This is a genomic window from Nocardia albiluteola, assembly GCF_018860155.1.
Lineage (GTDB): Bacteria > Actinomycetota > Actinomycetes > Mycobacteriales > Mycobacteriaceae > Nocardia > Nocardia albiluteola.
This window is the reverse complement of sequence record NZ_JAHKNI010000001.1, coordinates 871,496-986,516: the sequence shown is the minus strand read 5'-3', so window position 1 is coordinate 986,516 and position 115,021 is coordinate 871,496. Positions and strand designations below refer to the sequence as shown.

Genomic DNA, 115,021 nt, shown 5'->3' with positions numbered 1-115,021 from the left:
GTGAATGAATTCGCCGTTGTTGGAGATGCGTACGGCCCAGCGCTCGCGAGCGTTGGTGTAGAAGGGCGGATTCGACATCGTGAAGTCCTCGTACTTCTCGGTGACCACGTGGATGCCCGAGCGCGTCACGTTGCGCGTCTCGTTGCCCTCGCCGTAGCTGCACGGGAAGTCGAACAGCACGGTGCCCTCGCGATACACCTGCACGCGATGGGTGGCCGCGGCGCCCTTGACGATCTGGCTGCGGCCGATCTTGAACGACGAGGTCATATCCGAATCGCCGTACTCGCCCGCGCCCAGGTCGAGCCCGTACAGCCCGGCCGCGAAATCGACCGTGGTGCCGGGGGCCCAGTACTCCTTCGGGCGCCAGTGCGCGCGCGAGCCGTTGTCGTCCGGCAGCCAGGCCCAGCCGCCCTCGGTGGGCGGATTCGTGGTGACGGTGAGCGCCTTCTCCGCGGCGGCCTTGTTCGCCACATGGCTCTTGAACTGCAGGATGATCGGCGCGGCGATGCCGACCTCCTGGCCGTCGCCGATGTTGATCGTGGCGGGCACGGTCTTCTTCGGGGAGATCGTGGTGAAGGTGCCCTCGATCGGGACGGGCTTGTTGTCGGTGCCGGTCGCGGTGCCTGCCCAGGTGTAGCTGGCGCCGTACCCGAGCGGCTCGGTGACCCGGAAACTCGTCCGGTCCGCCGAGAGCGTGCCGGTGATCTGCTTGCCCGCGGCATTGGTCAGCGTGACCTGGCCGATGGTGCCGTCCGCGACCCGCACCGAGACCGGGGTGATCGGGTTGACGTCCGCGCTACCCGCATCGGGCTCGAAGGTGACCTTCACGACCGGCCCCTCCGCCGCGGGCGCGCCGCCACCGCCGCTGCCGTTCGAACATCCGGCCACGAACGCCGCGGCCGCCAGCTGAGCCATACCGACGAGTGCGGCCCGGCGGCTGGTGACTCTTCGAATGCTCACCAGCTCGAATGTACCGCGCGACCGCGGCGCCCCGGCCGCCGAAGACCGTGGTTGCCGCCACTCGCAGAGTGCGGTGTCAGATCGTCACGCCCACCGTCACCGGTTCGGGTTCCAGGCGGATTCCGAATCGCTCCTCGACGCCGTCGCGCACGGTGCGGGCCAGCGCCACCAGGTCCGCGGCCCCGGCCGAGCCCCGATTCGTCAGCGCCAGCGTGTGCTTTGTCGAGAGCCGGGCGGGCGCGTCCGGGTCCGGGAAACCCTTGCCGAATCCCGCCCTCTCGATCAGCCAGCCCGCGGAGAACTTGACCCCCTCGGCGGCCGGGTAGGTAGGGATTGTGACATCACCCACTTGTGCGGCGATGGCCGACCGCACGTCGTCCACCCGTGCGGCGGGCACGACCGGGTTCGTGAAGAAGGACCCCGCGCTCCAGGTGTCGTGATCCTCGGGATCCAGCACCATGCCCTTGCCGGCGCGCAGCCGCAGCACCGCCTCGCGCACCCGCGCGGCCGGACGGGTCTGCCCCTCGGCCGCATCGAGGGTGGCGGCGAGTTCGCGATAGTTCAGGGGCGCGCTCGACCCGTCCGGGTGCAGGGTGAATTCCACGGCCAGCACGACGGCCCGGTCGGTGTGCTTGAGCGCGGAGGTGCGATAACCGAATCCGAGTTCGTCCGGTGTGGCCCAGTGGATTTCACCGGACGCCCGGTCCAGCAGCCGCACCCGCCGCAGCAGCTGCGCCACCTCCACGCCGTAGGCCCCGACGTTCTGCACCGGCGTCGCGCCCGCCGAACCCGGTATGCCCGACAGGCATTCCAGCCCGCCCAGCCCGGCGGCGACGGTCGCAGCCACCACCGCGTCCCAGTCCGCACCCGCCTCGGCCAGCACCCGATCCGCACCGAGCTCGACCGCGCCGGTAGTGATCCTCACCACGACCCCGTCGAATCCGGAGTCGGCGATCAGCAGGTTCGATCCGCCCGCCAGCAGCAGCACCGGCACCCCGGCGGCATCCAGCGCGCGCACGGTCGCCACCAGAGACTCGGTGCTCGCGCACTCGGCGACGGTCGCCGGGCCACCCACCCGCAACGTCGTCAGCCCGGCCAGCGGGACCGAATTCCGCACCCGCGCACCGGTTGCGGCCAGCAGTTCGGCCGCGGCGAGCGTGCGCTCGCCGCCCTCGCCCGGCACCACCTCAGAAGTACGCACAGCCACAAACGGTAGCCTGTTCGACCATGGCCACACCCCTCGCGTTCACCGCCAACTACGCATATTCGACCGACGCCCTCCGTGCGGCGCTGGCGGATGAGCAGTATTGGAAGGCTCGCATCGCCGAGGTCGGCGGTCCGGGTGCGCGCCTGGAGTCGTTCGAGAAGATCGGCGAGAACCAGCTGCGGATCTCGACCGTGCACACCATTCCGGCCGAGGAGCTGCCCGCCGCGATCACCTCGGTGCGTCCCGGCGGCCTGATCATCCCGCGCACCGAGACCTACAACGGCCTGTCCGGCGTCTTCGAGGCCCACGTGCAGGACGCTCCCGCCACCGCGCAGGGCACGGTCACCCTGACAGGTGACCAAACACACTCCCAGGTGGTGATGGACGGCAGCGTCGAGGTCACCATCCCGCTCTTCGGCAAGAAGATCGAGAAGGCGGTTGCCGAGAGATTGCAGGAACTCCTCACAAATGAGGCGGAATTCACCGGCACCTGGATCGCAAACCACTGAACGGCCAGTAACCTACGCCCATGGCCCGCCGACTCCACTACTCCGCCCGCTACCCGCTGCACACCACCAAGGAGGTGTACTCGGCGCTGTCGGACCGCGCCTACTGGGACGCGCGGATGGCGAAGATGCGCGAGTACTCCCCCAACGAGGTGGTCGCGCTGGAGGCCGGCGACAACGGCATCGCGGTGGAGCTCGAGCACGTGGTGCCGCGTCACCTGCTGCCGGACCTGGCCCAGACGGTGATGCGCAGGGACATGGTCATCACCCGCACCGAGAAGTACGGCCCATACGGCCCCGAGGTCGTCGGCGAGATGTCGGCCACCATCCCGACCGGGCCCACCGGCACGATGAGCGGCAAGCTGCACCTGTTCCCCACCGAGACCGGCTGTACGCTGCGCTCCTCCCCGACGGCCAAGGTGTCCATGCCGCTGCTGGGCCCGCGGCTGGAACAACTGATCCTCATCAACTTCATCGATCTGCTGCGCGCCGAGGCCGAATTCACCAAGCAATGGCTGGACGAGCAGAACCCGGCCGACCTTCGGGGACGGTGAGGAGGCGGAGCTTGCGGAGCCGACGGGGTGGGTAAGCTCAGTGGCACCGGTAGACCGGTCGGCGCGATCACCCGCGGGACCACCGGGATCAACCGGTTGCGGCGCAGCGACCGCTGGCTGATGCACGACGAGCTGGTCTGCACGCGGCTGCGGGAAAGCCCGGATCCGCTGGTCGTCGACCTGGGTTACGGCGCCAGTCCGGTAACGACGCTGGAACTGGCGACGCGGCTGCGGCGGGTGCGCCCCGACGTGCGGGTGGTCGGGCTGGAGATCGATCCCGACCGTGTCGTACCCGGCCGGGACGGGGTGCGGTTCGCACGCGGTGGCTTCGAACTCGCGGGACTGCGCCCGGTGCTGGTGCGCGCGTTCAACGTGCTGCGGCAGTACCCGCAAGACGCTGTGGCACAGTCGTGGTCGACGATCCTGGGCGGCCTCGCGCCCGACGGACTGCTGATCGAGGGCACCTGCGACGAGCTGGGCCGCCGCTGCGCCTGGGTGCTGCTGGATCGTTCAGGTCCGCGCTCGCTCACGCTGGCCTGGGATCCGTTCACCGTCGACCGCCCCTCCGACGTCGCCGAACGCCTGCCGAAGGTGTTGATACACCGCAACATTCCCGGCGAACCCATCCACGCACTGCTCACCGCCGCCGACCGCGCCTGGGCGCACGCCGCCCCGCTGGCACCGTACGGCCCGCGGGTGCGCTGGCGAGAGGCGGTGAAATTGTTGCGCGAGAACGGTTTCCCGGTCCATCGTTATCGACGCCGGATGCGCGACTGCGTCCTGTCGGTCCCCTGGAATGTCGTGTCCCCCAACGGATCCTGAGAGCCCATCGCTCCAGCATTTGACCCCTCGCGTCCAGCTGCGATAACCCGCCTCTGGAACAGCGCCGAGAGCGCGGCGGGATCAGGCGCGGGCAAGCGACCGGCGCACCCGGGCCGCGACATGGAACGGCATCGAATCCGCCGCGACGCGGATCGCCTCGCCCGCGCAGCGCCGGATGGCGACCGCGTCGGCGACCACCTCGTCCAGCGCGATCTGCCCGATACCCGATTCGGCCAGGTCCAGCACGGTCCGCACCGGCGTCGTGACCAGGAAGGCCCCAGCCGATTCGACCTCCTCGCGGCGCAGCGCCCGCCGCACCACCACCAGTCCCGGCGCGCTGGGCAACCGCCCGATACTCGCGGACATGTGCACGAATCGCGGCCGCAACCGGCCCAGCCCGTGCAGTTCTGCCGCGCTGTGATGCGAGACCGCGGCCGCGCCGTCGAACCACGCCGACCACATCGCGTACTCGTCCAGCGGGCCCACCGGCCAGTCGGCCAGGCGCATGAGCCCCACCCCGGCCCGGGTCACCGTGCCATCGGCGAGCGCCCCGCGAATCAGATCCTCGCATTCCGCGCGGACCACCGCGCGGGTGGTGAAATACCCGGCGTGCCGCGCCGCGATCCCGCGCAGCACCGACCACAATTGCTCTGGATCCCGTTCCCGGCCGCCGGGATCCGATCGGCGCCGCGCCCGCGGCCCGCCACGGTTACGCATGCCGCCGCCACCGTCGCCGGCGGCACGCGCTTCCCTGGACATGCGATTCAGGCTACGCCGGGAAAATGTGCGGTATGCCACAATCGAGCATTGGGGGCGATATATCCCAGGCACGTCATTCCGGCGCACTTTCGGCCGGGATCTTCATCCATCCCACAGAGCGAGCTCAGAAAGTTCGGGAAGAATCGGTGCCATGACCATGCCAGACACCAGGATCGGAGCGGCGCCGCGGCGCGGGCGGGCGCGCCGGATCGTGCTGATCGTCGGACTCGTCATCGTCCTGGCCATCGCGGGTACCGCGGCCGGGCTGGAATCCTGGGCGCGCAAACACTATTCGGACTGCATTGCCACCCAGCTCCACCAAAGCTTGGGCTCCAAGGTTTCCGTGCACTTCGGCTGGAAGCCGTTGCTGATCACCGGCCTCGATCACAACGTCGGATCGCTCACCGTCGACAGCGACGACGCGCAGTTCGGTCCCGCCGTCGGCATGAAGGTGCACGCCACACTCAACAACATCACCCAGCACGGCGCCAACGCCACCGTCGGCAGTTCCAGCGCCGATGTGGTCTGGAGCGACGACGGCATCGCGCAGACCCTCGGCGGGCCGGTCTCGGGCGTGCAGTCGAATCCGGCCGCGGGCACGCTGGATGTGAAGGTGCTCGGCGGCCTGGCCGATCTGCAGCTGCGGCCGCACATCGTGGGCAACCAGATCCAGGTCGACGCCGCCAACGCGGCCGTGCTCGGTTTCGGGGTTCCCACCGATCTGGTCTCCGGCATCGTCAAGACGATGTCCCAGGGCCTGCAGAGCTACCCCCTGAACATGCGCCCGACGCAGCTGAGCATCACCAACACCGGCATCGACGTGAAGCTCTCCGGCGGCGCGGTCACCCTGCAGGGCGACCCCAACGCCCCGGTCCCGACCACCTGCTGAGCCAGCGACTACTCCGGAAAGCCTTGCAGCACAGCGCGAGAGCCCGAGAGGCCGAGCCGGGTTGCGCCCGCACCGATCAGCTCCGCCGCGGCCTCCGCGGTCCGGATGCCGCCGCTGGCCTTGACGCCCAGGCGCCCGCCGACGGTCTGCGCCATGAGCCGCACGGCGTGCACGCTCGCGCCGCCGGCGGGGTGAAATCCCGTGGAGGTCTTGACGAAATCGGCCCCGGCGCGCTCGGCGGCGCGGCAGGCCTCGACGATCGCCTCGTCGGTCAGGGCCGCCGCCTCGATGATCACCTTCAGCAGCGCCCGATCCCCGATCGCCTCGCGCACGGTGACGATGTCGGACAGCACGGCGTTGTAGTCCCCGGCCAGCGCCGCGCCGACATCGATGACCATGTCGACCTCGGCCGCGCCCTGATCCACGGCCAGCCGTGCCTCGCTGCCCTTGACCAGCGAGTGATGCTTTCCCGACGGGAATCCGGCCACGGTGGCCACCACCAGTCCGGGCGCGCGGACCGGAAGCATCGAGGGCGACAGGCACACCGCGAAGACGCCCAGTTCGCGGGCCTCGGCGATGGTCGCGGCGACCTCGTCCGGGGTCGCGGTCGGTGCCAGGAGGGTGTGGTCGATCATCGCCGCCACGTCCGCACGGGTGAGCACGTCAGCCATGAGCACAGAGTGTGGCACACCGGCGGTGCCCGGACCGAATGTCGTTGCGTCGTCGTCGGCTCGTCCCGCACACTCGTTGTGGTCGGTATGACGGCCGTGTCCTTACCTCGAGCCGCAGCCTCCCCGGAAGGTGTGCCACCGTGCTGATCCGCCGTGAACGGCCCGGCGACATCCCCGCGATCGACGCGGTCCATCGGGCCGCCTTCGCCCTCGAATACGCGAACGGCACCGACCCGCGGCCGGAGGTCCCGGACGCCTCGGCCGATCCGCCCGAGGTCGCGCTGGTCCATCGGCTGCGCAGCGATTCCGGCTGGATGCCGACGCTGTCGCTGGTGGCGCAGGACCACGAGCGCGTGGTCGGGCACGTGTGCCTCACCCGCGCGGGTGTGGGCCCGTTTCCGGTGCTGGCCCTGGGCCCGATCGGCGTGCTGCCCGAGCGGCAGGGTGCCGGCGTCGGTGCGGCCCTGATGCACGCCGCGCTCGGCGCCGCCGACGCCCTCGACGAGCCGCTGGTCGGCCTGCTCGGCAGCCTCGAGTACTATCCCCGTTTCGGATTCGTCCCCGGCACGCGCCTCGGCATCGTCCCCGACGAGCCCTCCTGGGCTTCCCACTTCCAGGTCCGCACGCTGACCGCCTACGAGCCCGGCATGACCGGCGGGTTCCGCTACTGCGAGCCGTTCTACGGCGTCTGACGATTGTCCCCATCCCCTCGGACCGGCAGCGCCGCCACCTGGGAGGATGTCCGGCATGAATGTTGCTTCCGATGACCGGCGATTCGTGCTGACCCTGGGATGTCCGGACCGTCCGGGCATCATCGCCCGGATCACCTCGTTCATCGCGGGCTTCGGGGGTTCGATCATGGAGGCCGGGTACCACTCCGACATCGACTCCGGCTGGTTCTTCACCCGGCAGGCGATCACGGCCTCGACGGTTCCGTTCGGCCTGGACGAGTTGCGCGCCCGGTTCGCCGAGGTGGCCGCGGAGCTGGGACCCGAGACCGAATGGCAGCTGCTCGATTCCGGTGCCCGGCGCCGCGCGGTGCTGCTGGTCAGCCGGGACGGTCACTGCCTGCACGACCTGCTGGGCCGCGCCGCCTCCGGCGAGCTGCCCGCGACGATCGAGGCGGTGATCAGCAACCACCCGGACCTGGGCGAGATGACCCGGGCACACGGGGTGCCGTTCCACCACGTGCCGTTCCCGAAGGATCCCGCCGAGCGCGGCCCGGCCTTCGAGCAGGTGCGCGAACTGGTTGATGCCCACGACCCGGATGCAGTGGTGCTGGCCCGATTCATGCAGGTGATGCCCCCCGAGCTGTGCGGCCACTGGTCGGGCCGGGTGATCAACATCCACCACAGCTTCCTGCCCTCGTTCGTCGGCGCCCGCCCGTATCACCAGGCGTTCGCCCGGGGCGTGAAGCTGATCGGCGCCACCTGCCACTACGTGACCGCCGAGTTGGACGCGGGACCGATCATCGAGCAGGACGTCATCCGCATCGACCACGGCGACGAGGTCCGCGACATGGTCCGCCAGGGCCGCGACATCGAGCGCGTCGTGCTGGCCCGCGGGCTGCGCTGGCACCTCGAGGGCCGGGTCCTGGTGCACGGCCGCCGCACGGTGGTGTTCTCGTAAGCGCCAGAAGGACACAGCAGCGGCGGGGCCAAGACCGGGCGCCCTTGACCGGCCTTGGCGAGCGACACGGCACCGGCCGTGTCGCCGCCCTCCCCCGCGGCTAGCTCGGTGAGCTAGCTGGCAACCGCCCCGCGCCGACGCGCGAGGCGAATCATGCGATGCAGTTCGGCATTGAATTCCCGGGGCGCCTCGATGTTCACCAGGTGGCCCGTGGGCAGTACCGTGAAACGGTCCAGGTGGCCGGATTCGGCGAGCAGATCGGCGATTTCGCGCGAATGCACCGGAGGCAGCAGCTTGTCCTGCGCACCGACGATCACGCTGGTGGGCACCGTGATGCTGGCGGCCGCCGTGCCGAGGTCGAGCGTGGCGAGATCGCGGGCGACCGCGCCGCGCACCCCGGGGCGGCAGGAGCGGACGATGGACAGGCCGAAATCCGCACGGTCCGAGTCGGTCTCGGGGCTCATGATGCGCGATTTGAACAGCATGCGCGCCGGAGCCAGGCCCGGCAGCGGCACCGGGGCGCCGAATACGGTCTGCGCCAGCCATACCGGCGTCGGGAGGAAGTCACCGAGAACCGGAATGACCTTGGCGCGGGCCGGAATCTGCCGCGCGGCGGTGGTCGCCAGCAGCACCGCGGATGCCCGGCGGACCACCTGATCCGCGTAGCGCTGCGCCCAGGCCTGAATTGTCATGCCGCCCATGCTGTGACCGACCAGGACCGCCCGCTGCCCGGGCCGCAGCACCGCGTCGAGCACCTCGGACAGGTCGTCGGCCATCTGGTCCGGGCCGAATTTCCGGGTGCCGAGCCCACTTTCGCCGTGGCCGCGCTGATCGTAGGCGATCACGCGGTATTCGCCGGAGAAGGCGTTGATCTGCTGATTCCAGTATTCGATGCAGCACGACCAGCCGTGGATCAACACGATCACCTCCCCGTGCTCGGGCCCGTAGGCGTGCACCCGCAGGCGCGCACCGTCGGCGGTGACGACGGGCACGACCTCGGGTGTGGGGTCGGCATTGAGCGAAGCGGTCCGATAGGTCCGGATGCGCAGCTGCGCGCGTTGGGTCGCGGTCAGCGCGTCGGCGGCGGAGAGTAATCCGGTCACCGACCTGGGCAGCTTTGCCAACATGAGCACTCCTTTGTGTCCAATCGCACACTACCGCGCTAACCGCAGTGCTTGCTAGTGCAAGCAAGCAACCGACCGGTCGGAGACATCGTCGCCTTTGAGACATCCCACGGAGACCGGTCGGCACTGCAGCTCGCCGAGGTCGAATACCCACTCCGCCGCAACAACATTCATCCCCCTGACAACAGCCGGGCCCTGTGCAATACACATCGCCGCCGATCCCGCGGCAGATACCGATTCCCCCGTAACGAATTGCGAACGATCGGACGAACACGGCAACTCGACGCGAGAGCAGCAAGCACCTGCCCGTAACCCGCTGGTGCACAGCGGATTACCACGGATGGACCTACGCGGTGGCCCGCTGGGCGGTGAACGCGGTGGCCAGCACCCGGGACAGCTCGGCATTGAACGCCTCGACGGCCTCCACATTGCCCAGATGCCCGGTGGGCAGGACCACGAACCGGTCGAGCACGCCGGCCCCGGTCAGCATCGCGGCAATGCGCTCGGCGTGCACGACCGGGGTCAGATCGTCGTTCTCACCCGCAATGACGGTGGTCGGTACGGTCAGCCCGGCCGCCGCGCGGCCCAGCTCGAGCGCCGCGAGCAGCACGCCGAAGCGGGCCCGCACCGTCCCGGGACAGGCGCGCACGATGTTGAACGCGAAGTCCGCGACATCGCCGGTCGACGCGAGGGTCATGACCCCGCGACGGAACCCCCACCGCACCGGCGCGATCGGCGGGAATGGCCCCGGCGCACCCAGGATGGCCCGGCCGATGGGCAGCCGCAGCGGCAACGGCAGCCGCCGCAGCGGAGGAATGACGGTGGTCTCGGCGATCAGGTCCCCCGCCGCGGTGTTGGTGAGCACCACGGCTGCCGCGCGCTCGGAGACCGGGACGCGGGTCCGCGCGGCCCACGCCTGGATCGTCATGCCGCCCAGGCTGTGCCCGACCAGCACGGCCCGCTGCCCGGGCCGCAGGACGGCATCCAGCACAGCCGACAGGTCGTCGGCCAGCAGATCGGTGCTGAGCGGGACGTTGCCCAGCTCGCTCTCGCCGTGCCCGCGCTGGTCGTAGGCGATGACGCGATAGCGCCCCGCCAGGGCGTTGATCTGCGGATTCCAGTATTCGATGCAGCACGTCCAGCCGTGCGCGAACACGATGACGTCGCCGTTTTCCGGACCGTACGAGTGAACTCGCAGGGTGGCGCCGTCGGACGTGATCACCGGGACGACCACGGGCGCTACGCGCGGCGGATCGAACCTGGCATCGGCGTAGTTCCTGGCGCGAAGCCCGGCGCGGCGCGCGCGCCGCAGGGCACCGACGAGATCGAGCAGACCCGTCATCCGGGCAGGCAGCATCGCATGCATCCGAACACTCCTTTGTGTGTTACCTAGAAATACGGTAACTCGGAGTATCAGGAACTAGCCAGAGCCGGGGAATGTGACCGGCGCTACATCCGCGGGTCGATGTGAATCGGCTTACCTACCAGCGCGGACCGCGCTGAATCTCGTCCACCTTGGGTCGCACGTCGGCCAGGTACACGCCGGTGGCGACCATACCCACCATGAGCCCGATCATCCCCAGACTGAACACGCCCAGCATCGGTAAACCCAGCAGGAGCGCGGCGACGACCAGGATCGTGACCCAGATCGGCTTGGTGAGCTTGTCCACCGCGGTGAATGCGTCACGACGCTGCCGAACGGCATGCACGAGAGCGAAGAGGCAGGCCGCCAGCGCGGCGAGCTGAATCAGCAGCCAGAGAAGGCCGGACAGGGAGGACACACCTCAATGATATAGAGCGAAGCCCCCGCGCAGCCGGACAGCGCGCGGGGCCTTCGGTGATGCGGAGAAGCGGTTACTTCTTGACCGCGGCGGTGGCCTTCTTGGCCGGCGCCTTCTTCGCGGGGGCCTTCTTGGCGGGAGCCGCCGACTCGGCCTCGTCGACGGGGGCGGCCTCGGTGGTCACCTGCACGACCTCGGCGTCGACGACCGGGGCCGCCTCGGCCTCGGTGGCCTCCTCGCCGTTGCCCAGCAGACCGCGGGCCTGCTCGGACACCTTGCCGAACACGTCCTCGGCGCGGGTGACGACGTCGGAGTAGATGCCCTCGACGCGGTCGAAACCCTCACCGAAGGAGGGGTTCGAGCGCAGGCGCTCGACGGTCTCCTCGCCGCGCGCGGCCAGGTCCTGGTAGAGGTCCACCAGCTGGTGGTAGTACTGGTCGACGAGCTTGCGCAGCTCCTCGGAGGTCAGCTTCTCGCGCAGCTCGGCCAGGTCATCCGGCAGCTCGGCGGGCAGGCCCGTGAGGCGGTGACGCAGCGACTCGAACTGCTCCTGGGCGTCCGAGGGCAGGTTGGCCAGGCGCTCGCGCGCCTCGTCCACCCGGCCGTGGACATCGACGGTGGCGGTGCGCTCGCGCACCTTGCCGACCAGATCGTTGACGGCGGTGTAGAGGGCATCTCCGGCACCGACGGTGGCGTAGAGCGGTTTGGTTACGGTGGCGGTGGGCTCGGTCATAGTGTTTCGTTCTCCTGGCGTGGCGGAACTTCGGCAGTAGTGCGCGGAACCTCGTTGTCCCTGTCTCCCCCGGGAACGCCCCCTGTGGATTCGGATTCCGTTGCGTCCCCTCCGAAGTCGTTCCCCGCGTTTTCTCGGCGGAACGATTCGTAGATGTCCAGTAGCACCTGCTTCTGCCGTTCGGTGATCTCCAAATCGGTGAGCAGGGCGTCCCGGACCGGGCTGTGCGGCCTCTGTTCGAGGTACCCGGCCCGCATGTACAAGACCTCCGAGGAGACCCGCAGACCCTTGGCGATCTGCGCGAGAACCTCGGCGGACGGGTTTCGCAGTCCGCGCTCGATCTGGCTGAGATACGGATTGCTCACCCCCGCCAGCTGCGCGAGCTGTCGCAGCGAGACTTGCGCGGCTTCTCGCTGTGACCGGATGAAGCTTCCGATGTCGTGGGCCGCGCTGGCTACGCGGGCCACCTTGTCACCGAGATCCGCGGACGTCTCCACGGGTCCGTTGGTGGTCTGTTCGGAAACCTCGGGCTCCTGAGCCATGCAGTGCTCACCTTCCGGCGGTTGTGCGGTCAATTCTAGAACAGGGTGCTAACTATTGCAAGCACCCCAGTTAGCACTTATCCCAAGGCTCCCGGGAAGAGCAGGTGGGACGCGGCGTAGATCACCAGCCCGGCCAGCGATCCGACGACGGTTCCGTTGATGCGAATGAATTGCAGATCCCGTCCGGCCTGCAATTCGATCTTGATACTCGCCTCGTCGGCATCCCACCGCGCAACGGTATCGCTGATCAGGGTCGCAATCTCGGAACCGTAGTTCGACACCAGATATCGGACACCTCTTTCTACCCAAGCGTCCACTTTGTTTCGCATCTCCGGTTCGTTCACCAAACGCTGCCCGAGCTGCTGAACGTTCTCGGTGAGCTTGCGGCGTAGCGTGCTGTCCGGATCGTCGGCGGACTCCAGAATCAGCCGCTTCGCGGCGCGCCATGTCGCCCTGGCCATTCCGGTGATTTCCTCGCGGCCCATGATCTCGGCCTTGATCCGTTCCGCCTTCGCGATCATGGCCGGGTCGTGCTGCAGATCGTCGGCGAATTCGTCCAGAAATCGATTGGCCGCCAGCCGCACCTCGTGGTCGGGCTGCGAGCGGATCTTCCAGGTAAATTCGACCAACTCCCGGTAAATACGCTCCGACAGCAGGGTGCTGGCGAATTTCGGCGCCCACGACGGCGCATCGCGCAGCACGATCCGGTCGAGGGTCTCCTGACTGCCCAGCGCCCACTGATGGGCACGTTCGGCCAGCAGATCCAGCAGCGGCGCCTGCCGGTTCTCGGCCAGTAGCTCGGACAGCACCCGCCCGATCGGCGGACCCCACTGCGGTTCGGCGATCCGCCTGACGATGGTCTGGTCGATCACCTGCTCGACGTCCTCGTCGCGCAGCGCGTCGATGACCGCCCGCAGCATCGTCGAGGATTCCTCCGAGACCCGCGCCGCATGCTGCGCATCGGCCATCCAGCGACCCAGCCGGAACGAGATCTGCGCCGAATTCACCTTCTCCACAACGGTGTCGGGCGAAAGGAAATTAGTGCGCACGAAATTGCCGAGGCTCTCCCCCAGCTGATCCTTCTTCTTGCGGATGATCGCGGTGTGCGGAATGGGCAGTCCCAGCGGATGCCGGAACAGCGCGGTCACCGCGAACCAGTCCGCGAGCGCGCCGACCATGCCCGCCTCGGACGCCGCGCGCACGTACCCCACCCAGCCCGCGCCCCACCCGCGCGAGGCGATCCAGCAGCACACCAGATAGACCACCGTCGCGGCGGCCAGGAAGCCGGTCGCGACGAGCTTCATCCGGCGCAGATCGCGGCGCTTGCCCGACTCGTCCATCAGGTCCGCGAACGAGGTGGGCGGCTCGCGCCGGGGCGGTTCGCCTGTGTTGTTTCCCACTGCGAGCGCCGGCGCCGGGCCCGGATATCCATTGGTTCCGGGGGGACCCGCGGGCGGGGCAGACGGCCTGCCGGGGACGGCCCGCGTCATCGGATCCGGCCCCGTGGACACCGCATTGACCTCGCGGGAGGCCGCGCGGGAGGTGCTGCCGGGCGATTGCTCCATATTTCCATTCTGATACCCGCTCGTCGGGGAACCGCTCGCCACACCAGCCTAAGGGCAGGCCCGGCAGGCGGCTCCTGCGGCGCGTACGTGGCAGGGACGACACACGCGGCCTCGGCGAAGTCGGAACATCGCCGATCCGCAGGCCCTAAGCTGGAGTGGTCCCGGCCCCCACCTGAGGAGTCACCCTGTCCACCGAAGCCGCCCTCGAGTCCACCCCGCGCACGGGCCGGGTGGACGGTCGCAAGCGGCGCTGGCATCAGCACAAGATCGACCGGCGCGAGGAATTGGTCGACGGCACCCTGGCCGCGATCCGCAAGCGCGGCGGCGATGTCGGCATGGACGAGATCGCGGGCGAGATCGGCGTATCCAAGACCGTTCTCTACCGATACTTCTCCGACAAGAACGATCTGACCCGCGCCACCATGGAGCGGTTCATCGAGACCACCCTGATGCCCCGCATCTACGAGGCCATCAGCAACGACCTCGACGAATATCAGCTGGTCCGCAATACCCTGGCCGCCTATGTGCACACCGTGGACGCCGATACCGACGTGTACCGGTTCATCATGGGATACGGCTCGTCCACCGATAAATCCACACTCGCCGATTTCGAGAAGCTGTTCGCCGACATCGTCGCCGCGGTGCTGCGCGACAAGGCATTCAGCCGCGGCGTCGAGACCGAGGGCGTCGAGCTCTACGCGTATGTGCTCGTCGGCGGCGTCCAGCTGGCCACGGACTGGTGGATCAGCAACCGCGCCATGTCGGCGGACACGATGCTCGACCACCTGACGATGATGGCGTGGAGCGCGATCGACGGCATGGTCCGTGCGGGCGGATCGCCCGAGAAATTCAATTCCACCCCCCATCACCTGCCCGAGCCCGGCAAGAGCTGAGATACCCGCCCGTCGTCCTACCGACGGGTACGCGCCGAAGGTATACCCCGGCAGGAGAGGCACGGTATACCCCAGCAGGATGGGCCGGATCGGCCCGGTTCGTTACCCTGAACTCGACGGGGCCCGGGAGTTCCACCGTCGCGCGTGTCGGCACCAACGGAGGTATTTCATGGCCAAGGAGCTGCCGACATCACGGCTCGCCCGGGGGACCAAGCTCGGCGCCGTCGTCGCGGGAAATGTCCTGCGCGCCCAGAAGACTCGGCGCTCGATGCGCGGCCGCTCCGAGGAGGTGCGCGCCCGGATGGCCGAGGAATCGACGATCCGCGCCACCGAGCAGATGGTCATGGTGCTGGGCACCATGAAGGGCGTGGCGATGAAGCTGGGCCAGATCCTGTCGGTGCTGGATCTGGACATCGTGCCGCCCGCGCATCGCGAACGCTTCCAGCACCGGCTGGCGGTCCTGCGCGACAGCGCACCCCAGGTCTCCTTCGAGACCATGTGCGAGGTCGTCGAGCAGGATTTCGGCCGCCCGGCGGCCGAGCTGTTCGCCGAATTCGAGCCCGAGCCGATCGCCGCGGCCTCCATCGGCCAGGTGTACCGGGCGCGGCTGCACGACGGCCGCGCGGTCGCGGTGAAGGTGCAGTACCCCGGCATCGACGCGGCGGTGCGCGCGGATCTGAAGAATCTGGCGATGTTCCGCCGGATCCTGGCGACCGCGATGCCGTGGGTGACCCCGGCGGTACTGGACGAGCTGCGGCTGCACCTGGAGAGCGAGCTCGACTACGTCACCGAGGCCGCCACCCAGCGCCAGATCGCCGACCTCTATGCCGACCATCCGTTCATCGTCGTCCCTGCCAGCATGCCCGAGCTGTCGAGCACCCGGGTGCTGGTCTCGGAGTACTTCCCCGGCCGCAGCTTCACCCAGATCCGCGAACTGCCCGCCGCCGAGCGCAACCGGGTCGGGGAGATCATCTATCGCTTCTACGTGGGTTCGCTCTACAACTTCGGCGAGTTCTGCGGCGACCCGCATCCGGGCAACATCCTGCTCGGCGAGGACGGGCGGGTGGCGTTCCTGGACTTCGGGCTCTACAACCGGATGAGCTCGGACGATGTGCGGTTCGAGCTCACCTGCATCCGGGCCGCGGCCGAGGACCGCGCGGACGATCTGCGCCAGTTGATGATCGACCGCGGCATCATCGACTCGCCCGAGGAGGTGTCCGCCGAGGAATGCCTCGAGTACTGCCTGTCCGCGATCGAATGGGCGCTACTGGACGAGGAATTGACGATAACCCCCGAATTGGCAAGCGGCGCGGCGGTATTGGCGATCGACCCGCGCGCCACCGAATACGCAGGCATGAAGCAGCAGTCGCTGCCGCCGGAGCACCTGTTCTCCCGCCGTGCGGATTTCATGACCTTCGGGGTGCTCGGGCAGCTCGAGTCCACCAACAACTGGCATCGCATCGCACGCGAATGGATCTACGGGGATGCGCCGGTCACCGAATTGGGCAAGGCCCACCAGGCCTGGCTGGCTCAACGTCCCGCGCCGCGACCGACCACCGCGGGCGCACGCAAGAAATCCGGAAAACGGCGTAGCAAAGCGTGATTCGGTTCACGGGATAGGAAGCATCAGATGGCGAAGGACACGACGGACCGGGAGTTCGATCTTGTGCTGTTCGGCGCAACAGGTTTCGTAGGCGTGCTGACCGCGCAGTATCTGCGGGGCGCGGCCCCCGAGGGCGCGCGGATCGCGCTGGCGGGACGGTCGGAGGCGAAGCTGGCGGCGGTGCGCGCCGAACTTGGCGTGGATTGGCCTGTGCTGGTGGCGGATTCGTCCGATCAGGCGGCGCTGGATGCCATGGCCGCGCGCACCCGGGTCGTCGTCACGACTGTCGGGCCGTACCTGCGCTACGGCGTGCCGCTGGTGCGGGCCTGCGCCGCGGCGGGCACCCATTACGCGGATCTGACCGGCGAGCCGCTGTTCATCCGCGACTGCATCGACCGGTTCGAGGACGACGCGGTGCGTACCGGGGCGAAGATCGTGAATTCCTGTGGCTACGACTCGATTCCGTCGGATCTGAGCGTGTATCAGCTATACCGCCGCAGCGTCGAGGACAACGCCGGCGAGCTCACCGACACCACCCTCGTGGCGTATCTCAAGGGCGGCGCGAGCGGGGGCACCATCGATTCCGGCCGGGCGATGATGGAGGCGATCGCCGCCGACTCCTCCAAGGCCTCGATCCTGGCCCACCCGTATTCGCTGAGCCCGGACAAGTCGATGGACCCGGACGTGGGGCGCCAGACCGATCAGGCGCTGCAGCGGGCCTCGACCATCGACGCCAGCCTCGAGGGCTGGGTCACGACGTTCATCATGGCCAGCCACAACACCAAGATCGTGCGCCGCAGCAACGGGCTGCTGGGCTGGGTGTACGGCAAGAACTTCCGGTATCGCGAGGTGATGAACGCAGGGAAATCGCCCGCCGCGCCGCTGATCGCCGCCGGCATGGCGGGCGGCATCGCGGCCACCATGGTCACCGGCGCGCTGCTCTCGCGCGTCGCGGTGGGGCGGCGACTGCTGGATCGGGTGCTGCCCAAGCCGGGCACCGGTCCGAGCGAAAGCGCCCGGCGCAGTGGATGGTTCACGATGAAGACGTTCGCGGCCACCACCTCCGGCGCGAAATACGTCTGCACCTTCGCCGGGCACGGGGACCCGGGCTATCAGGCGACCTCGGTCATGCTGGGCCAGGCGGGACTGTGCCTGGCATTCGACGATCTGCCGGACATCGCGGGCATCCTCACCCCGGCCGCCGCGATGGGCGATGCCCTCACCGAGCGGCTGCGCGGCGCGGACATCACCATCGAGGTCGCTCGGGCATGAGCATCGAAGAGCAGCAGTACGTGAGGGCCACCCGCCCGGCCCCGCCTGCGGCACCCGCAACAGAGGAAGCCTCTCGGTCATCCGTCCAAAACACGCGTGTACCAACTCTTGGGTAGCATTTCGCACAGACAGCCGGAGCGAAGCGAGGCGGGCATTACTACTCACGCGATCCCGCCCCGGCACGGGGGCCGCGCCTAGTGCAATGGGTGTTCACCCCGGATGAATTCGTGCACGTCTGGGCCACAGAAACCGGATTGGACTATCGTCCTTACCCCATAAATGGGCTGCGACCAACCGATACCGACGCGCGACGGCCGCAGCGCATCAACACCGATCCCGATCTGACCGCCGCGCTGATGCTGTGCGCGCGCCCCGACGCCACCACGCTCACCGTCTCGGGCGAGCGGGGTGAGGACGAACTCATCCTCGCCTTCGCCGCGGTCGCGCAGCAGCACGGCGTGATCCTGGTCGCGCGCGCCGAGTCGATGGCGGTGCACCTCTGCCATGCGCAGGCGGTCGGCGAGCGACTGGTCGAGGTCATCGGCTCGGCGCCCGCCGGACGGCGCGGCGCGATGCGCGAGGCGACCGACGCGGTGCTCGACCAGGAACCGACCGCCGATCGGGACGAGCCCGGCCACCGCAGCCCACCGGACAGCGCGGCCCGGTTCCAGCGCGCGCTGCGCGCCCCGGTCGACTCCCGCGGCATTGTCACGGTGACGACCGCCCCGAACAACCCGGCCACGCCGCCGACCCGCCACCGCACCTGGCTCGACGTCGCGGGCGACGGACGCTACCTGCTCACCACCGCCGACCAGCTCGTCCTGACCCCGGTCGACGACGACGCGTTCGCGGATCACCTGATGCGCCTGGCCGGACTGATCTGAACCGCGAGTCATACTGCGGTATGCCCAATTCCCTCTGGTCGGTTCCGGTCACCACCGCGCTGCACGCCGAGGGCGTGAAGGTCGTGGGCCTCGACACGAGCGCCACCCCCGGATTCCGCGGCGACAAGAAGGCCGGGGAGCTGCTGCTCGAGCAGCGCCGCGCGGAGCTGTCACGGCTGCAGGAAAAGCTGTACGCGAACGGCCGCTCCGGCGATCCGCGCAACATTCTGCTCGTGCTGCAGGGGATGGACACCGCGGGCAAGGGCGGGATCGTGCGGCACGTGATCGGCTCGGTCGATCCACAGGGCGTCGACCATGCGGCGTTCGGGGTGCCCAGCGCCGAGGAACGCAAGCATCACTATCTGTGGCGGATCCGCCGGCAACTGCCGCGCGGCGGTCAGCTCGGCGTCTTCGATCGCTCGCACTACGAGGATGTGCTGGTGGTGCGGGTTCACGACCTGGTGCCGCCGGACGTGTGGGCCAAGCGCTACGACGAGATCAACCGGTTCGAGCGCGAACTCGCCGAGGCGGGCACCATCGTGATCAAGGTGGCAATGTTCGTCTCGCTGGACGAGCAGCGCAAGCGCCTGGCCGAGCGGCTCGACCGACCCGACAAACACTGGAAGTTCAATCCCGCCGACATCGACGAGCGCGCCTTCTGGCCCGCCTATCAGGACGCATATCAGGCGATGCTGGACCGCACCACCACCGAGCACGCGCCCTGGTATGTCATACCGGCCGACCGGAAGTGGTTCGCGCGGCTCGCGGTCACCGAACTGCTGATCGACGCCCTGAACAGCCTGCAGCTGGATTGGCCCACGGCCCAGTTCGATGTGGCCGAACAGCGCCGCCGCCTCGACGAGAGCTGATCTTCTCGAGCAGATCTCAGGTTCACCCGCGATCATGTGGTCCGGACACCCGGATTCCGGCGTCTGCCCGTACGATCGGGGCGGCACGGGTGTCGGACTACATGAAAGGCGTGGTTTCCAAGGTGAGCAACAACCCGCGTGGAAAGAACTCGCTGGCGGCAGTGAAGGGCACCGATCGCACCCGCACAATCCTCATCCAGGTGGGTGTCGCCGTGGTGCTTCTCGCGCTCATCGCCGCCATCGGGATCAGCATCGCGGTCAAGCACTCGAAGAAGACCAGCGACGCCAATGCGCGCCCCACGATCGCCGCGACCGCGCCCACCGGCCCGGGCGGCGTAGCCGGCTCGATCACGAGCAACGGGTCGATCCGCATCGGCAAGCCCGATGCCAAGGTGACCGTGCGCGTGGTCGCCGACCTGCAGTGCCCGGTCTGCCAGGGCTTCGAGGCCGCCAACGGCCAGACCCTCGAGGACGAGGTGAACAACGGCACCGCCGCGGTCGAGTACAACCTGATCGCCTTCCTGGACGAGTCCTCGATGGGCGCCCGCTACTCCTCGCGCGCTGCCAATGCCGCCTACTGCGTGGCCACCGCCGATCCCTCGAAGTTCCAGAACTGGGTCGCCTCGATGTACCAGCAGCAGCCGCAGGAGGGCACCACCGGCCTGCCGGACAGCAAGATCATCCAGATCACGACGGCCGCCGGATACACCGACCCCTCGGTCGCCCAGTGCATCACCTCCGACAAGTACGACGGTTTCGTGCAGAAGACCACGCAGGAGGTCATCAACAGCGGCATCCACGCCACGCCGACGGTCTTCGTGAACGGTAAGCAGGTCGACTCGAACGACCGCGCGACCCTGTTCAACCCCGGTGGGATCAAGGCCACGATCGAGGCCGCCGCAAAGTGATCGCCGCGCCCGCTCGTTCCGCGTGGACGCTGCTCGTCGGCAGCCTCGCGGGTTGGATCTCCGCGGTCATCCTGACCGTCGAGGACTTCAAGCTGCTGATGAATCCGGCCTACAAGCCGTCCTGCAACCTGAACCCGATCATCGCCTGCGGTTCGGTGATGGCCACCCACCAGGCCCGCATCTTCGGATTCCCCAATCCGATCATGGGCGTGGTCGGCTTCTCGGTGGCGGTGACCATCGCCGTGCTGGCCGTGGCCGGGATCGCGCTGCCGAAGTGGTTCTGGGGCGGGCTGTGGCTCGGGCTGGTGCTGGGCATCGTGTTCATCTGCTGGCTGATCTTCCAGACGCTGTACCGGATCGGCGCGCTGTGCCCGTACTGCATGGTGGTGTGGGTGTTCACGCCGATTCTGCTGGCCGTGGTCACCGATCAGATCTGGGGTAATGCGCGCGGGTTCGTGCGCATTCTGGTGGAGTGGCGCTGGACGCTGGTGGTCGTGTTCTACGCGATCGTGCTGGTGATGGTGTTCCTGCGCTTCCAGACGTACTGGATGAGCCTGGTCTGAGTGCACTCCCGCCGGACGATCTTCGGGCCGCGGATGCCGAACGAAATCTCGATCATCGCCTCGAAAGCGCTTGCGGGGAAGGTGTATTCGATCCGTCGCGCACAGTGTCAGTTGGGCGGCCCGGAGGCGAGGACAACGGCGACCTGACGCTTGGAACCGTCGGGATCACTGAGGCTCAGGGTGATCATGTCGTCGGGCTTGCGAATGTTCAAGGCGGCTTTCAGGGATTGGGTCGAGGAGATCGGGCGACCGTCGACGGCGGTGATCACTTCGCCCGCAAGAAGTCCGGCCGCGAAGGCGGGCATACCGTAGACGCTCACGTCGATGCGGGCGCCGCCGGTGCTCGCGTCCGAGGTGAGCACGCCCAGCGTCGCGGTGGGCCCGATGTGCACGGCGTCCGTCGATGTGCCGGAACGGATTTGGCGCACGATGTCCATTGCCGTACTGATCGGGACGGCATAGCCGCTGGCGTCCCCGAGCGCTCTGCTGAGCTCTCCCGAGGCGGCGGTGACCACGCCGACGACGTCGCCGGACCGGTCGGCCAGCGCCCCGCCGGACTGGCCCGCCTGCACCGGCGCGCGCACCTCCAGCATTCCGGTCAGCGTCGTGCTACTCAGATCCGCGGCATCGCGGGCCACGATCGCGGTGTTCAGCGAGGTCACGGTTCCCGGGGTGGCGGTGGGCTGTCCGGTGCCCCCGGCATTTCCGATGGCCATGATCTCATCGCCCGGCCGCAGCGCCGACGAGTCGCCGATCCGCGCGGTCGGTAGGCCGGCGGCGCCGGTCAGCGACAGCAACGCGATATCGGCGGCGGAGTCGTAGCCCAGCACGGTGGCCGGGAACTGTGCCCCGGTGCCGATGTCGCCGACGGTGATCATGTCCGCACCCTTGACCACGTGATGGCTGGTCAGCACCTGTCCGCCGCCGGTGAGCACGATGCCCGAGCCCGCCGCGCCCAGCCCGGAGGGCTCGATCGTGACGGTGATGTTCACCAGCTCGGGCTCCACTGTCTTGGCGACCAGGACCGGATTCAGCGGCGGGGGTGGGGGCGGGTCGGTCGCCTCGCCCGAACTGGACACCCAGCGCGGCAGCCCGCCCTGGAATCCCAGGATCACGACCACCGCAACCAGCACGGCCAGCACCCCGGCGCCGCTGCGGGCGATCGGGCCGACGTGGCTTGCGCTGGTGGTGTCGGGCCGATCGTCCGGATACTGCCCGGTGCCGGGCGCATCGAGTCCTGTGTAGGACGCACCGAGCCCCGTGTAGGACGCACCGAGCCCGGAGTCGGACGTGCCGAGCCCTGCGCTGGACGCACCGAGGCCTGGGTTGGGCGTGCCAGGCCCGGTGTTGGGCGTGCCGAACCCTGTGTCGGACGTACTGAGCCTCTTGTCGTCCATGAGCACTCCCGCCTCCTGCGCCGCCCGCGGGCGTCGGCGATTGCACTTCATGTGTACCAAAATTCGGGCGTATCAACGCGTGAATCGTGTCGACGAGCGGCGCGCGAGATCGTTGACGATGGTGCGAACACTTCCGTCAGCCCTCGTGGTTCAGGACCGCGATCCCGAACATGAACGCACTGCCCGCGACCGTGCAGAGCAGGGTCAGGCGAGAGGGATGCCCGGCGTGCGCCTCCGGCAGGATGTCGGAGGTCGCCAGGTACAGCAGGAACCCCGCGAAGTAGCCCAGATACAGGCCCGTCGCCTCGGGGGGCTCGCGAATCAGCGTGCCGATGATCGCGCCTGCGACCGGCGCGAGGGCGTCCAGGGCGAGCAGCAGCAGCGCGCGCCGCCGGGCATTGCCGTACAGGGTGCTGATGGTGAAGGTGTTGAAACCGTCGGCGAAATCGTGGCAGATCACCGCGATCGCCACCGCGATGCCGACGCCGGACCCGGCCTGGAAACTGACCCCGATACCGACGCCGTCCAGGGTGCTGTGGAAGATCAGCCCGCCCGCCGCGACGACGCCCACCGATTCGAAACCGTGTGTGTGCGGGCCGTATTCGTCCTCGTGCCCGGTATGGATGGCGACCGCGCGCTCGATGACGTGGATGGTCAGGAAACCGATCGCCCCGGCCACCAGCGCGACCGGGATTCCGGCCACCTCCCGCGACGACTGTTCCAGCGCCTCGGGCAGCAGATCGAACGGAACCACCCCGAGCATCACCCCCGCCGCGAGTCCGAGCATGGCGTGCCTGCGGCCGCCGATGCGCACCGCCATAAACCCGCCCACCAGCGTCGAACACATCGACACCAGTGCCAACAGAATCGCCATCGGTCCAGCATCTGACACCATTGAGAAGGCTCCGGACACATCGGATCGGCGAGTTGGAGTGCGCTCCGAGGACCTTTGCAAAGCAAACGATGCGAGAGTAGGCAGATATCCATGACCACTGCTGCGGCCTATTCCATCTCCGCCCCCGACGGCGGCTTCGAGAAGACGACGATCGAGCGCCGTGAACTCGGCCCGCACGATGTGCTCATCGACGTCAAATACGCGGGCATCTGCCACTCCGACATCCACACCGCACGAAACGAATGGCGCGGCACCCAGTATCCGTGCGTGCCGGGCCACGAGATCGCGGGCCTCGTCGCCGCGGTCGGTCCCGAGGTGACCAGGCACAAGGTCGGAGACCGGGTCGGCGTCGGCTGCATGGTCGACTCGTGCGGCAGTTGCGAGGCGTGCCTGGCCGGTGAGGAGTCGTACTGCACCGGCGGCGTCACCTGGACCTACAACTCCGCGGTGTCCGAGGAGATCCAGCCGGGGGGCGTCACCCTCGGCGGATACTCCACCCAGGTCGTCGTGACCGAGAACTTCGTGCTGTCGATCCCCGAGGGCATCGGACTGGACGTCGCCGCGCCGCTGCTGTGCGCGGGCATCACGCTGTTCTCCCCGCTGCGGCACTGGAACGCCGGACCCGGCAAGCGCGTCGCGATCATCGGCATGGGCGGGCTCGGGCACATAGGGGTGAAGATCGCCGCGGCCCTGGGTGCCGAGGTGACCGTGCTGAGCCATTCGCTGAGCAAGCGGGAGGACGGGCTGCGCCTGGGCGCGCAGCACTACTACGTCACCAGCGACAAGCAGACCTTCAAGGATCTGCGCGGCACCTTCGACCTGATCATCAACACCGTCTCGGCCAACCTGCCCATGGACGACTACATGCGGCTGCTCCGCCTGGACGGCTCCCTGGTGATCCTCGGTCTGCCCGACAAACCCCTTGCGGTGCAACCGTTCACGATCGCCGCGCAACGGCGCTCGCTGGCCGGATCGATGATCGGCGGTATCGCGCAGACCCAGGAGATGCTGAACTTCTGCTCCGAACACGGCATCGGCGCGGAGATCGAGGTCATCTCGGCCGACGGGATCGATGCCGCCTACGAGCGCGTGCTGGCCAGTGACGTGCGCTACCGCTTCGTCATCGACACGGCCACCATGTAGCGAATTGCCCTGCCGGGCACGGCATCCCAGCGGTGTCGCCGATGCCGTGCCCGAGGCGACCGGAACGGCCTGCACATCACGGGTTTCCCGAGGTGAGCAGGCCGTGCTCGTGCGCGAAGGCGGCGGCCTCGGTGCGGGATGCCACACCGAGCTTGGTGAGGATGCGGGAGACGTGCACACCCGCGGTATTGGCGCTGATGAACAGTTCGGCGCCGATACCCCGGTTGCTCAGGCCGCGGGCGATCAAGCCCAGCACATCGAGCTCACGACGGGTCAGGCCGAAGGTCCGGGCGGGAGGCTCGCTCCAATCACGTTCGGCGGCAACGCTCTCGGAGAGAACCAGCCGGGCCCGCGCGGCGACCTGATCGATCGCGGCGGTCAGCGGTTCGGCACCGAGCCGCCCGGAAATCGCCCGCGCCTCTCGCAGCGCCGAACTCGCCACACCCCGATCCCCCTGCACCAGAACAACACTCGCCGCCTCCACCAGCGACTGCGCCAACTCGTACGGCCGCCCCAGCGCACGCCAGGCACGCACCGCCCCGCCCCACACTCCCAACGCCTCGTCGACGGGATGCACCGACCCATCCCCGGCGCGCTCGGTATCCACGTGGTCGGGCACGACCCTCCCCGGGGTACCCGCGGCCTCGCCCGGGCCACGCCCACCCTCACCCCGGTCGCGCGCTGGCTCGCACTGATCGCGCGCCGCATCTTCGGCAGGGGCGTCGACCACGCCGAGGCGCGCACGGAGGGTTGCTCGGTAAGCGGCGTCGACCGGAGAGGCATGCGTGAGCGTGCTGGTCAATTCATCGAGGCCCGGCGGGTGATCGGGGAGGCGGGCGGCCAGGGCCAGTAACGGCCAGGCGTCGTGTGGGTGCGCGCGCAGGGCGGGGGCGTTCGTGGCGAACAGGTCGGCGAGAATGGCCGTTGCGGTGGATGATTCGGAGTGTTCGAGAGCCAGGAGGCATTCCAGTTCGCGCAGTTGCAGGCGGTAGGGGCGGGCCCACTCGCCCTCGCCGAGCAGGCCGGCGGATTCGGCGGTGAGTTTACCCGCCTCGGCGGAATCACCCTGGGCCAGAGCGATTTTCGCGTGACACAACTGCAGCGCGGCCCGGCTCAGCGGCGGCATCGCGGCGAAGCGCGCCTCCTGCGCCAGCACCAGCACGTCGGGCCAGCGCCCCAGCGCGTGCAGTGCTTGCGCATATTTGACCAGCAGGATCGGCGCGGATTCGGCGAATCGAAATGTCTCGTGAGCCGTGCGCAGACCCTGCTGGACGACCTCCACCGCGGTCTCGTACCCGCCGGCAGCCACCAGCGCCGAGGACTCCCACACCGCGACATCGAGCAGCATCCGCGGATCCCCGGCCTCCCGGGCGGCCGCCCGCGCCCGGGCGAAGGACTCCATCGCGGCGCTCGCGTCGTCGGCCTCGGCAAGTCCGAGGTAGGCGTGGGCGCGCGCAGCGAGCGCCAGGGAGCCGAATCGCTGCGCCACCGCCAGCGATTCCCGGGCCGCCGCCGCTGCCCCCACCGGATCACCGTCGAAGACCCGGTTCAGCGCGAGCTCGGCGAGCACCTCGCCGCGCTCGAGGCCCGGCGGATCGGACGGCAGCAGGCGCAGCGCGTGATTCAGGTCCGCCCCCGGCCCGGCCCCGGTCGAACCGCGCAGACAGGCCCGCCGATAGTGCATGCGCGCGGAATGCAGCGGATCGATCGAATCGGCCTGTGCCAGTGCGGTATCGGCGACCGCGATACCCCGTTCGATCGCGCCGGAGTCGGCACACGCGCGCACGAGCTGTTCCAGCACGGTCGATTTCGTCGTATCGGGCAGCGCCTCGGCCGGCACCCGGTCCCACAGCTCGAGCACCCGTTCGAGCTCGCGCATGCGCACATCCGCACTCGTGGCCGCCGTCGCGGCCCGCCACGAGGCAGCCAGCGCGCACGGCAGATCGCCCGCGCACAGGGCGTGCAGCGCCAGCTCGCTGTCGCGGCGGTCGGCGGGCAGCAGCTCCGGGCGCGCCCGCAGCGCCGCGGCCAGCACGGCATGCAGCCGGGCCCGTTCCGCCGGCAGCACATCCTCGTAGACGGCCTGCCGGATCAGCACATGCCGGAACTCGTATGCGCTGCCCGCGGTTTCGAGCAGACGGCGCGCAATCAGTTCCCGCACCGCATCGTCCAGCTCCGTCGAATCCAATTCGACTGCCGTGGACAGCAATTCATGATGAACAGGAGATCCGATCACGGCGGCCCCCCGCAGCGCGGCCAGCGAAGCGGGCCGCAGCCCGGAGGTGAACCCCAGCAGCAACTCGGTCAGCCCGTCCGGAATGCGGCCCCGCGACCCGCTCAGCGCCTCGACGAACAGCGGGTTGCCCTGGCTGCGTTCGAAGACCCGCGAGATCAGCTCTGTATCGGCTTCCGCGCCCAGCAGCGCGGCGAGCTGCCGGCCGACCTCGTATCGGGTCAGGGGCTGCGGAAGAAGCTGCCGCACAGCGGGATTGCGGCCGAGCTCGGCCAGGAGCTCGCGCAACCGCCCGGACTCCGCGGGGCGATGCGTTCCCACCAGCAGCACCCCGGCCTCGGCCAGATTGGTGATCAGGAACGACAGCAGGTCCAGGCTCGCGCGGTCGGCCCAGTGCAGATCCTCCAGCACCACGACGACGGGCCGGACCAGGGCGGTGAGTTCCAGTACGGTGAGGATCTCGCCGAACAGCCGGACCCGATCGGATTCAGCCGCGGGCGTGCCGGCGCGGGCGGCCAGCGCCGGATGCCAGTGCGCCAGCGCGGGCCCCGGGGGCAGCAGCGCAACGAGCTCGTCGATCCCGATGCCGCGCACCAGATCTCGCACCACGCCCAGGAACGGCGCGAACGGCACCGAGTCGCTGCCGAATTCGGGACACCGTCCGGCCAGCACCAGCACGGTGCCGCCCAACCGGCTGGTGAACTCCCCGACCAGCCTCGACTTGCCGATCCCGGCGTCACCGCCGATCAGCACGGTGCTGGTGCGCTCGTCGGTCACCGCCTCCAGCAGGGTCGTCAGCTCGCCGGCCCGGCCGACGAGCACGTCACTCACGGGAAACCTCACCCCGTAGATACTGCCGGATGCCGCGCCTTTACCGGAACCACCTGCGGGAACGCCGGAAATAACGAGATCTCGTGATTCGCCGGCCCCCTCTTTACCGGAAATGTCTTTCTCATGAGCGACAACGACATCACCCCCTTCCGCATCAGCATCCCGCAGGCCGACCTGGACGATCTGCACGAGCGGCTGGCCCGCACCCGCTGGATCGACGAGCTGCCCGGCGCCGGCTGGGAGCGCGGCGTGCCCACGAGCTACCTGCGCGAACTGGCCGGGTACTGGTCCGAGACATTCGATTGGCGCGCAATCGAATCCAGGATCAACGAGTACCCGCAGTTCACCACCGTCATCGACGGCCAGAACGTGCACTTCCTGCATATCCGCTCCGCCCGGCCCGGCGCCACGCCCCTGCTCCTGCTGCACGGCTGGCCCGGCACCGTGGCCGACTTCCTCGACATGATCGGCCCCCTGACCGCTCCCGATCCCGAATTGCCCGCGTTCCACCTGGTCATCCCCTCCCTCCCCGGACACGGATTCTCCGGTCCGATCACCGAGTCCGGCTGGAACGACGGCCGGATGGCCGCGGCGCTGGCCGAGCTCATGGACCGCCTGGGCTATGCGCGGTACGGCGTGCACGGCGGCGATCACGGCGCGTTCCTCGGCCCGAAGCTGGGCCGGATCGCCGGCGAGCACGTGCTGGGTGTGCACGCGAACGCGCTGGTGACCTTCCCCACCGGCGATCCGGCCGACATGGCGGCGCTGACCGAGACCGAGCGCCGGCGCCTGGGCGAGATGAAGCAGTTCCAGGACGACGGGTCGGCCTATATGCAGCTGGCCGGTTCGCGCCCGAATACGCTGGCGCAGTTGCTCGCCGATTCGCCCGCCGGTCAATTGGGATGGATCGTAGAGAAATTCAAGGAATGGACCGATCGCGGCCACGACCTGCCCGACAAGGCTATCGATCGGGATCGGATGCTGGCCACCGTCAGCATCTACTGGTTCACCGATACCGCGCGCAGCGTCGCCAACTTCTACTACGAACGCTTCCACGACGCCACAATGTTCGCGCCCCAGCCGCGCGGCACGGTGGCGACCGGCGTCGCGGTGTTCACCACCGCCGATTTCGCGATCCGCCGCTTCGCGGAGAAGACGCACAACATCGTGCACTGGTCCGAGTTCGCCGCCGGCGGGCACTTCCCCGCAATGGAGGTCCCTGATCTGCTCGTCGGCGATATCCGAGCGTTCTTCGGCGCGCTGTAACGACGCGCACGGCCCCTCGGATGGATTTCGAGGGGCCCGGCCGCCGCGCATCGGTAATGCGGCATCGGGCCGAGGCGGCAGTCCGCACTGCGGCGTCGTCCGGCAATCTCCTTGGGACACAGCTGGTCAGCATCCATTACCGGCGATAACTTCTGTCCGGACCGGCACGCAACCAGCGCCTGAAATCCGATAAAATCCCCGGGAAAGACCGCCGGACGACAGCGACAGCAGCCTTCCCACCAGCAGCAACCGCACATTTACCCCAAATATCTTTGAGATAAACGGATTTCACCAGGAGAATCCATCGCAACGCACCGCCCACACTGCGACGAACGCAGGAACCGGCCGGTGAAAATGTCGTCCGATAGCAGCGCGCAACAACTCAGCTACCGATCGCGCGGGATACTTCGCAATCAACTACTACGCAATGGAATTGAATTTCATGTGAGCCTGGTCACACCATTTGCGTCCGGTCGGGCCGTCCACTAGGAATGAATCCGTTCGATTCACATGAGCTGACGAACGATCGCACGGGGGGAGCCGAAATGCGGGGAGTCCCAGGCGTATCGGTGGTCAGGGAGGGAAATTCACCAGCATGAAGTTCGGAAAGATCACCGCCACCGTTTTCATGGCCATTGCCGCCGTGGGAATTACCGCCGGAACCGCCAACGCGGCCCCGGCCCCGCAGCCGGCCGCGGCGCACAACGATGCGACCAGCGGCGTCGAAAACGGAATCCAGTACCACACCGTGGTTTCCCCGGTTACCCGGGCGATCACCACCACGGTTTCCGATGGCCATTTCGCCCTCGCACCGAACGGTTCGTCCGTGGCGCTGGAATCCAACAGCGGCCAGCAGCTCGATCACGTGTCGCTGCGGCCGGAGCTGGCCGGGCACGTGTTCACGGTCGCTCAGCAGATCAGCGCGGACGGTCGTAGCCTGACCCTGACACCGACGGTCTCGCCGCAGGAGATCGCGCAGGCCAAGGACATCAACGCAATAAACACCCTGTTCGCCGAAATCAACAAGAATATTGTCGGTGTGGTCATCGGCGCCGGCCTCGGCGGATTCCTCGGTGGCCTCCTCGGCTTCGGCATCTTCAGTATCATCACCGGACCCGTTGGCGCTCTGCTCGGCGCCATCGCCGGTGGAACCGCCATGGGCGGTCAGGAGTTCCTCAACTCGGTCCAGGCCGCCGCAACCGGTCGACCGTAATCCAGCGCAGACAGGCCCGGGCGGGCGCGGCCAGCGTGATGGCCGCGCCCGCTCGTGTTTGTAGCGGTGTGCGGGCACCGGCGGAGCGGTTCCGCCGGGCGCGCGCCCGCTGCGGAGCCCTCACACACCCACGCGCGGGCGGTTGCCACCCCAGAAATTGGGGCACGGACACTGCACAATCCGAATCACCGTGCGAGACTGTCGAAGTGTAGACGCGGATCCCGGAATACCAACCGGCCGCTTGCGGTTCAGTCAGCGGTCGCCTCCAGGCAACCGGCCGCGGCAACGATCCAGGCATCGGCACGGATCGTCCTCCAGGTGGAACGTTTTCCGCCACGAGGGCGATTATCCGGAGTACGGTTTTTTGGTTGGCTTGCTCGGTCTCGTGGAAGTAAAGGGCTATGGGTGGTTCGAATCCTGTTCCAACACTTTCCAACGGGGCGGTCTCCATTCCGAGCGGCATCGGCAACTCGCTGGCTTCCGTGGTGGCCGAACTGCTGGCCACGATCCAGGCCGGGCAGCAGGCCATGCAGTCCGCGAATCTGACCAACGTCAAGCCGCTCAGCTCTCTGAACTCGGGAACCCTACTGGCGGACCGGTTCTCGAAGCAGGCCGACGCGGTGTCCCAGCTGCTGGACAATCACGTATCGATTCTCGAGGCCCTGGGCCCGGCATTCATCGAGGCGGAGAAGATCTATCAGGGCGCCACCGAGGCGGCCGCGCGCGAGTTCCAGGCGATCCAGAAGAACGCCCAGTCGGGTACCACCGGCCCACCGCCGAAATACAACCCGAACGCCACGAAGGCCCCCTCCCATCTGGGCCCGCCGGTCAAGTTCGTGCCCGGCCAGAACGGCGTGCCGAACAACCACGATCCGGTATCGGCCGAGCCGGGCTCCTCCCTGAGCCTGCCCGACATGAAGACCTTCTCGCAGCACGATCAGAACGTGCCCGCCTTCGAACAGGGGCAGACCTGGAACTGGCTGGGCAACGGGCTCGGCACGGCCGCAAACGATTTCATGACCGGGCTGCAGAATGCCAGCTCGGAATGGGCCGGAACCGGTAAGGACGCGGCCCTGGCGGCCTGTCAGGCCTACGCCCAGTCGCTGCAGCAATTGGCCACCGAGATCGGCCAGGTGGGCAATGCCCTGGAATTCGCCGTCCAGCAGATCGATCAGGCGATCTCCGCGATGGCGGCGGCCATGGCCGCCTGGGACGGCAAGAACGACAACACCGCGACCGCCGCGCGCAATGCCGGCATCAACATCATCACCAACACCTACGACCCGGGCGTGACCTGGTCATCCGAGGGGCTCCCCCCGGCCCTGACCCCGGCGAAGAACCCGATGGCGAAGACGCACAAGCCCAACGACCACACGGGCGGCGGGAACGGCGGCGACGGCGGGCCATCCGGTTCGGGCTCGGGTACGAACGCGTCGGGCTCGGCTCCGAACTGGAACACCAAGAATTTGATCAGTACGGGCAAGGGCGGCGGCGGCAACAGCGACGGCGGCCCGGGTTCCTCCTATGGTGCGGGCGGTAGTGGCGGCGGTTCGCAGTATCACCAGTCGGACACCACCACGAACAGTCCCTCGAACACGAACAACCCGTCCGGAACCGACTCGTCCTACTACGGCGCCGCCGGCGGCCGGGGCGGCTCACAGGGCTCACAGGGTTCGGAATACAAGTCCAAGTACGGCTCCGGTTCCGGCTCCGATGAATCCGAAAAGACCCACAAGGGCTCGGGCATCGCCGCCTCTTACGGCGCGGACGCCTCGGGCACCCTGCCCGTCCTCGGCTCGGGTGGCGCCTACATGTTCGGAAGTGCCAGCGGCACTTCCGCCATCAGCATCAGGGCGGGCAGCACCAGCGGCGCGCTGGGCTCGGGCTCGATCTATTACTCCGGCAGCGGTTTCGGCGCCGCGGGTTCGGGCAGTTTCGGCTTCGGCGGCGTCAGCGGATCCGGCACGGGGTTCGGCTCCTTCATCGGCGAGCTGGAGGCACTGGCGACCTCGTTTGTGCAGCAGGCCGCGAGCTTCGCGCCACAGCTGCTGCAGCAGTTGTTCGGTCAGGCTGACCCGAAGGCGGCCCTCGATGCGACCCAGCGGGCCGATGTCGCGGGCAATCCCGGCAGCATGTCCGACCTGTCGAAGCTGCTGGGCGCCGGGGGTGGCGGTTCCGGTGGTGGCGGTGGATTCGGGACCGGCGGGGCGGGCCCCGCCTTCGACGCCCCGGCGTATCAGGCGCCCTCGAACCTGTTCCCGCGGGCCACGGCCGCCGCGTTCACCGCGGACGACCCGGTCGGCACAGCCGGGCCCATCGAGTCGGGGCTGGATGCGGCCCCGGGCGGCATGCCCATGGGGGGCATGGGCGGAATGGGCAGTGGCGGTACGGCCGGGGGCGGCGGGCAGTCCAAGGAGCACAAGACGGCGGAGAATCTGAACTCCACCGCGAACCTCGACGAGGCGTTCGGCGACCAGTTCCGGGCGACCCGATCGGTGATGGATGTGCCGGTCAAGGGCAGGCGGCGGAAGGACGAGGACGGATGACCCGGAGCCTCACCGATCTGGAGTTCGTGGTGATGTGGGAGGAGACCGGGCACGACACCCTCCCGCTGCCCCTGAGCTTCGCCACCGATCTGCGCGACCGAATCCTGTTCGACCAGGCCAAGTTCGAGATTCGCGAGCGCCTGGCCGCCGCGCGCGACGAGTATGTCGACCACGTGCTCCAGGCGCTGGCGCATCCGGATATCCACATTGCCGTGCACGCGCACGACAGCGCCGATCCCTTTCTGCCCGAGGGCAGCATCCGCATCTACGCCGCCCGGCGCGGCGACCAGGGTTACGTCGTGCGCCAGCTCCCGGGCAAAACCATTTGGCACAGTTCGGGATTCGTCGTCACCCAGTGCGACGCGATCGCACTCGCCGCGGCCGTCGTGCGGGAGCTGCCGGACCAGCCCGCCGGTCGATACTCGAATATCCGTCTGGACCAGGATAATTCGGAGTCCGAGGCCGACCCCGACGCCTTCGCGATGTACGACTTCGTCGAGGACGACGGCGATTCCACCGATCACCTGGCCAACTACCTGCTCACCGCGCCCGCACAACGCATCGGGCAAATCGACATCAGCCAGGGCAGTTCGCGTTTCGGCCCGCGCGGGATCACCCGGCGACGGCTGGGCTGGCGCGATCTGCTCGACGACGGCCGCTACACCATCACCGGCGACCCACCGGACATGGCCCACGGCACCGACAGCGCCCGCATGATCAACCTGATCAACACCGAGATCGCCGAGGTCGTCCGGGCGATCAAGGATGAGCGCAACGATTGACCGCCGAGAAGCCCGGGTTCAACGCCCGCTCCACGATCCGGATCACCGTGGGCGACTGCGGCAGGTCGGAATGATCGACGGTGTCGGTCGCGCATACCGCCTGGACCCAGATGTTGTCGACCACGGCCTGCGGCCCCGGGCTCAGAAAGGTCGACTCGGGCGGGGTGGTCACGTCGTCGACGCGGCTGGCGATAACGGTGTAGTCGACTCCCGGATCGGTGTCGCCGTCCGCGTTCAGGTGCGCCAGAAACCGGCTGCCGATGACCTGCTGCGCCGCGGCGACGCCGAGCACCTGCGCGACGGCGCCCGCGATCGGCCCGGACGAGCTGCCGGTGCTCGCCAGGAATCCCAGATCCTTGAAGGTCGTTCCGTGATTGGTAGCCCCGATCGTCACCAGCTTGCGCACCACATTGCGTCGCGGATCGGCACGATCGACGCCGCCGCCGAATCGCATGTACTGGCGCGCGACGACCCCGCCCTGTGAATGGGCGACCACATCGACATGCTCGGAATTCGTTGCGGCACAGACCCTCTGGATGAACGTTGCGAGTTCCCGCGCAGAATCGCGGATGTCGCCGGTGCCGTAGACGCCGGGCTCGGCGCCCATGGTACTGCTGACGTCCCGGCCGTAATTGAGCGAAAAGACGCAGTAGCCTTGGCTTTTCAGCTTCGGCGAGAGGGCGTCCCAGTTGTTCTGATTCCCCCATGTGCCGTGCACGAGTACCACCGGATCGGGATGCGCGGACGTGGGCGCACAGTGCCAGTCGTCCGCCCCGGGCGGAGGTGAGCTACCGTCCGGCGTCGATGCGGCCGGCTGCGCGGCGGCCCCGCCGAATCCGAACATCGTGCACAACCCCACGGCGGCAAGAACCACAGCCAGCGAACGCATCAACCATCCCTCCTCACCCGAAGAGAAGTAACGAGACGTTTGCGAAATACTATGTGCGGAGCGACGGTTGACCATGCAACCGGCCCGCGAAACGCCAGTGGGGCGATACCGCGCATCGCCCCACCGCCGGAAATGTCCTATTCACCGGACTGATGCCCAGCCTGCTCCTGGCCACCGCCCTGTTCGCGCATCGCCTTCTTCGCCGCGTCCGATGCCGCGCCGACCTGACCGGAGAATTTGCCACCGGTCTTCTCGTCGATCGTCTGCCCGGCCTTATCGATCAGCGGATCCACCTTGTCGGCCTGCGACCCGGCCGTACCCATGGCCTTCTCCGCCAGATCCTTCAACCTGTCGAACATTCCCATGACGACCTCCTACTGGCGCCGGAATTGCGGTTCTCGACCAGCTAACCCGATCGGGCAATCATTTGGCTACCTTTGCCATGGAATCGTAATCCGACCGGCCGACTCACTCTCCGGCGAGCCGACGGCCCTCGGTGAAGAATTTCCGCATCCCCTCGGCATCCTTCAGCTCGGCGAGGGTGCGGGCCGCCCCGAACGACTTATTCCAGAACTCCCCCTCGCGCGGCGTCCACGGCCCGACATAGGCGTACGGCTCGGCGATGGCGGCGTCGCCCGGCGACACGCCGTAGTTGACCTCGTCGACGGATATCCCCATGTCGAGATGCTCGGGCCAGAGCACCGGGGTCTGGCCGGGCTCGAACTGGCGCAGCGCCCGATCCCCCAGCTCGAACGCGCGGGCGATCAGCCGCGCGGACTCCGGATCGACCCGCAGCGTCTCCTGCGCCGTGACCCCCGAACCGCCCTGGTACAGGCCCTCGGGCGCCCCCGCATCCACGCCCGCGGCCACCCCCAGCGCCGCACACGTGGCCCCGGACAACTCGCCGACCCGCCGCCCGTCCGCGAGCAGCCACTCCCCGTCGACCGCCAGCTGGGGCGGCTGCACGGTCGCGAACCCACCCGCGGCCGCCGCAAGCCGGATCGTGCCGCTGCGCCGGAATTGCGGTCCGGCCAGCAGGAGTTCGGCAACGCCGTGCAGGCTGCGCAGGGTGCTGGAGTAGTCCTTCGGGTCCATCGCGATCCTGTTCATCGGTCGGGCGACGTGGTGCGCCGTAGGGGAATCGAGAGGTTCAGTTCCGTCTCCGGGCACGGCCGTTACACGCCGCCGCGACAGAGAACCGCATATGAGAACAAAGTATGACCACTGCGTCCGGGCCGGGGTCAAGCGGCGCGAACGCTATTAGCGTCGAACTCATCACCCCGCCCCGCCGGAAAGTCCCACCCGGCCAAGGAGGATCCATGGACCGCACCGATGTTCCGAGCCCGCCGCAGGATCCGCTCGTCGAGCGCCTGCGACTCGGCGACGAGGCGGCGTTCGCGATGGTCCTGGACAGCTGGTCGCCCTCGATGCTGCGGTTGGCCCGCTCGTTCGTGTCCACCGGGGCATCGGCCGAGGAGGTCGTCCAGGAGTGCTGGCTGGCGGTGTTTCGCGGGATCTCCGCGTTCGAGGGCCGTTCGTCGTTGCGCACTTGGGTCTTTCGCATCCTGGTGAACACGGCGAAGAAGCGCGGGATCGCCGAGAGCCGCACCATCCCGCTCGGCAGCCTGCTCACCCGGGACCAGGGTGACGCTCTCGATCCGAACCTGCTGCGCCTGGTCGGCGGCCGCGCGCCCGAGCACCCCGGTGTGGCGCCGCACCGCTGGTCCGAGCCGGAGGATGCCGCCGAGCACGCGGAGATCCTGCGGGTGGTCGAGCAGGCGATGACGACGTTGCCCGAACGCACCCGCACGGTGCTGGCGCTGCGCGATATGCAGGGCTACACCTCCGACGAGGTCTGCGCGCTGCTCGACATCACGCCGGGCAATCAGCGGGTGCTGCTGCACCGCGCCCGCGCCGTGGTGCGCGGGCGCCTGTCCGACTACTTCGAGGACGACACTATCCATGCGGCGCCGGCGCGACCATCCTGCGACGTCGCGTGATCCGAATTATCGACAACGCCACCGCAATCCATACGATCGCCAGCGCAATCCCCAGTCCGAGAGGATAATTGCGGTCCACAACCGTGGAATTGCCGAAGGTGTTGTGCGGCACCAGTACCGGCACCGCCAGCGCGCCCAGCACGACCGTCAGGGCTGAGCCGTAGGCCAGCGGCGCCCACCAGGACCGGGGCAGCAGGCGCCGCGCGCCCAGCCCGACGGCCACACACAACGGCGCGAACACGAAGTCGTGCAACACGATTCCCCCGGCGAACCAGATCACCACCGACCACAGGTCCGCGGGCGGGAACGGCAGGAACAGCGAAATACCGTAGTAGGCCAGCCACACCCCGGCCAGGCCGAGCAGTACTCGAATTGTCGCAATCATGCTGACAGCACCTCGATTTCGGACAGCCACTTGGTTTGCAGCACCCCGGGCCGGGTCGGCGTGATCAACCGGCAGGGATAGCCGTGATCCAGGTCCAGCGTGCTGCCGTTGAGCGCGAGCGCGACCAGGGTCTGCGCGTCGACGGCGTGCCGCTGCGGCAACACCGTGACCCGGTACAGCCCACCGCCCTCGAGCGAGGTGAAACGGACGTCCCCGCCGGCTCCCGGATGCACGGCGGCGACCAGATCGCGCAGCCGCACCCCGGTCCAGGTCGCCGACACGCTCCAGCCCTCGACGCACGCGATCGGCAGGATCGCCGTGGTCTGCGGCAGGGCCAGCAGCTCGGCCCGACTGAAGGCGCGGGTGCGACCGCCCGCCGAGACCGTCAGCCGGTAGCCCGGATCCATGGCCCGATCGTGCACCCCGGCCGCCGCGGCGGTCCGATTCACCGGCAGTCCCTGCGGCCCGTTGCCGCTGCGCGGGGCCAGCACCGACAGGTTCTTCAGCCACGGCACGCTCTGCCCAGCGAAGACAAACCCCGCCGCCGCGGCCGAGACACCCGCAACGGACAGCATCGCGCGCCTCGAAATCCCCTGCTTCTCCTTGGATTTCGCATCATCAATCGGACGACTCAGCGCCTCCCGCACGATCGGCAGCTTGACCGCGAGATGTACCGCCAGCGCCCCGAGCGCGACATAGGCCATCGCATAGTGGGTGGTGGTGAAGAAGAACTTCCACGGGTAGAACTGCGCGGTATTGAACAACCCGGTGACCAGCTGGAAGATGATCGATCCGACCAGCACCGCGATCGAGCCGCGCTCCAGCAGCCGCAGCGGCGAGCCGATCACGGGCCGCTCGACCAACTTCGGAAACACCGACCACAGCTTGACCAGCAGCAGCGGAATCGCCATCACGCCCGACACGACGTGCAGCCCCTGGGTGAGCCGATACAGCCAGGGCGGATTCGCGGGCCAGTAGAACCAGCCCGGCGGATGCTGGATCCAGTGGCTGATCAGACCGGTCACGAAGCAGATCGTGATGGCGATGCCGAGCGCGATGCCGACCCGGCTCGCGACCTCGGGTCCTCGCGCCGGGCTGGTGCGTTCGGCGACGGCCCGCTCGACCTCCGCGACCCGCTGCTCGACCTCGGCGACCCGCTCCTTGACCGCCGTCGCCTGTGCACGGGTCGGCAAGGGGACCCGAAGTGTGCGCTTCACACAGCACAGTGCCCGCCAGGCCACCCAGCGTTACACGCGCCCAGCCGTCACCCTCGGCATCTCCCACTCCGTCATCCCGGCGCCCCGGCTACAGCAGCCCCATATTTCGTTATCCCGGCACGCTCTCGGTCGAGATCCACGCTCGGCAGCCGCGGCTTCCGGCGTACCGCACGCCGGAACGACGCCTGCCGCTAGTCGCTCTGCTGCGCGCGCCGCCGCACTCGCCTCGCCGCCGCGACCATGTTCCGCAGCGCGGGCTCGAGCTGCCAGTAGTGCCTCGTCTTGAGCCCGCCGTCCGGGTTGGCCCACAGCCGCTCCGGGGTGAGCGCCTGCGCGGCGGCGGTCAGCAGTTCGTCCAGCTCGTCGATGTCGGGGATGCGGGCCGAGCGACTCTCGTACACGCCAGGGCCGACGCCGTGGGACAGGCCGTGGCCCACCTCCGCATCCTCGGCCAGGGCCTTGAGCACCCACTCGATCGAGCGGGTCGCGACGATGGCGGTGACGTCCGCGTCGAGCTCCTCGATCGCGCGCACGATCTCCGCGCGGCCGGAATAGGCGATGTGCGTGTGGATCTGAGTCTCCGGCCGCACCCCGGAGGTGGCCAGCCGGAACGCATTCACCGCCCAGCGCAGGTATTCGCGGCTCTGGGTGCCCTCCCGCAGCGGCAGCAGCTCCCGGATGGACGGCTCGTCGACCTGGATGATCGACACCCCGGCCTTCTCCAGATCGGCCAGCTCGTCCCGAATCGCAAGCGCCACTTGGTCGGCGGTCTCGTAGAGCGGCTGGTCCTGTCGCACGAACGAGCGCGCCACCATCGTGACCGGGCCGGTGACGATGCCCTTGACCGGCCTGTCGGTCAGCGACTGCGCGTAGGTGGTCCAGTCCACCGTCATCGGCGCGGCGCGCGAGACGTCGCCGTACAGCACCGGCGGCCGCACGCAGCGCGAGCCGTACACCTGCACCCAGCCGAAATGCGTGGTGGCGAAGCCGTCGAGCAGCTCGGCGAAGTACTGGATCATGTCGTTGCGCTCGTGCTCGCCGTGCACCAGCACGTCCAGGCCGATGTCCTCCTGCAGCCGGATCGTCGATTCGATCTCGGCCTCGATCCGCTTGCGGTAATCGTCGTAGGACAGCTTGCCCTGACCGAGATCGTAACGGGCCTGGCGGATTCCGTCGGTCTGCGGGAACGAGCCCAGCGTGGTCGCGGGCACCGGCGGCAGATTCAGCTTCTCGCGCTGGGCCTCCCGGCGCACCTCGTACGGCTCGCGCTCGCGCATCTTCGGGGTGAGCGCGTAAACCCGCTGTCGCACAGCGTGTTTCTGCTTGAAGTGCACCTCGCGCGGGCGGCCCTGCCACTTCTCCGACGGGCCATCGGTGAGGGCCTTTGCCAGCGAAACGACCTCGAGCACTTTCTGTTTCGCGAACGCCAGCCGATCGGCCACCGGGCCCTCGAGGTCGTATTCGACCAGCAGGTCGTAGGGCACGTGCAGCAGGGTGGTACCGGTCGAGACGACCATGTCCGGGCAGACCTTGGACAGCTCGTTCAGGTAGTCCAGGGTGACGCGGCGATCCGCGCGCCACACATTGGTGCCGCCGATCACACCCGCGTACAACCGCTTGCGCTTGATCCCGGGAATCTTCGCCAGCTCCTCGGGCCGCACCCGATGGCTGGCCAGATCCAGGCCGATCGCCTCCACCTGGGTCTGCGCCAGGATCGCCGTCGCCTCGCCGAAATCGCCGTACTGGCCGGTGACCAGGATGCGCGGGCGCAGCGGCGCGGTGGACAGCCGCTGATAGGTGCTCAGGAGGGCAGCCAGCTCGGCGGGGGTGCGATCGCCGGTGAAACACGGCTCGTCCAGCTGCACACAGGTCGATCCGCGCTTGGCGAGGATCTCGAACAGTTCCTCGTAGACCGGCAGCAGCTTGTCCAGCAGGCTCAGCTGGTCGAACTCGGGCTCGCCCGGCACCTGACCGGCCTTGGACAGCAGCAGCAGCGACAGCGGGCCCAGCACGACCGGGCGCAGCTCGATGCCGCGCTCCTTGGCCCGATCCCACTCGTCCAGCAGCGCCTCGGGATGCAGGGAGAATTCGGTGCCGGCATCGAGCTCGGGCTGCCGGTAGTGGTAGTTGGTGCCGAAGAGGCGCACCAGCTCGAGCGGCGGCAGATCCGGGCGGCCGCGCGCCATCAGGAAGTAGAAGTCCAAGGGGTGCAGGCCCTCCCGGAAGGGCTCGAACCGCTTGGGCACCGCGCCGAACAGCAGCGCGTTGTCCAGCACGTGGTCGTAGAAGGAGAAGGTGTTGCCCGGAACCTGGGTGAGCCCGGCCGCGGCCAGCTCGTCGAACTGGGTCTCCTGGATGTCCCGGCCGACCGCCAGCAGCTCCTCACGCGCGAGGGTGCCGTGCCAGTAGGACTCGAGGGCCCGCTTGAGTTCCCGGTGCGGCCCGATCCTCGGATAGCCGAGAATGCTGGATCCGAAGCCGTCGGTGACATTGACCATGAGCTGGACTCCTCTCGCAGCTGCGGTCCCCGCGACCTGTTTGCAGCTTACGGCCGGTAGAGCTGGATGCCGCCGCACAGCGCGGCGACATGATCATCGATAGAGGTGGATCCGGTGCCGACGCCGCCGAACCGGGCGGCGCGGGTCATCCGGGCTGCGACGGCGTCGATCAGGAGCGGTTGTACTGGTAGAAGCCCGCGCCGGTCTTCTTGCCGAGCAGGCCCGCCTCGACCATGCGCATCAGCAGCGGCGGCGCGGAGTACAGCGGCTCCTTGAACTCCGCGTACATGGAGTCCGCGATGGACTTGACCGTGTCGAGGCCGACGAGGTCGGTCAGCGCCAGCGGGCCCATCGGGTGGGCGCAGCCCAGCACCATCGCCTTGTCGACGTCTTCCTTTGTGGCGAAACCGGATTCGACCATACGGATGGCCGAGAGCAGGTACGGCACCAGGAGTGCGTTCACGACGAATCCGGAGCGGTCGGCCGAGCGCACGACCTGCTTGCCCAGGACCTCCGCGGCGAAGTTCTCCGCGCGCTTCGCGACCGCCTCGCCGGTCTTGAGCGTGGTCACCAGCTCGACCAGCGGCAGCACCGGCACCGGGTTGAAGAAGTGCATGCCGACCACGCGCTCGGGCTGGGTGGTGGCCACGGCGATCTTCATGATCGGAATGGAGGAGGTGTTCGAGGCCAGCACCGCGTCGGGATCGGTGACGACCTTGTCGAGCTCGGCGAAGATGGAGGTCTTGACCTCCTCGCTCTCCAGCACGGCCTCCACGACCAGCTGCCGGTCCGCGAAGTCGCCGAGATCGGAGGTGAAGCGCAGCCGCCAGGCGGTCTGCTCGCGCTCGCGCTCGGTGATCTTGCCGCTGCTCACGCCGCGGTCGAGCGACCGCAGGATGCGGGCGCGGCCGGCGGCGGCCAGCTCCCGGGTCTGTTCGAACACGAGCACGTCGACGTGCGCGCGGGCGCACACCTCCGCGATTCCGGCGCCCATCTGTCCGGCGCCGATGATGCCGACGCGCTGAATCTTTTCGCTGCTCACGTCCCGCTCCTGCTGGTTGTGTGGCGATGGTTTGGGGTGAAGCCGCCGGGTTCCGGCGCTTCGATCAATCACGGTATACGGGAAGTACGACAGTGGCCCTCCCTGCCGGGGGCTGTTCCGCAGGGAGGGCCGGTCGCTGCCGTAACCCCTAGTGCCGCAGCCCTTTCGGGTGCAGCGGTCACGGTGTCGGCCGCCCCGCCGTCCGTTCCCCTAGCTGTGATGCGACGGGAGAACGAACGGCGGGGCACCGGACTCGCGGTGTCTGGCGACAGACACCGCAGGCCTATCTCAGTGGAACTGACCCTCTTCGGTCGAGCCCTTGAGCGCGGCGGTGGAGGTATTCGGGTCCACGGTGGTGGCGATGGTGTCGAAGTAGCCCGCGCCGACCTCACGCTGGTGCTTGACGGCGGTGAAGCCACGCTCGGCGGCCGCGGCGAACTCGCGCTCCTGCAGGTCGACGAAGGCGGTCATGCCCTCGCGAGCGTAGCCGTAGGCCAGGTCGAACATGCCGTAGTTCAGCGAGTGGAAGCCGGCCAGAGTGATGAACTGGAACTTGAAGCCCATGGCGCCCAGCTCGCGCTGGAACTTCGCGATGGTCGCGTCGTCCAGGTGCGCCTTCCAGTTGAAGGACGGCGAGCAGTTGTAGGCCAGCAGCTGGTCCGGGAACTCGCCGCGGACCGACTCGGCGAACTTGCGCGCGACCTCGAGGTCCGGCACGCCGGTCTCCATCCAGATCAGGTCGGCGTAGGGGGCGTAGGCCTTGGCACGCGCGATGCAGGGGTCGATGCCGTTGCGGGTACCGAAGAAGCCCTCGGCGGTGCGGGTGCCATCCAGGAACTCGCGGTCACGCTCGTCCACATCGGAGGTGATGAGGGTGGCGGCCTCGGCGTCGGTGCGGGCGATGATCACCGACGGAACGTCGGCGACGTCGGCGGCCAGACGCGCGGAGGTCAGGGTGCGGATGTGCTGCTGGGTGGGGATCAGCACCTTGCCACCGAGGTGGCCGCACTTCTTCTCCGAGGCCAGCTGGTCCTCCCAGTGCACACCGGCGGCACCGGCCGCGATCATGGCCTTCTGCAGCTCGTAGGCGTTCAGCGCGCCACCGAAACCGGCCTCGGCGTCGGCGACGATCGGGGCCAGCCAGTTCTGGACCGAGGTGTCGCCCTCGACCTTGGCGATCTCGTCGGCGCGCAGCAGCGCGTTGTTGATGCGGCGAACCACGGTCGGCACCGAGTTGGCGGGGTACAGCGACTGGTCCGGGTAGGTGTGACCCGACAGGTTCGCGTCACCGGCGACCTGCCAACCGGACAGGTAGATGGCCTTGAGGCCGGCGCGCACCTGCTGCACGGCCTGGTTGCCGGTCAGGGCGCCGAGCGAGTTGATGTAGTCCTCGTTGTTGACCAGATCCCACAGGATCTCCGAGCCGCGGCGGGCCAGGGTGGCCTCCTCCACGACGGTGCCCTGGAGCTTCGACACCTGCTCGGCGGTGTAGTTACGGGTGACGCCCTTCCAGCGGGGGTTGGTGTCCCAATCCTGCTGGATTTCCGCAGCGGTCTTCGGGGTGCCGGTGGTCGACATTTCTGACTCCACTTCCTGTTTCGGTGCCCCCCATGCTAGAGCGGCAATTTGCAGGCTTGCTAGGCCCATCGGGTGTACTTCACCACGATTGCACACCCGAAAAGTGCCGTCTACCTGTTGCTACTGCAAATCTCGGCTAGCTTTGCCTCCCCATTTGCTAAGTCTGCAAAATTTGCGAGCGGATTGCAGGCCAGTAGCCTACCGGCGAGTAGGTCTGACATGCGGTTTTGCGTAACGCTCGTACTGTTTGCGTGATCCATACCACCGGACGAACGGGGGCGTCCGCATTCCCGTCTGTGACGACCTTCACAGCGTCCGAGCGGGGGGTTTCGTGGCGCGGGTCACTGCCGGGAACGCATGCCCACCGGCGCTCGCCCGGCACCGACGCCGCGCTCCGGTCGAGACACGTGGTCCGGTGCGCCGCGACAACAGCCCATCACGGTCATAACCTGAGTCCGACCCGGCGTGAGTCGCTGGTCGGGCCGGTCGCGTCAGCGAACGGCCGCATCACACCCGCGAGCCGACGATCCCCACACCGAGGAGCACGATGCGAATCCTGCCGACAGTGACCGCGGTGGCCACCGCGCTGCTCACCGGCCTGCTACAGCTGCCGGCCGCGCATGCCGCGCCCACCGGATCGTTCGCCTCGGCCGAGCCGCTCCCGGCCGTCGCGACGCTGCCGGGCTCGGCGCACGCGCAGCGATTCCTCTACGACACCACCACCGTGCACGACCGCCCGACCGTCGCCAGCGCGGCGATCTACTTCCCGCCCGGCGCGGCGCCCGCGGGCGGCTGGCCCGTCATCGCCTGGGCGCACGGCACGGTCGGACTCGGCCACGACTGCGCGTACAGCATCGGCGGCCCGGCCGCGGTCGAGCGCGACTGGTCCTATCTGGGCACCTGGCTGCGGCAGGGATACGCGATCGTCGCGGCGGACTACGCCGGGCTCGGCACGCCGGGCGGGCATCCGTATCTGAACGGCCGCGTCGAGGCGCACAACGTCGTCGACGCGGTGCGCGCCGCGACCGGCCACTACTCGACGCTGTCCCGCAAATGGGTGGTCGTCGGCCAGTCGCAGGGCGCCGGCGCCGCGGTGAACACCGCCCGCTACGCGACCCGGTTCGGCCCGGACCTGGACTACCGCGGCGCGGTCGCCACCGGAACCCCCGCTTACATCGAGGACGTCATCACCCCGCTCGGCCCGGGCGTCCCGCCGGTGGCGGTGGGCGGCGAAACCACCGCGTACACGCTCTACATCCTCAACGGCCTCCGCACGACCTACCCCGAACTGAACATCGGCTCCTACCTGACCGATTCGGGCCGATACTGGCTCGACCGCGCGGCCACCGAATGCCTGGAACCGCTCGCCGATGCCCTGACCGCGGCAAAGGTGGTGGGCGGCAACCTCTTCGCCCGCCCGCTGGCCGACATCCCGGACTTCCACGGCGTCCTCACGCGCTACCTGGGTCTGCCCGAATCCGGTTACGACCGCCCACTTTTCATGGGCCAGGGCCTTACCGACACCGACGTCATCATGCCCGAAACCCTCCGCTTCGCCGCGGTCCTGCAGGCCAACCACCAGCCCGTGACCTTCAAGATCTATCCGACCGACCACAGCGGCACGGTACTGGCCTCCCAGCCCGACTCGATCCCGTTCGTACGCAGCCTATTTGGTTGACCTGCTGCGATCAGACCCTTCGGCGTCGTCCGCAGTGGGTTGATCGGCCCACGGCAATCCGTCACACAGAACGAACTCGGATCTCAGCCGATCCGCTCGCAACTGCGCCGCGGATCGGCTGACAGGCAGCCGATTCGCCCTTCGCCTATTCCCTCGCCGAACGGCTCGATCTCGTAGGGTGCGCCCGACTTGGCAGCTCGGCGCCGGTCGATATCGTCCAAAAAGTTAAGTACTGGCTTGACTGTCACCGGCAGCGGCCTACACTTAAGTCTGTGCTTAACCATTCTGAGCGGCTGGATCTGATCTTTCGGGCGCTGGCCGATCCGACTCGGCGGGTAATGCTCGAGCGGCTCAGCGCGGGGCCGGCGGCGGTCAGCGTGCTGGCCGAGCCGTTGGCCATGTCGCTGGCGGCGGTCGTGCAGCACCTGCAGGTGTTGCAGGATGCCGGACTGGTGCGGTCGGAGAAGGTCGGGCGGGTGCGGACCTGCCAGCTGGTGCCCGACGCGCTCGGGCCGGTCGAGGAGTGGATCGAAGCACGCCGGTCGAACTGGGAGCGCCGGCTCGACGCGCTCGGCACGGCGCTCGCCGAAAACCCGAAACCCGTTCAGGAGTAGGTCATGTCAGAACATTCCGTTACCCATGCCACGTTCACTCTCGAGCGTGACTACGACGCAACGCCCGCGGCCGTCTTCGCCGCCTGGGCCGATCCCGCCGTCAAGGTCCGCTGGTTCGCCGGCGGAAATTCCGATCACGAACTCGACTTCCGCGTCGGCGGTCGCGAAATTGCGCGAGGCAATGCCAACGGCGCCACGATCGAGTTCGAAACCGCCTATCAGGAAATCGTTCCCGACAACCGCATCGTCTATACGTCGGCGATGCGGATGGGCGAGACGGTCACGACGATATCCCTCACCTCGGTGGAGTTCGCGGCCACGCCCTCGGGTACCCGCCTGACCCTGACCGAACACGGCGCCTACCTGGACGGCCACGAGCAGCCGTCCTGGCGCGAGCACGGCACCAGCGACCAGCTCGCCGCACTGGCAAAGGAACTCGGCTGACCCCTCCGCGCCCGGACGACCACGGGGTTCGCTTCCCCGGCTCCGCGCCCGGCACACGCTCGTAACACCTGCGAAATCTGGTGTGCCGATTCGCAATATCCGCGCAACCGGTTGCTCTTAGTGTGTCGTCATGAGCGGAGCGCAGCGGAGCGAATCATCAATACGGCGCGCCAGCGAGGTGGAGGCATGAGCGGAGCGCAGCGCAGCGAATCATCGACACAGCGCGCCTCGCGCATGCCGGAGCCGAGCGCCAGCGAGGTGCAGGCATGAGCGTTACCGAGGGCGCGGGCACCGGGATACACATCAGCGGGCTGAGCAAGACGTTTCGAGTGGGGCGCCGCGCGGTGGCGGCGCTGGATTCGGTCGATCTGCATACCGAGCAGGGGGCGTTTCTGTCGCTGCTCGGGCCGTCCGGATGCGGCAAATCGACCGTACTGCGGATCCTGGCCGGGCTGGAAACGCCGACCTCGGGTATCGCGAGCATCAACGGTGCGCCGCCCGCGGAGCTGCGGCGCGGCCACCAGTTCGGTATCGCCTTCCAGGATTCGGCGCTGTTGCCGTGGCGCAGTGTGGAATCCAACATCAAGCTGCCGCTGCAGGTCGCTGGGTTGGCGGTGGATGCGGCGGCGATCGCGGATCTGATCGCGCTCGTGGGGCTCGAGGGGTTCGAGAAGGCCAAGCCCGCACAGCTCAGTGGCGGTATGCGGCAACGTGTTTCGATCGCGCGGGCACTGGTGGTGAAGCCGTCGGTATTGCTGCTGGACGAACCGTTCGGCGCGCTGGACGATATGACGCGCCAACGCCTGAACCTCGAGCTGCTACGCATCTGGACCGAGAAACCCGCAACCACACTGATGGTCACGCACGGAATCGCCGAGGCGGTGTTCCTGTCCGACGTGGTGGCGGTGATGAGCCCGCGACCGGGCCGGGTGGTGGAGATGGTGCCGATCGACCTGCCGCGACCGCGCACCCCGGACATGATGCGCAGCCCGGAATTCCATCGGCTGCACGACTATCTGTCCGAGCTGCTGTTCGGCCGCGGCGGCATCGAGGCCGAGGCCGAGGCGGCCCTGGATGCTCCCGGGGGTGTGCAATGAGACGCCTGGGCGGCGCGATCGGCATCGTCGCGCTGATCGCGATCTGGTGGCTGCTGGCGGACCTGCGGATGGGCGGCGGCACCATCCCGAGCCCATGGAATGTGTTGCACACCATGTATTCCGACGGCTGGGCGCTGTACGGGCCGAACTTCCGCGTCACCGCGTACGGTGCGCTGCGGGGATTTCTCTGGGGCGATGCGCTCGCGATCGCGCTCGCGGTGCTCGTCGTGCTGATTCCGCCGATCGAGCAGCTGGCCACGCAGCTGGCGATCCTGAGTTACTGCACACCGCTGCTGGCGCTCGGGCCGATCATCCTGGTCGTCTTCGGCGGCCGCACGCCGACCGTCTTCCTGGCCGCGATGTACTGCTTCTTCACCACCATGGTCGGTACCGTGTCGGGTTTGCGTTCGGCCGACCGCACGGCGCTGGATCTGGTGCGCGCCTACGGCGGCGGGCGCTGGCAGCAGCTGTGGCGGGTACAGCTGATCGCGGCGTTGCCGAATACCCTGGCCGCCTTGAAGATCGCCGCCCCCTCGGCGGTGCTGGGCGCGATCATCGGCGAATATCTGGGCGGGGTGGACAGCGGCATCGGGGTCGCGCTGACCGCGGCGCAGACCTCCTTCAACGTGCCCCGGACCTGGGGAATGGCGCTGGCCGCGGCCGCGCTCGCGGGCCTGGGCTACGCGGTGGTGGCGCTGGCGGCGCGGCTGGCCGCCCCGTGGACCGTCCGGGAGGCACGTTCGTGAACGTCGTCCGCAGAATTGCGAGATTCCTTTTTCCCCTGCTGATTTCGCTGGTCCTGATGGTGGTGATCTGGTACGCCTTCCTGTACGCCTTCCCTCAGGTGGGGCCGCGCGTGGGCAAGACACCGGCGGATGTCTGGCAATACCTGGTCACCGGGCCGACCGCGGACAGCGCGCGGGCGGCGATCCTGTCGGACCTGCGAATCACCCTGGGGGACGCGGCCACCGGATTCGGCGCCGGGATGGCCACGGCCCTGGTCGTCGCGGCGTTGTTCGTCACACTGCCCCCGGTCGAGCAGGCGTTCATGCCGGTGGCGATGCTGCTGCGCTCGGTGCCGCTGGTCGCGCTGACGCCGATCATCGTGCTGGTCTTCGGCCGCGGCACCCTCGGGGTGACGGCGATGGCGGCGATCGTGGTGTTCTTCCCAGCGCTGGTCATGATCATCACCGGGCTGCGCTCGGCCTCGGTGCAGGCGATGGAACTCGTTGCCGCATACGGTGGTTCGCGCTGGACCCGGCTGCGGATGGTAGCGGTACCCGCCGCGTTGCCCGCGGTCTTCGCCGCCGCGCGAATCTCGGTGCCGGGAGCGCTGATCGGCGCGCTACTGGGCGAATGGCTCGGCAGCGGCACCGGACTGGGCGCCAGCCTGATCCGGGCCATTCCCACCTTCCAGTACAGCCAGCTGTGGGCCTCCATCGTGCTGGTGACGATCGTGTCGGTGCTGCTCTACGCGATCGTGGGCGTGATCGAGAACCTGGTACTGGCCAGGTTCGGGCCGGAGGCGGGCGCGAGCTGAGTTCGGCCGTGGGAGTTTACACACCGCACACATTCGAATCGCCGAAAGACCGGTAATGGCAATACAAACGAACTACCGTTCCGGCATGACACGCGTGATCCCCCCGGCGGCCCGGCTCTCGTCCATGGACCGTCGTTCGTTCCTTCGTTTCTCGGCCCTCACCGGTGCCGCGCTCGGCGGCGCCGCGGCGCTTTCGGCCTGCGGCAAGAGCACGTCCGCGGCGAATGCCAACGGCAGCTCCGCCGACGGCTCGAAATTCGGCACCGTCGCGATGCAGCTGTCGTGGCTGAAGAACATCGAATTCTCCGGCGAGTACTACGCCGACAACAAGGGGTACTACCGCGACGCCGGATTCGGGCACGTCAACCTGATCGCCGGCGGCGCCGCCAGCACGTCGGTGGAGGCGGGCCTGGACACCGGCAAGATCTGGATCGGCACCTCGGCCCCGCAGACCACGGCGCCCGCGGTGCTCGGCGGGCTTCCGGCCAAGATCGTCGGCACGACGTACCAGAAGAATCCGTTCTGCATCGTCAGTTCGGCGGCCAAGCCGATTCACTCCCCGCAGGACATGAAGGGCCGCAAGATCGGTGTGCAGGACACCAATCAGCTCATCTTCCAGGCGCTGCTGGCGGCGAACAATATGACGCCCAACGATGTTCACATCGTGCAGGCCCAATTCGATCCGACCCCGCTGGCCAACGGCGAGGTGGACGGGTGGGTCAGCTATGTCACCAACGAGCCGATCACCCTGGCGGCCAAGGGTTTCCAGAACACGAACTTCATGTTCGCCGACTACGGTCTACCACTGACCGCGGAAACGCTGACCGTCCGCCAGGAGACGATCGATAAGGAACGCGACAAGCTGAAGGCGTTCCTGACCGCCGAGATCAAGGGCTGGAAGGACGCGGTCGCCGATCCGGCCGGCAGCGCCCACCTGGCTGTCGACGTCTACGGCAAGGATCAGCGCCTGGAGCTGTCGGAGCAGACCGCCGAGGCCACCGCGCAGAACGGCCTCGTGGTATCCGCCGACACCAAGGCCAACGGCCTGTTCACCATGACCGATCAGCTGATCGCCTCCAATATCGAGGCCCTGGCCAAGGCCAAGATCAGTATCAAGGCGAGCCAGCTGTTCGACCTGTCGGTCCTGCGCGAGCTCTTCGCCGAGCATCCGGAGCTGAAGTAGGAATCCGGTCAGGGGGTCGTGAACGCCGGAAAGGGCCCGGTGTGATGGGACGGCGTGCTGGCGCGGACCGCGAGTATCTCGGCGGCGACGGATATCGCGGTCTCCGCCGGGGTGCCCGCGCCCAGGTCCAGCCCGGCCGGGGTGTACAGCCTCGAGAGGGTCTCGGAGTCGAAACCGTTCTCGCGCATGGCATCCAGGCGCTGGGCGTGCGCCGGCCCGGCGCCGAGCGCGCCGAGATAGCCGAATTCGGGCAGCTGCAGGGCCGTGGCGAGCAGCGGGAGTTCGACCTTCGGATCCTGGGTCACCGTGACCAGCGCCGTGCGGTAGTCGATGGCCCCCTCCGCGTACTGCTGGTTCAGGTACCGATGCGGCCAGTCGACGACCACCTCGGCGCCCGGGAAGGATTGTTCCGCGGCGAAGGTCTGGCGCGCGTCGCAGACGGTGACCCGGTAGCCCAGCAGTTTGCCCTGGACGCACAGTGCGGAGGCAAATGCGTTGGCGCCGAAGATGATCAGGCGCGGCGGCACGGTATACGAGCAGCAGAAAACGTCGGATTCGGGCAACGCCACCAATTCGGTGTTGTGCCGGCGGTCGGTTACCAGATGTTGCCCGATCACCGTTGCGTCGGAGTGCCACACCACCGTGAACACCGTGACCGCACGTCCGCCCGCCAGATCCTGGGCGACTGCTGGAAATTCGGGAAAGTCGCTGTGCGAGAACGGTTCCACGAAAACATCAATGGTCCCGCAGTCGGCGCTGTCCATGCCGCTCGCGGGATCGAAACGCTGCAATTCCTTGCGGCCGGTGCGCGCGGAATACAGGGCCGCGTCGTAGATCGCGCTCTGATAGCACCCGTCGGACACCGAGCCGAATACGCGGCCGTCGGGGTCGACCAGCATGCACGAGCCGATCGGGAGCAGGGAGGGGCCGAATGTTCGGACCAGGGTGGCCATGGCTCCGGTTCGGCCGCTGTGCCAGACCCGCAATAGGTCGTCGACGATGTCGCGCATCACAACCTCCCCAGTCAACGTGCGCGAGTGGGCGGATAGTCGTGGTCGCGTCCCGTCGCCAGATCGTCACACGGTACCGCCACGATATCTGGTCTACCGTCCAGAAACCCCTTGGCTCCGGAATTTCCTCGAGCGGAAGCGATTACCGCATCCCAGTGCCTCGCAGCGAGGACAACCGGATGGCCGGGCCGATCCTCGAAGACCGCGCGGGACAGCCCGCTGGCGGCGGCGCGCCCGGCCGCGAGCACCCGCGCGACCACGTCGGATCGGACATCCGGGGTGTCGACCGGCATGATGGCCACGAATCGCGCCGGATCCGGGGCGGCCGCCACCCCGGTGAGCCCGGCGCGCAGCGAGGCCGCCAGCCCCACGGCCCAATCGGGCGCCCAAACCCACTGCACACCTTCGGGTATCGCAATCTCCGGAGTGTCACAGACGAGCCATTGTCCACTTCGGCCACGCCGCGCCGGACCCGTCGCCCCCAGGACCACCCACACCCGCTCGCATCCCCCGTCGTGCAGTGCGCAGATCGCCCCTCGCAGCCACGCACCATCGTCTACCAGCACCTTCGGCCGCCCGTACCGCGTCCCGGCGCCGGCGGCAAGCACGATCCCGTCGCAGCGTCCGTAGTCCATGAGGCCGAGGGTAGCCGCGCGCGCGGATCTCTGCTTTTTTGACATCCAGCCAACGCCGAGGGCCTTACTGATCTGCGGTTTCCTGTCCTGAGGGGGTGGCGGGTCAGGCGCAGAACCAATCCCTGGCCGAGCGGCGGAACAGCAACAGGACGATCAGGATCGCGCTGACCGGGCCCAGCCAGCCCGGCGGATGCCCGACCGGAATGGACGGCACAGTCCAGAGCATGTTCAGGGCCGCCAGCAGCACCGCGGTGATCCGGATACTGCTGCCGACCGCGCCGAAGCCGAGGGCGACCAGGCCGAGCAGCCAGCTGGGGACGAAGAACAGGGCCGTCAGCGCCGCGGAGCGCGCCCCGAACAGCCATCCGGCCGACGCCGCGCACACCAGCCCGATCACGGCCATCGTGAGTGCGATGACCTGAGCGGTCCGCACGGCGATCGGCATCCGGGGGGCCGACGCCGGTCCCGGATCGGTTCGAACCCCGTTGTCGGCCATCACCTCTCCCATCCAGCACGACCCGACAGCCCGCCGCGGAGATCGCTTCGAACCCTACCGTCCGGCCCGCTACCTGCGCGAACGACGCGCGCACGGGGGATTCGGACCCATCCGACCCAGTGCGCCGGCAGTATTGTTGACATTTGTGTCGGTCAGATCGGTCGCGAAGATCGGCACCGTGATGCCGACCACTGCCGAGGTCGACTCACAGCGAAATCTCAGGCCGCGATCGGCACCGTGGAGGCGTGATAGATCCTGCGCCCGTTGCCATCTCATCCGTCCGCTCGCTCGCGTCCAAGGTCCCGGAGATCACCGCCCTGTTCTGGGTGATCAAGGTGCTCTCCACCGGGATGGGCGAGACGTTCTCCGACTTTCTCGTCTCGCATCTGCCGCCGGGGATCGCCGTCGGCGGGGCCGTGCTGGCGCTGATCGTGAGCCTGATCGCCCAGTTCCGCAGCCGCCGCTACGTGGCGTGGATCTACTGGTCGGCCGTGGTGATGGTCAGCATCTGCGGCACGATGGTTGCCGATATCGTCGACTTTGTCGTCGGCATTCCGCTGCTGTTGTCCACGGTCATCTTCGCCGCGTTGCTCGCGATGGTCTTCGGGGCCTGGTACGCCAGCGAGAAGACGCTGTCGGTGCACAGCATCACCACGCGCCGCCGCGAAGCGTTCTACTGGACCACGGTGATGGTCACCTTCGCGCTGGGCACCGTCGCGGGCGACCTGACCGCGGGCACGCTGCACCTGGGATATCTCGCGTCAACAGTATTGTTCGCAATCGTGATCGCGATTCCAGCGCTCGCGCACCGCTGGGGCGGACTGGGCGCGATCCCGGCCTTCTGGGCGGCCTACGTGGTGACCCGCCCGCTCGGTGCCTCGGCCACCGACTGGCTTGCCTCCAACCGAGCCGACGGGCTGCGATTCGGCACCGGCTGGGTGAGCCTGGCCGTGACCGTCCCGATGATCGCGCTCATCGCCGTGCTGGCGCTGCGGCCGGAGCTGTTCGGGGGCACACCCGCCACGGCAGCGGTGCGCACCGGCCGCCGCTAGCGTCAGGCCAGCACGCGCAGCAGGTGTTCGATCTCGTACTGGATCGCGGTGCGGCCCGGGCCCAAGTACTTTCGCGGATCCGAGAGGGCCGGGTGCGCGGCCAGTTCCGCCCGAACTGCCTGCGCCAGTACGATATTCAGCCGGGTGGCGATATTGATCTTCGTCATGCCGTGCCGGACCGCCGAGGCCAGGCCCTCGTCCGGCACGCCCGAGGAGCCGTGCAGGACAAGCGGCACCGGAACCTTCGCCGCCAGGCGCGCGATCAGATCGTCGTCCAGGCGGGCGTCGCGGGTCTGCATGGCATGCGAGGAACCCACCGCCACGGCAAGGGCATTCACGCCGGTGGCCGCCACGAAGGCGACGGCCTCGTCCGGATCGGTGCGCACGCCCGGGGCGTGGGCACCGTCCTTCCCGCCGACCTCGCCCAGCTCGGCCTCGATGAACACGCCCCGCTCGCGGCACCAGCGGGCAATCTCGGCTGTGCTGGAGACGTTTTCGGCGTAGTCGAGCGTCGACCCGTCGTACATGACCGATTGGACGCCGAGTTCGACCGCGGCCCTGATCAATTCGTGCGAGGTCGCGTGGTCCAGGTGGACCGCGAGCGGCGCGGTGCTGTCCTGCGCGATCTGCAGGCAGGCCCGCACGAGCGGTTTCAGCCCGCCGTGATAGCCGGCGGTATTTTCCGAAATCTGCAGGATCGCAGGGCGTTTCGTGGACTCCGCGGCGGCGGCGATGGCCTCGGCATGCTCCAGGGCGATCACGTTGAAGGCGCCCAGTCCGCCGGGGGCGGCCACAGCGATCAGCTCGGAGACGGGGGTCGAAGGCACTGCGAAGGCTCCTACGGTGTGCTGAGTCTGGTGACGACGATGGTCGGCGCGAGCCGCACGCGCAGGGCGCGGTCGATCTCGCCGGCGACCGGTATGACGACCGCGGCCGCAGAGGTCGCGACCGCATCGGTCAGGATTTCGGGCCAGTCCGGTTCGGGATCGGCAGCCAGGCCCGCGATCACGGCGGCGGCCGCGGCGTCCCCGGCGCCGGTGGGGTTCCCGGACACCGGATCGGGCGCGGCGGCAGACCAGGCGCCCTCCGCGGTCACCGCGATCATGCCCTCGATGCCGCGGGTGGCGATCACCGCGCGCACCCCGGCGTCCAGCAGCGGGCGGACCGCGGCCACCACCTCCTCGGGCGTGCCCGCATCGGATCCGGTGAGCCCTTCGAGCTCGTCGCGGTTGGGCATGAGCACCACGCCCGGGACCTCGGCGGCCAGTTCCAGCGCCCGCCCGTCCACATCGCAGATCGTGGGCACCCCGGCCGCGAGGGCGGTGTGGGCCAGCTCGGCCGGCAGGCCGTCGGACACCCCGCCGGGCAGCGAACCGGAGATGACCATGCCGCCGGTGTCGGGGAGCATGCCCGCCACCCGCACCCTGAGCTGATCGATGGCGTACGGCTCGTTCAGCCGGGCGCCGGGCTCCCACAGCGAGGTCGCGGTGCCGTCGCCGGATTCGCTGATCACCACGGTGCGGCGCACCCACGGCAGCGCGTGCACGAAGTCCACCGGCAGCTCGAGTTCCGCGGCCGCGGAGAACAGATGGTCGGCGAACCCTGTGGCGCGCGAGTACTTGCCCAGCTGATTCAGCACCCGGGAGACGTTGATGCCCTTGCCGCCGATGCGCTGCTCCACCGACAGCACCCGGTGCTCCCGGCCCCGCTCGAAACGCTCGACCCGGTAGGTCATGTCGTATGCCGGGTTCATCGTCACGGTAAGGATCACGTCAACCACTGTCCCCGCCGCAGGATTCGGCGTAACCCCAGGTCCCGGTCGAGCACGACGATGTCGGCGTAATGACCGGCACGCAGATCGCCGACCCCGTCCAGCCCCGCCGCGGCGGCAGGGGTGGACGTCGCGGCGCGCACCGCATCGATCGGCGCCACCCCGCATTCGCGGATCGCCCAGCGCAGGCCCGACAGCAGGGTGGATGTACCCCCGGCGATCGAACCGTTGGCAATCCTGGCAACACCATCGCTCACAGTTACCTCCTGCGGACCGAGCCGGTACTGACCGTCGGGCAGCCCCGCCGCCTGCATGGCATCGGTGATCAGCGCGACCCGTTCACGGGCGGTCGCGAAGGCCAGCGCGCCGAATCCCGGATCGACGTGCACCCCGTCGCCGATGAGTTCCACCACCACCCGGCCCGCGGCGGCGGCCACCAGCGCGGCCGCGACCGGCCCGGGGGCGCGGTGATGCAGCGGGGGCATGCCGTTCGCCAGGTGTGTCACGAGCGTTCCGAAACCGCTGGGGGCCAGCGCATTTCCGAAATCGAGATAGTTTGCGTCGCTGTGGCCCAGCGCGATGACGACGCCGTTGTCGACCAGAAGTTTTGCGGCGGTAACGAACCCCGGTCGCTCCGGGGCGAGCGTCATCACTCGCAGGTGCCCGCCCGCGGTGTCGAGCAGCCGCTCGATCAGCGCCGGATCCGGGTCGGTGAGATATCTCGGATCCTGTGCGCCGCAACGCACTTTGGACAGGAACGGCCCCTCGGAGTGAATGCCCGAAATCACCCCCTCGGCAGCAAGCCCCGCGAGCGCCGCGGTCTGCGCCACCATGTCCTCGGGCGCGCCCGTCACGATGCTCGCCAGCACGGTGGTCGACCCCTGCCCGTGGTGATACTCCGCAGCGGCCCGCGCCTCGGCGGGATCGGTCGTATCGAACCGATGCCCGAACCCACCGTGATTGTGAATATCCACCAGCCCCGGAATCACGATCCCGGCGGGCTCCGGCGCCTCCCGTCCCGGATGCTCCCGGGCCCACTCCGCAAACGATTGCACCCCCGCAATCCGCTCCCCGACCACGGTGACGACCCCGTCGTCCAACTCCACCGAAGCAGCAACGACCCGCCCCCGCAGCACGATCTCCGACTCCCGCGTCACACCCTCACCTCGCCATTCCGCCACTCACGCCCGTTCGCACCGTACCCCGCCCCAGCCGCACCCATAAGCACAAGCGCGCCCGCTCCGGAGTCCGCAACTCCCGGGCTGCGGCTCACCTGCATACCGCGCGATGGAGTGTCGATACCTCCACAGCGCGCCCTCCCGAGCGCATTCCCCGCAATCCAGCCCGGCCGAACCGCGAATACCCGCATCTCGCCACAGACCGTTGGCCGCACCACGCGCCTCGCGCCCACCGAGAGATACGCACCCGCCGAACTACCGCACGCCCGGCCGGGCCACCGGACATGTCTGTATCGGATCAATGAGAATCGGCGCTCCCCATCTCCGAGCACGGGCCGGAAAAGCGACGCAGGCCGGCCGAGCACGCTGGCGGCGATCACGCGAGGGCACCACTGCGGGCGTATTGGGCCGCGCCGACCAGGCCCGCGCGAGCGCCGAATTCGCCCAGGACCACGCGGGGCGCGGGGGCCACCCGTAGGAGTTCGGCAAGGCGGCTCTGGAGGGCAGTCGTCAGGACGGCGCCGGCGCGGGCCAGGCCGCCGCCGAGCACGACCAGTTCCGGGCAGGCGGCGTGGATGACGCCGAACAGGCCCTCGGCGAGGGCGTCGATGGCGTCGTCGACGACCGCGCGGGCATCCAGATCAGCGTCCAGAACCGCGAAAACCGCCTCCGCGCCGGGTATTTCGCGTCCCGTGCGGGTAGTGTAGGCGCGGGCGATGCTGGCGCCGGAGGCGACGGTCTCCACGCAGCCGATGTTGCCGCACGGGCATTTCAGCCCGTCGCGGTGGCGCACCGGAATGTGGCCGTACTCGCCCGCCTGCCCGGCCGCGCCGCGCACCAGCCGCCCGCCGATCGACAGCGTCCCGCTGATGCCGGTGCCCAGGATCAGCACGCACACGTCGTCGCAGCCGCGGCCCGCGCCGTACCGCCACTCGGCCCAGCCGGCGACTGCGACATCGTGCTCGATCAGCACCGGCATACCCCATCGATCGGCAAACCGGTTGCCCACCTTGACATCTCGCCAGCCCACATTGCTACTGAACACCGCCAGCGAGCGCGCCGGATCGACGATGCCTGGTAGAACAACGGCCGCACGCGCCACCCGAAGTGGCTGCGAATCAGGCCGTTCGCGCCGCCCCGGGGACGGATCATCCGGCCCGGGCACGGCGCTGCCCTGTGCGGCAGGCAGATCGTGCGACGGACTCGGCTCCGGCCGCATCGTGGACAATTCGGCGAGCAGCCGGTCGCCGAGCTCGCCAATGGCATCGAAGGCGGCCTCGCCCTTCGGGGTGTCCACGATGCCGGAGCACAGCACATTCCCTGCGGCATTGGTGATTTCGGCCTTGGTGGTGGTGCCGCCGACATCGACGGCAAGCACCAGGTCCGTGTCGTCCAATGCTCCAGGAGGGGAGATCGGCGCGCTCACCCGTCAGCCCAGAATCACCGAGCGGTTCAGGCTGCGCGGATGGTCGGGGTCCAGGCCCAGATCCGCCGCGCGCGCCTGGCAGAGCCGATGCACGCGCACCAGATCCGCCATGGGGTCGATATCGCGGTGCTCGAAATGCGCTCCGGTGGCCTTGATGTCGTCGGCAAGACCGGGCAGCAGCGGCCCGAACGCCCACACCGCACGGCCGGGCGCGGCGATGCTGATCGGGCCGTGCCGCCACTCGGTGGCCAGGTAAGCCTCGGTCCAGGACTGGCAGGATTCGCGCAGCTTCAGCCCGGCCTCCTCGGCGATGGCGGCGGCGAAACCCATCCCGACGAAACTGATCTGCTCGGCCGAGCGCACCGCCGCTACGGCGGAGTCGAGATCCTCGGCCAGGACCGCGCGGGCCTGCGCGATCACCGGAGCGAGATCCTCGCCGAGATGCCAGCGCAGGATGGCCAGCGCGGTGGTGGCGAAACGGGTCTGCACCACCGACTGCTCGTCGACCTGATCGATGAGGATCGGATCGGCCAGCTCGAGCACGGGCGTGCCCGGACTGGAGCAGATGACGGTACGGGGCACGCCTTCCGGCAGCGCGCGCATCGCCGCGACCACCTCGGTGGTGGTGCCGGAGCGGCAGATCACCAGGTAGCGGTCATAGTCGTGGCGGCGCACCTCACCGGCGGGCCAGGCATCGGTGCTGCCGTGGCCCGCGGATTCGCGCATCGCCGCGATGGCGCGTGACATGAAAAGCGAGGTGCCACAACCGATGACGGCCACGCGCTCACCCGGCTGCGGCAGCAGCGCGGCGTGGTCGGCGGCGATCGCGGCGGCCCGCGCCCAGTCGTCGGGTTGGGTGGCCACCTCGGTGGCCAGATGGGTTTCGGCAGGGATTCGATCGGCAGAGGTCGGCACGAGACCAAGAATCGCTCCGATGATCGTTCATGTCAACTTTACAATCAAAACGTGCACAAACGATCAATGCGTGAGCTAAATTCGGACCAATCGAATCACTGGCTCCACACTCGTTGGTCGAACCGCCGGGTGTGCACCATTGAAAGGCTCTTGTAGTGAAACGTCCACTCCGCGGCGCCCTCTCCACGGTCGCGCTCCTGTCCGGCCTGGCGCTCGTCGCCTCTTCCTGCGGGTTCGGCGGTAGCAAGTCCGACTCCAACGACCCGAACACCCTGACCTTCCTGGCGCCGATCTACAGCGACGGCACCAAGTCGGAGTGGGACAAGATCATCTCCGACTTCGAGAAGGCGAACCCGAGCATCAAGGTGAACCTGCAGATGGAGTCGTGGACCGACATCCCGAATGTCGTGCGCACCGACCTGCAGAACGAGTCGAGCACCCCGGACATCCTGAACATCGACGCGTACTCGACCTACGCCTCGGACGGCAAGCTCTATCCTGCCAACCAGATCGTCGACAATTCCGTTCTCAGTGATCTGCAGCCGAGCTTCATCAAGAACGCGTCGATGAACGGCACCCAGTGGGCGCTGCCGCTGTTCGCCTCCACGCGCACCCTGTTCTACAACACCGACCTGTTCACCAAGGCCGGCATCGCCGCGCCGCCCAAGACGTGGGCCGAGCTGACCGACGACGCGAAGAAGATCCAGGCCCTCGGCGGCGGCGTCTCCGGCTACGGCCTGCCGCTGGGCAGCGAGGAGACCCAGGCCGAGACCTCGCTGTGGACCTTCGGCGCGGGCGGCAACTGGTCCGACGGCACCAACATCACCATCGACACCCCGCAGAACGTCGCGGGCGTGCAGGCGATCAAGGCACTCGCCAGTGCCGGTGTGACGCAACCGAATCCGGGCGCAACAAACCGTACCCCGCTGATCAACACCTTCATCCAGGGCCAGCTCGGCATGATCGAGGGCCTGCCGCCGGTGATCAGCATGATCCAGCAGAAGAACCCGGGCCTGAAGTACGCCACCGCGCCGACCCCGACCCAGGACGGCACACCCGTCACTCTCGGCGTCGCCGATCACCTGATGGCGTTCAAGAAGAAGGTCGACAAGACCGCCGCGATCAAGAAGTTCCTCGATTTCTTCTACCAGGGCGCCACCTACGCCTCGTTCGTGAAGGCCGAGCACTTCATCCCGGTCACCACCTCCGGCGCGCAGGCCATGTCCGATGACCCGGTGGTCAAGGCCTTCGGCGCCACCCTGCCGACCGCCAAGTTCTACCCGAGCAACAACCCGAAGTGGGCCGCGGCCGAGGGCGCGATGAAGCAGCAGCTGGGCACCGTCACCACCGGCGCCGATCCCGCGACGGTCCTGAAGTCGATTCAGCAGGCGGCGAGTTGAGGGGCGCCGCCGGCGTAAGGACCGGTCACCGATCCACGGCAACGCTGCGCGCGCTGCCGTGGGTCGGCCCGGCCCTGGTCCTGATCGCCGTGATCGTCGCGTTCCCCGCGGCATACATGATCTGGACCTCGACCCGCAGGCTCACCTCCTACGGCCAGGACCAGGGATCCGCGGGGCTGGGCAACTTCCGAACCCTGTTCGCGCGGCCCGAATTGGGCAGCGTGCTGGGCCACACGATCGTCTGGGTGATCGCGGTCGTGCTGATCACCCTGGTGCTGTCCACGGCGCTGGCCCAATTCCTGAACAAGAACTTCCCCGGGCGCACCGCGGTCCGGATGTCGATCCTGGTGCCGTGGGCGGCCTCGGTGGTGATGACCACGACGGTCTTCTCGTACATGCTCGACCCGGACGTGGGCATCGCCAACAAGTTCCTGGTCGACATCGGCGTCCTGCACCGCGGTTTCGGGTTCACCAAGGAGGCGGGCCCGGCGTTCGTCACCGCGATCGCGGTCGCGGTGTTCGTCTCCATCCCGTTCACCACGTACACGATTCTCGCCGGACTGCAGTCGATTCCGGCCGAGCTGAACGAGGCGGGCCGGGTCGACGGCGCCAGCGCGTGGCAGCGCTACCGCTACCTGACGCTGCCGCAGTTGCGTCCGGCGATCGCGGTGGCGACGATCATCAACATCATCAACGTGTTCAACTCCCTGCCGATCCTGCAGGTGCTGACCGGTAGCATCGCGGGCTTCTCGGCGGACACCACAACCACGTTGACGTTCAAGCTGATTCAGCAGAATCAACAGCTGGACACCGCGGCCGCCCTGAGCGTCCTGAACTTCGTCCTGATCGTGGTGATCATCGCGATCTATGTGAAACTGATCCGCCCGACCGGTGAGGAGGCACGATGACAGCGATACGCCCCAGGCGCCGTTGGGATCTCACGCTCGTCGGCATCGTGATCGCCGCGATCTTCCTGATCCCGTATCTGGTGATGGTGATCGGCTCGCTCAAGCCGCGTTCGGAGATCCTGCACATCCCGCCGAGTTACCTTCCGCACCACTGGAGTCCGGACAACTACGCCACCATGTGGCACACCCCCGAGACGCCGCTGCCGTACAACATGGTCAGCACCATCGTGATCTCGGTGGCCGCCACCGTGATCGTGCTGCTGGTGGCGATCCCGGCCGGGTATTACACCGCGCGGCGGCGCTTTCCGGGCAAGCTGGCCTTCCTCGGACTGGTGCTGGTCACCCAGATGCTGCAGCCGGTGGTGCTGGTGACCGGCCTCATCCGGGAGTTCTTCGCGCTGGGCATCAACGACACCTGGCTCGCGATGATCCTGGTCAACGCCGCATTCAATCTGTCCTTCGCGGTGTGGATCCTGCACAGCTTCTTCGCCTCGGTGCCGGTCGAGATCGAAGAGGCCGCCCAGCTGGACGGGCTCAACCGGATTCAGATTCTGACCCGGGTGAGCCTGCCGCTGGTCTGGCCGGGCATCGTCACCGCGACGATCTTCGCGTTCGTGTCGTGCTGGAACGAATTCGCCGCCAGTCTCGTCATTTTGACCACGCCGGAGAATCAGCCGCTGTCGGTGGCGCTGACGAAGTTCATCGGGCAGTACGACACGGCTTGGCAGTACGTGTTCGGCATCTCTACTGTCGGCGTCGTGCCTGTCGTCATCCTGTTCGCATTCATCGAAAAGCGCCTGGTCGCCGGACTGACCGCCGGTAGCGTGAAATGACCGTCCCCGCGGATCGATCACTGCGCTGGAACCGGCTGCTGGAACTGCTCGCCGAGTCCGGGCGGCTGTCGGTGGAGGAGGCCGCCGAACGACTGGCGGTCTCCCCCGCCACCATTCGCCGCGACTTCACCTCGCTGGCCGATCAGCAGCTGGCCACCCGCACGCACGGCGGCATCGTCGCGACGTCGGTCGCCTACGATCTGCCCGCGCGCTATCGCGGCACCGGCGACGAGGCCAAGCAGCGGGTCGCCGAACACGCCGCGGCCCTGGTCAATCCGACGGAGGTGGTGGGCCTGAACGGCGGCACCACCACCACGGCCGTGGCGCGCGCGCTGGCCGGGCGCCCGGATCTGCCGACGTCGGCGGACAATCCGATGACCATCGTCACCAATGCGCTGAACATCGCGGGCGAGCTGGTGCTGCGCCCGCACCTGCGCACCATCTGCATCGGCGGGCAGGCCCGGCGGGAGTCCTATGAGCTGCACGGCCCGATGGCCGAGCGCGCGATGTCCCAATTACATTTGGACACACTGATTCTCGGCGTCAACGCGATCACCGCGGCGGGCGGCGCCCAGGGCCGTCACCTCGACGAGTCCGGCGTCAACGCCGAGATGGTGCGTCGCGCCGACCGGGTCATCGTCGTGGCCACCGCCGAGAAGCTCGAGCGCACCGCGCTGGCCCAGATCTGCCCGACCGAGGACATCGACATCCTGGTCATCGATTCCGCCGCCGACCCGGACGCGATCGCGGCCATCCGCGAGGCGGGCGTCCGGGTGGATCTGGTCTGAGCGCGCCACCGACCTTCGTTGCCGTTCAGAAACATTGGGCGTGCAGGATGATCCGACGTGGAACCACTCCCACCAAAGAACCTGCTGCTGGACGCCTGCCGGGGCCTGCCGGATGAGGAGCACCTGGTGCTCAGATCCGCCTGCCGGCTCGCCGAGCTGCACGAGCAGCGGCTCGACGCGGCCACCCGCACGGTCACCGATATCGATCGGCACAGAGCGCACCTGGTGCACGACATCGACCGGTGGGTGGCCCGGGAGTTACCGCACGCCCACCGGGGTGTGCGACTGCACACCGAGACGGTGGGCACGGTGATCGACCGGCTGGCGCAGTTCTCGGCGCTGGCCTATCTCGCGCTGACCAGTTCCCCGGAGTGGGTCATCAACGATGCGTGGCGCCGGCTGACCGAACTCGCCGTCGCCTACGACGACCTGGCGGCCGAGGTGACCGCGGGCAGATGCCGGCTTCCCGATCTGAGCGACCACCACGAGTACGAGGCCTAGCGGCGCGCACCGGCGGCCCGGAAGCGCCGCCATATGACACAGAGAAATGCTGCCGGCGCCGCGCGCAAAGTGCTACGACGCCGGCAGCGGGAAAATGGCCTGTCCCCCAGACCCGATTCTGCCGCGGCAACAGCGGCCCGACCACTGAATTCGCCTGAGAGCACCCTAATAGTTACCTCCGCAAACAAAGGCGGGAGACGCCGAACGGCGGCGCTGGCGAGGGAAGTTTCAGCGCCGCCGATGGCTAGGGATGACGGATCAGGGCAGTTGATCCGTGCCGGTCGACCCGACATCACTGATCCTGCGCCCCTTACCTCGAGAAGCACCGCGATAAATCTGTGAACTCTCTGTCAGAGACCTGATCTTTCTTGCGACCCCTCTAAGCAATCACTCAGCTATATCAGTCGATCGGCTATATTGTGTCGCGGCCGCTGCATGGGGGAGCGGCGGAATCGACGTCGCGTCCTGTTCTGTTCGGGTAACAACTCACAGGTAGGTGCATCTTGCAACGACTGCGTGCCACCGTATTCGCCGTACTGACCAGCTGCGTGCTATCGGTCGAGGCGGTGACCGGCGCCGCAGTGGCCGATCCCGGTAAGACGCCTCCCCCGGCGAACTCCGGATCGGCCGACCCGCCAACGCATTCCGATCCGGGACCGACCGCCCTACAGGAGTGGATCAATACCCATATTCCGTCGCCGTCCGAAGTGCTCCCCCATGCTCCCGCCGATAAGAATGGTCTTCCGCCGGATCTGGCAACACTGTGGCATGCGATCCAATCCAGCCCGACCGGCGATCCGCTCTTCGATAATTCCCCCGCGGACCTGGCGCGGTACCGGCCCGGCGACATCATCGAATCGCGGGATGTGACCTGGCCGGCGGTACCGATGGTGCTGACATCGGTAATGTCGCTGTTTCAGCGGGCCGTACTGCTGAAGTTCCGCACCACCGACGCCAACGGCGCGCCCTCGTTCGGCACCGCGACGCTGCTGGTGCCCTTCAACCCGTGGACCGGGCCGGGCGCCCGGCCCGTGGTACTGAACGCGACACCGATCAATGCGCTCAATCGGCGCTGCACTCCGGGATATGTGCTGTCGCACGGATACAGCCTGGACGCGGTCAATGGCAACGACTTCGTGCCGTCACCCACCATGTGGGCCGTCAGCCAGAACTACGCGGTGGTGATACCGGACCACGAGGGCGCCCTGATGTCGTACGCCGAGCCGACGGTCGCCGGTCATACGATGCTCGACACCGTCCGCGCGGTCCGGAACGTGATGCCGGATCAGTTCGGCGCGAGCCGTTTCGCCATGACCGGCTATTCGGGCGGCGCGATCGCCACACACGCCGCGGCGATGCTGATCGACGAGTACGCCCCGGAATTGAAGCCGCAGTTGGCCGGAGCCGTGATGGGCGGCCTGGCCACCGACTACAAGTCCTTCGCTCGCACCTATGACGGCACGTATGTGTCGGGATTGCTGATGACCATCGCCCTCGCGATGGCCCGCGAACACCCCGAGATGCTCGGCCGCATGAATCACCTGGGGCAGTGGGCGGCAATCTCGCCGTACAAAGAGGTATGCAGCTCCCATATGGCGACGCTCGGAGTGTTCGGCATACCGTTCGAGGCGCTGGCCAACAACGCCAACCCGCTCTACACCGAATTCGCCGAGAAGATGTTCCAGCGCCTCAGCCTGAAAGACCGCAAGGCCGGGATGCCCCTCTACATCTACAACGGCACGCACGACATCTGGATGTCCGCCACGGGCGCCGAGGAGCTTTACGACAAACAATGCGCGCTCGGCGTACAGGCGGTGAAGAACATCGTGGGCGGCGAACACATACTCGCCTACTTCGGCGGGTACCTGGCGGCGATGGATTGGATGGGGCACCGCCTGCGGAACGAACCTGTACCCGGCGAATGCAATCCGGCACCATCGGGCTCGACGCCGCCCGCCCCCGGCGATGGGAGCGTGCACTAACCGGGAGGCAGGAGCGCCAGCACGGCGTCGATCGTGTCGGCGTCGGCGGCCTGCTTGTCCGGGCGGTAGCGCACCACACGGGCGAACCGTAGCGCCGCGCCGCCCGGATAACGCGGGCTGACCTGCACGCCGTCGAGCGCGATCTCGACGACCAGTTCAGGCCGCAGGTAGACCACGTGCCCGTCGCGCGCCCGCTCGTGCCGGGGAAATTCCTCGGTCTGCCAGGCCAGCAGCGCATCGGTGAGTCCCTTGAACGTCTTGCCGACCATGATCGGCTCGCCGCCCTCGGGATCGCGCGCGCCCAGGTGCAGATTGGACAGATAGCCCGTGCGGCGGCCGTAGCCCCATTCCGCGCCGAGCACGATCAGGTCCAGCGTGTGCGTGGGTTTGACCTTCTGCCAGGCGCGGCCCCGGCGGCCCGCGGCATAGGGCGCGGACAGCGACTTGATCACGATGCCCTCGTGCCCGAGCGCCAGAGCGGTATCGAAATACTCGGCCGCGGCCTCGGAATCGGGCGTGATGAGCGCCGGAATGCTGTGTTCCGCAGCGACTTTCGTCAGCGCGGTGCGGCGTTCCGAGAGCGGCGCGTCGAGTAGATCCACACCGTCCAGGTGCAGGCAGTCGAAGAAGTACGGGTGCAGCAGCAGATCCCGGCTCGAGGTGGGCGGCGCGGAGTCGGGGTCGACGGTTGCGAAGCGGCTCATCGTCTCCTGGAACGGCCGCGGACGACCGGAATCGGTCAGGGCGAGCGTTTCTCCATCGAGAACCACGCTCTCACAGGGCAGCTCGCCGACCAGCCGCACCAGCTCCGGCACCCCGGCGGTGATGTCGCGCAGCGTCCTGGTGAACACCCAGACCTGGGAACCCTTGCGGTGCACCTGAATTCGCGCACCGTCGAGCTTGTACTCCACGCTCGCCTCGCCCTCGAATTCGGCGAGCGCATCGTCCAGCGTGGCGCCCGGCGACGCGAGCATCGGCTGGATCGGCCGGCCGACCTCGAGCCGGAATCCGGCCAGGACCGCCGCTCCGCCGATCATGGCCGCGACCGCCGTCACCGGCAGCTGCCCCGAGAGCATGTAGGCCCGGCGCACCTGCTCGACCGGCACCTCGGCGGCGCGTGCCACGGCCTCGGCCACCAGCGCGGTCAGCGCGCCCTGGCGCAGCTCGCCGGTCAGCAGCCGCACCAGGAAATCCCGCTCCGGCGCGGTGGCCGCCCGCAGCAGGCCCGCCAACAGCTCGCGCCGCCGGGCCGCACTGCCCGCCCCGGCGGTACTCGCGAGCTTCCCGAGGGTGCCCTCGACTGTGACGACCGTCAGCTCCGGTTCGGCGGCGGGCTCGGCCTCGACGGCGGCCAGCGTGCGCCAGCCGGTGCCGATCCGCCCCTGGGTGAGCTCGCCCGAGATCCACGCGACGACCTGGGCCAGCTCATCGGGCGCGGCCTCGGCCAACAATTGCGCTACGGCGGCGACCTTGAGCTTTCGCGAGGAGGTTGCGCGGACAACCTGTGATGCCTCGACTACCTGTGACAGCAACACGCACTCGACGGTAACGCGAGGGTGTGACAAAAAGCTCACGACGGGTGCTAATCGGCTATTGGCACTGCTGTAAATCCTTTTTAAACTGGCGACATGGCCAAGACTTACGTTGGGGCGCGGCTTCGGCAGCTGCGTGCCGAACGGGGCATGAGCCAGGTCTCGCTCGCCAAGAAGCTGGAGATCTCGGCGAGCTACCTCAATCAGATCGAACACGATGTGCGCCCGCTCACCGTGCCGGTGCTGCTGCGCATCAGCGAGGTCTTCGGCGTCGACACCAGCTTCTTCTCCTCACAGGACGACACCCGCCTCATCGCCGAACTCCAGGAAGTGGCGATGGACACCGAGCTCGGCATCGAGGCCGACGCCCACGAGATTGCCGACATGGTCTCCGCGCACCCGAGCCTGGCGCGCGCGATGGTGAACATGCACCGCCGCTACCGCAATACGACCGCGCAGCTCGCGGCCGCGACCGAGGACCGCTTCGCCGACGGCAGCGGCTCGGGCGCGATCTCACGCCCGCACGAGGAGGTGCGCGACTTCTTCTATCAGCGGCAGAACTACATCCACGAATTGGACACCGCCGCAGAGGAACTCGCTACCCGGATGCGCTTCCACGGCGGGGATCTCAAGCGCGAGATCGCCAATCGCCTCAGCACCGCGCACGGCGTGCAGATCATCGAGCGCATCGACCTCGGCGAGGGTGTGCTGCACCGCTTCGACGCCGAATCCCGGCGGCTCGAGATCGCCCCGCACCTCTCGGGCGGGCAGCGGGTGTTCAAGCTCGCCGCCGAACTGGCCTATCTGGAATGCGGCGACCTGATCGACAAGCTGGTCGAGGAGGGCAATTTCGCCTCCGCGGACACCCGGATATTGGCAAAACTGGGTCTGGCCAATTACTTTGCCGCCGCCACGGTGCTGCCGTACACGAATTTCCATGAGGTGGCCGAGGATTTCCGCTACGACATCGAGCGGCTGTCGGCATTCTTCACCCAGAGCTACGAGACCATCTGCCACCGCCTCTCGACGCTGCAGCGGCCCAAGTTGCGCGGGGTGCCGTTCTCGTTCGTGCGGGTCGATCGCGCCGGGAACATGTCGAAACGCCAGTCCGCCACCGGATTTCACTTCTCGTCCTCGGGCGGCACCTGCCCGCTGTGGAACGTCTACGAGACGTTCGCCTACCCGGGCCGCATCCTGACCCAGATCGCGCAGATGCCCGACGGACGCAAATATCTGTGGATCGCGCGCACCGTCGAGCGCCGGGCCACCCGATACAACGAACCGAGCAAGACCTTCGCGATCGGCCTGGGCTGCGAGCTGCGCCACGCCGGGCGCGTGGTCTACGCCGACGGCCTGGATCTCAACGATCCCAAGGCCACCCCGATCGGCGCGGGCTGCCGCGTCTGCGAGCGGGCCAACTGCCCGCAGCGCGCGTTCCCGCCGCTGGGCAAGTCGCTGGACATCAGCGAGCACCGCAGCTCGATCTCGCCATACGTGTTGCGCTAGTTACTCTTTCGCGTCACTCCCGGCACACCGTTGGCCGGATTCCACCCCGATATCCCGGCCGGCATCGCGCGGGGACGACGGTTCGCACCGCGCGGCGGGATGACGGAAATTCGACCGCTCAGTGGTCGGTCTGAATGCGCAGCGTCGTGATCGTGCTGGCAAGACCCTCGTATTGGTTTGCCAGCAGCACGATTTCGATGAGGCGCTGCTCGTCGTAGTGGGCGGCCAGGGCCGACCAGGCCGCGTCGTCGATGCCACGGGTGAGCACGAGCTGATCGACCGCGGCGAGCAGCGCGCGCTCCTTGTCCGACCAGCCCGGAGCCTGCGGGCCCTCGCGCAGCCGGTCCAGGATTTCCAGGGTGACCCCGGCGCGCTTGCCCAGGCGGATGTGATGGTCGGTCTCGTACTCGCACTCGCGCAGGTGCGCCACGCGCAGGATCACCAGTTCGGTCTCGTAGCGGCGCAGCTTGCCGCCGGGCATCAGCCGCCCGGAGAAGTGCAGCCAGCCGCGGAACAGTCCGCCGGTCCGGCCCAATGTGCTGAACAGGTGGGCGTCGGGCGTACCGGCGGCACGCGAGAGCGCCTGCCACACCACCCAGTTCACGGGGCCGAGTTCGCGCAGGCGGCCCGGCTCGATACGTGGCTTCGTCGTCACCGTGCTCACGCTAACAGCACGCCGCGACCGATCGCCACAGGTTGTGTACAGGCGTGTTCACAGATGACTCCACAAATCACGCTTGCAGTTCGTGACACGAACTAATATGGTTCGTGGCACGAACTTATGGAAGAAGAGATATGAATCCGGATCCGCCGAATTCAACGGTCGCCGAACACCATCGGCACCCTGTTGTCCGTCACCACGCGCTCGAGCAGCGCCGCGAGCTGGGCGCGCTCGCGCGCGTTCAGGCCTCCGGGGAGTTCATCGATCCGACGGCAGGTCTCGTCGTAGAACCGCTCGGCCAGCTCCCGGCCCTCGGGCGTGAGCTCGATCCGGACCGCCCGGGCATCGTCGGGATCGGGCACCCGCCGCAGGAATCCGCGCTGCGCGGTGCGATCGACCAGGCCGGTCAGGCTCGACTTCGCCAGGCCCAGCACCGCACCCAGCTCGGTCATGCCGTAGGACTGCGACATCAGCACGCACAGCAGCTGCCCCTGCTGCGCGGTGATGCCGTATTCGCGGGCCGACTCGGTATAGACCGCACTGACCAGGAATGACGATCGCACCAACCCGGTGACGACGTCCATCCGCCCGCTCTTGCTCCCGCTCACCCGCCCAGAGTAACTGATTCGCATCACGAACTAAATGACAAAGGATCGACCATGACACAGCGCACCATCCGGTTCGGCACCAGCGTGAGCACCGCGGCCGCCGACGCGGCCCGATCGATCAGCCTGGCCGTGCAGGCCGACCGGCAGGGACTGGACCTGGTGACGGTCTCGGATCACCCCTACTTCGGCGCGCGCCTGGACGCCTATTCGATCATCGGCGTCGCGCTGGGCGCGACCAGCCGGATCTCCGGGCTGGTCAGCGTCACCAACCTGCCCAGCCGTCCCGCGCCGATGCTCTCGCGGACGGTCACCTCGCTGTCCACGCTCTCGGGCGGCCGCATCGTGCTGGGCATGGGCGCGGGCGGACTCTGGGACGACATCGCCAAGCTCGGCATCGCGAAGCTGACCCCCGGCGCCGCGGTGCGCGCGATGGCCGAGGGGATGCGGCTGGTGCGGTTGCTGTCCGGCGGCGGCACACCGGTCTCCTTCGAGGGCGAGTTCTATTCGGTGCACGATCTGGAACCGGCGGCCGCACCGGCGCCGCCGATCTGGACCGGTGCGGTCGGACCCAAATCCCTTGCGGTGACGGGTGAATTGGCCGACGGCTGGATTCCCGGGCACGCCGCGGACTGGCTCAGCGACCGTTTCCGCGAATCCCGCCCGATCATCGATGCGGCCGCCGAGGCCGCGGGCCGCTCACCCGCGGACGTCGCCACGGTGTACAACCTGCCCGGACGTATCACCGCCGAACCGCTGCCCCGCACCCGCGACGAGCAAGGCCGCTGGATCGGAGGGTCGGTGCGCCAGTGGATCGACGAGCTGACCGATGCCGTGGTCCACCACGACGCCGCGGGCTTCGTGCTCTTCGCGCCCGGCGGCGCCGAGCCGGATCCGGATACGTTGTCGCGCTGGGCCGAGGAGATCGTGCCCGCCGTGCGCGAGGCGATCGACGTTCCCTCGGCGAGTTGATCTCCAAGCGCCTGAATGATTTTCGATGAGCCGCGGCAGCCCGTCGTCTCCGAGGACGCCGGACGTATGCTCCGTGCGCGAGGAGACGTATCAGCCGCCGCGGTCATCCGAAATCGGCCGGCCTCGCGCGGGTGCGGCGCGAATGTCCAGGCTCGGGTGACTGGGAACCGGACACGGCTCGAGCGCTGCTCCCGACTCGGTGACCCCCGGACTTTCGGCGCTCGAGGCGAGCGCAGGAATGCCACGCCGGCCGATCCTTCCGAACCGGGCGCCGCTCGAGCATGGCGCCCTTCGCGGATCCTGGTGACTCCGTGCCTGGTCGCCGCTCGAGCCACACGGACGGCTCGGCCCGCATCCGGCGTCGCGGCGCCAGGGTTGAGCTGCGGTCTCCGGCACGATGTCGGACCACTCTGGTAACCATGGGCGTATGACGAACCTCGGTGCCGTACTCCTGCCACAGCAGCCCCCCGAGCGCCTGCGGGAGGTGGTGCGCGCGGCGGAGGGCGCCGGGCTCGAGGAGCTGTGGCTGTGGGAGGACTGCTTCCTGGCCGGTGGCATCTCCAGCGCGGCTGCCGCGCTGGCCTGGAGCGAGCGGCTGCGCGTGGGCGTCGGGGTGCTGCCGGTGCCGCTGCGCAATGTGGCGCTCACGGCCATGGAAATCGCCGCGGTGGAGCGCATGTTCGGCGGGCGCGCGATCTGGGGCGTGGGCCACGGCGTGCAGGACTGGATGGGCCAGGTCGGCGCGCGCGTCAGCTCCCCGCTCACGCTGCTGGGCGAATATCTCGCGGCTCTGCGCGGGCTGCTGACAGGCAAGCGAATCACCGTGCAGGGCCGCTACATTCAGCTCGACGACGTCGCGCTGGACTGGCCGCCCGCCGCCGCACCCGAGCTGCTGGCGGCGGCGACGGGCCCCCGCACGCTGGGGCTGGTCGGCGAGTGCGCCGACGGTGTCGTACTCACCTCCGCGACCTCGGTCGACGGGGTGCACGAGGCGGTCGAGACGGTCCGGAGATACCGCGCGGGCGTCGGACGCATGGGCGTTCCCCGCGTCGTCGTGTACGTGGCGACGGCGACCGGCCCCGGCGCGGCCGACCGCCTGCACGCGGATCTGGCCCGCCAGGGCCGCGAGGATCTGGCGGGCATCGGCGTCGCCGGGGATGCCCGGGCGATCGCCGATGCCGTCGTCCGCTACGCCGAGGCGGGTGCGGATACGGTCGTCCTGCAGCCCACCGAGGACGCCGACCCGCTGGATTTCGTCCGGTTCGTCGCCGAACAGGTCCGCCCGCTGGTCCCCGCCTGACCGCCGAACCGGCTGTCCCCGTGGCCAATTCGTGCTCGATGACACCTGCCCTGCGGGTCTCGTGCGAATCGTTCCCCGGGGCAGCCCGCCTGAAGGTGCCTCGTCACGGTGGGGCGTGGGTCCAGCGGCCGCGCGAAGTGCGGCTGCGCCGGATTATTGCGACAGGGCGGCGCGGTAGACCTCGGCGGGACCGGCGGCAGGGCGGCCGAGCAGCTTGGCGAGGTCGCCCGTGGCAACCTCGAGCAGGCCGTTGCTGATTCCGGTGTCGGCGTCGGCGAGGCCCTTCGCCAGGTGTTCCGGCAGTCCGGCGGTTTCCAGGGCCGCGACGTAGTCCGCCTCGGGCAGATCCTGATAGCGGACCGGCTTGCCGGACACCTGCGAAATCACCTGCGCCAGATCGGCATACGTGAATGCCTCGTCGCCGCCGAGTTCGTAGACCTGGCCCGCGTGCCCGTCGGTGGTGAGTACCACCGCGGCCGCCTCGGCGTAGTCGGCGCGCGCGGCGGCCGACACCCGGCCCTGCCCGGCGGCACCGTAGAGCACTCCGCCCTCGATCGCGGGCGCCAGCCCGCCCAGGTAGTTCTCCCAGTACCAGCCGTTGCGCAGCAGGGTGTGCGGCACGGTCGAGGCGGCCAGCGCGGCCTCGGTCCCGCGGTGCTCCTGCGCGAGGATCAGTGGGTTGTCGGTGGCGCGCGGAATGCTGGTGTACGCCACCAGTTGCACGCCGGCCCGCTCGGCGGCCCGGATCACGGTGGTGTGCTGCTCCACCCGCTTGCCAAATTCGTTGCCGGACACCAGCAGCAGCCGGTCTACCCCGGCCAGCGCACGATCGAATGCCTCGGCGTCGTCGTACGAGGCCTCGCGCACCTCCACGCCGCGCTCGGCCAGATCGGCCACCTTCGAACGATCCCGGACGATCGCGACGATCGGCCCGGCCTCGCGGCGCAGCAGCGCCTCGACGACGAGTCGGCCCAGCTGGCCACTGGCCCCGGTGACGGCGACGGTCATAACTACCTCCATGAGTATGTACGGAACATCTAGCACTAACTATTTGTTAGTGCATGATATTCCAGCACTACTGAGCGCTCCGTCACTACAGCGCAGATGGGTAGCATCACCTCATGGCAGTTGTCGATGGCGCCGCTCCCCACCCCGCGCGGCCGGGCCCCGCGGGCACGTCGGCGGACGACCACCCCGCGGACAGCGCCGATCCCACGCTGGAGGCCGACGTTTTCTCCCGCAACTGCACCTCGCGCCCGGTGCTGCAGAATGTCGCGAGCCGCTGGGGCGTGCTGGCGCTGGTCGCCCTGCTGGAGGGCCCCTATCGCTTCAACGCCCTGCGCCGCCGGGTCGACGGCGTCAGCGAGCGCATGCTCTCCCAGACCCTGCAAACCCTCGAGCGCGACGGCATGATCCACCGCGCGGTGCAGCAGTCCATCCCGCCGCACGTCGAGTACACCCTCACCCCGCTTGGCACCGAGGTCGCGGCGAAGCTGCACGAGCTGATCATGGTCCTGGAGTCCAACATCGATGACATCACCGAGGCCCAGGCCGCCTACCACCGCGAGTGAGCATCATCGAGGTCCGACCGGTACGCCCACATTGACGTCACACGTGGCGGCGTGATTCCACCGCGCGGTGCGGCAGTCCATCCCACCGCACGTCGAGTACACCGTCCCCTACTTGGGCACGGAGGTCGCGGAGAAAGTGCACGAGCTGCACCACATCCAGCCCACTGCGCCCTCGGCATCACGGCCGCGACAGCTCTCCGTTGGTGAGCAGGAACCGCGAGCCGTCCGGGTTCGTCCCCTCCATGATGGTGGTCTGCCGCTGCCCGTCCGCGGCGACGGACCAGAAGTCACGTGCGACCCCGTGGCAGGTCTGGGTGGGTGGCGACAGCTCGGCCGTGTTGCCGTCGGCGGCCAGCGTCCAGTCACAGCCGTCGTCGGTGCGGGCGACGATCGTATTGCCGTTTCCAGCACGGTAATTCAGCGTTCCGCTGAATGCCGTCGGCACCGGCACCGGCACCGCTCCGGCGACCGTTCCGAGGTTGACCAGCCGCGCCGGATCCGGCGGATCGAACCGCCACGTTCCGGCGAAGTTCCGGACGGTCTCGGCCCTATCGGTGATTCCGGCCCGCGTGCGGCGTCCCTCGGCGAGGCCGAAGGAGAACGTCTGCCCCGCAAGATAGCTGTTGGCGTGCAACACCTCCCGCTCCCGGTTGCCGTCAATCTGCACCCGCCACCGGTCGATGTTGTACTCGGAGTTGATGATTCGATTGAAGCAGTGCTGATCGGCGGAGGCGAGTTCGAGCGCCCCGGGCTCGACGCGGAACCGCCACGTGCAGCCCTGGTCGGTATGGCCGAGCACCTCCCCGTTCGCTCCCCGGCTGAACGTCACGGTCCCGATCTGCGGGAACTGCGCGGTGTAGCCGAGCAGGTTCATGGTGGCGACGTCGGTCATGGTGGCCGCGTCGGGCTGATCGTAATTCCAGGTGCCCAGGTACGGGGCGGCGTCGTCCGGCGCGGCGGTCGCAACGCCGGCGGAGCCGCCGAGCAACCCGGTTACGGCGAATGCCGCGAGCGCCGTCCGCGATGTCACACCCCGGCACCTACCGGCTGCGAGTCCGAGCAGGCGGCGCGTGCGCGATGTCCGAGGCCGGCCATCGGACGCCTCGGGTATGTCGGCTTCAAAATTTGTCATATCTGATGGACGAGACGGCGCCGAGCAAAGTTACCGGGCGCCGTGTGTAACTTTCCCGCCGCCCATCTCGTCCAGGATGATATGGAGATGACCCGCGATCTCGCCAATCCATGGCGAGCACACCGCCACCACCTGGTCGGCTTGGCCCTGCGCATGCTGGGCGATGTCGGCGCGGCCGAGGACGTGGTGCAGGAGGCGTTCACCAGGCTCGCCCGCACGCCGGACGTGGATGACGATCGCGCCTGGCTGACCACGGTGACCGCGCACCTGTGCCTGGACCAGCTGCGCAGCGCCCGGATGCGCCGCGAGACCCCGGCCGACCCGCTCGATCTGACCGACCAGATCTCACTGACTCAACCCCCGGACGCCGACCCGGCCGACCGCGTCACCCTGGACCAGGAGGTGCAGGGGGCGATGTTCGTTGTCCTGCAACGCCTGAGCCCCGCCGAGCGCGTCGCATTCATCCTGCACGACGTCTTCTCGCTACCGTTCGAGACGATCGCCGAGACCCTCGGCCGCCCGATCGGCACCTGCCGCCAGCTCGCTCGCCGCGCCCGCCAGAAGATCGCCGCCGCCGAGAGCTCCTCGAAAACCGTTGCGCAGGAACAGCATCACGAGGTCACTCGCACCTTTATCGAGGCCTGCGCCGGCGGAGACATCGTCGCCCTGGCGGCTGTGCTGCACGAGGACGCCTGGGGGCTGGCAACCTTCCTCCCCGGCACCGGCTTCGACCCCGTCCTGAGCCGCGGCCCCCAGGACATCATTGCCAACCTGACCCGCTACTTCGACCCGGAAGTCACGATGGTCCCGCACCCGGCCTACGGCCGCCCTGCGATCCTCTCCTCTCGTGACAACAGACTGTTCGCCGTCCTGGTACTGACCATCGACAACGGCTTGATCCACCGGATCGATGCCGTCGTCGACCCGACCGCGAATTCCCCAGGGTGAGACTGTTCCGCTTCGTCAGCGACAACATCAGCGGCCGCCACACTTCGGCGCCGGTGCATCTACTCCCAGGGCGTCCACTCGTCGGTACGGATTGAGATGCCGAACGGTTCCGGCAGCTCGATCGTCTCCCCGAACTTCCAGCTCACCGACTCCTGGTAGCTGCCGGACTCGCGATCCGGTTCGGCGTACAGCGTGGATACAGCCACCTTCGGGTCTCGATCGACGATCAGGTAATACCCGATGCCCACACGCGCATAGCCGTTCCACTTGCTCGGGCGAACCCGCCGGGGACCGGGACAGCGATCCTCAGTAGCGGTGGAAGGCGAAGTGACCTCGACGGCGAATGCCAACTGGTGCGGCAGAAGCTTGTGCACGTTATCGACGCGCGCCTGCCGTGCGATCTCCCTGTCCATGATGCACAGGTCGGGGATGTACCCGTCATGGATATCGCTGAGATTCAAATCCTGCATCTGCACACACGTCCACCGGAACGCCGGGTCGACTGCCTTGGCCACCGCGATCACTTCGTGAATATCGCTCACGATTGCGCAGTGCGCGAACTTCGGCCCTGGTGCCACAACGATTTCCCCCCCGATGATCTCGGCCCGTGTGCCGTCGTGCGGCAGGTCGAGAATGTCCGCCAGTTCGTCTCGCATCCACAGGTCATAGGGATCTTCAGGCAGCTCACTATGCCGGTGGACTACAGCCATAACGCTCATGATGTGTATCCCTCCCTCGTTCTGGGCATCGCAATCGTAAGCAGGACATCGCGAATAACACCAGCTCAACCCCGCATCCGCACCCTTTCCAGGGCGACACACCGACGAACACCCAAGACACGCAGTATCTGGAATTTCCAGAGTGGCGTAATCCAATTCGCTGCGTCGCAGCGACCCACGCACACAAAAGCGCCCCACGGTTCGAAAACCGAAGGGCGCCTTCACGATACAGTTCAGCTGAACAACTCAGAAGTTGATCATGTGCCCGGCCAGCCCGTGGATCGCCTCCTGCAGCGCCTCGCTCAGGGTCGGGTGCGTGTGCACGTTGCGGGCCAGCTCGTTGACCGTCAGATCCCACTTCTGCGCCAGCGTCAGCTCGGGCAGCAGCTCGGACACGTCGGGGCCGATGAGATGCCCGCCGATCAGCTCGCCGTACTTGGCGTCGGCGATCAGCTTCACGAAACCCGTCGGGTCGCCCAGGCCGTGCGCCTTGCCGTTGGCGGTGAACGGGAAGGTCGCGACCTTGACGTCGTAGCCCTCCGCGCGCGCCTGCTCCTCGGTCAGGCCGAAGCTGGCAACCTGCGGCTGGCAGAAGGTGGCGCGCGGCATCATCCGGTAGTCGCCCAGCGACTGGGTCTCCGCACCGGCGATGGTCTCGGCCGCGACCACGCCCTGCGCCTCCGCGACGTGGGCGAGCTGCAGCATCGCGGTGACGTCACCGATGGCGTAGATGTGCGGGACGCTGGTACGCATGTAGTCGTCGATCGCGATGGCGCCGCGGTCGGTGAGCTGCACGCCGGTGGCCTCGAGGCCGAAGCCCCGCACCCGGGGCGCGAAGCCGACGGCCTGCAGCACCTTGTCGACGGTGACGGTCTCGACCGCGCCGGACTTGTTGTCCCTGATCGAGACGGTGACCTTGGTGCCGTTGTCCTCGATGGACTGCACCGAGGCACCGGTGGTGATGGTGACGCCCAGCTTCTTGTACGCCTTGGTGATCTCCTTGGAGACGTCGGCGTCCTCGTTCGGCAGCGCGCGGTCCAGGAACTCCACGATGCGCACGTCGACGCCGTAGTTCTTCAGGACGTAGGCGAACTCCATGCCGATCGCACCCGCGCCCACGATGAGGATCGACCCGGGCAGGTCGCGGGTGAGGATCTGCTCCTCGTAGGTGACCACGTTCGCCGACAGCGAGGTGCCCGGCAGCAGCTTGGTCTCGGTGCCGGTGGCGATGATCGCGTTGTCGAAGGTGATCGTCTCGCTGTTGCCGTTGCTCAGCGCGACCGAGAGCGTGTGGGAATCGGTGAAAGTACCCTTCCCATCGAACTCGTCGATCTTGTTCTTCTTCATCAGGAAATGAACGCCCTTGACGCGGCCGTCGGCGACCTTGCGGCTGCGGTCGAACGCCGCGCCGAAGTCGAAGCTCGCCTCGCCGGAGATTCCGAACGTCCTGGCTTCCTTGGTGAAGATATGCGCAAGCTCCGCATTGCGCAGCAGGGCCTTGGACGGAATGCACCCGACGTTCAGGCACACCCCGCCCCAGTATTTCTGCTCGACGATCGCTGTTCGCAAACCGAGCTGAGCGGCGCGGATCGCGGCGACGTAACCGCCGGGCCCAGCGCCGAGAACGACGACATCGTAGTGGGAAGTCACGACCTCGAGCCTAACGCAGAGCGATATCCGCGGCAGGGGCAGGTTTGCGCACATCGGTATGCCGCGGCCGTTCGGCGCGAGGCGGGGCGGACCGTCGGTAAGAATGGCTCTTATGAGTCAGGAGCAGCAGACCGATCCGTACCTCTGGCTGGAGGAGGTGACCGGGGACCGGGCGCTCGATTTCGCCCGGGCGCACAACGACGTGGTCGTCGAACGGTTCGCCACCTCGGATCGGTTCAGCGCGCTGGAGCATCGCATCCTCGACCTGCTCGACACCGACGCCCGCATCCCGTACCCGGCCCGCCGCGGCGCCTGGCTGTACAACTTCTGGCGCGACGCCGAGCACTCCAAGGGCCTGTGGCGCCGTACCACGTTCGCCGAATACGCGACCACGGATCCGGACTGGGAGGTCCTGATCGACCTCGACGCGCTGGCCGCGGCGGACGAGGAGAACTGGGTGTGGGGCGGCGCGGCGGTGCTGCGCCCGGATCAGTCGCTCGCGCTGATCAGCCTCTCGCGCGGCGGCGCCGATGCCAAGGTGGTGCGCGAATTCGATATGGCGACCAAGCAATTCCGAGACGAGGCGGACGGCGGTTTCTTTCTGCCGGAGGCAAAATCCCAGCTTCGCTGGATCGACGCCGATACCGTCTATGTCGGAACCGATTTCGGCCCGGATTCGCTGACCGATTCCGGATATCCGCGAATCGCCAAGCGCTGGAAGCGCGGAACTCCCCTCGAGGAGGCGGTGACGATCTTCGAGGGCGAGGCGGGCGATGTCTCGGTGTCCGCCGGCTACGACCGCACGCCGGGCTATGAAAGGCATTTCGTCTCCCGCGCCACGGATTTCTTCAACGAGATCGTCTATCTGCTCGCGGACGACGGCTCGCTGATCCACCTGGACGCGCCCACCGACGCCTCGGTGTCCTGGTACAAGAACTGGCTGCTGCTGCGGCTGAAGACGCCGTGGGAGGTGGGCGGTCGAACCTATCCCGCGGGCGCGCTGATCACCATGGATCTGAACGAATTCCTCGACGGTGCACGCGATTTCGAGATCATCTTCACCCCCGACGAGCACACCGCCCTGCACGGCTACGGCTGGACCGAGCACCATCTGCTGCTCATCACGCTCGAGGACGTCCAGACCAAGCTGTACGTGCTGACCCCGGGCCAGGCCTGGACCCGCGAACCGCTTGCCGACACCCCGGCGATGTCCACTACCAACGTCATGAATCTGGATCCGCTCGAGGGCGGGGACGAATTCATGCTCACCACAAGCGGTTTCACCACCCCGGCCACGCTGCTGTCCGGCGCGGTGGGGAAATCGGCCACGCTGCTCAAGCAGGAGCCCGGCTTCTTCGACGCCGAGGGCATCGAGACCGAGCAGTTCTTCGCCACGTCCGACGACGGAACGCAGGTGCCGTACTTCGTGATTCGCCACCGCGATCACCGCGACCGGCCGATCCCGGCGGTGATGTCCGGCTACGGCGGCTTCGAGATCTCCCGGACCCCCGCGTACAGCGGCGCCTCGGGCATGGGCTGGCTCGAGCGCGGCGGCGCCTGGGTGATGACGAACATCCGTGGCGGCGGCGAATACGGGCCGCAGTGGCACACCCAGGCGCAGAAGGCCAACCGGCACCGGGTCTACGAGGACTTCTCCTCGATCGCGAAAGACCTTGTCGCACGCGGGATCACGACCGCCTCGCAACTGGGAGCGGTGGGCGGCAGCAACGGCGGCCTGCTGATGGGCGTGATGCTCACCCGCTACCCGGAGCTGTTCGGCGCCATCGTCTGCCAGGTGCCGCTGCTGGACATGCGGCGCTACCACCTGCTGCTCGCGGGCGCCTCCTGGGTCGCCGAGTACGGCGACCCGGACAAGCCCGAGGAATGGGAGTACATCTCCCGGTACTCGCCGTACCAGAACACCCGCGCCGAGGCCGCCTATCCCCCGATCCTGCTCACCACCTCCACCCGCGACGACCGCGTCCACCCCGGGCACGCCCGGAAGATGGCCGCGCTTCTGGAGGAACAGGGCCACACCGTCTGGTACCACGAGAACATCGAGGGTGGGCACGGCGGCGCCGCCGACAACAAGCAGATGGCGTTCCAGGCGACCCTGATCTACGAGTTCTTCACCCAGATGCTGATCGAGAAACGCACGACGGCCTGACCGCCCCACGTCGACCCGCCGGGCGCTCACCGATCCCGCAGCCACCGCTCGATGCGGTCGACGGTGGTCTGCGGATCGGTGATCCATCCGTTGTGGCCCAGCGGTTTCGGCTCGTGCCAGGTGGTGATGGCCGCGTCGGGCAGCTTCTCCAGCAGGTGCTCGGCCGCGCCGCGCGGGGTCGCCTCGTCGCCCTCGACCGTGATCGACAGCACCGGCAGCTTCAGCCGGGCGATGCGCTCCTCGTAGTCGATATCGGCGCCGACGGGGACGAATCGCCCGGTGCGGGCCAACCGCGCCCAGTCGGAGATCAGCACCCTGGACTGCCGGCCGAAACCGCCCGCGGTGACGCGGTCGCCGGGCCAGAACCCGGCCAGATGGGCGGTCAGCGAGACCGCTGCGGGGCCCAGCAGCATGCCCGAGCGGGCGATGCCGCTGTAGCCGCGGTAGTACGGGGTGCCCGAGGCGACCAGCACGATTCCGCCGAGGCGCCCGCGAATCCGCGCGGCGTACATCACCCCCAGCTGCCCACCCATGCTGTGCCCCAGCAGAATCGGCGTACTGTCCGGGAAGCGGTCGCGCACGACCTCGAACATCGCCGGGAAGTCGACCGAGACGAGTTCGTGGTACCCGTAGGCACTGTCGGCGTCCGGTTTGGGCCGGGAGTCACCATTGCCGCGCAGCTCCCCGATCGCCACGTCGACGCCACGTCCGGCCAGCTCCTTGGCGAAATCGCTGTAGTAGATCGCGGGCACCCCCAGGCCCGGAATGATCACCACGACCGCGCGCGGCGCATCCGCCGTGATCGGGTGTCGATGCTTCCCCCATGCCGGAATCAACCGCACCGGCACCGTGCTGCCGTCGGGCACCTGGATCGGAACAGTCTCCATGTCCGAACGCTACCGCGCGGGACTCACGGTGATCCGCACCCCTATGTCCGTCCGCCGGTGCGGGCCGCACGGCTGCCACCACGATCGGCGGCAATCGCGGCGCCCGTGCCATCGGCCGGCAGGGCAGGACCGCGGTCCGGCTGCATTCACCCACCCCACCGGCTCCGCAAGCTCCGCCGACTTGCGATCCACCTAGAGGCCGAGCCGCTCGGGAGCGCTCTCCGTGCGGGCGAGCAGGTCGTCGAGGCCCGTTCTGGTAGTGACGACGACCAGCTGATTCCCCTCGGCCAGCACGGTTTCCGGGCCGGGCCGCCATTCCAGCACCGCACCGGCGTCGCGCTGCAGGGCGAGCACCCGGACGTATTCGGGCAGGTTCGCGGTGCCGATGGGCTTGTTCACCAGGTCCGAACCGGCCTGGACGGGCACCTCGGCCACCATCAGGGTGGTGTGGTCGACCGCGAGCGTCGCGATCACCCGGCGCTCGCTCATCGCCGCGGCGAAACCGTCGGCGGCGAGCTGAAAGACGCTGCGCACCACCGCCTTACGTAGCGTGCGCTGCACCCGGTCGGCAAGGTCGTCGTCGGACAGGCGCAGCACCACCCGCAGATCGTCCCGGTAGGACTGGCCGAGCATCGCGGCCTCGAGATTCACCGCATCGCTGCTGGTGGCCACCACCAGCGCCCGGGCCCGCGCGATCCCGGCCGCGCGCAGCGAGTCCTCCCAGGTGGCCTGGCCGATCACCACGGGCACCCCGAGCGTGCGGGCCAGCGGAACGCCGCGGGCGTTCTCGTCGTGGTCCAGCCCGACCACCCGGACCCCGAGGTCGCTGAGCTGCTCGAGCACGCGCATGCCGACATTACCGAGCCCGGCCACCACGACGTGGTCCTCGAATCGCGCCGGATCCGGGACGGTGAAATCGGCCAGCTGCGCCCGCAGTACCCCGCCGACCACCAGCGCGGTGACCACCGGCGTCATCGTCAGCCCGAGGAAGGTGATGGTCAGTTGCAGCACCTTGAACAGCGCGGACTTCTCCGGCTCCGGCGCGGCCGCGCCCGCCGCGTCGAGCATCGTCTCGTATGCCGCTGCGCCCCAGCCCGTTCCGATCAGCACCAGCAGGCAGCAGCCGAGGGCGATGAGCGCCACCAGGCCCAGCAGCAGGCGAATCAGGTCGTGGCGCACCAGATATCGGAGCAGGCTCAGCCACAGGCGCGGCCGGCCCGGCGAATACGACGCGCGCCCGGACAGCGCGAGCACCCGGCCGTCCGCGGCGGGGGGCGGCACCAGGGTGATCTCCTCACCCGTTCCGACGGCCAGCCCGCACACCACCCGCTCCGGCGGCGTCTCCGGGGCTTCGGCGACGTAGAGCGTTCGATCGCTCAGCCGCAGATAGTCGACCGTCCGCTCGCTGATCGCGGCCGCGAGGAACGACGGCGCCGCCTCCGCCGAGATGGACATCACGACGCAGTCGGCGAACAACGTCCGGATCCGAAAGCCCAGGCTGGTGTTGAACATCCGGATCACGAGCCGAATCTGCGGATTCAGCTCGTGTGCGCGCAACGCCGAGTGGAAGTTCGCCACATCGCCCTGATCCACCAGTGCCAGCGCCCGTGCCTCGGCAACACCGGCCGCGCGCAGTGTCGCCTCATCGATCCGCTCGGCACACTGAATCCGCACGCGTTCGAGCTGTTCGAGCTGCGGGACGTAACTGCCGTTGCGATTGGGCAGCACGACCGTGACGGTCCCGTCCTCGAACCGAGTCACCAGGCGCAGCGCCAGTTGATAGACCAGCGGATTGTTCCCGCAGACAACGAAACTCGGGCCCGGCTCGGATGCCTCGTCGGTGCTCACCCTTGCGATGCTAGCGGCCTACCTAGGCACTGACAGCGCCTAGGATGATGCGCCGCAACACCCGGATGACATCGTCGAGGGCCGGTCGCGGATCGGTACCGCTCCAGGCATCCACGACGTAGTTGACCGCGCCGATGATCGCCAGGACCCGCATCTCGTAGTCGCCGGGCGGGATTTCTCCATGTAGCGCAGCATCTTCCGCGGCGCCGGCAAGGAGCGCACCCCAGGCGCGGCGCAGCTCGAGGCGGAACTTCTCCACCTTCGGGCCGGCACCGACCACCTCCACCAGCGCGACACGCGCCTTGCGTGGATCGCGGCCGATGGCTTCGATGTAGGCCCGCACCGCGGCATCGATGGTGTCGACCGCCGACGCGTCTGCGCGGTCGGCGAGGACGGCGGCCACGGCCTCGCGCGATTGCCGGTCGATCTGTTCGTATAGCTCCAGTAGCAGCGATTCGCGTCCGGTGAACTCCTCGTAGAACTGTCGAGACGAGAGCCCGGCGTCCTTGCAGATTGCGCCGACCGAGCTATTGCCATAGCCGTCGCGCGCGAACACCGTTAATCCCGACTCCAGAAAACGCGCACGTCGTTGCCGCTGCCGGTCTTCTACGGGCTGCCCGGCGTACATTCTGCCCGCATTCGTCTCCTGTGACATTGCGCCAGACAATACAGAAGGGCCCGATCCCCTCGTCATGGATCGGGCCCTTCGTTTACGCTTCCAGCTAACCCGACATTAGCCGGAAGTTGGCTGCATTACCGACATTCCGGATGACCTACCGCATCCAGCCGGCAACCAGCCATTAGCTGATTCGGACCACCCCGAATCTGCCTCGGCAAGCATATCGTTTTTACAGGAATTTTCTAGTCCAAAATCGCTTCGCTCCGCACCCGGCGGAAACGGGCAGCGGAAACCGCCCCACGATCGTCCAATCGGCCATGCGCCGATAGTCGTTACGTCCGAGGGGTACTTCTGCGAACGGGCGTAGCACCTACCGGACGGAGCGAGAATTCGGCGGGACTACCCGGCCCGCAAACGGCAAAGGGCCGCAGACGGTTTCCCGTCCGCGGCCCTCGCACACCGAATATCAGGCGGTGACCGCCTGCTGCTCCCGCCGCAACTCCAGCGCGATGTCGATCAGCTGATCCTCCTGGCCGCCGACCAGCTTGCGCTTGCCGGCGCGCACCAGCATCTCCGCCGCGGAGACCCCGTACCGCTCGGCCTGACGCTCGGCATGCTTGAGGAAGCTCGAGTACACGCCCGCGTAGCCCATCATCAGGGCCTGGCGATCGAGCAGGCACTCCTGCGGCATGGCCGGGCGCACAACGTCTTCCGCGGCGTCGGCGATCGCGAAGAAGTCGATGCCGGTCTTGATGCCCAGCTTGTCGCAGACACCGACGAACGCCTCGACCGGGGTGTTGCCCGCGCCCGCGCCGAAACGCCGTGCGCTGCCGTCGATCTGCTTGGCGCCGGCCTTCACCGCGTACACCGAGTTGGCCACGGCCAGATCCAGGTTCTCGTGACCGTGGAAGCCGACCTGCGCATCGTCACCGAGCTCGGCCACGACCGCGGCGATGCGGTCGGAGACCTGATCCAGCACCAGCGCGCCCGCCGAATCGACCACGTACACGCACTGGCATCCGGCGTCGGCCATGATGCGCGCCTGCTTGGCCAGCACCTCCGGCGGCTGGGAGTGCGACATCATCAGGAAGCCAACGGTTTCCAGTCCCAGCTCGCGGGCCAGTCCGAAGTGCTGGATGGACACGTCGGCCTCGGTGCAGTGCGTGGCGATGCGCACGATCGAGGCGCCGTTGTCCTGGGAGACCTTGATGTCCTCCTTGACCCCGACGCCCGGCAGCATCAGCACCGCGATCTTGGCCCGCTTGGCCGTCTGCGCGGCGATCGTGACCAGTTCCTGCTCAGGGGTTTTGGAGAAGCCGTAGTTGAACGAGGAGCCGCCCAGGCCGTCGCCATGGGTCACCTCGATCACCGGCACGCCCGCGCCGTCCAGCGCGGCGACGATGTCGCGCACCTCGGTCGCGGTGAACTGGTGCCGCTTGTGATGCGAACCGTCGCGCAGCGAGGTATCGGTGACGCGGATGTCGAGCTCTTGCGAATAAGGCATGTCTGTTTCCTTCCTACACCCGAGCCGAGCTGATGCGGTCGGCCAGAACTTCACCCACGCGGGTGGCGGCGGCGGTCATGATGTCGAGGTTGCCCGAGTACGGCGGCAGGAAATCGCCCGCGCCCTCGACCTCGACGAAGATCGAAACCTTGGCCATACCACCGGAAATCACCGAGGGCTCGTCGAACTGCGGCTCGTTGAGCAGGCGGTAGCCGGGCACGTACTGCTGCACCGACTTCTCCATCCGGTGGATGGATTCGGTGATGGCGTCGTGGTCGGCATCCTCCGGGATCGCGCAGAAGATGGTGTCTCGCATGATCATCGGCGGCTCGGCCGGATTCAGGATGATGATGGCCTTGCCGCGCTGCGCGCCGCCGATGGTCTCCACACCCCGGGACGTGGTCTTGGTGAATTCGTCTATGTTGGCGCGGGTTCCGGGGCCGGCGGACACCGACGACACCGAGGCCACGATCTCCGCGTAGGGCACCGGCACGACGCGCGAGACGGCCGCGACCATCGGAATCGTCGCCTGGCCACCGCAGGTGATCATGTTGACATTCGGTGCGTCCGTGAGCGAGTCGAGGTTCACCGAGGGAATCACGGCCGGGCCGACCGCGGCCGGGGTCAGGTCGATCGCCTTGATGCCGGCGGCCTCGTACTTGGGCGCGTACGCGCGGTGCACGTACGCCGAGGTGGCCTCGAACAGCAGGTCCGGTTTCTGCGGCAGCGCCAGCAGCCAGTCCGCTCCCTCGTGCGAGGTCTCGAGGCCCAGGCCCCGGGCCCGCTTCAAACCCTCACTGTCCGGGTCGATTCCGACCATCCAGCGCGGCTCGATGCTCTCCGAGCGCAGCAGCTTGTACAGCAGGTCGGTGCTGATGTTGCCCGATCCCACGATCGCGGCGGTGACTTTCCCCACGGTTATCTCCTACGGGCTTCTAGCTGAATTGCAGACGGACAGAGCCGAGTCCGGCGAACTCGGCGTGGAAGGCATCGCCCGGACGGGCATCGATGGCGCGGGTGCACGAGCCGGGCAGCACGATGTCCCCGGCCTTCAGGCGCACGCCGAACGAGGCGACCTTGCGGGCCAGCCAGGCCACCGCGATGGTCGGATCGCCCAGTACCGCGTCGCTGCGCCCCTCGGCGACGACCTCGCCGTTGCGGGTGAGCCGGGCGTCGATCTTCTTGATGTCCAACTGATCCGGCGCGACGCGCTCGGGTCCGAGCACCCACCCGCACGACGACGCGTTGTCGGCGATGGTGTCGCACAGCGCGATCTTCCAGTCCTTGATGCGGGTGTCGATCAGCTCGATCGAGGGCGCGTAGGCGACCGTCGCGGCCAGCACGTCGGCCTCGGTGCAGTCCTCGCCGGGCAGGTCGGCGCCGAGCACGAAGCCGACCTCCACCTCCACCCGCGGGTACAGATACTTGGAGGTGTCCACCGGAACGTCCTCGAAGACCTGCATGTCGGCGAGCAGGTGCCCGTAGTCGGGCTCGTCCACGCCCATCATCTTCTGCATCGCCTCGGACGACAGCCCGACCTTGTGGCCGACGACCTTCGCGCCCGCGTCGAGACGCTTACGGATGTTGATGAGCTGGATCTCGTAGGCATCGACAACGTCGATCCCGGGATGCCGCACGACCAGCGGGTCGATCGGCACCCGGTCGCGTTCGGCGGCCGCGAGCTCCGCGGCCAGTTCGCTCCGTACCGCGTCGGACAGCACGCTCATTCCTTCCACTGGGGCCCCGGTCGGTGGCCGAGACAGAAACTGAAACGAGTTTTCCTGCGAAAACCTGCCTCAGCAGCACCTTCTGCCAGACCAATATAGACCAACCCGGGACTGATTCTATAACGTGTTCTACATGACTGATCGGGAATACGACGTGGTGGTGGTCGGCAGCGGCGCCGCCGGGATGACCGCCGCCCTCGCCGCGGCGCACCACGGCCTGCGCACGGTGCTCATCGAGAAGGCCGCGCACTACGGGGGGAACACCGCCCGCAGCGGCGGCGGTGTGTGGGTCCCGGGCAACAAGGCGCTGCAGGCCTCGGGACGCCCCGACGACCGCGAGGACGCGCGCACCTATCTGCACAGCATCATCGGCGATGCCGCGCCCGCCGACCGGATCGACACCTACATCGACCGCGGCGCCGAGGCGTTCGACTTCGTGCTGGACCACACCCCGCTGAAGATGCGCTGGGTGCCCAACTACTCCGACTACTACCCGGAGGCCCCCGGCGGCCGGTCCACCGGACGCTCCTGCGAGCCGAAGCCCTTCAACGCCAAGATCCTCGGCGCCGAGCGGTTCAACCTGGAGCCGCCCTACGCCAAGGCGCCGCTGAACGTCGTGGTCACCCAGGCCGACTTCGTCAAGCTGAACCTGATCAAGCGGCACCCGGTCGGCATGCTGCGCGCCATGCGCGTCGGCGCGCGCACCTACTGGGCCAAGGCCACCGGCAAGCATCTGCTGGGTATGGGCCAGGCGCTCATCGCCGCCATGCGCAAGGGCCTGATGGACGCGAACGTGCCGCTGCTGCTGAACACCCCGCTGACCGGGCTGGTGGTCGAGGACGGGCGCGTCGTCGGCGTCGAGGCAACGCAGGACGGCGAGCCGGTCACCTTCCGCGCCCGCTACGGCGTCGTGCTGGGCTCGGGCGGCTTCGAACACAACGCCGAGATGCGGCACAAGTACCAGCGCGAGCCGATCACCACCGAGTGGACCACGGGCGCGGCCGGCAACACCGGCGACGGCATCACCGCGGGCATGGCCGTCGGCGCCGACATCGACGTCATGGAGGACGCGTGGTGGGGACCGACCCTCTTCAAGGGCGGCCGGCCGTGGTTCGCGCTGGCCGAGCGCAATCTGCCCGGCAGCATCATGGTCGACGCGGGCGGCAAGCGATTCGGTAACGAGTCCGCTCCTTACGTCGAGGCCGTGCACACGATGTACGGCGGCAAATATGGACAGGGTGAGGGCCCGGGCGAACACGTGCCCGCGTGGCTGGTGTTCGACCAGCGCTACCGCAACCGCTACATTTTCGCCGGATTACAGCCCGGCCAGCGCATTCCGTCCCGCTGGATGGAAAACGACCTGATCGTCAAGGCCGACACCCTGCCCGAGCTGGCCGAGAAGATCGGCGTGCCGGCCGACGCGCTCGCCGAGACCGTCACCCGCTTCAACGGCTTCGCCGAAAAGGGGAAAGACGAGGACTTCGGGCGCGGCAACAGCGCGTACGACCGCTACTACGGCGACCCGACGGTGAAGCCGAATCCGAGCCTGGCCGGGCTGGTGCAGGGTCCGTACTACGCGGCCAAGATGGTGCCCGGCGACCTCGGCACCAAGGGCGGCCTGGTCACCGACACCGCGGGGCGGGTGCTACGCGAGGACGAGACCGTCATCGAGGGGCTGTACGCCTCGGGCAACTGCTCCGCGCCGGTCATGGGCCACACCTACGCCGGACCGGGCGCGACCATCGGCCCCGCGATCGCGTTCGGGTACCTGGCGATCAAGGACATCGTCGAGCGGGTGCAGCCCCGCGCCGCGGCCAAGTAGGAGATATTCGGTGACCGGGATCGGCGACGGAATTGTGAACAGGTTCGTCCACGATGGAGACGATCCAGTCGATCGCGCGGCCCCGAGTTCGTGCGGGCGCGCCGAAACGAACTTCCGGCTGCCGACCGCAGCCGTGACCAGCTAGGAGAACAGATGCCGATCGACCCGACCGTGGCGCTGGGCGCCGAACTCCCGACCCAGGAGTTCGCGTGGACCCCGTCCGACGTGCAGCTCTACCACCTGGGCCTGAGCGCGGGCGCACGCTGGACCGACCCGGGCGAGCTGCGCTACCTGCACGACACCGCCCCTCAGGTGCTGCCGACGTTCGCGACGGTCGCGCCGACCATGCGGGTCACCGAGCCGCCCCGGGTGAGCTATCCGGGCGTGGAGATCGACCTGGCCAAGGTCGTGCACGGCAGCCAGGAGGTCGTGGTGCACCGGCCGATTCCGGCCGCGGGCAAGGCCAGCAGCACCGGGCGCATCACCGAAGTATGGGACAAGGGCTCGGCGGCGGTGATCGCGCACGAGACCACCGTTACCGGTTCGGACGGCGAATTGCTGTGGACCGCACGCTCGTCGATCTTCGCCAAGGGCGAGGGCGGCTTCGGCGGCGAGCGCGGGCCCAGCAGCAAGATCGAATTGCCGGACCGCACGCCGGATTTCGACATCACCACCCCGACGCTGCCGCAGCAGGCGCTGCTCTACCGCATGTGCGGCGATCGCAACCCGCTGCATTCGGATCCCGAATTCGCCCGTGCCGCAGGATTTCCCAACCCCATCCTGCACGGGCTGTGCACCTACGGCCTGGTCTGCAAGAGCGCGGTCGACACGGTGCTGGACTCGGACGCGAGCCGCGTCACGGGATTCCGGGCGCGTTTCGCGGGCGTGCTCTACCCGGGGGAAACAATTCGGTCCCGAATGTGGTTGAAGGGTAATGAGCTCGTCATCGCGGCCACCGTGGTGGAGCGCGACGAGGCCCCGGTGCTCGGCGACGTGAGGCTGACCTTCACCTCCTGAGCCCCCCAGACCCCGCCGCCCCGGAGCCGGAAGGCGTCGGCAGTGCCCCCTCATCACACTGCCGGGCCCGACCCACCGGGGCGGTGGGCCGTACTTTCGGGGGTGTCGCCGGACGCACAACCGATTCGAGCACATCGGCCGCCACATTCACCGTCGTGCCGACCAGGGCTTTCAAAGCGAAAATATCTCTGATGTGCGTCATACCGACCAGTAATAGCGTGTCGATTCTGACGTGGTTGTCAACACGCAGCCGGAGCTGGACTTGTGTTAGCGTCGAATTTCATGAGTGTGAGTGGGGGAAATTCGGACCTGTCAGTAGTCCCAGCCGATGTCGCGGCGCTCGGGAAGTACGCCTACGACCTGGCCGAAATTCTGCGGTCATCGCTGGCCGACGCGGGACGCGAGGTAGATGCTCTGACTTCGGGCGGCTGGAGCGGCTCGGCGGCGGCGAGTTTCGGCAACGGGTGGAACGAGTGCCGCAACGGTGGCACGAAAATCATCGACGCACTCACGACGATGGCATCCTCACTCGGCGTCACAGCGGACGCATACCGTGCTCAGGACAATCAATTCGCCTCCGAGGTATCCAGCCTGGATCTGCCGTGACCGGCGAGTACAGCGTCGACCTCGAACAACTCGACAACATCGTCACCCGCCTGTCGAGCCTGGCGGGATTCCTCACCGAACACCTGGACACCCTGGATCACAAGAGCGCCTCCGTGCACTCCGGCTCCTGGACCGGCGCGACCGCGACCGCACACGAGACCGCCCACCGCGAATGGGCCGCTGCCGCACGCGAACTCGTCCAAGGGGTCAGGGACATGAGCACCGCCGCACGCAACGCACACACCCAATACACAGCCGTACAGTCCGCGAACACCCGCATGTTCAGGCGTCGGTAGCCGCGATGGTCGCGGTCAACCCGCAGGTCTACTACGACGCCGCCCGCAATCTCACGAACATCGGCCATGACATCGACGCCGCGACCACCACTCTGGTGAAGGCGTTGGCCGACACCGGATCGATGGCCGGAACCAGCGCCGCCGCCACCACCTGGGCCACCAGCTACGACACCCGCGCCTCCTCGGTGATCGACAACGCACGTGGACTCGGGCAAACGCTGCCGTACTTCGCCAGCCTCATCGCCCTGGCCCTATGGCCGGCAAACCGATGCCTCCGACTATGCGAGGCGCATACAACCGATCTGACTTCGTGGCGATGGTCAACGACGAGCTGGCGACAGGCGAGAATGTAATTATCGATCCACAAAACCTGTCGTCCGCTGGATTGCAGGATGTCGCGACGGCGATTGCCGACAACCCGCAATGGGCGGGTAAAATCATTGTCCACAAGCCCTGATGCGATATAGCGGAGGCATTATGAGCGAGCCGAAACCCACCACCTACGCGGTCAGTGCGTGGCCCAGTGATCGCGATGCATGCATCGCTCTGGAAGGTTATATCAGCATCCGCAGCGCTGGACAATACACGGTGCTAGGGGGTGCTGGGCTGAACTTCTCAGGCGCAGATCTGCATGATGTCAATCTATCCGAGGCATACCTTGCGATGGCTTGCCTCGACGGCGTAAACCTCAGTGGGGTTGATCTGAATCGAGCTACGCTTACGGGTGCAAGCATGCGCAATACCGACTTGACGGGTGCTTATCTGCATAAAGTCGAAGCCGATGGATGTGATGCGTTCTCCGTCAATTTGTCCGGGGCAAATCTGTTTCGGGCATCCTTCATGAATTCGAATCTTCGGCGCGCGAACCTACGGCGCTGTCAGCTCAGCTCTACAAGCCTCCGGGGAGCAGATCTGCGCGATTCGGATTTAAGAGGTTGTCAATTCGGGCCCAGTCCGGCTCGCTTGTCGGAGGCGCAGATGTCGGGCTCAAATTTCAGCGGCTCCGAAGGTCAGGTTCGAGGTCCGATTCGCATATCCGATGACAACGTCTTGGATGGCGCCGGTCTTCAGGAATGGTTCGCCTTGAATGGAGCGCCTGGTCTTCACGTCATCGTTTGACGACGAGATTATTTATCCGACGGTACTTTTATCGAGGTGATCTCATCGAAATTTATGTGAGCCCGACGTGTTCGTAATGAGTGAGGCGTGTGTAGCCCTGACAATGGGGCCGCGAGAGCGCGCAGACCGCAAAGCATCGTGTTGTAATGCGGGTGCCCACATACAACTCATCGCCGCGGACAGACAATACATTGCGGGTGCACAGAATGCCCCGATCGGTATCGAGTTCACAACGGCGGGTGCAGACCCCGCGTTCCGGGCTGCCGTGGAGCAGGCAGTCGCCGCTGCTCGCCTAAGACATCCCGGCGTTACATTCGTAAAGTGGGCACAATGAGCTATGTGTTCGATGTTGGTGACGTCACGGTATGGAGTCCTTCTCTCCGAGTGGGCAACCTATACGTTCGGATCGTGTCCGGCATTTCGGAAGTATTGGAGATACCGACCGGACTGCACCCCCTGGCATCCGATTTTTACGATATCGATATCGATGTCTTCGAGCACTTCGTTCGGGCAATGTTCGACCTCTACGTGTCTGCCAGTCATGACATCCTGAAAAGCATGATCGAAGGTGTCATGCTACCTTCGCTTGTTATGCTCGATCGCGCAGGACGGGGCATCATTCCGACAACGACCGCGGAAGCAGCGATCCTATCGAAGGCGAGCGAGCTATCGATGGCTCGGTAACAAAGCAGGCTTGTCACTGCGATACCGACATCGAAGTAAGAGAGCGGATGTTTCACGAATTTGATTCAGTCAGATTGAAACGTGAGCTGTCCGCCGATACCCATCATTCCTGGCCAGGCATCCCGACACAACACCTTCCGCGAGGAGCTAGGGGGACAGTTGTGATGGTATACCATGATGGCGATACGACCGCCTATGAGGTCGAGTTTGTCTCCGAAGATGGCGCCACGGAGGCACTTCTTACACTCACACAAGACGATCTGGAGACCGACTGAGGTCCATCACCCAGAGCAGGTAACTAATGATCACTCTGAAGGACCCCGTCGTCGAGGAGATTCTCTATCAAGGGTTATCGGATTTCGTAGCTCTGACGACGATTCGAGCACTGGTCATCGACGAAGCCGATAGCTGGTGGAATGGCCGGGGGCGGCCTGATGCGGCAGATATACAAGCTAGAACGTTGGCTGTTTGTGAATTCATACTTGTCAACGAACTCATGCATGCCGGGAGGTTGTCCAACAGCACCGATGACCCGAACGACTTCCTCGAATGGGTCGGCGACCCGGCCGGTGTGCTTGAAAGAATTAATGCCGAGTGGGACTATCTGACATCGTTGGACCACTTTGAACCGTGCTGGTTCGCAAGTACTCCGAGAGGTGTGGCGGCCGGAAGGCAGGTCGAAGGTTGATCGGACCGACCCCGTCCAGCAACACTCGAGCGGATGCCCGGGAGTCACGGCGGCCCGAACTCTGGCCACGGACGTCACCGTTCAGGCGCGGCATCCGGTTCGGTGCGGGTGAGCGCGAGACCGCGCACCACCGCGGCGTACAGCAGCACCACCAGGATCGGGGCGGCCAGGGGGACCCAGGCGAGGTGGGCGGGGACCAGGGCGGCCAGGACCGCGGCGCCCGCGAAGGTGACCGCGCCCGCCACCGAGGGCACCGTGGTCGGGACCACCCCGTGCGGTGCGGAAACCGTCGCGGTGTTCAGCAGATAGGTGGTCGCCACCAGTCCGGTCGCCGCGGCCTCCACCGCGCCGGTGTCGGACCAGGCCAGCGTCGCGAGCGCGAGCAGGACCGCGCCCACCGCGCCGAGCCGGTAGCGCCAGCCCGCGACGACCAGCGCGAGCGCGGGTATAGCGGCCCAGGGCAGCATGATTCCCACCGCGAGGGTCAGCAGCAGGCCGGAGAGGACCGCCAGGAATCTCGTCATCGCCGCACCCGCATCACCCGGCGACGATCCGGAAGCACCCGCATCACCTGATCCAGCCGGGCGCCCTCGGTCCAGGCCACGATGTCGACGCCGACGGTGCCCATGTCGCGGTACATCGACATCCGCTCGAGCTGCCACATGCGCGCCAGCGTGGGATTCAGGTGCTCGTGAAACGGCGTGCCCCGCAACACATCCACGACCACCACCACATGCCCGCGCTTGCGCAGATCGATCAGCGCCAGGGCGAACTGGGTGTCCAGCAGCGTCGAGAACGCCACCACGATCGCCCCGATCGGCACCGCGGTGTGCGGAGCCAGCGAACCGGAGGTGCTCAGGTGCTCGTCGCCGACGTCCAGCACCGTGTCCACGATGCGGTAGAACTGCCGGCGCCCGATATCTGCGCGCAGCCAACGGGGCGCCTGCCCCAGGCAGACCACCGCGGTGCGATCCCCGGCCTGTAGCGCGGACTGGGCCACCTGCGCCGCACCGCGCACCGAGAGCTCCATGGACTCCGAGGCGGGACCCGGTGCTTGCAGCGAATTATCCACCAGCACAACGACATCCGCCGCGCGATTGGTGAGCCGCTCGGTCACGAAGAGGCGTCCCCGACGTGCGCTCACCGGCCAGTTCACCGTCCGCAGCTGATCCCCGGGGGTGTAGGCGCGGATATCGGCGTACTCGACGCCCGGGCCGTGCCGCGAGGTCAGATGGGTGCCGATCCGCTCGGGATATTCGGTGCGCGGCAATCGCATAGGCTGCGGGTCGGCGATCGGATACACGTACACCTCGCCGGCGGGCAGGCTCAGCGCCGCGACGGCCAGTCCGGCCGGACTCAGCGCCGTCACCCGCATCGTCACCGGATAGCGACCCCACCGTGCCGCCGACAGCGCCAGGCGCACCCCGGCCGGGGCGGCGCCCGAATCCGCCGCATCCTCGAGGCGCATCTCGAGACCGGGCGACGGTTCGGGCCTGCAGCGCAGCAGCGCGTGCCCTTCCTCGACGAAGGCGGCCGCGCTCAGCACCACCTCCTCGGATTCGAAGCAGCGCAGCTCACCCGCGCCGTCCACCTGAATCCTGGTGCGCGCCAACTGAAGCGGCGCGGTGACAAGCACGCCCAGCATCGGCGCGGCGAAGACCACCAGCTGCCAGCGGCCCATGATCACCGCCGCCGCCAGCGCGACGGCCACACAGACGGCCAGCATGTACACCAATGCCGCTGGCCGCCACTGTAATTCGGCCTCGACGGCGGACTTCGCATCCCGATGCCTCATCGCCCGGGGTTCCCGTCTGCCGCCATCGCAGCGGGTTCTTCTGTCGTCACCTCAGCGAGTTTCCCGGCCGCCATCCCGGCCGGTTCGGCCGCCGACATCCCCGCGCGCATGCGACCGGGATCTCGCGTCGGAGCCCGCCCGGGCGCATGCCGGACCGACGGGTGCGAGGCCTCGCTCACGTTGCCGACCCGCGCGGAACCGGCAGGCGGCGCAGGAGTTCGGCGATCACGTCCTCACCGCGGATGCGGCGCACCCACATCTCCGGGCGCAGCGTGATGCGGTGCGCGATGGCCGCGACGGCCAGGGCCTTCACGTCCTCGGGGACGACGTAGTCGCGGCCCAACAGCAGGGCGCGGGCGCGGGCCATCTGCACCAGATCCAGCTCCGCGCGCGGGCTCGCGCCCACCTCGACCTGCGGATGCCCGCGGGTCGCGGCGGCCAGGGCGACCACGTACGTCACGACATCCGGGTGCACGGTGACGAATTCGACCGCGTTGCGCATCTCCATCAGGCCCGCCGCGTCCACCACCTGGCCGACCTGCGGGGGCACCGCGCCGCGCTCGAGGCGGCGGCGAATCATCTGGGTCTCGTCCTGCTCGGACAGGTAGCCCAGGCGCAGCTGCAGGGCGAAACGGTCCAGCTGCGCCTCGGGCAGCGGATAGGTACCCTCGTACTCGATCGGATTGTCCGTGGCCAGCACGATGAAAGGCTGTGGCAGCGGGAAGGTTTCGCCGTCGATGCTGACCTGGCCCTCGGCCATCGCCTCGAGCAGCGCCGCCTGCGTCTTGGGCGGGGTCCGGTTGATCTCGTCGGCCAGCAGCATATTGGCGAAGACCGGCCCCTTGCGGAAATTGAAACGGCCGGAATTCATGTCGTAGATGGTGGAGCCGATCAGGTCCGCGGGCAGCAGATCCGGCGTGAACTGCACCCGCGTGAAATTCAAACCCAATGCGGTGGCGAAGGATCGGGCGATGAGGGTCTTGCCCAAGCCGGGCAGATCCTCGATCAGGACGTGACCGCCCGAGAGCACGGCGATCATGATCAGCTGCAGCTCGTCGCGCTTGCCGACCACGACCCGCGATACCTCCCGCAACACCGCCTCGGTGCGCTTGACGGTCGCGTCCAATGGTTTCGTCATAACTGCACGTGTTTCCAACTCTGTCACATTTCCTGAAGCCGGCGCAGGATCTCGTCCAGCGCGGCACGTCCCGGTGCGCGTGATTCATCGTCCCGCAGTGCGGAATTAGCCGGATCGACCCAACGCCACAATTCCGGGCCGAATTGCAACTGTCCCGCGGTCTCGGTGGCGCGCCGGTTCTTCGCGATCCGATGACCGCTGGACAGCTCGAATTCCTTGGCCAGCAACGGCCGCAGATGCCGGTCCCAGTCCGCCCGGGTGCCGTCGGCGCGATCGGCCAGCATTTCCGCGCGGGCCAGCCAGCGCTGCAGCATGTCCGCCGGGCCGTTCGCAATGTCGTCATCGGCCGGATCCACCCTTTCGGGGCGGTGGGTGCGTGCGGCCAGCGACCACACCAGCAGTGCCAGCGCCGCAACCACCGGGACGCCCGCCAGCACCGGCAGCAGCGAGCGCCGGGCGTCGATGCCGATGGTCTCGACCAACAGGATCACCGCGATCGCGAGGCCCACGATCGCCGTGCGGGCCGGGCCGGCCAATTCGTTCATGCCTGTTCTCCCTGCAGATCCCGCAGCACGATCCGCAACAGCTGCTCGGCGCGCATGCGCTGCCACTCCAGCATCGAGTGTGGGCTGAACCGCGCCTCCTCGAACAGGGTGACCAGCTCGCGGGCCGAGGCGTCGTGCAGGGCCCCACGGTCGAACGCGCGCGCCAGCACCTCCGAGGGGGTGTCGGAGATCAGGGGTGCAACCTCGCGCGCTACGGCGAGGCCACTCTCCATAGCGACATAGCAGGCGATGATGGCGGTGCGCGCGTCCCGCCCCGAGGCCATCATGGCGGCCAGGCCCATCTCGGCGACCTGGGCCAGCGAGACCGCCGGGTCGGCGGTCACGGAAGGGGTATCCCCCCCGGGCGCGGCGCCCCGCCGACGGGTGCCGACCGTGACGACGGCCAGTCCCACGACCGCGACCATGAACAACCCGCCCGCCGCCACCCCGGCGACGAACAGCGCGGCCCCGGTCAGGTGCGGTTCCACGGACGGCGCCGGCGTGGGCTGCGGCGTCCTGGACGCGGGCGCGGCGGTGCTCGGCTGCGCCGCGGCATGCTGCGACGGGGGCGCCGCGTGCCCGCCCGTGAGCAGGTACACCACCAGGATCAGCGCAACGACCAGCGCGATTCCCGCCAGCGCGAGCACCACGTACAGGCCCAGCCGACTGAGGCGAATGGGCTGGCGGTCCCGGGCGCGCTCACGCCCGGAATCGGGCAGGGCCAGCGGCAGCCGATGCTGGCTGGTGATCACTCCCGCCAGCAGGATCACGATCGATACCAGGCAAAGCACCGGCATCAGCGCGACGGTGACCAGCGAGGGCGGCGAGACGCCGAGCGGCCGACCGCCGCCGGGGATGTATCCCCGCAATGCGACGACGGCGAACACCAGCAGCGCGATCGACGCGATCGCCCGTGGTATCGCCGAACCCACCCCGATCATGGGCCTCTCTCCGGAACCTCGCACTGCTCGAAACAGCCATATGGTTGCATGCCGGACGGTACGTGAGGACCGGAATCGAAACACGTATCAACTTTTGCCCCCGTATCTGCCCCCATCCCCAATTACGGCGCGATCCGCTTGTGATGAGTGATAGACCGCGCGGATATCCGACGCGGGGACGCCGGAGTCCCGAACGCGGTGAGCGCAGCGTGCGGAAGAAGCGAAAGGCCCGGCGGGACGATCAGCCGACTGCCCGTTATAACCGCCCGCCACCTGCGGTGATGCTGCACACACTCAGACGTCGTTACCTACTACACACTGTAGTGTGGGGGCCATGTGGATCATCCCCGTCGTCTGTGTTGTCTGTGCCGTTGCCATTGGTGTCATCTTCCCCCTGGGCTTCCCGAAGGACTGAATCCACATCCGGGTCGTGACGCCGACCCGGAAAATCATCGGTAATCACGACTCAGCACACGCTGCCCGTCACTTCACGCAGTTCGGCGAGGCGGCTCGTGGTGCGAGCGAGATCGGGGACGTCGGAGACCCCGCGGGCCAGTGCCGACAGCGGGGCGGCGGCGCGGATCGTGAGTGGCAGGTCGGCGTCGTAGAGGACATCCACGAGGTTGACGAAGCGGGTCGCCCAATCCATCGGGACCCGGTGCAGCTCCGGGACATTGCCGACCGTCCAGCGGCGGTAGGCGCCGGTCAACTCGAGGTAGTCCGCCGCCGACAGCGGGGTTCCGCACAGTTCGGCGAAATCCGCGGCAAGGCAGTCCGGTTCACCGATATCGGCGGCCACACTGCGGTGCGCGATGGGAATTCGTGACGCCGCCGGAATTTCGATCGCGGGGCCGATGATGTACTGCCCCTGGGCGAATCGGCCCGTACGAGCGCCGAGGGCGCGATAGTCCCGCGGGCCATCCACCGCGACCACGTCCAGCCGGCGGCGAATCTTCTCGATGACCGGCTCGAAGCGCTTGTGCATCAGCGGATTCGGGAGCAGACCCTCCGGCGGATAGTTCGAGGTCAGCACGAGGGTGATGCTGCGCGCGAAGGCGGCCTCCAGCAGCCGGCCGATGAGCATGGCGTCGCCGATGTCGTGGACGTGAAACTCGTCGAAGCAGATCAGCTCGGCATCGCCCAGCATCGCCGCGATCGCGTCGTCGATCGAGCGGTATTCGCCCACCGCGGAATGCAATCCGGCGAAGAAGCCGTGAAAGTGATAGCGGCGCTTGCGATGCCCGGCGACGTCCGCGAAGAAGGCGTCCATCAGCATCGTCTTGCCCCGGCCCGGCCTGCCGTACAGATACAGCCCGCGCGGCCGATGCCACCGGGCTCCCACCCGCTCCCCCACCGCCCGCAATCGCGCCCGCGCGGCCATCTGATCCGCGTCGAGAATCGGTGATTCGTTCATCTCACACCTCCTCCTCTACACATGTAGAGGTCCATCTACACTTGTAGAGGATTGCCGTGCTGACCGCGAGAAAAGGTGACCATGTCCACAGCCGATCGACGCACCCTGATCGTGGACGGCGCGACCGACCTGATCGCCACCCGCGGCCTGCGGGCCCTGACCCACCGCGCCCTCGATACCGCACTGGAGCTGCCCGCGGGATCAACGTCGTACTACTTCCGCACCAAACGGGCCCTCGTCGAGGCAATCGTGGACCGCATCACCACCCGTTCGCGCACCGACTTCCTGGCCGCCGACCTCCCCGCCGCCGAACCCGGTGAGATCGCGCACGCCATCGCCGTCTGGCTGGATCGTCTACTGGCGCAGCGCCGCAACCAGCTGATCGCCCGGCACGCGCTGATCATCGACCTGCTCGGCGACGCGGATATGCACGTCCGCCTGACGGCGTCGTTGTTCTCGCACGATCATGCGACCCGTCTGTTCGCGGGGCTCGGCTCGGTCGAACCCGCGACCGCCGCAGCCGATTTCATCGCGGTGCTCGAGGGGCTGGTTTTCGATCGCTTCGCGGGTATGCGAAGCACGATCACGACCGGGGATTCCGCGCGCATCGCCGAGCTGACAAGAGTGATCGAGGCTCAGCTTGCCTGTGCGTAACGAGCCGGCCGCCGAACGCGGCGCACTGCCCGGCGCTGTGAAATGCGGGTGGCAGGGGATGCCGCGTACCTGTAACGTGTCGGCCATTGTACGGGGACCCTCGGGGGACTTTGCCGAATCATCAGCGTGTGAACGCTATTGAGGCGTGCACGAGCATGCGACGCATGTTTCACCGATTCCCTTGGTGGACATAGAGATCACAGGAAATAGCGAATGCAGCCGCAGTTCCCGCAGGGCCAGCCCAACAATCCCCAGGGGCAGCCCGGGTATCCGCAGCAGGGCCAGCCCGGCTATCCCCAATCCCCCGAATATCCTCAGGGACAACCCGGTTACGCCGCCGCGAACCAGCCCGCGCCGGGACAGGCGGGGTATCCGCCTCAGGGGCAGCAGCCCGGCTATCCGCCCCAGGGACAACAGCCCGGCTATCCGGCGCAGGGACAGGGGCAGGCCGGATACCCGCCGCAGCAGCCAGGCTATCCGCAAGGCCCGCAGGCGAATCCGGGCGTGGCGCCGAACGCATGGCCGAACGCACCCATCGGCGGGCAGATGATCGGCTCCTCCGGGCCCGGACCGGGACTCGGCAGCATCGGGGGCCGGGTCGCCCGCGGCGCGGGTTTCGGGATGATGCGGCTGATCATCTCGCTGATCGTGCTGGTGGTGCTGGCCGTGGGCGGCTGGGGCTTCCACCAGCTGACCAAGTCCGACGCGGAGAAGGTCCAGGTGGGCCAGTGCGTCAATCTGTCGGGCACCTCGACCGATCCGAAGTTCAAGATCACCTCGTGCGACGGCATGGAGGCGAACTACAAGGTCGTCGACAATCAGAACGGCAGCACCTGCGCGGATGAGGCCGACGCGAGCGCCTGGCAAACCGGCAAGTACAGCTACCACCTGTGCCTGCAGCTGAATGCGAAGCAGGGCGACTGCATCCACAACGGCCCGGACTACCACACCAAGGTGGACTGCAGCTCGTCCGATGCCGACACGAAGATCGCCCAGGTGCTCAACAGCACGGACGAAAACGGCTGCCCCGACAGCGCGACGAAGTACCTCAAGTACACCAAGCCCGCCGCGATCGTGTACTGCCTGGGACCCACGCACTGATACCGCAACGCCCCCGCAAGCATGGCGCGGCTCGCGGGGGCGTTGGGGTTCGGACCTGGAACCGGAATCAGTTCGTGCTGAGCACCAGGCCCGAGGTCGGCACGCCGGTGCCGGCGGTGACGACGATATTCCGCAGGTCGGCAACGGGATTCACCGAGGTGCCACGGATCTGGCGCACGCCCTCGGCGATGCCGTTCATGCCGTGAATGTAGGCCTCGCCGAGCTGACCGCCGTGGGTGTTCAGCGGCAGCCGCCCACCCATCTCGATGGCCCCGTCGGCGATGAAATCCCGGGCCTCACCGCGCCCGCAGAAGCCGAGTTCCTCGAGCTGCATCAGGACGAACGGGGTGAAGTGGTCGTACAGGATCGCTGCCTGCATGTCGTCGGGGCGCAAACCGCTTTGCGCCCACAGCTGTTCGCCGACCAGTCCCATCTCCGGCAGACCGCTCATCGCGTCCCGGTAGTAGCTGGTCATGACGTACTGATCGGCGCCGGAACCCTGTGCGGCCGCGACGATCACGGCCGGCTTCTGTGGAAGATCCCGTGCCCGTTCGACACTTGTGACCACGATCGCCACGCCGCCGTCGGTCTCCTGGCAGCAGTCCAGCAGATGCAGCGGTTCGGCGATCCAGCGCGAATTCTGGTGCTCCTCCAGCGTGATCGGCTTGCCGTAGAAGTGCGCCGCCGGATTCACCGCGGCATGCTTGCGATCGGCCACCGCGACCCGGCCGAAATCCGCACTGGTGGCGCCGTAGACGTGCATGTAGCGCCGGGCCACCATCGCCACCTGCGCGGCCGGGGTGCCCAGGCCCTGCGGATACGACCAGGCCGCGTCCACGCCCGAGGAGGTGGGGGCGGCGGCGAGCTGGGTGGAGAACTGCCCGAACCGATGCCCGGAGCGCTCGTTGAACGCCCGGTACGCCACGACGACGTCCGCGACGCCCGTGGCCACGGCCATCGCCGCCTGCTGCACGGTCGCGCACGCCGCGCCGCCGCCGTATCCGATGTGGCTGAAGAACTTCAGCTGCGGGATGCCCACGGCGCGGGCCACCGCGGCCTGGGTGTTGGTATCCATCGTGAACGTTGTCAGGCCGTCCACGTCGGCCGGCTTCAACCCGGCGTCGTTCAGCGCCGCGGTGACCGCCTCGGCGGCCAGGCGCAGCTCGCTGCGCCCGGAATCCTTGGAGAAATCGGTCGCGCCGATGCCGACGATGGCGGACTTGCCGCTCAGCTCGCTCATGCCCGCTCCCGCAATTCGATAACGGCCTTGGCCGTGATGTGGTCGCCCAGACTGTCCCGCCCGATCACATCGATGTCCACGCGCGTGCCCTCGACGGCGGTCACGGTGCCGGACAGGGTCAGCGTGTCACCCGCGTACAGCGGCACACCCAGCCGCAGCGCAAGGGATTTCACGATCGCCCCGGGCCCGGCCCAGTCGGTGACGAGCCGCTGAACCAGCCCGGTATCGGTGAGGATGTTGACGAAGATGTCCTTCGAACCCCGCTGCACGGCCTTGTCGCGGTCGTGGTGCACGTCCTGAAAGTCCCTGGTGGCCAGCGCACTGCTGACCACGAAGGTTGGATCGGCGTGAATGGTCAGCTCCGGCAGCGTCGTTCCGACCTGCACGGAGGACACCGAAAGCGTCGTTGTCATCGAACCGCCTTCCAATACGGCACAGTGCTGTCATCGTCGAGCTTTTCGAAGGCCACCTCGACCGGCATGTCCACGCGCACCTGATCGGGCTCGACCCCGCGCAGCTCGCCGAGCACGCGCACGCCCTCCTCGAGCTCCACCAGCGCCACGACGAACGGCAGCGTGCGCCCGGGCACCTTCGGCGCGTGGTGCACCACGTAGCTGAAGACGGTGCCGCGGCCGGAGGCGACCACGTAGTCCGTGTCCTTCGCCTTGTCCTGCCACAGCGCCGGGATCGGCGGATGCCGCAGCGTACCGTCGGGCAGCCGCTGGATCCGCAGCTCGCCGAGTTTGGTGCCCTCCCAGAAGAATTCGGTGTCCTTGGAGACGATCGGCCGCACCCGCTTGCTCAGGTCGTCCTGCGGCGCAGCGGGCTTGCCGGTCCCGGGCGCGAATTTCAGCATCCGGAACGACATCTCGGTGACCGGCTCGTCACCGACATACCAGGTCAGTAGGTAGGTCGCGAACCATCCCTCGCCGAGGGCGGTGCGCTTGGGTCCGGTGAGGTCCTTCAGACGCGTACGCGCATAGGGCTTCTCGCCCAGTCGCAGGTACCGGTGATAGGTCTGCTCACAGTTGGTCGCCACCACCGAGGTGTAACCGGCGGCGTCGAGCAGGTCGTTGACCTCGTTCATCGGATCGTCCGACGGCCGGGCCCCGTGCAGCCCGGGCATCGTCCACACCTGCGCCATCGCGGGCGGCGCGACGATACCGGGATGCCCGGCGGCCCTGGCGGCATCCTCGTCGACATAGATCGGGTTGGCATCGCCGATGGCCTCGACCCAGTTGTTGATCATCGGCTGGTTCACCGGATCCCGGCCGTGGCGGGGGGCGCACTCTCCCTTCGCCAAGATCCGTTCTCCGGCAGCGACGATCTCGTCCGCCGATATGGTTTCCGGCACTGCTCGACTCCTATCTCGGTACGCGCGGCAGCGACAGCCCTGCGGTGGCGATGAGCTCGCGCATGATCTCGTTGACCCCACCGCCGAAGGTCACCACCAGGTTCTGCTTGGTGCGCCGGTCCAGCCAGGTCAACAGCTCCGCGGTCGCGGGATCGGCCGGGTCGCCGTAGCGGCCGACGATCTCCTCCACCAGCCGCCCGGCCTCCTGCAGCGATTCGGTCGAAAAGACCTTGGTCGCGGAGGCATCGGCGATGACACCGTTGGGATCGGCGTCCGCCTGATCGTGGTTGGCGGCCACCTGCCAGTTCAGCAGCTCGTTGAGCCGGACCATCGCGTGCAACCGGCCCAGCGACCGGCGCACGTCGGCCTCGCCGAGAACCCCCTGCCGCAGCGCGAATTCACGCGCCCGGTCGTAGAGCTGCTCGATCTTGCCCGAGGGCCCCAGGCTCACGCGTTCGTGATTGAGCTGGGTGGTGATCAGCTTCCAGCCGCGGTTCTCCTCGCCCACAAGCATGTTCGCGGGCACCCGCACGCTGTCGAAATACGTGGCGTTGGTGTGGTGCGCGCCGTCGCAGGTGATGATCGGTGTCCACGAGTAGCCCGGATCCTTGGTATCGACGATCAGGATCGTGATGCCGCGGTGCCGCGACTCGGTCGTGCCCGTGCGGCAGGCCAGCCAGACATAGTCGGCCTCGTGCGCGCCCGTGGTGAAGATCTTCTGCCCGTTGACGATCCAGTCCCCACCGGCGTCGCGCACCGCGCTGGTGCGCAGCGCCGCCAGGTCGGTCCCGGCCTCCGGTTCGGAATAGCCGATCGCGAAGTGCACGTCGCCGGACAGGATCGGGGGCAGGAACTTCTGCTTCTGCTCCTCGGTGCCGAACTGCTGCAGCGTCGGGCCGACGGTCATCAGCGTCACCAACGGCAGCGGCACGTCCGCGCGCACCGCCTCGTTGTAGAAGATCTGCTGCTCGACCGGACCGAATCCCTGCCCGCCGTACTCCTTCGGCCAGCCCACGCCGAGCCAGCCGTCGTGGCCCATGCGGCGCACCACCGCACGGTAGGCATCGCCGTGGCGATTGATCGCCATCTCGGCCTCCTCCTCGGGAGTGACGAGATCGGCGAAATACGAACGCAATTCGGCGCGCAGCACGCGCTGTTCAGGCGTCAGATCGATGAACATCGGGCTCCCAAACGGTCCAGCCGGAACGACGCGCCGCCGAGCCAGCGGGCGAGGTCCTTGGCCTGTGAGTAGTAGCGATGCAGCGGGTGGGTCACGTCGACCCCGATGCCGCCGTGCAGGTGATGACATCTCTGCATGGCCGCGGGCAGATCCGAGGCGACGGCGTAGGCCAGCACCTCCAAATCGTCATCGATCCGTTCCCGATGCGCGGGGCTGTCGTCGTCCTGCGCCAGGGCCCAGTTGGCCGACAGCGCCGCGGCGTGCAGCGTGCGCGACACCACGTACACATCGGCGATTTCCTGTGCGACGGCCTGGAATTCGGCCAGCGGCCGCCCGAACTGATGCCGGGTGCGCACATGTTCCGCGGTCAGCGTCAGTACGCCCTTCAGCAGCCCGTCCGCGACCGAGCCGATCGAGGCCAGCGCCAGCCGGTGCAGCTCGGCGATCCCGCCGGGCAGCAGCTGCTCCGCGGGGATCGCGACCTGATCGAAATGCACGGAGAATTCCGGCGTTCCGTCCGAGGAGGGGCTCGCCGTACGGGTGATCCCCCGGGCATCGCCGTCCACGACCGCGATGCCGGAATCGGTCGGCACCAGCATCCACTGGGCCTGCTCGGCATACGGCACGGCGATCTTGCGGCCGGTAACGCGCACCGCATCGCCGTCCCGCACCGCGACGGTCTGCGGTTCGGCCGTGAACGGCGAGCCCGGCTCGTGCAGCGCCGCGGTGAGCACCGCGCCCTTGGCGACGGCGGCGAATATCTTTTCCGCCAGCGCGTCGGGAGTCCGGTCGATCAGCGGCAGCGCCCCGAATCCGAGGGTGGCCAGCGCCGGTGTCCGCACCGCATCCGTGGCCAGTTCGGTCAGCATCGCCGACACCTCGAGCAGGCCCATTCCGTCGCCGCCGAAACGCTCCGGCAGCGCCACCGCCAGCAGACCGCTCTCGATCAGGGTCGGCCATAGTTCGATATCGCGCGCGCTATTGCGTTCTAGCAAACTTACGACAACCTCGGCGACAGCGTCCTGACTCTCGTCCCTGTTGAAGTCCAATTCATAGCTCCCGATTGAGGTGTGGACCTAGGCCTGCGTTTCGCGCGGGAGCCCGAGAATCCGTTCGCCGGCCACGGTCAAGAGGATCTGCTCGGTGCCGCCCGCAATCGACAAACAGCGTGTTAACAGGAATTCTTTCACCACTTCCGTTTCCCGCGCGCCCGCGACACCGGCCAGTTCCACGGCGAATTCCGCCACCGCCTGGCGGTGCCGCACGCCGACCAGTTTCCTGACGCTGCTTTGCGGCCCGGGGTCGATGCCGACCAACATGCGCTGCGCGGCCCGGGTTTCCAGCAATAGTCCCGCAACCGCATCCGATACCAGCGCGCCGATGCGGTCGGCAATCAGTTCCGCGCCGGTCCCGGAATCCGGCGCGGCCGCAATGAGCGACTCGAGCTCGCTACCGATTCCGCTGCCGCCCATGGCGACCCGCTCGTTGGACAACGTGGAGCGCGCGATTTTCCACCCCGCGCCCAGTTCGCCGACGAGACATTCATCCGGGACGAATACCTCGTCCAGGAATACCTCGGAAAACTTCGCCTCGCCGGTGATCTGGACCAGCGGCCGAATCTCGATTCCGGGGCTGCTCATATCCACGAGGAAATAGCTGATGCCCTTGTGCTTGGGCACATTCGCATCGGTGCGGGCCAGGCAGATCCCCCAGTTGGCGACGTTCGCCAGTGAGGTCCACACCTTCTGCCCCTGCAGCCGCCAGCCGCCCTCGACGCGAGTTGCGGTGGTGCGCAACGCCGCCAGATCCGATCCGGCCCCCGGCTCACTGAACAGCTGGCACCAGATCACCTCGCCGCGCAGCGTCGGGCGCACGAAGCGCTCGACCTGCTCGCGGCTGCCGTGCTGCAGCAGGGTCGGCACCGCCCAGTTGCCGATCTGGATGTCGGGCACCGTGATTCCGGCGCCCCGCACCTGCTCGTCGATGAGCGTGCGCAGGATCGGGCCCGCGCCCCGGCCGTACGGCCGGGGCCAGTGCGGGGCGAGAAGTCCGGTGTCCACCAGCGCATCTCGCTGCTGCTCGAGCGGGAGTGCGCCGATCCGGGCGAGATCCGCGGCGAGCTCGGTCGCGTCGGCGGCGTCGAGGCCGACCGCCTCCCATGCCTGCGCGTCGCTCCCGGCGCCCGCGCCGAAGCCCAGATCCAGGCCCACCGTGCGGCGCTGCCCGGCGCGCACCAGCTCGGTCACCCGCGCCCGCCAGGGGGCCGAGCCGCCCATCAGCTGCCGCAGCGCGACCGCCCGGCGCAGGTAGAAGTGCGCGTCATGCTCCCAGGTGAAGCCGATGCCGCCGAGCACCTGAATGCAGTCCTTGGCGGTCTCGACGACCGCGTCCAGCGCGATCGTCATCGCGATGGCGGCGGCCAGGGGCAGCTCGTCGCTGCCGGCGTCCACGGCTCCGGCGGCGTCGGCCGCGACCGCGCGAATGAGCTCCGCGCGGCACAGCATCCACGCGCAGAGGTGCTTCACCGCCTGGAATTCGCCGATCCTGCGTCCGAACTGCTCACGGACCTTGGCGTACTCGGTGGCGGTCTCCAGGCACCAGCCGGCGATCCCGGCGGCCTCGGCGGCGACCAGCACCGCGGCCAGATCCCGTACCGCGCAGGCCGGTTCGAAGACGTGCTCCGCCGGTACCCGCACGCCGGTGCATTCCACGCGCGCCAGCGGCGTGCTGCGGTCCAGCGGCTCGAGGGTGTCCATGCGCAGGCCTGCGGCCTCGGGGGCGACCAGGCACCACGCGTCGCGATCGTCCCGTCGCACCGGCAGCAGCACGGCGGTTCCCGCGGCGGCGCCGATGACGGTCTCCCAGGCTCCGGTGAGTTCGAGATCGCCGGAACCGTTGCCGGGCACCACGACCGGCTCCTCGAGGGATACCCCGCAGGGGGTGTCCTCGGCCACGGCCGCGCCCGTGACGAGTCCGGCCAGCGCCGTCGTCAGCACCGGACCGCCCACCAGATCGTGTGCCGCCTGTTCGATCAGCACGGCCAGGTCGCTCACGGAACCGTCTGCGTCCTCGGCGCCTTCGGCGACGGCGACGCGGAAGACGCCGAGCCCTACCAGGCTCGGCCAGAACCCGCGCCAGAAATTGGCGGCCGCAGGCTCATTGGAACCGCCAGGGGCGCCCGCGTGCTCGCGCTGCGCTGCCGCCGCCGGCTCCGCCCCGGCAAGACCTGCGCGCATTGTTGCAATCGGGCCGACAGTCGCCGCCCATCCGCGCATCGACTCCTGGACGGCTTTATGCTCGTCACTGGTGGCGATGGTCACACTCCGTACCGCCTTCCCGGCGTGACTGCCACACCTAGAACATGTTCTAATATCTAGGTCGGGCGGAAGTCAAGCGCCGATCCCGGCTACCGCAACGCCAAACGCACCGGCCCGACGGAACACGGCTTGTGCAGGAAAGGACTTACACCGATGGCCAGCCCCTCCCGAGAGCAGGCAGCCGACGCGAGTGGGCAGAACGGCAACCGTTCGCGCACCACGCCGGTGTCCACGCTCAGTGAGGACGAACTCAGCTCGACCGCGCAGCGCGAGCGCCGCAAGCGGATCCTCGACGCCACCCTGGCCCTCGCCTCCAAGGGCGGGTACGACGCGGTGCAGATGCGCGCGGTGGCCGAGCGTGCCGACGTTGCGGTGGGCACGCTGTACCGGTACTTCCCGTCCAAGGTGCACCTGCTGGTGTCGGCGCTGGCCCGCGAGTTCGAGCAGTTCGAGAGCAAGCGCAAGCCGCTGGCCGGGCAGAACGCCCGCGAGCGCATGCATCTGATGCTGACCCAGGTCACCCGCGCCATGCAGCGCGACCCGCTGCTCACCGAGGCCATGACGCGCGCGTTCATGTTCGCCGACGCGTCGGCCGCGGCCGAGGTCGATCGCGTCGGCCGGGTGATGGACCGGTTCTTCGCCCGCGCACTGAGCGACGACGAGCCCACCGACCGCGAGCTGGCCATCTCCCGCGTGATCAGCGACGTGTGGCTGTCGAACCTGGTGGCCTGGCTGACCCGGCGCGCCTCGGCCACCGATGTCGCCGAACGCCTCGAGCTGACGGTCGACCTGCTGCTCGGCTCGGCAACCGACTTCCCGTCCTGACACCCGGCGCCGCGTTCCGCCGAGGCATGGCCAGAAATTTGCTAAAGTTCCCGTCCCGGACATTCCGGGCGGCAGACACGCGGCGAATCCGACGGCGACACACCGATTCCCCCCGGGTTGGCCGATACGCTCGGAGGGCAACCAGCTAACGTACAGCAGCACTTCGCACAATCGGGGATGCGCACGGCGAGGCAATCGTAAACATCTTGTATCACTGCGCGAACGCACGCGCTATCCCCACCAAGTAAGGTTTCCCGCGCCCTGAAAATCTCCTCCGATCACCTAGGTTGGATGCGTGAGCGCACAGGATTTGCCCATCGAACTTCGCCGTGCGTTGGCGGCGGTAGCCCGTATGCCACGGCTACTAGTCGCCTCGGACTACGACGGGACACTCGCACCCATCGTTTCCGACCCGGCGAAGGCCTACCCCCAACGTGAATCGGTGAGCGCACTGCGCGCGCTCGCCGGTCTGACCGCCACCACGGCGGCCGTCATATCCGGCCGGGCTCTGCGAGATCTCGCGGCTCTGTCTCGCCTCCCGGTCGAGGTACAGCTAATCGGAAGCCACGGGTCGGAATTCGACGTCGGCTTCGTCCATGCCATCGACAACGACGCCAAACAGCTGCTGCAGGAAGTGCAGAGCGCGCTGACCAGGATCGCCCAGGACAATCCTGGCGCCTCGGTCGAGGTCAAACCGGCCAGTGTCGCCCTGCACGTCCGCAATGCCGCCCCCGAGGTGGGCCGGCGCGCGCTGCAGCAGGCCGGCCAGGGCCCGGCCAGCTGGGTCGGGGTGCAGGTGACCGAGGGCAAGGCCGTCATCGAGCTGGCGGTCATCCAGACCGACAAGGGCGCCGCCCTGGACGTCATCCGGCATCAGGAGGGCGCCTCGGCCGCGGTGTTCTTCGGCGACGACGTCACCGACGAGAAGGCGTTCGCGCGCCTGGCCGGACCGGACGTCGGGATCAAGGTCGGCGAGGGCGAGAGTCAGGCCGACTATCGGGTCGCCAGTACCGAGGAGGTGTCCATGGCCCTGGCGTTCCTGCTCGAGGAGCGCCGCACCTGGCTGGCCGGTTCCTCGGCCCCCCGAATCGAGCGGCTGACCATGCTGGCCAGCCCCCGTGCCAAGGCCCTGGTGACCCCCGACGGCACCATCACCTGGTTCTGCCATCCCGAACCCGATTCGGCGGCGGTGTTCGCGCACCTGCTCGGCGGCTCGGAGTCCGGGCACTTCACCGTCGTGCCCGAGCGTCCCGGGCTACCGCTGTCCCAGCGCTACATCGACGGCACCATGACCGTCGAAACCCGCTGGGCCAGCCTGCAGGTCGTGGACTACCTGCCGCACGACACCGCGCCCGAGCGCACCGACCTGACCCGCGTGATCACCGGCGACGCCAAGGCTGTGGTCACCTTCGCACCGCGCCCGGAATTCGGGCAGGTACCCGTCACGCTGGTGCAGGAATCGTCCGGGCTGCGGGTGCACGGCACCAACGACCCGATCGTGCTGCGGTCCCCGGGCGTGCAGTGGACGATCGCCGAGGAGGGCATCCACCAGTTCGCCACCGCCGTTATCGATCCGTCCCGCGGTCCGGTGGTGCTCGAAATGCGGTGCGGCACCTCGGATCTGGCCCCGGCCATGGTGAGCGAGCCGGACCGGCGTCGCGAGGCCGAGCTGTACTGGCGCGACTGGTCCGAGCAGCTCGAGCTGCCACCACTCAAGCCCGACCTGATGAAGCGTTCCGCGCTGACCCTGCGCGGGCTGGTACACGCGCCCTCGGGCTCCATCCTCGCAGCGGCGACCACCTCGCTGCCGGAGGAGATCGGCGGCGTGCGCAACTGGGATTACCGCTACTGCTGGCTGCGCGATGCCTCGCTGACCGCGCATGCACTGGTGGCGCTGGGCTCGCTGAACGAGGCCGAGAACTTCCTGGCCTGGGTGCACCGGGTACTGGAGACACTGGCCGGGCCGGAGCGCCTGCACCCGCTCTACACGCTCTACGGGGAGACCCTCGGCCCCGAGGCCGTGCTGGACCAGCTCCCGGGTTACGCGGGCTCGCGGCCAGTGCGCGTAGGCAACGCGGCCAATATGCAGGTGCAGCTCGACGTGTTCGGCCCGATCGTGGATCTCATTGCCGCACTGGCCGAGGCGCGCGAGCACAAGGGCATGACCGATCCCGCCAAGGTGCTGCCGGATCGGGACTGGGAGCTGGTGATCGCCATGGTGTCGGCGGTGCAGCGGCGCTGGAACGAGCCCGACCACGGCATCTGGGAGATCCGCGGCAATCCGCGCCATCATGTGTACTCCAAGGTGATGGGCTGGCTGACCGTCGACCGCGCGCTGCGGCTCGCGGGCAAGTTCGGCCGGCTGGCCGATCCGGCCTGGGCCGAGTTGCGCGAGACGATCGCCGACGAGGTCAAGGCCAAGGGCTGGAACGACGACGTGCAGTCCTTCACCGCCGCCTACGACGGCACCGATCTGGACGCCGCGACCCTGCACATCGGGTTGAGCGGGCTGATCGATCCGTCGGATCCGCGGTTCGCCGCCACCGTGGTGGCCACCGAGGCGGAGCTGCGCAGCGGCTCGACGGTGTACCGGTACCACCACGACGACGGGCTGCCCGGCGGCGAGGGCGGATTCCACCTGTGCGCGGCCTGGCTGGTGGAGGCGTACCTGCTGATCGGCAAGCGGTCCGACGCGGAGGCACTGTTCGCGCAGCTCATCGACGTGGCCGGGCCGACCGGGCTGCTGAGCGAGGAGTACGACCCGGTTGCCGAACGCTCGCTCGGCAATCATCCGCAGGCGTACAGCCACCTGGGTCTGCTGCGCTGCGCCCAGCTGCTGAGCCAGCCGGTGGCGGCGCTGGCGCAGTGATTCGCTAGGCCGCTTTACACCTACCCTGATCAGCCCCCTCGACCGTTTCGCCGGTCAAGGGGGCTGGTTCGGTTCCGGCCGGGGTGTCGGGTGTCACAGGACAAAGCAGACAGATCGATACCGGTGGTTCTGGACGCGTGAGCTACATTCAAATGGAAATCGTTTCCGTTTCCGTTATGCAGTAGCGCCAGGAGAACGTCGCGTGCCCCGAAGCCTCACCACCCGGATTGCCGTCATCGCTCTGGGGGTCGCGACCGCCGCGACACTGGCCGCCTGCGGAAACTCGACGAACGAGTCGAACGGGAAGTCTGCCTCCGGCAAGCCCGAGATCGTCGCCTCGACGAACGTCTGGGGCAGCGTCGCGGCCGCCATCGCGGGCCCGGACGCGGAGGTCACCTCAATCATCAACGGCCCCACCGACGATCCGCACTCGTACCAGACCACCCCGACGGACGCCGCGAAGATCCACGATGCGGCCCTGGTCGTCTACAACGGCGGGCACTACGACGAATTCGCCGAGAAGGCCGCCGCCGGGCGCGCCAAGCCCACCATCAACGCCTTCGACCTGCGTCCCGCCCCACTCGCGAGCGATGCCAACGAGCACATCTTCTACAACCTGGACACCGTCAGCGCGGTTGCCGCCAAGATTGCCGGCGATCTCGCCGGCGTCGACGCCGCGCACGCGCAGGCCTACAACGACCGCCTCATCCAGTTCCAGTCCCGGCTCAAGAACGTCAGCACGATCACCGACGAGATCGCCGTGACGCACCCGAAGGCCCCTGTGCTGCAGACCGAACCGATCGCGCACTATCTGCTGCTGGCCGCCGAGGCCGAGGATCGCACCCCGCACCCCTTCGAGGAGGCCATCGAGCAGGGCACCGATCCGGCCCCCGCCGATGTGGCCGCCGTGCGAGGCCTGTTGACCGGCAAGCAGGTTCACGCCCTGGTCTACAACATCCAGACCGAGGACAAGACCACCCAGAATGTGGCGGCCACCGCGAAGGCCGCCGGCGTTCCGGTCGTGAACGTCACCGAAACCCTGCCGCAGGGCACCGATTACGTCGGCTGGCAGACCCAGAACGCCAAGGCACTGGCCGCGGCCCTGAGCTGATCGCAGGAAACACCATGTCCACCAGCACCTCCCGCGTCACCGCCGAATCCGCCGGGCCGCACTCGGATCCCGATACCGACGCCCCGGCAACGGCCGGCCACCGCAATGCCACTCGGCTTGACGACGAAAAACCCCCTGCCGCAGTATCGCTCGACCACGCGGAGGGCGGCGAACCTGAGCTGACAGCATCGAGCCCCGGGCCGGTCGACCTCGAGGACAGCCCCGGCGCGGGCGCACCCGCCGGACTCGACGGCCCCGCAATCGACGATTCCGTGGGTGAGAAATCCCCTGCCGTAGGCACGGTCGCCCACACCACGCCTGCGGATCGGCAGGGCTCGGCGCCGGGCGGTACACCCGCGGTGCGACTTCGGGGAGCGCGGCTGTCCTATGGGGAGCGGACGCTGTGGGAGGGACTGGATCTGGAGGTCGCTCCCGGGGAGTTCATTGCGATCCTGGGACCCAACGGATCCGGGAAGACCTCGCTGCTGCGGATGCTGCTGGGACAGCTGGCGCCCAGCGCGGGCAGCGTGGAGGTCGCGGGTTCGCCCGCTCGGGTGGGTAATCCGCATATCGGCTATGTGCCGCAACAGAAGACGATCGATTCCGGGGTGCCGTTGCGCGGGGTGGATCTGGTCGGGCTCGGCGTGGACGGGCATCGCTGGGGGCTGGGCTGGCGCGGGCGCAAGGAGCGCAAGCGGAAGGTCGCCGACGCGATCGCGCAGGTGGGCGCGCAGCATTACGCGCACGCACCGTTGGAGTCCATGTCCGGCGGCGAGCAGCAGCGGCTGCGGGTGGCCCAGGCACTGGTCGGCGATCCGCGGGTGCTGCTGTGCGACGAGCCGCTGCTGAGCCTGGACATGGCCAATCAGCGGCTGGTGGCCGAGCTGATCGACGCGCGCCGGCGCAGCCACGACACCGCCGTCATGTTCGTCACCCATGAGATCAATCCCGTACTGCCGCTGGTGGATCGGGTGCTGTATTTGGTCGAGGGCGAATTCCGGATCGGCACACCCGACGAGGTGATGACCTCCGAGGTGCTCTCGGAGCTGTATCGCACCGAGGTCGACGTGCTGCGCGTGCGCGGGCGTCTGGTCGTCGTCGGCACCGGCGAAGCGGCGGGAGAACAGGCATGAAGGACAAGTCATCCGGCCAAGCCACCCAGCGGCTCTACCGGCACACCACCGCCGACTCGATTCCGAGACGTCCGATTCGACTGGCCGCCTTCGGTATCGGACCTGCCGACCGCGGGAAGGACACCATCTCGTGAAGGACAACACTCTCTCGGACATCTTCACCAAGCTGCCGGACTTCCACACGACCGCCGACCTGCTGTCCTACGACTTCGTCCAGCAGGCCGTGCTGGCCGCTGCGCTGCTGGGCCTGTTGGCCGGGGCGATCGGGCCGCTGATCGTGAGCCGCCAGATGTCGTTCGCCGTGCACGGCACCAGCGAGCTGTCGCTGACCGGCGCGGCCGCGGCGCTGCTGGCCGGGATCGGGGTGGGCGCCGGGGCGATCATCGGCTCGGTCGTCGCGGCCGTGCTGTTCGGCCTGCTGGGATCGCGTGCGCGGGAACGCGATTCGGTGATCGCGGTGGTGCTCTCGTTCGGCCTCGGCCTGTCCGTGCTGTTCCTCTGGCTGGGCCCCACCCGCGCCGGATCCAAGTTCTCGCTGCTCACCGGCCAAGTGGTCAGCGTCGGCAACACCGGCCTGTCGCTGCTGTCCATCTGCACGGTCGGCGTGCTCCTCGTGCTCGCCTTCGTCTACCGCCCACTGCTCTTCGCCAGCACCGATCCGGAAGTCGCCGTGGCGCGCGGAGTTCCGGTGCGGGCCCTCTCGGTGGTCTTCGCCGTCCTGCTCGGCATCACCGCCGCCTTCGGCGTCCAGATAGTGGGCGCCCTCCTGGTCCTGTCCCTCCTGATCACTCCCGCCGCGGCCGCCGCCCAACTGACCGCAAGCCCCCTGCGCGCGGCCATCCTCTCGATCGTCTTCGCGGAGATCGCGGCGGTGGGCGGGATCATCCTGTCCCTGGCCCCGGGCGTCCCGGTATCGACATTCGTGACAACAATCTCGTTCGCCATCTACCTGATAGCCCGACTCGTCGGCTCGAAGACCCGAGGTGCCCGACGCGTCCCCGTCCCGGCTTGACCCTCGAAGGCGCCGCTGGCCCATCCGCCACCGGCCCGGCCCGGCCCGTCCCGTACGTGATGAGGTAGCCGAAGCCGCCGTCAGCGGCGGCTGCACCCCATGCCAGCGGCCCTCATCGAGACGTGGCAGGCCATCCAAACGTCAATACCCCACATCGCCGCCCGGGTCAGCCACCCTCCCCTGCGAGGGCAAACAAACCATCCGGGGTCTGCTCGATCAGGCCGTCGGTGAGCAGGGAGTCCAAAGCCCGAGCCCGCTGGCCGGGGTCCCGGGTCCAGGCCAGGTCCAGCGCGGTGCGCTCGACGGGGCCGGAGGCCGCGCGCAAGACGTCCAGGAGGCGGCCGCGGGCCTGGCGGTCCGTGCCGTCGTACTTCTGGGTGCGGCGCACCACGTCCGAGGCGGGGCGACCGGCGACGACCCAGGCGCATTGCGGCAGCGGGCAGCCGTCGCAGTCGGGCGTGCGAGCGGTGCAGACGATCGCACCCAGTTCCATCAAGGCCGCGGAAAATGTTGCGGCGCGGTCGATTCGAGCGGGCAGCAGCGCCTCGGTCTCGGCCAGGTCGCGCGCCGCCGGGTTACCCGCCTCCGCCCGGCCGTGCACCGCGCGCGCGACGACGCGGCGAACATTGGTGTCCACCACCGGAACTCGCTGTCCGTAGGCGAAACAGGCCACCGCCCTTGCGGTATACGCACCGATACCCGGCAGCCCCAGCAGCACCTCGACATCCCCCGGCACCTCGTCGCCATGCTCGGCCGCCAGCACCTGCGCGCACTCGTGCAGCCGTAGCGCCCGCCGCGGATATCCGAGCTTGCCCCAAGCCCGCAGCACCTCGCCGGGCGCGGCCGCCGCCATCGCCGACGGCACCGGCCACCGCTCAACCCACTCCCGCCACACCGGCTCCACCCGCACCACCGGCGTCTGCTGCAACATGATCTCGCTCATCAGAATCTGCCACGCCGACACCCCCGGCCGCCGCCACGGCAAATCCCGGGCCGTCTCCCCAAACCAGTCGATCAGCACATCGGAGTCGATACTCACGCACCCACCACCCGCTCGAACAACCGCACCGTCGCGCCGACACATCCGAACGAAACCCGCTGCCACACCATCACACCGACCATGATTCACCTCGCCCATCGTCCATCGAATCCGGAGGTACCCCCGGGCCGCGGCGGCATACGACGGGTCAGCCGCAGCATGAGACCATGAGTAGCATTCGAGGGTCATCCAGGAAAGTGCGGTCACTTACCAGCCACATGCGAACAGCGCGGCCCAACACCACCCCGAGCCCGCGCCTGCGCGTAGCATTCCGCCAGCGCACAGCGCCGATCGCCGCACCGCGGCGGCCGGGGGCGGCTGCGCGGATATTTGCCCGGCCGTTACTTGCGAGACTGGCCGGTAACCATCGTCGTATGGAAAATGGGACACATGCCTCATACCAACCCGATCACAGCCTGGAAGTCCCTCCGCGAGGGCAACGACAGGTTCGTCAGCGGCTCGCTGGAGCATCCGAGCCAGGGGGCGGCCGACCGGGCGAAGCTCGTCAGCGGTCAGCAGCCCACGGCGATCCTCTTCGGGTGCGGTGACTCCCGGGTTGCCGCGGAGATCATCTTCGACCAGGGGCTGGGCGACATGTTCGTGGTCCGCACCGCGGGCCATGTCATCGACTCCTCGGTGCTCGGCTCGATCGAATACGGCGTGGACATCCTGA

The 115,021-nt window shown here is 68.1% G+C and carries 113 protein-coding genes (2 of these 113 cut by a window edge); 57 read left to right on the top strand and 56 right to left on the bottom strand.

Features of this window, described 5'->3' with window-relative positions; translation table 11 throughout:
* Both KO481_RS04430 and KO481_RS04425 read right to left on the bottom strand, forming a co-directional pair.
* Window positions 1-915, bottom strand: the 5' portion of a protein-coding gene (locus KO481_RS04430; protein ID WP_215915953.1) for a L,D-transpeptidase. It extends 279 nt beyond the left edge of the window; 915 of the gene's 1,194 nt are visible here — the first part of the coding sequence; its start codon is at window positions 913-915; its stop codon lies off the left edge, out of view.
* Window positions 916-1,036: 121 nt separating this feature from the next.
* The gene (locus tag KO481_RS04425; RefSeq protein WP_215915952.1) at window positions 1,037-2,101 is read right to left on the bottom strand and encodes a UDP-N-acetylmuramate dehydrogenase; all 1,065 of its coding nucleotides are present in this window, start codon (window positions 2,099-2,101) and stop codon (window positions 1,037-1,039) included.
* An 86-nt stretch (window positions 2,102-2,187) separates the two neighbouring features.
* Between KO481_RS04425 and KO481_RS04420 the strand changes: the two genes are divergently transcribed.
* The 3 genes from KO481_RS04420 to KO481_RS04410 are packed head-to-tail and all read left to right on the top strand — an operon-like array spanning window position 2,188 to window position 4,049.
* Complete coding sequence (locus tag KO481_RS04420) at window positions 2,188-2,676, top strand: DUF2505 domain-containing protein (protein ID WP_215915577.1); 489 nt, start codon at window positions 2,188-2,190, stop codon at window positions 2,674-2,676.
* Window positions 2,677-2,696: 20 nt separating this feature from the next.
* Complete coding sequence (locus tag KO481_RS04415) at window positions 2,697-3,227, top strand: DUF2505 domain-containing protein (RefSeq protein WP_215915576.1); 531 nt, start codon at window positions 2,697-2,699, stop codon at window positions 3,225-3,227.
* 27 nt (window positions 3,228-3,254) lie between these two features.
* Window positions 3,255-4,049: a class I SAM-dependent methyltransferase gene (locus KO481_RS04410; RefSeq protein ID WP_215915575.1), complete on the top strand. Its 795-nt coding sequence runs from the start codon at window positions 3,255-3,257 to the stop codon at window positions 4,047-4,049.
* An 81-nt stretch (window positions 4,050-4,130) separates the two neighbouring features.
* On the opposite strand, the gene KO481_RS04405 is transcribed toward KO481_RS04410, so the two are convergent.
* Window positions 4,131-4,808 (bottom strand): type IV toxin-antitoxin system AbiEi family antitoxin, encoded by a 678-nt coding sequence (locus KO481_RS04405; protein ID WP_245400261.1) that lies wholly within the window; start codon window positions 4,806-4,808, stop codon window positions 4,131-4,133.
* 151 nt (window positions 4,809-4,959) lie between these two features.
* Between KO481_RS04405 and KO481_RS04400 the strand changes: the two genes are divergently transcribed.
* Window positions 4,960-5,697, top strand: coding sequence for an LmeA family phospholipid-binding protein (locus KO481_RS04400; protein ID WP_245400260.1), 738 nt, complete (start codon window positions 4,960-4,962; stop codon window positions 5,695-5,697).
* Between the two features lie 8 nt (window positions 5,698-5,705).
* On the opposite strand, the gene deoC is transcribed toward KO481_RS04400, so the two are convergent.
* Window positions 5,706-6,368, bottom strand: a complete 663-nt coding sequence (gene deoC / locus KO481_RS04395) for a deoxyribose-phosphate aldolase (RefSeq protein ID WP_215915574.1) — start codon at window positions 6,366-6,368, stop codon at window positions 5,706-5,708.
* A 140-nt stretch (window positions 6,369-6,508) separates the two neighbouring features.
* Between deoC and KO481_RS04390 the strand changes: the two genes are divergently transcribed.
* Entirely contained in the window at window positions 6,509-7,060 is a 552-nt protein-coding gene (locus KO481_RS04390) for a GNAT family N-acetyltransferase (RefSeq protein WP_215915573.1), read from the top strand.
* Between the two features lie 55 nt (window positions 7,061-7,115).
* Complete coding sequence (gene purU / locus KO481_RS04385; protein WP_215915572.1) at window positions 7,116-7,997, top strand: formyltetrahydrofolate deformylase; 882 nt, start codon at window positions 7,116-7,118, stop codon at window positions 7,995-7,997.
* Between the two features lie 113 nt (window positions 7,998-8,110).
* Here purU and KO481_RS04380 read toward each other — a convergent pair whose 3' ends face one another.
* The 6 genes from KO481_RS04380 to KO481_RS04355 all read right to left on the bottom strand — a co-directional run bounded on the left by KO481_RS04380 (window position 8,111) and on the right by KO481_RS04355 (window position 13,517).
* Complete coding sequence (locus tag KO481_RS04380) at window positions 8,111-9,124, bottom strand: alpha/beta fold hydrolase (RefSeq protein ID WP_215915571.1); 1,014 nt, start codon at window positions 9,122-9,124, stop codon at window positions 8,111-8,113.
* Between the two features lie 343 nt (window positions 9,125-9,467).
* A complete protein-coding gene (locus KO481_RS04375) occupies window positions 9,468-10,487 on the bottom strand; it encodes an alpha/beta fold hydrolase (protein ID WP_308166306.1) in 1,020 nt (339 codons plus the stop codon).
* Between the two features lie 115 nt (window positions 10,488-10,602).
* Window positions 10,603-10,902, bottom strand: coding sequence for a DUF2516 family protein (locus KO481_RS04370; protein WP_215915570.1), 300 nt, complete (start codon window positions 10,900-10,902; stop codon window positions 10,603-10,605).
* Between the two features lie 73 nt (window positions 10,903-10,975).
* Window positions 10,976-11,635: a heparin-binding hemagglutinin gene (locus KO481_RS04365; protein WP_215915569.1), complete on the bottom strand. Its 660-nt coding sequence runs from the start codon at window positions 11,633-11,635 to the stop codon at window positions 10,976-10,978.
* A complete protein-coding gene (locus KO481_RS04360) occupies window positions 11,632-12,177 on the bottom strand; it encodes a helix-turn-helix domain-containing protein (protein WP_245400259.1) in 546 nt (181 codons plus the stop codon). Before KO481_RS04360 ends, KO481_RS04365 begins: the two co-directional genes overlap by 4 nt.
* A gap of 77 nt (window positions 12,178-12,254) precedes the next feature.
* Window positions 12,255-13,517, bottom strand: coding sequence for a DUF445 domain-containing protein (locus tag KO481_RS04355; RefSeq protein ID WP_215915947.1), 1,263 nt, complete (start codon window positions 13,515-13,517; stop codon window positions 12,255-12,257).
* A 455-nt stretch (window positions 13,518-13,972) separates the two neighbouring features.
* Here KO481_RS04355 and KO481_RS04350 point away from each other — a divergent pair, with 455 nt between their 5' ends.
* From KO481_RS04350 to KO481_RS04320, 7 genes are all read left to right on the top strand, one after another.
* On the top strand, window positions 13,973-14,635 hold the full coding sequence (locus tag KO481_RS04350) for a TetR/AcrR family transcriptional regulator (RefSeq protein ID WP_308166305.1): 663 nt from the start codon (window positions 13,973-13,975) through the stop codon (window positions 14,633-14,635).
* Window positions 14,636-14,804: 169 nt separating this feature from the next.
* Window positions 14,805-16,238 (top strand): ABC1 kinase family protein, encoded by a 1,434-nt coding sequence (locus tag KO481_RS04345; protein WP_215915568.1) that lies wholly within the window; start codon window positions 14,805-14,807, stop codon window positions 16,236-16,238.
* 27 nt (window positions 16,239-16,265) lie between these two features.
* Window positions 16,266-17,510 (top strand): saccharopine dehydrogenase family protein, encoded by a 1,245-nt coding sequence (locus KO481_RS04340; RefSeq protein WP_215915567.1) that lies wholly within the window; start codon window positions 16,266-16,268, stop codon window positions 17,508-17,510.
* Window positions 17,511-17,716: 206 nt separating this feature from the next.
* Entirely contained in the window at window positions 17,717-18,394 is a 678-nt protein-coding gene (locus KO481_RS04335) for an ESX secretion-associated protein EspG (RefSeq protein ID WP_308166303.1), read from the top strand.
* Between the two features lie 20 nt (window positions 18,395-18,414).
* Window positions 18,415-19,263, top strand: a complete 849-nt coding sequence (locus tag KO481_RS04330; RefSeq protein ID WP_215915565.1) for a polyphosphate kinase 2 family protein — start codon at window positions 18,415-18,417, stop codon at window positions 19,261-19,263.
* Between the two features lie 89 nt (window positions 19,264-19,352).
* Window positions 19,353-20,171, top strand: a complete 819-nt coding sequence (locus KO481_RS04325; RefSeq protein WP_308166302.1) for a DsbA family protein — start codon at window positions 19,353-19,355, stop codon at window positions 20,169-20,171.
* Complete coding sequence (locus tag KO481_RS04320; protein ID WP_215915564.1) at window positions 20,168-20,734, top strand: vitamin K epoxide reductase family protein; 567 nt, start codon at window positions 20,168-20,170, stop codon at window positions 20,732-20,734. The genes KO481_RS04325 and KO481_RS04320 overlap by 4 nt, the downstream gene beginning before the upstream one ends.
* Before the next feature lie 107 nt (window positions 20,735-20,841).
* Here the strand turns inward: KO481_RS04320 and KO481_RS04315 are convergent, their stop codons facing one another.
* Window positions 20,842-22,131, bottom strand: a complete 1,290-nt coding sequence (locus KO481_RS04315) for a S1C family serine protease (RefSeq protein ID WP_215915563.1) — start codon at window positions 22,129-22,131, stop codon at window positions 20,842-20,844.
* A 136-nt stretch (window positions 22,132-22,267) separates the two neighbouring features.
* Complete coding sequence (locus KO481_RS04310; protein WP_215915562.1) at window positions 22,268-23,005, bottom strand: ZIP family metal transporter; 738 nt, start codon at window positions 23,003-23,005, stop codon at window positions 22,268-22,270.
* 111 nt (window positions 23,006-23,116) lie between these two features.
* On the opposite strand from KO481_RS04310, the gene KO481_RS04305 reads away from it, so the two are divergent.
* Window positions 23,117-24,169: an NAD(P)-dependent alcohol dehydrogenase gene (locus tag KO481_RS04305; protein ID WP_215915561.1), complete on the top strand. Its 1,053-nt coding sequence runs from the start codon at window positions 23,117-23,119 to the stop codon at window positions 24,167-24,169.
* Between the two features lie 76 nt (window positions 24,170-24,245).
* On the opposite strand, the gene KO481_RS04300 is transcribed toward KO481_RS04305, so the two are convergent.
* Window positions 24,246-27,233, bottom strand: a complete 2,988-nt coding sequence (locus KO481_RS04300) for an ATP-binding protein (RefSeq protein ID WP_215915560.1) — start codon at window positions 27,231-27,233, stop codon at window positions 24,246-24,248.
* Window positions 27,234-27,356: 123 nt separating this feature from the next.
* Between KO481_RS04300 and KO481_RS04295 the strand changes: the two genes are divergently transcribed.
* The 4 genes from KO481_RS04295 to KO481_RS04280 all read left to right on the top strand — a co-directional run bounded on the left by KO481_RS04295 (window position 27,357) and on the right by KO481_RS04280 (window position 33,040).
* Window positions 27,357-28,499 (top strand): epoxide hydrolase family protein, encoded by a 1,143-nt coding sequence (locus KO481_RS04295; RefSeq protein WP_215915559.1) that lies wholly within the window; start codon window positions 27,357-27,359, stop codon window positions 28,497-28,499.
* Window positions 28,500-29,094: 595 nt separating this feature from the next.
* On the top strand, window positions 29,095-29,712 hold the full coding sequence (locus KO481_RS04290) for a DUF8020 domain-containing protein (RefSeq protein ID WP_215915558.1): 618 nt from the start codon (window positions 29,095-29,097) through the stop codon (window positions 29,710-29,712).
* A gap of 401 nt (window positions 29,713-30,113) precedes the next feature.
* The gene (locus tag KO481_RS04285; protein WP_215915557.1) at window positions 30,114-32,258 is read left to right on the top strand and encodes a PPE domain-containing protein; all 2,145 of its coding nucleotides are present in this window, start codon (window positions 30,114-30,116) and stop codon (window positions 32,256-32,258) included.
* Window positions 32,255-33,040 carry an ESX secretion-associated protein EspG gene (locus KO481_RS04280; RefSeq protein WP_215915556.1) on the top strand — a complete coding sequence of 262 codons (786 nt, stop codon included), beginning with the start codon at window positions 32,255-32,257 and terminating at the stop codon, window positions 33,038-33,040. Before KO481_RS04285 ends, KO481_RS04280 begins: the two co-directional genes overlap by 4 nt.
* On the opposite strand, the gene KO481_RS04275 is transcribed toward KO481_RS04280, so the two are convergent.
* From KO481_RS04275 to KO481_RS04265, 3 genes are all read right to left on the bottom strand, one after another.
* Window positions 33,018-33,929, bottom strand: coding sequence for an esterase/lipase family protein (locus KO481_RS04275; protein ID WP_215915555.1), 912 nt, complete (start codon window positions 33,927-33,929; stop codon window positions 33,018-33,020). The two genes, KO481_RS04280 and KO481_RS04275, sit on opposite strands and share 23 nt — an antisense overlap.
* A gap of 137 nt (window positions 33,930-34,066) precedes the next feature.
* The gene (locus KO481_RS04270; protein WP_215915554.1) at window positions 34,067-34,294 is read right to left on the bottom strand and encodes an antitoxin; all 228 of its coding nucleotides are present in this window, start codon (window positions 34,292-34,294) and stop codon (window positions 34,067-34,069) included.
* Window positions 34,295-34,397: 103 nt separating this feature from the next.
* Window positions 34,398-35,024 carry a hypothetical protein gene (locus KO481_RS04265; RefSeq protein ID WP_215915553.1) on the bottom strand — a complete coding sequence of 209 codons (627 nt, stop codon included), beginning with the start codon at window positions 35,022-35,024 and terminating at the stop codon, window positions 34,398-34,400.
* A 224-nt stretch (window positions 35,025-35,248) separates the two neighbouring features.
* Between KO481_RS04265 and KO481_RS04260 the strand changes: the two genes are divergently transcribed.
* Complete coding sequence (locus tag KO481_RS04260; protein WP_215915552.1) at window positions 35,249-35,929, top strand: RNA polymerase sigma factor; 681 nt, start codon at window positions 35,249-35,251, stop codon at window positions 35,927-35,929.
* Here KO481_RS04260 and KO481_RS04255 read toward each other — a convergent pair.
* The 5 genes from KO481_RS04255 to aceA all read right to left on the bottom strand — a co-directional run bounded on the left by KO481_RS04255 (window position 35,886) and on the right by aceA (window position 42,649).
* The gene (locus KO481_RS04255) at window positions 35,886-36,314 is read right to left on the bottom strand and encodes a hypothetical protein (RefSeq protein WP_215915551.1); all 429 of its coding nucleotides are present in this window, start codon (window positions 36,312-36,314) and stop codon (window positions 35,886-35,888) included. The two genes, KO481_RS04260 and KO481_RS04255, sit on opposite strands and share 44 nt — an antisense overlap.
* Entirely contained in the window at window positions 36,311-37,372 is a 1,062-nt protein-coding gene (locus KO481_RS04250; RefSeq protein ID WP_308166353.1) for a molybdopterin-dependent oxidoreductase, read from the bottom strand. Before KO481_RS04250 ends, KO481_RS04255 begins: the two co-directional genes overlap by 4 nt.
* A gap of 350 nt (window positions 37,373-37,722) precedes the next feature.
* Window positions 37,723-40,029, bottom strand: a complete 2,307-nt coding sequence (gene metE / locus KO481_RS04245) for a 5-methyltetrahydropteroyltriglutamate--homocysteine S-methyltransferase (protein WP_215915549.1) — start codon at window positions 40,027-40,029, stop codon at window positions 37,723-37,725.
* Window positions 40,030-40,198: 169 nt separating this feature from the next.
* A complete protein-coding gene (locus KO481_RS04240; RefSeq protein WP_215915548.1) occupies window positions 40,199-41,071 on the bottom strand; it encodes a 3-hydroxybutyryl-CoA dehydrogenase in 873 nt (290 codons plus the stop codon).
* A gap of 288 nt (window positions 41,072-41,359) precedes the next feature.
* The gene (gene aceA / locus KO481_RS04235; RefSeq protein ID WP_215915547.1) at window positions 41,360-42,649 is read right to left on the bottom strand and encodes an isocitrate lyase; all 1,290 of its coding nucleotides are present in this window, start codon (window positions 42,647-42,649) and stop codon (window positions 41,360-41,362) included.
* Between the two features lie 547 nt (window positions 42,650-43,196).
* Here aceA and KO481_RS04230 point away from each other — a divergent pair.
* Window positions 43,197-44,327, top strand: a complete 1,131-nt coding sequence (locus KO481_RS04230; protein WP_215915546.1) for a lipase family protein — start codon at window positions 43,197-43,199, stop codon at window positions 44,325-44,327.
* Between the two features lie 83 nt (window positions 44,328-44,410).
* Here KO481_RS04230 and KO481_RS04225 read toward each other — a convergent pair whose 3' ends face one another.
* The gene (locus KO481_RS04225; protein ID WP_215915545.1) at window positions 44,411-44,575 is read right to left on the bottom strand and encodes a hypothetical protein; all 165 of its coding nucleotides are present in this window, start codon (window positions 44,573-44,575) and stop codon (window positions 44,411-44,413) included.
* Between the two features lie 24 nt (window positions 44,576-44,599).
* Here KO481_RS04225 and KO481_RS04220 point away from each other — a divergent pair, with 24 nt between their 5' ends.
* The 6 genes from KO481_RS04220 (at window position 44,600) to KO481_RS04195 (ending at window position 49,205) form a co-directional block, all read left to right on the top strand.
* Window positions 44,600-44,941, top strand: coding sequence for an ArsR/SmtB family transcription factor (locus KO481_RS04220; protein ID WP_215915544.1), 342 nt, complete (start codon window positions 44,600-44,602; stop codon window positions 44,939-44,941).
* 3 nt (window positions 44,942-44,944) lie between these two features.
* On the top strand, window positions 44,945-45,385 hold the full coding sequence (locus KO481_RS04215; protein WP_215915543.1) for an SRPBCC family protein: 441 nt from the start codon (window positions 44,945-44,947) through the stop codon (window positions 45,383-45,385).
* 266 nt (window positions 45,386-45,651) lie between these two features.
* Complete coding sequence (locus KO481_RS04210) at window positions 45,652-46,482, top strand: ABC transporter ATP-binding protein (RefSeq protein ID WP_215915542.1); 831 nt, start codon at window positions 45,652-45,654, stop codon at window positions 46,480-46,482.
* Entirely contained in the window at window positions 46,479-47,228 is a 750-nt protein-coding gene (locus KO481_RS04205; protein WP_215915541.1) for an ABC transporter permease, read from the top strand. The genes KO481_RS04210 and KO481_RS04205 overlap by 4 nt, the downstream gene beginning before the upstream one ends.
* Entirely contained in the window at window positions 47,225-48,022 is a 798-nt protein-coding gene (locus tag KO481_RS04200) for an ABC transporter permease (RefSeq protein WP_308166298.1), read from the top strand. The genes KO481_RS04205 and KO481_RS04200 overlap by 4 nt, the downstream gene beginning before the upstream one ends.
* A gap of 85 nt (window positions 48,023-48,107) precedes the next feature.
* Window positions 48,108-49,205 carry an ABC transporter substrate-binding protein gene (locus KO481_RS04195; RefSeq protein ID WP_215915540.1) on the top strand — a complete coding sequence of 366 codons (1,098 nt, stop codon included), beginning with the start codon at window positions 48,108-48,110 and terminating at the stop codon, window positions 49,203-49,205.
* Window positions 49,206-49,213: 8 nt separating this feature from the next.
* Here the strand turns inward: KO481_RS04195 and KO481_RS04190 are convergent, their stop codons facing one another.
* The 3 genes from KO481_RS04190 to KO481_RS04180 form a co-directional block, all read right to left on the bottom strand.
* Window positions 49,214-50,215, bottom strand: coding sequence for an XdhC family protein (locus KO481_RS04190; RefSeq protein ID WP_215915539.1), 1,002 nt, complete (start codon window positions 50,213-50,215; stop codon window positions 49,214-49,216).
* A 14-nt stretch (window positions 50,216-50,229) separates the two neighbouring features.
* A complete protein-coding gene (locus KO481_RS04185; RefSeq protein ID WP_215915538.1) occupies window positions 50,230-50,850 on the bottom strand; it encodes a nucleotidyltransferase family protein in 621 nt (206 codons plus the stop codon).
* A gap of 103 nt (window positions 50,851-50,953) precedes the next feature.
* Window positions 50,954-51,358 (bottom strand): hypothetical protein, encoded by a 405-nt coding sequence (locus KO481_RS04180; RefSeq protein WP_215915537.1) that lies wholly within the window; start codon window positions 51,356-51,358, stop codon window positions 50,954-50,956.
* A 233-nt stretch (window positions 51,359-51,591) separates the two neighbouring features.
* Here KO481_RS04180 and KO481_RS04175 point away from each other — a divergent pair, with 233 nt between their 5' ends.
* Window positions 51,592-52,398, top strand: coding sequence for a COG4705 family protein (locus KO481_RS04175; protein WP_308166297.1), 807 nt, complete (start codon window positions 51,592-51,594; stop codon window positions 52,396-52,398).
* Between the two features lie 2 nt (window positions 52,399-52,400).
* Here the strand turns inward: KO481_RS04175 and KO481_RS04170 are convergent, their stop codons facing one another.
* From KO481_RS04170 to KO481_RS04150, 5 genes are all read right to left on the bottom strand, one after another.
* Window positions 52,401-53,225 (bottom strand): class II fructose-bisphosphate aldolase, encoded by an 825-nt coding sequence (locus KO481_RS04170; protein WP_215915536.1) that lies wholly within the window; start codon window positions 53,223-53,225, stop codon window positions 52,401-52,403.
* Between the two features lie 11 nt (window positions 53,226-53,236).
* Complete coding sequence (locus KO481_RS04165) at window positions 53,237-54,169, bottom strand: hexose kinase (RefSeq protein ID WP_308166295.1); 933 nt, start codon at window positions 54,167-54,169, stop codon at window positions 53,237-53,239.
* Complete coding sequence (locus KO481_RS04160; protein ID WP_215915535.1) at window positions 54,166-55,326, bottom strand: N-acetylglucosamine-6-phosphate deacetylase; 1,161 nt, start codon at window positions 55,324-55,326, stop codon at window positions 54,166-54,168. Before KO481_RS04160 ends, KO481_RS04165 begins: the two co-directional genes overlap by 4 nt.
* Window positions 55,327-55,723: 397 nt before the next feature.
* Window positions 55,724-56,743 (bottom strand): ROK family protein, encoded by a 1,020-nt coding sequence (locus KO481_RS04155; protein WP_245400258.1) that lies wholly within the window; start codon window positions 56,741-56,743, stop codon window positions 55,724-55,726.
* 33 nt (window positions 56,744-56,776) lie between these two features.
* Entirely contained in the window at window positions 56,777-57,688 is a 912-nt protein-coding gene (locus KO481_RS04150) for an SIS domain-containing protein (protein WP_215915534.1), read from the bottom strand.
* Between the two features lie 155 nt (window positions 57,689-57,843).
* Here KO481_RS04150 and KO481_RS04145 point away from each other — a divergent pair, with 155 nt between their 5' ends.
* The 6 genes from KO481_RS04145 to KO481_RS04120 all read left to right on the top strand — a co-directional run bounded on the left by KO481_RS04145 (window position 57,844) and on the right by KO481_RS04120 (window position 64,100).
* A complete protein-coding gene (locus tag KO481_RS04145) occupies window positions 57,844-59,088 on the top strand; it encodes an extracellular solute-binding protein (RefSeq protein WP_215915533.1) in 1,245 nt (414 codons plus the stop codon).
* Complete coding sequence (locus KO481_RS04140; protein ID WP_245400257.1) at window positions 59,085-59,996, top strand: carbohydrate ABC transporter permease; 912 nt, start codon at window positions 59,085-59,087, stop codon at window positions 59,994-59,996. Before KO481_RS04145 ends, KO481_RS04140 begins: the two co-directional genes overlap by 4 nt.
* Window positions 59,993-60,829: a carbohydrate ABC transporter permease gene (locus KO481_RS04135; protein WP_215915532.1), complete on the top strand. Its 837-nt coding sequence runs from the start codon at window positions 59,993-59,995 to the stop codon at window positions 60,827-60,829. Before KO481_RS04140 ends, KO481_RS04135 begins: the two co-directional genes overlap by 4 nt.
* Window positions 60,826-61,617 carry a DeoR/GlpR family DNA-binding transcription regulator gene (locus tag KO481_RS04130; RefSeq protein WP_215915531.1) on the top strand — a complete coding sequence of 264 codons (792 nt, stop codon included), beginning with the start codon at window positions 60,826-60,828 and terminating at the stop codon, window positions 61,615-61,617. The genes KO481_RS04135 and KO481_RS04130 overlap by 4 nt, the downstream gene beginning before the upstream one ends.
* Window positions 61,618-61,674: 57 nt before the next feature.
* Window positions 61,675-62,118: a DUF4254 domain-containing protein gene (locus KO481_RS04125; protein ID WP_215915530.1), complete on the top strand. Its 444-nt coding sequence runs from the start codon at window positions 61,675-61,677 to the stop codon at window positions 62,116-62,118.
* 503 nt (window positions 62,119-62,621) lie between these two features.
* Window positions 62,622-64,100, top strand: coding sequence for a lipase family protein (locus tag KO481_RS04120; RefSeq protein ID WP_215915529.1), 1,479 nt, complete (start codon window positions 62,622-62,624; stop codon window positions 64,098-64,100).
* Here the strand turns inward: KO481_RS04120 and KO481_RS04115 are convergent.
* Entirely contained in the window at window positions 64,097-65,635 is a 1,539-nt protein-coding gene (locus tag KO481_RS04115) for an ATP-dependent DNA ligase (protein WP_215915528.1), read from the bottom strand. The two genes, KO481_RS04120 and KO481_RS04115, sit on opposite strands and share 4 nt — an antisense overlap.
* 93 nt (window positions 65,636-65,728) lie before the next feature.
* On the opposite strand from KO481_RS04115, the gene ramB reads away from it, so the two are divergent.
* Complete coding sequence (ramB, locus tag KO481_RS04110) at window positions 65,729-67,138, top strand: acetate metabolism transcriptional regulator RamB (protein WP_215915527.1); 1,410 nt, start codon at window positions 65,729-65,731, stop codon at window positions 67,136-67,138.
* 118 nt (window positions 67,139-67,256) lie between these two features.
* Here ramB and KO481_RS04105 read toward each other — a convergent pair whose 3' ends face one another.
* Both KO481_RS04105 and KO481_RS04100 read right to left on the bottom strand, forming a co-directional pair.
* A complete protein-coding gene (locus tag KO481_RS04105) occupies window positions 67,257-67,793 on the bottom strand; it encodes a carboxymuconolactone decarboxylase family protein (protein WP_215915526.1) in 537 nt (178 codons plus the stop codon).
* 161 nt (window positions 67,794-67,954) lie between these two features.
* The gene (locus KO481_RS04100; protein WP_215915525.1) at window positions 67,955-68,407 is read right to left on the bottom strand and encodes a MarR family winged helix-turn-helix transcriptional regulator; all 453 of its coding nucleotides are present in this window, start codon (window positions 68,405-68,407) and stop codon (window positions 67,955-67,957) included.
* A 51-nt stretch (window positions 68,408-68,458) separates the two neighbouring features.
* On the opposite strand from KO481_RS04100, the gene KO481_RS04095 reads away from it, so the two are divergent.
* The gene (locus KO481_RS04095) at window positions 68,459-69,376 is read left to right on the top strand and encodes an LLM class flavin-dependent oxidoreductase (RefSeq protein WP_215915524.1); all 918 of its coding nucleotides are present in this window, start codon (window positions 68,459-68,461) and stop codon (window positions 69,374-69,376) included.
* Window positions 69,377-69,803: 427 nt separating this feature from the next.
* A complete protein-coding gene (locus KO481_RS04090; protein ID WP_215915523.1) occupies window positions 69,804-70,676 on the top strand; it encodes an LLM class flavin-dependent oxidoreductase in 873 nt (290 codons plus the stop codon).
* Between the two features lie 153 nt (window positions 70,677-70,829).
* Here the strand turns inward: KO481_RS04090 and KO481_RS04085 are convergent, their stop codons facing one another.
* Window positions 70,830-71,684: an SDR family oxidoreductase gene (locus KO481_RS04085; RefSeq protein ID WP_215915522.1), complete on the bottom strand. Its 855-nt coding sequence runs from the start codon at window positions 71,682-71,684 to the stop codon at window positions 70,830-70,832.
* A gap of 113 nt (window positions 71,685-71,797) precedes the next feature.
* Here KO481_RS04085 and KO481_RS04080 point away from each other — a divergent pair, with 113 nt between their 5' ends.
* Complete coding sequence (locus tag KO481_RS04080; RefSeq protein ID WP_215915521.1) at window positions 71,798-72,247, top strand: winged helix-turn-helix transcriptional regulator; 450 nt, start codon at window positions 71,798-71,800, stop codon at window positions 72,245-72,247.
* A gap of 178 nt (window positions 72,248-72,425) precedes the next feature.
* On the opposite strand, the gene KO481_RS04075 is transcribed toward KO481_RS04080, so the two are convergent.
* Window positions 72,426-73,277 carry a hypothetical protein gene (locus KO481_RS04075; RefSeq protein WP_215915520.1) on the bottom strand — a complete coding sequence of 284 codons (852 nt, stop codon included), beginning with the start codon at window positions 73,275-73,277 and terminating at the stop codon, window positions 72,426-72,428.
* A gap of 183 nt (window positions 73,278-73,460) precedes the next feature.
* Between KO481_RS04075 and sigI the strand changes: the two genes are divergently transcribed.
* Entirely contained in the window at window positions 73,461-74,327 is an 867-nt protein-coding gene (gene sigI / locus KO481_RS04070) for an RNA polymerase sigma factor SigI (protein WP_215915519.1), read from the top strand.
* Window positions 74,328-74,386: 59 nt separating this feature from the next.
* Here the strand turns inward: sigI and KO481_RS04065 are convergent, their stop codons facing one another.
* Window positions 74,387-75,046, bottom strand: a complete 660-nt coding sequence (locus KO481_RS04065) for a Uma2 family endonuclease (RefSeq protein ID WP_215915518.1) — start codon at window positions 75,044-75,046, stop codon at window positions 74,387-74,389.
* A gap of 246 nt (window positions 75,047-75,292) precedes the next feature.
* Complete coding sequence (gene lpdA, locus KO481_RS04060) at window positions 75,293-76,696, bottom strand: dihydrolipoyl dehydrogenase (protein ID WP_215915517.1); 1,404 nt, start codon at window positions 76,694-76,696, stop codon at window positions 75,293-75,295.
* A 112-nt stretch (window positions 76,697-76,808) separates the two neighbouring features.
* On the opposite strand from lpdA, the gene KO481_RS04055 reads away from it, so the two are divergent.
* The gene (locus tag KO481_RS04055; protein ID WP_215915516.1) at window positions 76,809-78,863 is read left to right on the top strand and encodes a prolyl oligopeptidase family serine peptidase; all 2,055 of its coding nucleotides are present in this window, start codon (window positions 76,809-76,811) and stop codon (window positions 78,861-78,863) included.
* A gap of 26 nt (window positions 78,864-78,889) precedes the next feature.
* On the opposite strand, the gene KO481_RS04050 is transcribed toward KO481_RS04055, so the two are convergent.
* The 6 genes from KO481_RS04050 to KO481_RS04025 all read right to left on the bottom strand — a co-directional run bounded on the left by KO481_RS04050 (window position 78,890) and on the right by KO481_RS04025 (window position 85,442).
* Window positions 78,890-79,750 (bottom strand): alpha/beta hydrolase family protein, encoded by an 861-nt coding sequence (locus KO481_RS04050; RefSeq protein ID WP_215915515.1) that lies wholly within the window; start codon window positions 79,748-79,750, stop codon window positions 78,890-78,892.
* Between the two features lie 192 nt (window positions 79,751-79,942).
* Window positions 79,943-81,598 (bottom strand): NAD-binding protein, encoded by a 1,656-nt coding sequence (locus KO481_RS04045; protein WP_215915514.1) that lies wholly within the window; start codon window positions 81,596-81,598, stop codon window positions 79,943-79,945.
* A 22-nt stretch (window positions 81,599-81,620) separates the two neighbouring features.
* Window positions 81,621-82,226, bottom strand: a complete 606-nt coding sequence (locus tag KO481_RS04040; RefSeq protein WP_215915513.1) for a TetR/AcrR family transcriptional regulator — start codon at window positions 82,224-82,226, stop codon at window positions 81,621-81,623.
* 457 nt (window positions 82,227-82,683) lie between these two features.
* Window positions 82,684-83,721 (bottom strand): 4-hydroxy-2-oxovalerate aldolase, encoded by a 1,038-nt coding sequence (dmpG, locus tag KO481_RS04035; RefSeq protein ID WP_215915512.1) that lies wholly within the window; start codon window positions 83,719-83,721, stop codon window positions 82,684-82,686.
* A 13-nt stretch (window positions 83,722-83,734) separates the two neighbouring features.
* The gene (locus KO481_RS04030; protein WP_215915939.1) at window positions 83,735-84,643 is read right to left on the bottom strand and encodes an acetaldehyde dehydrogenase (acetylating); all 909 of its coding nucleotides are present in this window, start codon (window positions 84,641-84,643) and stop codon (window positions 83,735-83,737) included.
* Between the two features lie 13 nt (window positions 84,644-84,656).
* A complete protein-coding gene (locus KO481_RS04025) occupies window positions 84,657-85,442 on the bottom strand; it encodes a 2-keto-4-pentenoate hydratase (RefSeq protein WP_215915938.1) in 786 nt (261 codons plus the stop codon).
* 139 nt (window positions 85,443-85,581) lie between these two features.
* Here KO481_RS04025 and kstD point away from each other — a divergent pair, with 139 nt between their 5' ends.
* The 9 genes from kstD to KO481_RS03980 all read left to right on the top strand — a co-directional run bounded on the left by kstD (window position 85,582) and on the right by KO481_RS03980 (window position 91,680).
* Window positions 85,582-87,270 (top strand): 3-oxosteroid 1-dehydrogenase, encoded by a 1,689-nt coding sequence (gene kstD / locus KO481_RS04020; protein ID WP_215915511.1) that lies wholly within the window; start codon window positions 85,582-85,584, stop codon window positions 87,268-87,270.
* A gap of 153 nt (window positions 87,271-87,423) precedes the next feature.
* On the top strand, window positions 87,424-88,287 hold the full coding sequence (gene chsH3, locus KO481_RS04015) for an enoyl-CoA hydratase ChsH3 (RefSeq protein ID WP_215915510.1): 864 nt from the start codon (window positions 87,424-87,426) through the stop codon (window positions 88,285-88,287).
* Window positions 88,288-88,569: 282 nt separating this feature from the next.
* A complete protein-coding gene (locus tag KO481_RS04010) occupies window positions 88,570-88,893 on the top strand; it encodes a WXG100 family type VII secretion target (RefSeq protein WP_215915509.1) in 324 nt (107 codons plus the stop codon).
* The gene (locus KO481_RS04005; protein WP_215915508.1) at window positions 88,890-89,189 is read left to right on the top strand and encodes a WXG100 family type VII secretion target; all 300 of its coding nucleotides are present in this window, start codon (window positions 88,890-88,892) and stop codon (window positions 89,187-89,189) included. Before KO481_RS04010 ends, KO481_RS04005 begins: the two co-directional genes overlap by 4 nt.
* A 5-nt stretch (window positions 89,190-89,194) precedes the next feature.
* Window positions 89,195-89,542: a hypothetical protein gene (locus KO481_RS04000; protein WP_215915507.1), complete on the top strand. Its 348-nt coding sequence runs from the start codon at window positions 89,195-89,197 to the stop codon at window positions 89,540-89,542.
* Window positions 89,543-89,666: 124 nt separating this feature from the next.
* The gene (locus KO481_RS03995; RefSeq protein ID WP_215915506.1) at window positions 89,667-90,308 is read left to right on the top strand and encodes a pentapeptide repeat-containing protein; all 642 of its coding nucleotides are present in this window, start codon (window positions 89,667-89,669) and stop codon (window positions 90,306-90,308) included.
* Between the two features lie 330 nt (window positions 90,309-90,638).
* Complete coding sequence (locus KO481_RS03990; RefSeq protein ID WP_215915505.1) at window positions 90,639-90,992, top strand: DUF6086 family protein; 354 nt, start codon at window positions 90,639-90,641, stop codon at window positions 90,990-90,992.
* Between the two features lie 47 nt (window positions 90,993-91,039).
* Entirely contained in the window at window positions 91,040-91,267 is a 228-nt protein-coding gene (locus KO481_RS03985) for a DUF4926 domain-containing protein (protein ID WP_215915504.1), read from the top strand.
* 26 nt (window positions 91,268-91,293) lie between these two features.
* Complete coding sequence (locus KO481_RS03980; protein WP_215915503.1) at window positions 91,294-91,680, top strand: hypothetical protein; 387 nt, start codon at window positions 91,294-91,296, stop codon at window positions 91,678-91,680.
* 74 nt (window positions 91,681-91,754) lie between these two features.
* On the opposite strand, the gene KO481_RS03975 is transcribed toward KO481_RS03980, so the two are convergent.
* The 6 genes from KO481_RS03975 to zapE form a co-directional block, all read right to left on the bottom strand.
* Window positions 91,755-92,204 carry a hypothetical protein gene (locus KO481_RS03975; protein WP_215915502.1) on the bottom strand — a complete coding sequence of 150 codons (450 nt, stop codon included), beginning with the start codon at window positions 92,202-92,204 and terminating at the stop codon, window positions 91,755-91,757.
* The gene (locus KO481_RS03970) at window positions 92,201-93,475 is read right to left on the bottom strand and encodes a DUF58 domain-containing protein (RefSeq protein ID WP_215915501.1); all 1,275 of its coding nucleotides are present in this window, start codon (window positions 93,473-93,475) and stop codon (window positions 92,201-92,203) included. The genes KO481_RS03975 and KO481_RS03970 overlap by 4 nt, the downstream gene beginning before the upstream one ends.
* A gap of 175 nt (window positions 93,476-93,650) precedes the next feature.
* Complete coding sequence (locus KO481_RS03965) at window positions 93,651-94,613, bottom strand: AAA family ATPase (protein WP_215915500.1); 963 nt, start codon at window positions 94,611-94,613, stop codon at window positions 93,651-93,653.
* A 23-nt stretch (window positions 94,614-94,636) separates the two neighbouring features.
* Window positions 94,637-95,158 carry a hypothetical protein gene (locus KO481_RS03960; RefSeq protein WP_215915499.1) on the bottom strand — a complete coding sequence of 174 codons (522 nt, stop codon included), beginning with the start codon at window positions 95,156-95,158 and terminating at the stop codon, window positions 94,637-94,639.
* The gene (locus KO481_RS03955; RefSeq protein ID WP_215915498.1) at window positions 95,155-96,099 is read right to left on the bottom strand and encodes a DUF4129 domain-containing protein; all 945 of its coding nucleotides are present in this window, start codon (window positions 96,097-96,099) and stop codon (window positions 95,155-95,157) included. Before KO481_RS03955 ends, KO481_RS03960 begins: the two co-directional genes overlap by 4 nt.
* 466 nt (window positions 96,100-96,565) lie before the next feature.
* Complete coding sequence (gene zapE / locus KO481_RS03950; RefSeq protein ID WP_215915497.1) at window positions 96,566-97,513, bottom strand: cell division protein ZapE; 948 nt, start codon at window positions 97,511-97,513, stop codon at window positions 96,566-96,568.
* Between the two features lie 81 nt (window positions 97,514-97,594).
* Between zapE and KO481_RS03945 the strand changes: the two genes are divergently transcribed.
* Together KO481_RS03945 and KO481_RS03940 are read left to right on the top strand one after the other, a co-directional pair.
* Window positions 97,595-98,167 (top strand): TetR/AcrR family transcriptional regulator, encoded by a 573-nt coding sequence (locus KO481_RS03945; protein WP_215915496.1) that lies wholly within the window; start codon window positions 97,595-97,597, stop codon window positions 98,165-98,167.
* A 213-nt stretch (window positions 98,168-98,380) separates the two neighbouring features.
* Complete coding sequence (locus tag KO481_RS03940; protein ID WP_215915495.1) at window positions 98,381-99,268, top strand: LppU/SCO3897 family protein; 888 nt, start codon at window positions 98,381-98,383, stop codon at window positions 99,266-99,268.
* 67 nt (window positions 99,269-99,335) lie between these two features.
* Here KO481_RS03940 and KO481_RS03935 read toward each other — a convergent pair whose 3' ends face one another.
* From KO481_RS03935 to KO481_RS03910, 6 genes are read right to left on the bottom strand one after another with little or no spacing between them, the layout of a single operon-like run.
* Window positions 99,336-100,508, bottom strand: coding sequence for a lipid-transfer protein (locus KO481_RS03935; RefSeq protein WP_215915494.1), 1,173 nt, complete (start codon window positions 100,506-100,508; stop codon window positions 99,336-99,338).
* The gene (locus tag KO481_RS03930) at window positions 100,505-100,921 is read right to left on the bottom strand and encodes a MaoC family dehydratase (protein WP_215915493.1); all 417 of its coding nucleotides are present in this window, start codon (window positions 100,919-100,921) and stop codon (window positions 100,505-100,507) included. The genes KO481_RS03935 and KO481_RS03930 overlap by 4 nt, the downstream gene beginning before the upstream one ends.
* Window positions 100,918-101,862: a bifunctional MaoC family dehydratase N-terminal/OB-fold nucleic acid binding domain-containing protein gene (locus KO481_RS03925; protein WP_215915492.1), complete on the bottom strand. Its 945-nt coding sequence runs from the start codon at window positions 101,860-101,862 to the stop codon at window positions 100,918-100,920. Before KO481_RS03925 ends, KO481_RS03930 begins: the two co-directional genes overlap by 4 nt.
* 10 nt (window positions 101,863-101,872) lie before the next feature.
* On the bottom strand, window positions 101,873-103,042 hold the full coding sequence (locus KO481_RS03920) for an acyl-CoA dehydrogenase family protein (RefSeq protein ID WP_215915491.1): 1,170 nt from the start codon (window positions 103,040-103,042) through the stop codon (window positions 101,873-101,875).
* Window positions 103,027-104,091 carry an acyl-CoA dehydrogenase family protein gene (locus KO481_RS03915; RefSeq protein ID WP_215915490.1) on the bottom strand — a complete coding sequence of 355 codons (1,065 nt, stop codon included), beginning with the start codon at window positions 104,089-104,091 and terminating at the stop codon, window positions 103,027-103,029. Before KO481_RS03915 ends, KO481_RS03920 begins: the two co-directional genes overlap by 16 nt.
* A gap of 27 nt (window positions 104,092-104,118) precedes the next feature.
* Complete coding sequence (locus tag KO481_RS03910; protein WP_215915489.1) at window positions 104,119-106,362, bottom strand: acyl-CoA dehydrogenase family protein; 2,244 nt, start codon at window positions 106,360-106,362, stop codon at window positions 104,119-104,121.
* 150 nt (window positions 106,363-106,512) lie between these two features.
* On the opposite strand from KO481_RS03910, the gene kstR reads away from it, so the two are divergent.
* From kstR to KO481_RS03880, 6 genes are all read left to right on the top strand, one after another.
* Complete coding sequence (gene kstR, locus KO481_RS03905; RefSeq protein ID WP_215915488.1) at window positions 106,513-107,184, top strand: cholesterol catabolism transcriptional regulator KstR; 672 nt, start codon at window positions 106,513-106,515, stop codon at window positions 107,182-107,184.
* A 295-nt stretch (window positions 107,185-107,479) separates the two neighbouring features.
* Window positions 107,480-110,053, top strand: coding sequence for a trehalose-phosphatase (gene otsB / locus KO481_RS03900; protein WP_215915487.1), 2,574 nt, complete (start codon window positions 107,480-107,482; stop codon window positions 110,051-110,053).
* 202 nt (window positions 110,054-110,255) lie between these two features.
* Window positions 110,256-111,164 (top strand): metal ABC transporter solute-binding protein, Zn/Mn family, encoded by a 909-nt coding sequence (locus tag KO481_RS03895; protein WP_308166292.1) that lies wholly within the window; start codon window positions 110,256-110,258, stop codon window positions 111,162-111,164.
* 359 nt (window positions 111,165-111,523) lie between these two features.
* A complete protein-coding gene (locus KO481_RS03890) occupies window positions 111,524-112,297 on the top strand; it encodes a metal ABC transporter ATP-binding protein (RefSeq protein ID WP_308166352.1) in 774 nt (257 codons plus the stop codon).
* Entirely contained in the window at window positions 112,294-112,431 is a 138-nt protein-coding gene (locus KO481_RS03885) for a hypothetical protein (RefSeq protein ID WP_215915486.1), read from the top strand. The genes KO481_RS03890 and KO481_RS03885 overlap by 4 nt, the downstream gene beginning before the upstream one ends.
* Complete coding sequence (locus KO481_RS03880) at window positions 112,428-113,309, top strand: metal ABC transporter permease (RefSeq protein WP_308166291.1); 882 nt, start codon at window positions 112,428-112,430, stop codon at window positions 113,307-113,309. Before KO481_RS03885 ends, KO481_RS03880 begins: the two co-directional genes overlap by 4 nt.
* A 166-nt stretch (window positions 113,310-113,475) precedes the next feature.
* Here the strand turns inward: KO481_RS03880 and KO481_RS03875 are convergent, their stop codons facing one another.
* Window positions 113,476-114,393, bottom strand: coding sequence for an HhH-GPD family protein (locus tag KO481_RS03875; RefSeq protein ID WP_245400253.1), 918 nt, complete (start codon window positions 114,391-114,393; stop codon window positions 113,476-113,478).
* 345 nt (window positions 114,394-114,738) lie between these two features.
* On the opposite strand from KO481_RS03875, the gene KO481_RS03870 reads away from it, so the two are divergent.
* Window positions 114,739-115,021 carry the 5' portion of a carbonic anhydrase gene (locus KO481_RS03870; protein WP_215915484.1) on the top strand. 341 nt of this gene lie beyond the right edge of the window, so the window shows 283 of its 624 coding nt (coding positions 1-283); the start codon lies at window positions 114,739-114,741; the stop codon falls past the right edge of the window.

Coding starts and splice junctions, on each gene's coding strand:
- KO481_RS04420 (WP_215915577.1), top strand. CDS start 2,188: ATGGCCACACCCCTCGCGTTCACCGCCAACTACGCATATTCGACCGAC.
- KO481_RS04415 (WP_215915576.1), top strand. CDS start 2,697: ATGGCCCGCCGACTCCACTACTCCGCCCGCTACCCGCTGCACACCACC.
- KO481_RS04405 (WP_245400261.1), bottom strand. CDS start 4,808: ATGTCCAGGGAAGCGCGTGCCGCCGGCGACGGTGGCGGCGGCATGCGT.
- KO481_RS04400 (WP_245400260.1), top strand. CDS start 4,960: ATGACCATGCCAGACACCAGGATCGGAGCGGCGCCGCGGCGCGGGCGG.
- deoC (WP_215915574.1), bottom strand. CDS start 6,368: ATGGCTGACGTGCTCACCCGTGCGGACGTGGCGGCGATGATCGACCAC.
- purU (WP_215915572.1), top strand. CDS start 7,116: ATGAATGTTGCTTCCGATGACCGGCGATTCGTGCTGACCCTGGGATGT.
- KO481_RS04380 (WP_215915571.1), bottom strand. CDS start 9,124: ATGTTGGCAAAGCTGCCCAGGTCGGTGACCGGATTACTCTCCGCCGCC.
- KO481_RS04375 (WP_308166306.1), bottom strand. CDS start 10,487: ATGCATGCGATGCTGCCTGCCCGGATGACGGGTCTGCTCGATCTCGTC.
- KO481_RS04365 (WP_215915569.1), bottom strand. CDS start 11,635: ATGACCGAGCCCACCGCCACCGTAACCAAACCGCTCTACGCCACCGTC.
- KO481_RS04360 (WP_245400259.1), bottom strand. CDS start 12,177: ATGGCTCAGGAGCCCGAGGTTTCCGAACAGACCACCAACGGACCCGTG.
- KO481_RS04355 (WP_215915947.1), bottom strand. CDS start 13,517: ATGGACGAGTCGGGCAAGCGCCGCGATCTGCGCCGGATGAAGCTCGTC.
- KO481_RS04345 (WP_215915568.1), top strand. CDS start 14,805: ATGGCCAAGGAGCTGCCGACATCACGGCTCGCCCGGGGGACCAAGCTC.
- KO481_RS04340 (WP_215915567.1), top strand. CDS start 16,266: ATGGCGAAGGACACGACGGACCGGGAGTTCGATCTTGTGCTGTTCGGC.
- KO481_RS04330 (WP_215915565.1), top strand. CDS start 18,415: ATGCCCAATTCCCTCTGGTCGGTTCCGGTCACCACCGCGCTGCACGCC.
- KO481_RS04315 (WP_215915563.1), bottom strand. CDS start 22,131: ATGGACGACAAGAGGCTCAGTACGTCCGACACAGGGTTCGGCACGCCC.
- KO481_RS04310 (WP_215915562.1), bottom strand. CDS start 23,005: ATGGCGATTCTGTTGGCACTGGTGTCGATGTGTTCGACGCTGGTGGGC.
- KO481_RS04305 (WP_215915561.1), top strand. CDS start 23,117: ATGACCACTGCTGCGGCCTATTCCATCTCCGCCCCCGACGGCGGCTTC.
- KO481_RS04295 (WP_215915559.1), top strand. CDS start 27,357: ATGAGCGACAACGACATCACCCCCTTCCGCATCAGCATCCCGCAGGCC.
- KO481_RS04290 (WP_215915558.1), top strand. CDS start 29,095: ATGAAGTTCGGAAAGATCACCGCCACCGTTTTCATGGCCATTGCCGCC.
- KO481_RS04285 (WP_215915557.1), top strand. CDS start 30,114: ATGGGTGGTTCGAATCCTGTTCCAACACTTTCCAACGGGGCGGTCTCC.
- KO481_RS04280 (WP_215915556.1), top strand. CDS start 32,255: ATGACCCGGAGCCTCACCGATCTGGAGTTCGTGGTGATGTGGGAGGAG.
- KO481_RS04275 (WP_215915555.1), bottom strand. CDS start 33,929: ATGCGTTCGCTGGCTGTGGTTCTTGCCGCCGTGGGGTTGTGCACGATG.
- KO481_RS04270 (WP_215915554.1), bottom strand. CDS start 34,294: ATGGGAATGTTCGACAGGTTGAAGGATCTGGCGGAGAAGGCCATGGGT.
- KO481_RS04265 (WP_215915553.1), bottom strand. CDS start 35,024: ATGGACCCGAAGGACTACTCCAGCACCCTGCGCAGCCTGCACGGCGTT.
- KO481_RS04260 (WP_215915552.1), top strand. CDS start 35,249: ATGGACCGCACCGATGTTCCGAGCCCGCCGCAGGATCCGCTCGTCGAG.
- KO481_RS04255 (WP_215915551.1), bottom strand. CDS start 36,314: ATGATTGCGACAATTCGAGTACTGCTCGGCCTGGCCGGGGTGTGGCTG.
- metE (WP_215915549.1), bottom strand. CDS start 40,029: ATGGTCAATGTCACCGACGGCTTCGGATCCAGCATTCTCGGCTATCCG.
- aceA (WP_215915547.1), bottom strand. CDS start 42,649: ATGTCGACCACCGGCACCCCGAAGACCGCTGCGGAAATCCAGCAGGAT.
- KO481_RS04230 (WP_215915546.1), top strand. CDS start 43,197: ATGCGAATCCTGCCGACAGTGACCGCGGTGGCCACCGCGCTGCTCACC.
- KO481_RS04215 (WP_215915543.1), top strand. CDS start 44,945: ATGTCAGAACATTCCGTTACCCATGCCACGTTCACTCTCGAGCGTGAC.
- KO481_RS04210 (WP_215915542.1), top strand. CDS start 45,652: ATGAGCGTTACCGAGGGCGCGGGCACCGGGATACACATCAGCGGGCTG.
- KO481_RS04205 (WP_215915541.1), top strand. CDS start 46,479: ATGAGACGCCTGGGCGGCGCGATCGGCATCGTCGCGCTGATCGCGATC.
- KO481_RS04195 (WP_215915540.1), top strand. CDS start 48,108: ATGACACGCGTGATCCCCCCGGCGGCCCGGCTCTCGTCCATGGACCGT.
- KO481_RS04190 (WP_215915539.1), bottom strand. CDS start 50,215: ATGCGCGACATCGTCGACGACCTATTGCGGGTCTGGCACAGCGGCCGA.
- KO481_RS04185 (WP_215915538.1), bottom strand. CDS start 50,850: ATGGACTACGGACGCTGCGACGGGATCGTGCTTGCCGCCGGCGCCGGG.
- KO481_RS04180 (WP_215915537.1), bottom strand. CDS start 51,358: ATGGGAGAGGTGATGGCCGACAACGGGGTTCGAACCGATCCGGGACCG.
- KO481_RS04135 (WP_215915532.1), top strand. CDS start 59,993: ATGACAGCGATACGCCCCAGGCGCCGTTGGGATCTCACGCTCGTCGGC.
- KO481_RS04130 (WP_215915531.1), top strand. CDS start 60,826: ATGACCGTCCCCGCGGATCGATCACTGCGCTGGAACCGGCTGCTGGAA.
- ramB (WP_215915527.1), top strand. CDS start 65,729: ATGGCCAAGACTTACGTTGGGGCGCGGCTTCGGCAGCTGCGTGCCGAA.
- KO481_RS04095 (WP_215915524.1), top strand. CDS start 68,459: ATGACACAGCGCACCATCCGGTTCGGCACCAGCGTGAGCACCGCGGCC.
- KO481_RS04090 (WP_215915523.1), top strand. CDS start 69,804: ATGACGAACCTCGGTGCCGTACTCCTGCCACAGCAGCCCCCCGAGCGC.
- KO481_RS04085 (WP_215915522.1), bottom strand. CDS start 71,684: ATGACCGTCGCCGTCACCGGGGCCAGTGGCCAGCTGGGCCGACTCGTC.
- KO481_RS04080 (WP_215915521.1), top strand. CDS start 71,798: ATGGCAGTTGTCGATGGCGCCGCTCCCCACCCCGCGCGGCCGGGCCCC.
- sigI (WP_215915519.1), top strand. CDS start 73,461: ATGGAGATGACCCGCGATCTCGCCAATCCATGGCGAGCACACCGCCAC.
- KO481_RS04065 (WP_215915518.1), bottom strand. CDS start 75,046: ATGAGCGTTATGGCTGTAGTCCACCGGCATAGTGAGCTGCCTGAAGAT.
- KO481_RS04055 (WP_215915516.1), top strand. CDS start 76,809: ATGAGTCAGGAGCAGCAGACCGATCCGTACCTCTGGCTGGAGGAGGTG.
- KO481_RS04050 (WP_215915515.1), bottom strand. CDS start 79,750: ATGGAGACTGTTCCGATCCAGGTGCCCGACGGCAGCACGGTGCCGGTG.
- KO481_RS04040 (WP_215915513.1), bottom strand. CDS start 82,226: ATGTACGCCGGGCAGCCCGTAGAAGACCGGCAGCGGCAACGACGTGCG.
- dmpG (WP_215915512.1), bottom strand. CDS start 83,721: ATGCCTTATTCGCAAGAGCTCGACATCCGCGTCACCGATACCTCGCTG.
- kstD (WP_215915511.1), top strand. CDS start 85,582: ATGACTGATCGGGAATACGACGTGGTGGTGGTCGGCAGCGGCGCCGCC.
- chsH3 (WP_215915510.1), top strand. CDS start 87,424: ATGCCGATCGACCCGACCGTGGCGCTGGGCGCCGAACTCCCGACCCAG.
- KO481_RS04010 (WP_215915509.1), top strand. CDS start 88,570: ATGAGTGTGAGTGGGGGAAATTCGGACCTGTCAGTAGTCCCAGCCGAT.
- KO481_RS04000 (WP_215915507.1), top strand. CDS start 89,195: ATGGTCGCGGTCAACCCGCAGGTCTACTACGACGCCGCCCGCAATCTC.
- KO481_RS03995 (WP_215915506.1), top strand. CDS start 89,667: ATGAGCGAGCCGAAACCCACCACCTACGCGGTCAGTGCGTGGCCCAGT.
- KO481_RS03990 (WP_215915505.1), top strand. CDS start 90,639: ATGAGCTATGTGTTCGATGTTGGTGACGTCACGGTATGGAGTCCTTCT.
- KO481_RS03985 (WP_215915504.1), top strand. CDS start 91,040: ATGTTTCACGAATTTGATTCAGTCAGATTGAAACGTGAGCTGTCCGCC.
- KO481_RS03980 (WP_215915503.1), top strand. CDS start 91,294: ATGATCACTCTGAAGGACCCCGTCGTCGAGGAGATTCTCTATCAAGGG.
- KO481_RS03975 (WP_215915502.1), bottom strand. CDS start 92,204: ATGACGAGATTCCTGGCGGTCCTCTCCGGCCTGCTGCTGACCCTCGCG.
- KO481_RS03970 (WP_215915501.1), bottom strand. CDS start 93,475: ATGAGGCATCGGGATGCGAAGTCCGCCGTCGAGGCCGAATTACAGTGG.
- KO481_RS03965 (WP_215915500.1), bottom strand. CDS start 94,613: ATGACGAAACCATTGGACGCGACCGTCAAGCGCACCGAGGCGGTGTTG.
- KO481_RS03960 (WP_215915499.1), bottom strand. CDS start 95,158: ATGAACGAATTGGCCGGCCCGGCCCGCACGGCGATCGTGGGCCTCGCG.
- KO481_RS03955 (WP_215915498.1), bottom strand. CDS start 96,099: ATGATCGGGGTGGGTTCGGCGATACCACGGGCGATCGCGTCGATCGCG.
- zapE (WP_215915497.1), bottom strand. CDS start 97,513: ATGAACGAATCACCGATTCTCGACGCGGATCAGATGGCCGCGCGGGCG.
- KO481_RS03945 (WP_215915496.1), top strand. CDS start 97,595: ATGTCCACAGCCGATCGACGCACCCTGATCGTGGACGGCGCGACCGAC.
- KO481_RS03940 (WP_215915495.1), top strand. CDS start 98,381: ATGCAGCCGCAGTTCCCGCAGGGCCAGCCCAACAATCCCCAGGGGCAG.
- KO481_RS03935 (WP_215915494.1), bottom strand. CDS start 100,508: ATGAGCGAGCTGAGCGGCAAGTCCGCCATCGTCGGCATCGGCGCGACC.
- KO481_RS03930 (WP_215915493.1), bottom strand. CDS start 100,921: ATGACAACGACGCTTTCGGTGTCCTCCGTGCAGGTCGGAACGACGCTG.
- KO481_RS03920 (WP_215915491.1), bottom strand. CDS start 103,042: ATGTTCATCGATCTGACGCCTGAACAGCGCGTGCTGCGCGCCGAATTG.
- kstR (WP_215915488.1), top strand. CDS start 106,513: ATGGCCAGCCCCTCCCGAGAGCAGGCAGCCGACGCGAGTGGGCAGAAC.
- KO481_RS03885 (WP_215915486.1), top strand. CDS start 112,294: ATGAAGGACAAGTCATCCGGCCAAGCCACCCAGCGGCTCTACCGGCAC.
- KO481_RS03875 (WP_245400253.1), bottom strand. CDS start 114,393: ATGTGTCGGCGCGACGGTGCGGTTGTTCGAGCGGGTGGTGGGTGCGTG.